The 115,343-nt window shown below is 40.9% G+C and carries 79 protein-coding genes, 1 tRNA gene and 4 pseudogenes (1 of these 84 running past the window's edge); 41 read left to right on the forward strand and 43 right to left on the reverse strand.

Annotated elements, in window-relative coordinates; translation table 11 throughout:
* Positions 1-197: 197 nt before the first annotated feature.
* From QR40_RS31900 to QR40_RS19425, 7 genes are all read right to left on the reverse strand, one after another.
* Positions 198-425 (reverse strand): hypothetical protein, encoded by a 228-nt coding sequence (locus QR40_RS31900; protein WP_160295849.1) that lies wholly within the window; start codon positions 423-425, stop codon positions 198-200.
* A gap of 155 nt (positions 426-580) precedes the next feature.
* A complete protein-coding gene (locus QR40_RS31905) occupies positions 581-778 on the reverse strand; it encodes a hypothetical protein (RefSeq protein WP_160295850.1) in 198 nt (65 codons plus the stop codon).
* Positions 779-923: 145 nt separating this feature from the next.
* Positions 924-4,073, reverse strand: a complete 3,150-nt coding sequence (locus tag QR40_RS19405; RefSeq protein WP_044296455.1) for an alpha-mannosidase — start codon at positions 4,071-4,073, stop codon at positions 924-926.
* A gap of 121 nt (positions 4,074-4,194) precedes the next feature.
* Positions 4,195-6,237, reverse strand: coding sequence for an alpha-amylase family protein (locus tag QR40_RS19410; RefSeq protein WP_044296456.1), 2,043 nt, complete (start codon positions 6,235-6,237; stop codon positions 4,195-4,197).
* Between the two features lie 34 nt (positions 6,238-6,271).
* The gene (locus QR40_RS19415) at positions 6,272-7,111 is read right to left on the reverse strand and encodes a carbohydrate ABC transporter permease (protein ID WP_027292591.1); all 840 of its coding nucleotides are present in this window, start codon (positions 7,109-7,111) and stop codon (positions 6,272-6,274) included.
* Positions 7,101-8,003 (reverse strand): carbohydrate ABC transporter permease, encoded by a 903-nt coding sequence (locus tag QR40_RS19420; protein WP_242849038.1) that lies wholly within the window; start codon positions 8,001-8,003, stop codon positions 7,101-7,103. Before QR40_RS19420 ends, QR40_RS19415 begins: the two co-directional genes overlap by 11 nt.
* A 14-nt stretch (positions 8,004-8,017) precedes the next feature.
* Entirely contained in the window at positions 8,018-9,415 is a 1,398-nt protein-coding gene (locus QR40_RS19425) for an ABC transporter substrate-binding protein (RefSeq protein WP_044296457.1), read from the reverse strand.
* 384 nt (positions 9,416-9,799) lie between these two features.
* Between QR40_RS19425 and QR40_RS19430 the strand changes: the two genes are divergently transcribed.
* Positions 9,800-10,195 carry a hypothetical protein gene (locus QR40_RS19430; RefSeq protein WP_044296458.1) on the forward strand — a complete coding sequence of 132 codons (396 nt, stop codon included), beginning with the start codon at positions 9,800-9,802 and terminating at the stop codon, positions 10,193-10,195.
* Positions 10,196-10,336: 141 nt separating this feature from the next.
* Here QR40_RS19430 and QR40_RS30065 read toward each other — a convergent pair whose 3' ends face one another.
* Together QR40_RS30065 and QR40_RS30070 are read right to left on the reverse strand one after the other, a co-directional pair.
* Positions 10,337-12,070 (reverse strand): cache domain-containing sensor histidine kinase, encoded by a 1,734-nt coding sequence (locus tag QR40_RS30065; protein WP_052377662.1) that lies wholly within the window; start codon positions 12,068-12,070, stop codon positions 10,337-10,339.
* Positions 12,067-13,698 carry a response regulator gene (locus QR40_RS30070; RefSeq protein WP_052430950.1) on the reverse strand — a complete coding sequence of 544 codons (1,632 nt, stop codon included), beginning with the start codon at positions 13,696-13,698 and terminating at the stop codon, positions 12,067-12,069. Before QR40_RS30070 ends, QR40_RS30065 begins: the two co-directional genes overlap by 4 nt.
* A gap of 272 nt (positions 13,699-13,970) precedes the next feature.
* On the opposite strand from QR40_RS30070, the gene QR40_RS19445 reads away from it, so the two are divergent.
* Positions 13,971-14,738, forward strand: a complete 768-nt coding sequence (locus QR40_RS19445; RefSeq protein ID WP_027292586.1) for an EFR1 family ferrodoxin — start codon at positions 13,971-13,973, stop codon at positions 14,736-14,738.
* A 107-nt stretch (positions 14,739-14,845) separates the two neighbouring features.
* On the opposite strand, the gene QR40_RS19450 is transcribed toward QR40_RS19445, so the two are convergent.
* On the reverse strand, positions 14,846-15,325 hold the full coding sequence (locus QR40_RS19450; protein ID WP_044296459.1) for a DUF1648 domain-containing protein: 480 nt from the start codon (positions 15,323-15,325) through the stop codon (positions 14,846-14,848).
* A gap of 345 nt (positions 15,326-15,670) precedes the next feature.
* On the opposite strand from QR40_RS19450, the pseudogene QR40_RS19455 reads away from it, so the two are divergent.
* Positions 15,671-16,399 (forward strand): annotated as a pseudogene (locus QR40_RS19455) (DUF2268 domain-containing putative Zn-dependent protease).
* Positions 16,400-16,765: 366 nt separating this feature from the next.
* Here QR40_RS19455 and QR40_RS19460 read toward each other — a convergent pair.
* Positions 16,766-17,029: pseudogene (locus tag QR40_RS19460) on the reverse strand (nitroreductase family protein); the annotation flags it as partial.
* A 1-nt stretch (position 17,030) separates the two neighbouring features.
* On the opposite strand from QR40_RS19460, the pseudogene QR40_RS31030 reads away from it, so the two are divergent.
* A pseudogene (locus QR40_RS31030) lies at positions 17,031-17,189 on the forward strand (winged helix-turn-helix transcriptional regulator); the annotation flags it as partial.
* A 19-nt stretch (positions 17,190-17,208) separates the two neighbouring features.
* Here QR40_RS31030 and QR40_RS19465 read toward each other — a convergent pair.
* On the reverse strand, positions 17,209-17,442 hold the full coding sequence (locus tag QR40_RS19465) for a hypothetical protein (protein ID WP_027292582.1): 234 nt from the start codon (positions 17,440-17,442) through the stop codon (positions 17,209-17,211).
* 234 nt (positions 17,443-17,676) lie between these two features.
* On the opposite strand from QR40_RS19465, the gene QR40_RS19470 reads away from it, so the two are divergent.
* The 3 genes from QR40_RS19470 (at position 17,677) to QR40_RS19480 (ending at position 21,257) form a co-directional block, all read left to right on the forward strand.
* Positions 17,677-17,988, forward strand: coding sequence for a DUF6442 family protein (locus tag QR40_RS19470; protein WP_027292581.1), 312 nt, complete (start codon positions 17,677-17,679; stop codon positions 17,986-17,988).
* 4 nt (positions 17,989-17,992) lie between these two features.
* Positions 17,993-18,199 carry a helix-turn-helix transcriptional regulator gene (locus QR40_RS19475; protein WP_027292580.1) on the forward strand — a complete coding sequence of 69 codons (207 nt, stop codon included), beginning with the start codon at positions 17,993-17,995 and terminating at the stop codon, positions 18,197-18,199.
* Between the two features lie 304 nt (positions 18,200-18,503).
* Positions 18,504-21,257, forward strand: coding sequence for a PAS domain-containing hybrid sensor histidine kinase/response regulator (locus QR40_RS19480; protein ID WP_200889761.1), 2,754 nt, complete (start codon positions 18,504-18,506; stop codon positions 21,255-21,257).
* A 122-nt stretch (positions 21,258-21,379) separates the two neighbouring features.
* Here QR40_RS19480 and QR40_RS19485 read toward each other — a convergent pair whose 3' ends face one another.
* From QR40_RS19485 to QR40_RS19580, 20 genes are all read right to left on the reverse strand, one after another.
* A complete protein-coding gene (locus QR40_RS19485) occupies positions 21,380-27,409 on the reverse strand; it encodes an Ig-like domain-containing protein (RefSeq protein WP_052430951.1) in 6,030 nt (2,009 codons plus the stop codon).
* Between the two features lie 276 nt (positions 27,410-27,685).
* A complete protein-coding gene (locus QR40_RS19490) occupies positions 27,686-28,519 on the reverse strand; it encodes a class II fructose-bisphosphate aldolase (RefSeq protein WP_044296460.1) in 834 nt (277 codons plus the stop codon).
* 1 nt (position 28,520) lies between these two features.
* Positions 28,521-29,459, reverse strand: a complete 939-nt coding sequence (locus QR40_RS19495) for a 1-phosphofructokinase family hexose kinase (protein WP_027292577.1) — start codon at positions 29,457-29,459, stop codon at positions 28,521-28,523.
* An 18-nt stretch (positions 29,460-29,477) separates the two neighbouring features.
* A complete protein-coding gene (locus QR40_RS30075) occupies positions 29,478-30,722 on the reverse strand; it encodes a uroporphyrinogen decarboxylase family protein (protein WP_081820110.1) in 1,245 nt (414 codons plus the stop codon).
* Positions 30,719-31,372, reverse strand: a complete 654-nt coding sequence (dhaL, locus tag QR40_RS19505; RefSeq protein WP_044296461.1) for a dihydroxyacetone kinase subunit DhaL — start codon at positions 31,370-31,372, stop codon at positions 30,719-30,721. Before dhaL ends, QR40_RS30075 begins: the two co-directional genes overlap by 4 nt.
* 17 nt (positions 31,373-31,389) lie before the next feature.
* On the reverse strand, positions 31,390-32,391 hold the full coding sequence (locus QR40_RS19510; protein WP_044296462.1) for a dihydroxyacetone kinase subunit DhaK: 1,002 nt from the start codon (positions 32,389-32,391) through the stop codon (positions 31,390-31,392).
* 39 nt (positions 32,392-32,430) lie between these two features.
* Complete coding sequence (locus tag QR40_RS19515) at positions 32,431-33,396, reverse strand: ABC transporter permease (protein WP_027292574.1); 966 nt, start codon at positions 33,394-33,396, stop codon at positions 32,431-32,433.
* 42 nt (positions 33,397-33,438) lie between these two features.
* Positions 33,439-34,935 (reverse strand): sugar ABC transporter ATP-binding protein, encoded by a 1,497-nt coding sequence (locus QR40_RS19520; protein WP_197041621.1) that lies wholly within the window; start codon positions 34,933-34,935, stop codon positions 33,439-33,441.
* Between the two features lie 95 nt (positions 34,936-35,030).
* Complete coding sequence (locus QR40_RS19525; protein ID WP_052430952.1) at positions 35,031-36,140, reverse strand: substrate-binding domain-containing protein; 1,110 nt, start codon at positions 36,138-36,140, stop codon at positions 35,031-35,033.
* Positions 36,141-36,250: 110 nt separating this feature from the next.
* Positions 36,251-37,030 carry a DeoR/GlpR family DNA-binding transcription regulator gene (locus tag QR40_RS19530; RefSeq protein WP_027292571.1) on the reverse strand — a complete coding sequence of 260 codons (780 nt, stop codon included), beginning with the start codon at positions 37,028-37,030 and terminating at the stop codon, positions 36,251-36,253.
* Positions 37,031-37,549: 519 nt separating this feature from the next.
* Entirely contained in the window at positions 37,550-38,128 is a 579-nt protein-coding gene (locus QR40_RS19535; RefSeq protein WP_044296463.1) for an Rpn family recombination-promoting nuclease/putative transposase, read from the reverse strand.
* 56 nt (positions 38,129-38,184) lie between these two features.
* Positions 38,185-38,514 (reverse strand): hypothetical protein, encoded by a 330-nt coding sequence (locus tag QR40_RS19540; protein WP_044296464.1) that lies wholly within the window; start codon positions 38,512-38,514, stop codon positions 38,185-38,187.
* A 475-nt stretch (positions 38,515-38,989) separates the two neighbouring features.
* On the reverse strand, positions 38,990-43,384 hold the full coding sequence (locus tag QR40_RS30080; protein ID WP_052430953.1) for an InlB B-repeat-containing protein: 4,395 nt from the start codon (positions 43,382-43,384) through the stop codon (positions 38,990-38,992).
* A 78-nt stretch (positions 43,385-43,462) separates the two neighbouring features.
* Entirely contained in the window at positions 43,463-48,022 is a 4,560-nt protein-coding gene (locus QR40_RS19550) for an Ig-like domain-containing protein (protein WP_044296465.1), read from the reverse strand.
* A gap of 422 nt (positions 48,023-48,444) precedes the next feature.
* Entirely contained in the window at positions 48,445-49,281 is an 837-nt protein-coding gene (locus tag QR40_RS19555; RefSeq protein WP_044296466.1) for an alpha/beta hydrolase, read from the reverse strand.
* Positions 49,282-49,344: 63 nt separating this feature from the next.
* Positions 49,345-51,354, reverse strand: a complete 2,010-nt coding sequence (locus tag QR40_RS19560) for a glycosyl hydrolase 115 family protein (RefSeq protein ID WP_044296467.1) — start codon at positions 51,352-51,354, stop codon at positions 49,345-49,347.
* A gap of 102 nt (positions 51,355-51,456) precedes the next feature.
* The gene (locus QR40_RS19565) at positions 51,457-52,305 is read right to left on the reverse strand and encodes a hypothetical protein (RefSeq protein WP_152614252.1); all 849 of its coding nucleotides are present in this window, start codon (positions 52,303-52,305) and stop codon (positions 51,457-51,459) included.
* A gap of 385 nt (positions 52,306-52,690) precedes the next feature.
* Positions 52,691-53,452, reverse strand: coding sequence for an alpha/beta fold hydrolase (locus QR40_RS19570; protein ID WP_044296469.1), 762 nt, complete (start codon positions 53,450-53,452; stop codon positions 52,691-52,693).
* Positions 53,453-53,570: 118 nt separating this feature from the next.
* Positions 53,571-53,840: a CD3324 family protein gene (locus QR40_RS19575; RefSeq protein ID WP_044296470.1), complete on the reverse strand. Its 270-nt coding sequence runs from the start codon at positions 53,838-53,840 to the stop codon at positions 53,571-53,573.
* 355 nt (positions 53,841-54,195) lie between these two features.
* Positions 54,196-54,408 carry a hypothetical protein gene (locus tag QR40_RS19580; protein WP_044296471.1) on the reverse strand — a complete coding sequence of 71 codons (213 nt, stop codon included), beginning with the start codon at positions 54,406-54,408 and terminating at the stop codon, positions 54,196-54,198.
* Positions 54,409-54,734: 326 nt separating this feature from the next.
* Here QR40_RS19580 and QR40_RS30085 point away from each other — a divergent pair, with 326 nt between their 5' ends.
* From QR40_RS30085 to QR40_RS19600, 4 genes are all read left to right on the forward strand, one after another.
* On the forward strand, positions 54,735-56,063 hold the full coding sequence (locus tag QR40_RS30085; RefSeq protein ID WP_152614253.1) for a sensor histidine kinase: 1,329 nt from the start codon (positions 54,735-54,737) through the stop codon (positions 56,061-56,063).
* 4 nt (positions 56,064-56,067) lie between these two features.
* The gene (locus tag QR40_RS19590; RefSeq protein WP_027292556.1) at positions 56,068-56,823 is read left to right on the forward strand and encodes a LytR/AlgR family response regulator transcription factor; all 756 of its coding nucleotides are present in this window, start codon (positions 56,068-56,070) and stop codon (positions 56,821-56,823) included.
* A 155-nt stretch (positions 56,824-56,978) separates the two neighbouring features.
* Positions 56,979-57,830, forward strand: a complete 852-nt coding sequence (locus QR40_RS19595; RefSeq protein ID WP_044296472.1) for an ABC transporter ATP-binding protein — start codon at positions 56,979-56,981, stop codon at positions 57,828-57,830.
* Positions 57,827-58,570, forward strand: a complete 744-nt coding sequence (locus QR40_RS19600; protein ID WP_052377658.1) for an ABC transporter permease — start codon at positions 57,827-57,829, stop codon at positions 58,568-58,570. The genes QR40_RS19595 and QR40_RS19600 overlap by 4 nt, the downstream gene beginning before the upstream one ends.
* A 279-nt stretch (positions 58,571-58,849) precedes the next feature.
* On the opposite strand, the pseudogene QR40_RS31035 reads toward QR40_RS19600, so the two are convergent.
* Positions 58,850-59,613 (reverse strand): annotated as a pseudogene (locus tag QR40_RS31035) (IS5 family transposase).
* Between the two features lie 228 nt (positions 59,614-59,841).
* Between QR40_RS31035 and ispG the strand changes: the two are divergent.
* Together ispG and QR40_RS19620 are read left to right on the forward strand one after the other, a co-directional pair.
* Positions 59,842-60,897 carry a flavodoxin-dependent (E)-4-hydroxy-3-methylbut-2-enyl-diphosphate synthase gene (gene ispG / locus QR40_RS19615; protein WP_027296587.1) on the forward strand — a complete coding sequence of 352 codons (1,056 nt, stop codon included), beginning with the start codon at positions 59,842-59,844 and terminating at the stop codon, positions 60,895-60,897.
* A 1-nt stretch (position 60,898) separates the two neighbouring features.
* The gene (locus QR40_RS19620; RefSeq protein ID WP_044296473.1) at positions 60,899-65,500 is read left to right on the forward strand and encodes a PolC-type DNA polymerase III; all 4,602 of its coding nucleotides are present in this window, start codon (positions 60,899-60,901) and stop codon (positions 65,498-65,500) included.
* Between the two features lie 213 nt (positions 65,501-65,713).
* Here the strand turns inward: QR40_RS19620 and QR40_RS19625 are convergent, their stop codons facing one another.
* The 6 genes from QR40_RS19625 to QR40_RS19650 form a co-directional block, all read right to left on the reverse strand.
* Positions 65,714-66,571 carry a carbohydrate ABC transporter permease gene (locus tag QR40_RS19625; protein WP_052430955.1) on the reverse strand — a complete coding sequence of 286 codons (858 nt, stop codon included), beginning with the start codon at positions 66,569-66,571 and terminating at the stop codon, positions 65,714-65,716.
* Positions 66,561-67,472 (reverse strand): carbohydrate ABC transporter permease, encoded by a 912-nt coding sequence (locus tag QR40_RS19630; RefSeq protein ID WP_044289741.1) that lies wholly within the window; start codon positions 67,470-67,472, stop codon positions 66,561-66,563. The genes QR40_RS19625 and QR40_RS19630 overlap by 11 nt, the downstream gene beginning before the upstream one ends.
* 109 nt (positions 67,473-67,581) lie before the next feature.
* On the reverse strand, positions 67,582-68,916 hold the full coding sequence (locus tag QR40_RS19635) for an ABC transporter substrate-binding protein (protein WP_044296474.1): 1,335 nt from the start codon (positions 68,914-68,916) through the stop codon (positions 67,582-67,584).
* 122 nt (positions 68,917-69,038) lie between these two features.
* The gene (locus QR40_RS19640; RefSeq protein ID WP_160295851.1) at positions 69,039-70,562 is read right to left on the reverse strand and encodes a response regulator transcription factor; all 1,524 of its coding nucleotides are present in this window, start codon (positions 70,560-70,562) and stop codon (positions 69,039-69,041) included.
* Between the two features lie 96 nt (positions 70,563-70,658).
* Positions 70,659-72,452: a cache domain-containing sensor histidine kinase gene (locus QR40_RS19645; RefSeq protein WP_044296476.1), complete on the reverse strand. Its 1,794-nt coding sequence runs from the start codon at positions 72,450-72,452 to the stop codon at positions 70,659-70,661.
* 94 nt (positions 72,453-72,546) lie between these two features.
* Entirely contained in the window at positions 72,547-73,392 is an 846-nt protein-coding gene (locus QR40_RS19650) for an AraC family transcriptional regulator (protein ID WP_044296477.1), read from the reverse strand.
* Positions 73,393-73,640: 248 nt separating this feature from the next.
* Between QR40_RS19650 and dapF the strand changes: the two genes are divergently transcribed.
* The 10 genes from dapF (at position 73,641) to QR40_RS19700 (ending at position 82,966) form a co-directional block, all read left to right on the forward strand.
* Complete coding sequence (dapF, locus tag QR40_RS19655) at positions 73,641-74,513, forward strand: diaminopimelate epimerase (RefSeq protein WP_044296478.1); 873 nt, start codon at positions 73,641-73,643, stop codon at positions 74,511-74,513.
* Positions 74,514-74,573: 60 nt separating this feature from the next.
* Positions 74,574-75,791, forward strand: coding sequence for an aminotransferase class I/II-fold pyridoxal phosphate-dependent enzyme (locus tag QR40_RS19660; protein WP_027296596.1), 1,218 nt, complete (start codon positions 74,574-74,576; stop codon positions 75,789-75,791).
* A gap of 93 nt (positions 75,792-75,884) precedes the next feature.
* A complete protein-coding gene (locus QR40_RS19665; protein ID WP_027296597.1) occupies positions 75,885-76,736 on the forward strand; it encodes a patatin-like phospholipase family protein in 852 nt (283 codons plus the stop codon).
* A gap of 15 nt (positions 76,737-76,751) precedes the next feature.
* Positions 76,752-77,252 carry a YqeG family HAD IIIA-type phosphatase gene (locus QR40_RS19670; RefSeq protein WP_044296479.1) on the forward strand — a complete coding sequence of 167 codons (501 nt, stop codon included), beginning with the start codon at positions 76,752-76,754 and terminating at the stop codon, positions 77,250-77,252.
* Positions 77,253-77,286: 34 nt separating this feature from the next.
* A complete protein-coding gene (locus QR40_RS19675; protein WP_044296480.1) occupies positions 77,287-78,357 on the forward strand; it encodes a M24 family metallopeptidase in 1,071 nt (356 codons plus the stop codon).
* Positions 78,358-78,454: 97 nt separating this feature from the next.
* On the forward strand, positions 78,455-79,012 hold the full coding sequence (gene efp / locus QR40_RS19680; RefSeq protein ID WP_027296600.1) for an elongation factor P: 558 nt from the start codon (positions 78,455-78,457) through the stop codon (positions 79,010-79,012).
* A gap of 81 nt (positions 79,013-79,093) precedes the next feature.
* The gene (locus tag QR40_RS19685; RefSeq protein WP_044296481.1) at positions 79,094-80,320 is read left to right on the forward strand and encodes a fibronectin type III domain-containing protein; all 1,227 of its coding nucleotides are present in this window, start codon (positions 79,094-79,096) and stop codon (positions 80,318-80,320) included.
* 197 nt (positions 80,321-80,517) lie between these two features.
* Complete coding sequence (locus QR40_RS19690) at positions 80,518-81,432, forward strand: DUF5688 family protein (protein ID WP_044296482.1); 915 nt, start codon at positions 80,518-80,520, stop codon at positions 81,430-81,432.
* 454 nt (positions 81,433-81,886) lie between these two features.
* Positions 81,887-81,959 (forward strand) — tRNA-Arg (locus QR40_RS19695).
* 65 nt (positions 81,960-82,024) lie between these two features.
* Complete coding sequence (locus QR40_RS19700) at positions 82,025-82,966, forward strand: SH3 domain-containing protein (protein ID WP_044296483.1); 942 nt, start codon at positions 82,025-82,027, stop codon at positions 82,964-82,966.
* 48 nt (positions 82,967-83,014) lie between these two features.
* Here QR40_RS19700 and QR40_RS19705 read toward each other — a convergent pair whose 3' ends face one another.
* The gene (locus QR40_RS19705) at positions 83,015-83,932 is read right to left on the reverse strand and encodes an AraC family transcriptional regulator (protein WP_027296604.1); all 918 of its coding nucleotides are present in this window, start codon (positions 83,930-83,932) and stop codon (positions 83,015-83,017) included.
* Between the two features lie 138 nt (positions 83,933-84,070).
* On the opposite strand from QR40_RS19705, the gene QR40_RS19710 reads away from it, so the two are divergent.
* The 8 genes from QR40_RS19710 to QR40_RS19745 all read left to right on the forward strand — a co-directional run bounded on the left by QR40_RS19710 (position 84,071) and on the right by QR40_RS19745 (position 100,306).
* Positions 84,071-85,126, forward strand: coding sequence for a peptidyl-prolyl cis-trans isomerase (locus QR40_RS19710; protein WP_044296484.1), 1,056 nt, complete (start codon positions 84,071-84,073; stop codon positions 85,124-85,126).
* A 95-nt stretch (positions 85,127-85,221) separates the two neighbouring features.
* Positions 85,222-87,660 carry a discoidin domain-containing protein gene (locus QR40_RS30090; RefSeq protein WP_052430956.1) on the forward strand — a complete coding sequence of 813 codons (2,439 nt, stop codon included), beginning with the start codon at positions 85,222-85,224 and terminating at the stop codon, positions 87,658-87,660.
* 15 nt (positions 87,661-87,675) lie between these two features.
* Entirely contained in the window at positions 87,676-92,979 is a 5,304-nt protein-coding gene (locus QR40_RS30595; RefSeq protein ID WP_063837587.1) for a fibronectin type III domain-containing protein, read from the forward strand.
* A gap of 194 nt (positions 92,980-93,173) precedes the next feature.
* Positions 93,174-93,608: a hypothetical protein gene (locus QR40_RS19725; protein WP_027296606.1), complete on the forward strand. Its 435-nt coding sequence runs from the start codon at positions 93,174-93,176 to the stop codon at positions 93,606-93,608.
* A 157-nt stretch (positions 93,609-93,765) separates the two neighbouring features.
* Positions 93,766-95,100, forward strand: a complete 1,335-nt coding sequence (gene gdhA / locus QR40_RS19730; protein WP_044296485.1) for an NADP-specific glutamate dehydrogenase — start codon at positions 93,766-93,768, stop codon at positions 95,098-95,100.
* A 302-nt stretch (positions 95,101-95,402) separates the two neighbouring features.
* The gene (locus QR40_RS19735) at positions 95,403-97,196 is read left to right on the forward strand and encodes an LPXTG cell wall anchor domain-containing protein (RefSeq protein WP_152614254.1); all 1,794 of its coding nucleotides are present in this window, start codon (positions 95,403-95,405) and stop codon (positions 97,194-97,196) included.
* 387 nt (positions 97,197-97,583) lie between these two features.
* A complete protein-coding gene (asnB, locus tag QR40_RS19740; protein ID WP_044296487.1) occupies positions 97,584-99,437 on the forward strand; it encodes an asparagine synthase (glutamine-hydrolyzing) in 1,854 nt (617 codons plus the stop codon).
* Entirely contained in the window at positions 99,434-100,306 is an 873-nt protein-coding gene (locus tag QR40_RS19745; protein WP_044296488.1) for a homocysteine S-methyltransferase family protein, read from the forward strand. Before asnB ends, QR40_RS19745 begins: the two co-directional genes overlap by 4 nt.
* Positions 100,307-100,385: 79 nt before the next feature.
* Here QR40_RS19745 and QR40_RS19750 read toward each other — a convergent pair whose 3' ends face one another.
* From QR40_RS19750 to QR40_RS19760, 3 genes are all read right to left on the reverse strand, one after another.
* Positions 100,386-100,628: a helix-turn-helix domain-containing protein gene (locus QR40_RS19750; protein ID WP_330373816.1), complete on the reverse strand. Its 243-nt coding sequence runs from the start codon at positions 100,626-100,628 to the stop codon at positions 100,386-100,388.
* A 133-nt stretch (positions 100,629-100,761) separates the two neighbouring features.
* On the reverse strand, positions 100,762-101,109 hold the full coding sequence (locus QR40_RS30100) for a helix-turn-helix domain-containing protein (protein WP_052378037.1): 348 nt from the start codon (positions 101,107-101,109) through the stop codon (positions 100,762-100,764).
* A gap of 381 nt (positions 101,110-101,490) precedes the next feature.
* Positions 101,491-101,940 (reverse strand): CYTH domain-containing protein, encoded by a 450-nt coding sequence (locus tag QR40_RS19760; RefSeq protein WP_044296489.1) that lies wholly within the window; start codon positions 101,938-101,940, stop codon positions 101,491-101,493.
* 127 nt (positions 101,941-102,067) lie between these two features.
* Here QR40_RS19760 and QR40_RS19765 point away from each other — a divergent pair, with 127 nt between their 5' ends.
* From QR40_RS19765 to QR40_RS19810, 10 genes are all read left to right on the forward strand, one after another.
* Complete coding sequence (locus QR40_RS19765; protein WP_044296490.1) at positions 102,068-102,616, forward strand: DJ-1 family glyoxalase III; 549 nt, start codon at positions 102,068-102,070, stop codon at positions 102,614-102,616.
* Between the two features lie 25 nt (positions 102,617-102,641).
* A complete protein-coding gene (locus QR40_RS31040; protein ID WP_052430957.1) occupies positions 102,642-103,517 on the forward strand; it encodes a DUF975 family protein in 876 nt (291 codons plus the stop codon).
* 130 nt (positions 103,518-103,647) lie between these two features.
* Entirely contained in the window at positions 103,648-104,934 is a 1,287-nt protein-coding gene (tig, locus tag QR40_RS19775) for a trigger factor (RefSeq protein ID WP_044296491.1), read from the forward strand.
* A gap of 52 nt (positions 104,935-104,986) precedes the next feature.
* The gene (clpP, locus tag QR40_RS19780; RefSeq protein ID WP_027296638.1) at positions 104,987-105,568 is read left to right on the forward strand and encodes an ATP-dependent Clp endopeptidase proteolytic subunit ClpP; all 582 of its coding nucleotides are present in this window, start codon (positions 104,987-104,989) and stop codon (positions 105,566-105,568) included.
* A gap of 110 nt (positions 105,569-105,678) precedes the next feature.
* Complete coding sequence (clpX, locus tag QR40_RS19785; RefSeq protein WP_027296639.1) at positions 105,679-106,977, forward strand: ATP-dependent Clp protease ATP-binding subunit ClpX; 1,299 nt, start codon at positions 105,679-105,681, stop codon at positions 106,975-106,977.
* 87 nt (positions 106,978-107,064) lie between these two features.
* Positions 107,065-109,386: an endopeptidase La gene (gene lon / locus QR40_RS19790; protein WP_027296640.1), complete on the forward strand. Its 2,322-nt coding sequence runs from the start codon at positions 107,065-107,067 to the stop codon at positions 109,384-109,386.
* 47 nt (positions 109,387-109,433) lie between these two features.
* A complete protein-coding gene (gene yihA, locus QR40_RS19795; protein ID WP_027296641.1) occupies positions 109,434-110,012 on the forward strand; it encodes a ribosome biogenesis GTP-binding protein YihA/YsxC in 579 nt (192 codons plus the stop codon).
* A 167-nt stretch (positions 110,013-110,179) separates the two neighbouring features.
* A complete protein-coding gene (locus tag QR40_RS19800; protein WP_044296492.1) occupies positions 110,180-114,376 on the forward strand; it encodes an efflux RND transporter permease subunit in 4,197 nt (1,398 codons plus the stop codon).
* Positions 114,377-115,006, forward strand: coding sequence for a TetR/AcrR family transcriptional regulator (locus QR40_RS19805; protein ID WP_027296643.1), 630 nt, complete (start codon positions 114,377-114,379; stop codon positions 115,004-115,006). It begins immediately after the preceding gene.
* A 97-nt stretch (positions 115,007-115,103) separates the two neighbouring features.
* Positions 115,104-115,343, forward strand: partial view of a 6-phosphofructokinase gene (locus tag QR40_RS19810; RefSeq protein ID WP_138003522.1) — the beginning only. It continues 996 nt past the right edge of the window; only the first 240 of its 1,236 coding nucleotides appear in the window; the start codon lies at positions 115,104-115,106; the stop codon falls past the right edge of the window.

The following is a 115,343-nucleotide window of genomic DNA, read 5'->3' on the forward strand; positions in this document are numbered from 1 at the left end:
CTAAGCCAAAAGAGGCCTCAGCAATCATCCAAGCCAGTTGTCCCAGAAACAGGGTATACCAGCAAGGCATGTCCACAATTGGGGTTCTGAAAGGTGAGGGGGTGTCCATTTATATGGAACTAATGGGAAGGGATGTCTAAAAAAATGGGAGCCCCGCTAAATGATGTGTCCACACTTATGGGTACATTATAAAATACTCAGCTCTGCTCTACGCTTCCTACGCCCATACCAGTTTCCCACACCCATCTTTCCGAGATAGCATTTGTTGATACAAAGCTGGTTTTCTCAGCAGGTTGGAACCCCTGGGCTGTGACGGGCTGTTCTTTATTGGATGCTGCGCAGTATGTTTCGGCTGTTTGCGTAAAAGAAGATGGAAGTTTGCTCCTTTTTCTGGTTACAGAATGAAAAACAAATTCCGTTTTCAAGATCAGTTGCTTTATGCCAGTCGCGTCCGGCATGCCACACCCCGGGGGTCCCACCACGCTGAGAAAACCAGCTTTGTATCAACGAATGCTATCTCGGAAAGAGAAGGGGGCGGATCAGGACATTGGTTTGGAATGCGTATAGCAGAGCTGAGCATTTACTTACCTTCCCGGAGTGCTTTTTGGCGGATACAATTCGACCAGTACTGCATTGCAAAATGCAGTACTTCTCCCATCGGATTGTAAGCGGGCAGTGAGCTGCGAAATGCATCAGGATTTCGGAGCGAATGCCCGCGTGCCGCCAAAAAGGGCTCTGGGAAGGTTAGAAAATACCAGTTCTGCGGTAAGCCTTCCAAATCAATGTCCTGGCTCGCTCCTTCTCTTTCCGTACACTACCTATCATATACAAAGCGTCCTTCCTCAGCTAAACCCAAATTTAAGATGAAATTGTTCGCTGTAGTACTAGAACGTTCAGCTACTAAGAAATATATTCAAACATTTCTACCTCTTAACTTTAAACGTCAAAATCTCATAAGGCGCAATCTCTATCTGAAAGCTCTTTTCATTTACAGCTTCCAGTCTTTCTTCTTCCTCAAGCAGATTGCATCTGTAAATCTCACGTATTTCCTGTGGTAATTCCACTGTCACTTTTGTTCTCCGATTGTAGCATTCATACATGCGGACTACCACATCATCACTGTCTTGTGCAGGTTTTACGACTTCTACTATGACATTTTCTGCTGATACGGACACAGTGCTGTACTCCTTCGCCAGGTTTCCGCCTTCCAGCTTCTTTACATTTGCGGTCATGGGCTGGTTCAGCTGATATGCCTGTCTGGGTACATTTCCCTGACGCCAGCCATCTTGATGAGGATATAGGGAATATGTAAATAAGTGCTCTTCCTGATCGGCCTGTGGATTGGGATATATACCGGATTTAATCAGAGTAAATCCTACCGTTCCATCCTGTACATGGACTCCGTATTTACAATCATTCAAGAAGCCGATACCGTATCCGTCTTCCGAAATATCCATCCATTTCTGATAGCAGACTTCAAATCTTGCCTGATCCCAGGAAGTATTTTTTACCAGATCCCGTTTGATATTTCCATACTGGATTTCAAAGGTTCCTTCTTTGCTGTGTATTTCTACAGGGAACAGTGCTTTCAGCAAGGTCTGGCTCTCCTTCCAGTCCACTCTGGTCTTCATATCAATTCTCTTTGTATGGGAATACAGGTAAATCGTCTGTTCAATAACAGAATCCTGATACTTCCATTCCAGTTCTATCGCATATCGCAGGGGACCTTTTTCACTGACTTCCATACGGATCAAATGATCCACTTCCCAGCTTCTCTCCTGATAGTAGTCATAGATATTCCAACCGTCAAAATCATGGGGTTTGTCCTCATATGCCATAAGTACATTTGCCCGGTGTCCTATCTGCAATAATTCCCGCCCTTCTTCTTTGTCATAAATAGAGGTAAACTGCCCTTTATCATTGAAGCAAAGGTGATACCACTTTGTTTCCACTTCACCATTTACCAGGGCGAACTCTGTAAATAGATTTGCCTGTGCCGCATTTTGCTCCGTAATATCTTGTTTCAATACCTGCGAAGACTTTTTATCTTCTGCCATCTCTTCATCAACCGGTTCAAACACACAGTACCCCTTCGCAGGTACATCCGCTGCCAGGAATATCCTGGAACCGTCACTGTTTTCCTGGATGACAGACACGGTGCCGCCAGTCTTAAAACTGCTTACTTTCCGGCTTACCGGTTCCGGTATCTCCAGAATGTCTGTATTTTGAAAACTATTCGGATTAAACACAGCGACGATTCCCCTGTCTCCTGCAATCTGATCTGTCATTGTCTGAAGCAGTTTTTCTTCCAGGGCCAGGAGTTTATCACTGAGGATTTCATATTCCCGCCTGGAATCCTCATATACTTCCGCAACGGAAGAACCGGGGAGAATATCGTGAAATTGATTCCTCATTAGAATTTCCCAGCATTCAAGGAGCGTTTCCCTGTCATTTGGAATGGAAAGCAGTGTATTTGCCATTACAGACCATAACTCACTTCTGCACAGCAGAAATTCTGATTTCCGGTTAGACCTTTTATTTCTTCCCATGGAAGTATAGACTCCTCTGTGGTATTCCAGGTACAGTTCGCCATACCACTGGGGCATCCTCTTTTTCCCTTTTACTTCCTGCTCCAGCTCCCGGAAGAACTCTATTGCGGAGGACTGTCTGGTTCTGGGGCATCCGGGAATTCCAAGAGCAAGCCTTCTCTGGGTTTCCAGCATTTCCTGCGTAGGCCCGCCGCCTCCATCCCCGTATCCATAAGACAGCAGTATCTGGCTGTTCAGCTCCTTTTGCTGATACCTCTGCCATGCTCCCTTTATCTGGGCAGGTGTAACATAGCCGTTATAATTTGTTGTAAAGGCAGAGTAATGTTCATTATTTGTTCTCACACTGCGGGTAGGCGAAGAATAGTCCCTGGCACAGATAAAATGTGTCAGCACCTTCGTTCCGTCAATCCCTTCCCAGTAAAACGTATCGTAAGGAATCTGGTTCGTCTCATTCCAGCTTATTTTCGTAGTCATAAAATAATCCAGTCCGCACTTTCTCATGATCTGCGGTAAGGAGGCGGAGTATCCGAATACATCCGGCAGCCACAGTATATGATTTTTCTTTCCGAACTCTTTTTCAAAAAAGCGAATGCCGTACAGACACTGCCGTACAAGGGATTCTCCGTTAGGTATATTACAGTCTGGTTCTACAAACATTCCGCCTTCTACTTCCCATCTGCCCTCTGCCACTCTTTGGCAGATTTTTTCATATACATCGGGAGCATCTTCCTTTACATACTGATAAAGCTGAGGCTGGCTGGACATAAATATATATTCAGGATACCGGTCCATCAGTTCCAGTACCGTAGAGAAACTTCTGACTGCCTTATCCCGGGTCACATCCAGCGTCCAGAGCCAGGCAATATCGATATGGGTATGTCCGACACAATGAACCACCGGGCTTACCCCACCGTTACAGCTGTGATACAGTTCCTCCATAATGCAGGCTTTAGCTGCTTTAATACCTTTGTGAAAATCCGAAGAATGGGGTTTTCTGAGATCCAGATGCCCACATGCTGATTCCAGGGCAGCGATAAGCTTCCGATAGTTTTCCTCGTCTTTTTCCAGAAGGCACGCCACCTGATATGCAACCCGCAGGTCGTAGTACAGTTCTTCAACTTCTTTATCCACCTCACGGATTTCTCCACGAAGTAATATTGGCCTGTTCTGGTATTTCGTATAGCTTCTTAATTCCAGATCAAACACTTCCTCTTTCCGTCCATTTTCCGTTAAAACTGCCGTTCTGTGGTTCACATCCATCCCCTGAATCCGTTTCTGATTAACAAATAACTGAAACTGGGGATTTACGGCATCCCATTCTCCTTCTCTTCCGGTAGAGAGACAAAACTCCACATATTTTCCCTCAAAACAAGCCGGCAGAATAATTTTATGCCGAAGAACAGAATGAACACCATCTTCCCATTTCTTATCCACATCAAAATTCTCCAGCAGCACCGTATTGCAATACCGCATGACATTCAAATCTTCCAGTAATTTCCCCAATCGTTCTTCTCTGAAATCCATATATTTCCTCCTCATATTTATAAGTTTTTGCCAATGCCACATAAAGTAAAGAAACCCATCACCTGATCTGCAATGGCTTCCTTTACTCTTTTAATTTAGTAATAACATTTTCTCATTGTCATTACTCTTCAATTTCTATCACCGAAAACAATTTCAACTCCGGCAGATAAATGGTCGTTCTGCCATCCTCTCTGGTGATTTTAAGTTCGGTATTCTTTTCTGCAATTGTTGCTTTGCTGATCTCTCCCGGTATCTTAATTTCAATATGAAACATCGGTGCTACCGGGGAAGTTTCCTGCTCATTAATCGCTGCATAATAGCGCTTATTATCTTTCTTCCACCCCAGTATTTCTACAAAGGATGGTGCGTTAGACTCAAATTCCAGGTCTTTGCACAGACTCTTTAAGATCCTGCCAACTGCGCGGCGGCTCATGTATGGTCTGGAATTCTCGATTGGAGCGGCAAACCAGAGAATTTGTCCCTCTCCAACTTTTTTCCTCACTGCCACAGGCCTGTCGGTATAGATTCCCGGAGGGTTGGAGTGAATGGATGAAAATTCACATTTACCGGTCATGGTATAAGGCAGAGTCAGCGTAGCCAGTGTCTCATAATCTCCTTTGAAATCCAGAATTTCCATTATACTCTGTACATTCATTGGAGATTTCTTTGCAAATTCTCCAAAATATTCTTTTCCTGCTTCCGTAGAACTCATATATGTAACGTTGTGTTCCGTCAGTCCCTGATATTCTGCTTCCAGAAGCTCCAGTAAACGCTCATGTCCCACATGCCCGCTGAGATAAATGTTTCCGCCTCCGCGCACATACTCTTCGATACCCTTCATTTCCTCATCATGGATGACTGCCGCATCACAGATTACAAGGGCATCGCTTTCCAGCCCCTTTAACTTTTTGCTGGGGATAACGTCAAACGGAAGATTTTCTTCCCGCAGGATCCTGCCCATGTTGATATGGGTATCCATAAAACTTTTATTGCATTTTTCTCCTGTTACCGGATTACCGTTATCACTCCAGCTGCATTTTGACCTGCTTGGGAACCATACACTGATATTGGTAAGCATATCACCGCTCACATATTTTTCATAGTGGCGGCTTTCATCAAATACATTCTTAACCGGACCGGTATAGACTTCCTCACACAGTGTTCCGTCGGGGTTCGCACCATCACAGATGGAAAATGCCCCATTATGTGCAAGTGCTATGATGGTATGCAGCATAAACTCTTCTTCCGTCTTTGTGGTAGTATGATAGCTCAGTCCCGGATCACATCTGGAAGAAATAAATACAAACGGAAGAGCTTTGCTCAGATTGCGGTAATATTTACACATATACGTCTGCTGCATAAATCCTCCGTATAAGTCACCACCTACATAATCACTTGCCTCTGCCACCAGATCGGTGTGGGCATATTCCCATGGATCAGCCATCATGGACAGATTGTGTTCGATAGTAACCTGCGGTTTGATAGATTTAATAACATTCGTTGAAAATGCTGCAAAATCACCCATCCACTCTTCACGGATACTCTGCCACTCCCGGAATGCCGGATCACCCCAGTCAATTACTCTGGGCATTTCTCTTCCCGTCTGCTCAAAATATTTCCTGCGGCAGCTTGGGCAGTAACATACTTCCGGGAAAAACGGCATATCCAGAAAAATTGTCTCAAAATCATACATTTCCGTCATTTCAGTCAGACAAGCTTTCACATAAGCTCTGTATTCCTCATTATTGGGGCATACAATACCATATCTGCCTTTTCTGCTCATGAAATCACTTGCCGGATCTGCTTCTTCTCTGGATGTTTTACCGTATCCATTTATCATACGCCATTCCGGGTGATTTTCATATGCCCAATTATCAAAAATTTGAGAAAAATATGCTTTTACGGCAATGTTGCTGCTATGGCATAATTCAATCATCTCTCCTACATAATCTCTGCCTCTTAGCCCTTTGTGCATCCTCCCGATTTTGGTGGGGTAATGTGCCAGCCCCGTATGCGGCCTGCATTTTACTACAATCTGCTGTGCGCCTGCATTTTTCAGCAGTTCTACTAACCCTTTCGGGTCCACATTGGACATAAATTCATCATTCCAGTCATCAATATGCATATCTAAAAAAATCCTTCTGTAATTACCTTCAAACCACATAAAAACCTCCTGTTATTTCATAATTTTTTTAAACTCAACCTTTCACTGCTCCTACCGTCATACCTTTCATAATCTGCTTAGAAAAAATCAGATATATAATCAATATCGGCAGAATGGAAACCAGCAGCGCTGCCATATAAAGCGGGTAATTAATATTATGTTCTGAGTTAAACATACGAATTCCAATTGATATTGTTCTTAATTTTTCATTATTCAATAAAACCAGCGCAAAGGGAAATTCATTCCATGCATTCATAAAAGAAGTAATAATCAGTATGGCAACTGTCGGAGAGCACATGGGGAAAACAATACGGCTCAGCAGGTGAAACGTGCTGCATCCCTCCATATAAGCTGCTTCATCCAGTTCTACGGGAATCGACTTGATATAATTTTCTGTCAGCATAACTGCGAATGGCATGGAAAATGCCAGGTAAGGCAGTGTCAGCGTCCAGGGCTTATCCAGCATACCCAGCGTTTTAAACTGTAAAAACACCGGGATCAGCAGCGACAGCATAGGAATGACCATTCCAGAAACAAACAACAGGTAAATTGCCTTTTTAAAGCGGAAATTATATCTGGATATGAAATACCCGGTTACCAGCGCACATACCACTGTTAAAACTACATTTATCACTCCTAATATGGCGGAATTCATAAAGCAATTCAGAAACCCGCTGGATTGTATGGCATCGATAAAGTTCTGTACATACAGACTGCGGGTCAGGCTGATGCTGTCCTGCATAAATTCATTGCTGGTCTTTAATGCTGAATTAATCATCCACAAAATCGGAAAAATGCAGGAAACTGAAAACAGCATGAATATGATATTGACGATCAGTTTCAATATTTTTACGGGAATATTTTTAATGTTCATATGATTTTCCCTCCATTAGCCGCTGTATTCCTATCGTTAATCCCATGGAAACCACCAGAATGACCACTGCCATCGCACTTGCATATCCCATTTTCATCTGCACAAAAGAGGTATTGTAATTATACAGCGACAATACACTGGTGGCTCTTCCAGGTCCTCCTCCTGTCATTACCATAATATGGTCAAATGCCTTGAAAGATCCGGCAAAACAAATCATCAGACAGATTTTCAGTGTATCCCATATCAATGGGATAGTAATATAGATACTTTTTTTGAATCCGGTTGCCCCGTCTATCTCAGCCACTTCCATAATATCCTTTGGAATAGTAGCAACTGCTCCCATAAGCAGTACCAGATAATATCCGATAAACTGCCAGATTACCGGTACTGCTACAGAGAACATGGCGATCTTAGGATCATCCAGCCAGGGTTTAATCCACTGTTCCAACCCAATAGACCTTAATATATGATTCAGAATACCAAAATCGTTGTTGTAAATCAGCTGCCACATAAGACCAATGACAACCGCCGCAATAATACTTGGAAAATACATAACTCTGCGGTGTAATTCTACAAATTTAACCCACTTCATGGTAAAGAACAGGGTAAAGAGAAACGCAATTCCTACCTGTCCAATCACCATAAGAAATGTAAATAAAATCGTATTTCGGAAAGACAGCCAGAATGTATCATCTTTAAATAGCGCAATATAATTTTCAAAACCAATAAATTTCTTTGCCGGACCTCCTGACCATTCAAAAAAGCTATAACCAAATGCGAACAGAGTAGGAATAATGATGATAAAAATATAGACGCCGACCGGAATGCTTAAGTAAGCCGCTAACTTTATGCCTGAGGGCATCAACGGATTCCTATATTTTCTTTTTTTCACATTGCCACCTCCAACTATTTTTTCGCACTTTCATGAGCTTCCTGTAATTTTGCAGCCAGTTCTTCTGCATTGATTGCTCCAATGGACATTTCCTGGTACCCTACATAACTGGCATCCATATATGCCGTTGATAACTGAACTTCCGGGCATCCCACAATTTTGTCGTGTGAATTATACATTTCCAGAAATTCTGCAAAAAACGGATTCAATTTACTTTCATCATAATCAATATTCTTAGCTGTTGCTAAAGAACCGCCTTCAATCAGAAGCGTCTGGATTTCCGGCGCGGACATTTCTTTCAAGAAATTAATTGCTGCTGCCTTCTGTGCATCCGTAACATTGGCACTGATGCTGATTCCCCAGCCCTGACCTCCGACGATCTGGTTTTTCAGGTCTTCTTTCCCTTTTACCGTCGGGAAGATTGTCATATCGGTAGTATCCAGTATTTCCTGAGGCGCTTCACTGATTAAATTGGATACGGACCAGGATCCTTCTATGTACATGGCTGCTTTCTTGTCATAATACAGCTGTCTTGCCTGATTTGGGTCCAGACTGTTTACATTTTCATTAAACAGACCCATCTGCATCAGCTCTTCCATATATTTAATCGCTGCTACTGAATCGGGATCCTCAAAAGAAGCACCATCATAATTTTTTACTTTGTCATACCAGTCACTTTCATTGAATTTCATCAGAATACCAGGCATTACCTGGGAAGCAATTGCATATTTTCCTTTATTTCCAGTAGCCAGCGGAATATATCCTTTCTCCTTTAACTTCTGAACAGCATCTTTAAATTCCACTTCATCTGCCGGGAAACTATCCATCCCGCACTCTTTAAAAATTTCTGTATTATAATAAATAACATGATTTGCGATACTGCACCTTGGAACTCCCAAAATCTGTTCTCCAAAAGTATAATCTCCAAACATACCGTCTGCAAAAGTATCTGCCCATTCCGACTCTTCTTTTAAAATCGGTGCCAAATCCAAGATCTGTCCATTTTCATAGAAAGAACTCATCATGGAAGGCAGCAGCATAGCTAAATCGGGAATTTCATTGGCGGCTGCCAGCGTTTTGATTTTCGTCTCATATCCCGCTTCCTGCCCTACTATTTCCTCTTTCAAGTCCACATCCGGATATTTTGCCTTAAAATTTTCTACAACCTGATGCATCATAATTGATTCAATATCCCCGTTTTTGATGCCTTCTTCCGTCCCCATATGCATGATGGTCAGTGATACATTTTCTCCCGAAGAAGAACCCCCTGTTTCACCTTTGCTTTCCTGAGTTCCCTGGGTACTTCCGGTATCCTTAGATGTATCGCCTCCCTGGCCTCCGCATCCCGCTAAAGTTCCACCAAGCAACGTCGCTGCCAATACAACCGCTAAGATTCTTTTTCTTCTCTCCATAATACCTCTCCTTATCCTTTTCTGTTTGTTTTTTACATCCTTAGTATAACGAATGAAACCCACTCCAAAAAACCATATAATCTATGAAAACATCCAATATTCTATTCTTTTATACGATTAAAGCACATAAAATACCTATTTTTCTATTCCTTTGTCTATATTATACAATCACTTTTTCAATTAAGCAAAAAGATATGATCAGGTTTACAAATTTTTTAACCGTGGGTAGCTCAATTGTCAGAAAAGTATCATGGCATACTCATTAAGATTGACAAGTAAATTTTAAAGTGATAATATTTACTATAAATAGGAAAAAGAAAGAGGTGAATCCATTGGATTCTGAAAATAAAGATTATTATGAGTAAGCGACGGGAGGTTGAGTCTATGAAGAAAAAATATGTATTCCTCAATATCATAACTGTTTTATTTCCAATAATATTTTCTGGGCTTATTCCTATTTTTATATTGGATAAACTGGATCGATTAGCCCAAATGACCTATAATCCCTATCCAAGATATTTGGCGAATAGCATTAGCGGGATTATATTAGGATTATTGTTAGCTTTATTGTTCTTTCAGTATATTTCAAAAGCAAGTCATTTAGTTGTGGGATTCCTGATTGCTTTTATAGTGTCCTTGTTACAGGAAATTAATTTATACACCCTTATCGTTACATTCAATGGAAGTACAGGCTCGCCAACATTGATTCATATGTTTTTAGGTATGTACTTATTTTTACTTATATATTCAGTATATAAAAAGAAACAGGAAACCAGATAGGGGTTCCTATACCCCATCAGAATTGTGCCCATGCCGGGTACATATTAAAATACCGTCAGCCAATCGGCTGACGGTATACAAAAATTAAATTATTAAAGATTTAGCTTACAGAAAGTTCGCAACATTCCCAGAATTCTCCCTCTACTCCTCATACTCCACTAACGGCTGTATCACCCTGGCTATTGTCCCTCCACACGGCGCCTCCTGAAAGAATAGCCCATAATTCTCCCCAAACTGCAGTTTAATCCTCTGGGCAATACTGCGGATAGCCATGCCCTTCTTTTCTTCACTCTTGATATCCGCCAGCATCTTCTTCATTTCTTCCATATCTGCCGTTTCACCGTCATCCTCTACTTCAAAGTAAAGCCTGTCATCCCGCTGGTAAATCCGGATATAGATATTGCCCTCTCTTCCGGTGGGCAGAACTCCATGCTGGATGGCATTTTCCACCAGCGGCTGTATTACAAACCTCATAGTCGCCCATTTTTTCACTCCCTCCTGGATCTCAATATGGAATTGGATCTGGTCTGACACGCGCAGTTCCTGAATGACAATGTAATTTTCCATATAGCGCACTTCTGTTTCCACAGAAATAAGCCGGTGTCCCGAATTCAGGGTCAGTCGGTATAAATCTGCAATAGCCAGTACCACTTTTCCTGTCTTCTCCGCTTTTTCCAGCCTGCTCATCCAATATGCCGTATCCAGATTATTATATAGAAAATGAGGATCTACCTGTGCCTGCAGTGCATTTAACTCAGCCTCGGTCTGCAGCACTTTTCCTGTCAGCACTTCATTGACCAGTTCATTCATGCGTTTTGTCATTGCATTGAACTGCCTGCTCAAAATCCCAATCTCGTCATTGCTCTCAAATTCCAGCTGAACGTTGTAATTATCTTCCTTTACTTCCACAATCTTATTCGTCAGCAGCCTCAGCGGCCTTAAAATACTTCTTGCAAAAATAAACGTAATCCAGAAACATAACATCGTACTGACTGCTATTCCCAACAGTAAAAGACTGCGTATCTTACGGTTTTCTGCCAATAATTTAGTAATATCAATACCACTCATAAGGGTCCATCCGGTATCCGATATATCAATTCCATAAACTAAAGTATTCTTTCCACTGTTAATAAAGGGCATCTTTTTAGCACTGCGCACATCCTTTATGTCAGACTCCACCATCTCTGTTTCCCCTGCATTTAGTAATATTTCCCCCTGGGAATCAACCAATGCAATATAACCGGGATACGTGTCTATATACTCCTGAAACTGTTTCTCCGTTTTTGAGACAGGAATATTAATCCACTGTGTTCCCAGTGTTTCTTTCAAATTCTCTGTATTTTGGATGCTCCTCAACAAAGTCAGGTATTCTGCATTCCCATTTTGATCCCTTTCCCCGGTTCCCGTCCATAGAATTTTCCCTTTCATCGCTTCAAGCTGCTTCTCTTGTTCTTCTCCCAGATCATAGGAAGTAAGCCCTCCGGCACTTAAGATCAGACCATTCTTCCCCTGTATAAAAATAGATTTCACAAAATGATTCTGTCCGGTATAAAACATCAGGCTTTTTGCCACCTGGTTCTGGTGGCGTACCCGCTCCTGTTCTGTCATGGATTCAGCCAGCAAGGTGGCACGTACGTCTTGATTTTGAATGATAAAAAGAGACAGGCTGTGGGCATAATCCGTCACATATGTTATATTTTCAGAGATATTATTTAGTATATAGAGAGAGGCCGCCTCCTGCTTCTCCCTCACAATTTCCAATGCCTTTTGATATAAAAGTGTTCCTATGATCGCCATTGGAATCATTGACATGGCAATTGCCAGTAAAAACACCTTAATATTCAAGCTTACAAACCTGGATTTTATCTTCTTCAAGTTATTTTTCCATCCTCTCGCAAGTCAATGTGATTTCTATATTCTTTTGGTGAGTATCCGGTATACTTCTTAAATACCAGGTTGAAATATTTGTAATTCTGGTAGCCTGACTTTTCCGAAACCTGATATATTTTTAAATCCAGATTTTTTAGCAGCTCTTTTGCCATATCGATCCGGAACTGGTTCAGATAATCGCTGAAATTCATTCCGGTCTGGGATTTAAATACCTGGCTGAAGTGATTTGGTGTGATATAAAGTTCCGCTACGATCTGGCTGATGCGGATTTCGTCCATATAATGTTTAGCTATGTACTGCATAGATTTCTGTATAATCAAATTATATTTCGCACCTTCTGTAGAATTTAACACCTGTACAGTTTCCCGGCATAGATTCAATATATACCGCTTTAAAGCCGAAAAGCTTCCGATGCCTTCCATCTCCCTTAAGCAGTCCCTGCTCTCCCCCGTCACTTCCAAAGGATTGATGGACATCTCTTCTAAATTAGAAGCCACAATCATCCAGATACGCACACATGCTGTTTTCACCTTTTCAAATTCTGTTTGTTTCTGATAGGCTTCTTCAAAAATGTTCTGAACAATCTCAAGCATTCTGTCCCCATCATACTGAAGCATCGCCTGTACCAGTTCATTTTCTTTCTTCTGGATATTCAGATAAGTTTTCCTCTCTTTTCCCATACTCTCATGATAGTGAATCATATACTCTCCCGGCATATAAGGTCTGCACCGCAGCGCCTGCAGTGCCTCCCGGTAAGATTGCCTTATCTCTTCTATCTTATCTTTACGATCTCCCAGAGATACCGTAATATAGAATCCCAACTCACCCTTTATTTGCTGATAAAGCCTGCTCAAAGCTTCTCTGTCCGCCTTTTCTTCCTGTCCCTGCTCCATCAGGATCACCACAAAATGCGTGCCATTGTCCCGGAACACCGTCTCCTGAGACGACAGTCCCAATATATTTCTTATGGACTCCTCTATGGATTCTTCCAGGCAGCGCCTTTCCTCCACAGAATGCTGTGTCAAAAGGAAAAAATCATCCACCGAAATCAGTAAAACCCGATAACAGGGACCTGCAAACTCAAGGCCCAGCTTTGAAAGCTGCCCTGTCACCTCTTCCCTTCTCGCCTGATCCGTCAATTTCTCACTGATCAAAGCATTCAGCAGCCTGCTGCGCACATAATCGTAATTTTCTTCCACAAAAGTCTGCTGAAAAATTTCCCGTTCCTGACGCGCCTTTTCTTTTTCTATTTCTTTTTTTAATTTTACAACTGTCTCCAGCAATTCATCGGCGTTAATTGGTTTCAGTAGATATTCAAAAACTCCAATCTGCAATGCCTGTTTCGCATAAGAGAAATCATCATAACCACTTAGAATTACAATTTTCATCCACGGGTAAGCACTGCGGATTCTCTTGGATAAGGACAGCCCATCTTCTCTCGGCATCCGAATATCCGTCAAAATAATTTCCGGCTGTAATTCTTTTACTAACTCAAACCCGCTGACTCCATTAGCTGCCTCACCGCAGATCTGAAATCCTTCCTTTTCCCAATCCAGGGAAAGAATAATGCCTTTTCGTACAATAAAATCATCTTCCACAACCAGTATCTTCATAATTTTTAATCCTTTCGGTCCGCTCAGAAACAGACTCCCCGGTTAGTCCACAGTCTCCATTGTAACGTTCCGGATGCTTGCCATCTCTGCATGTTCATATAAATTTACTATAAAACAATCATTTCATATTTGCAATATAAACATCCTTTTCCATGCCACTCTTATCTTTTGTGCTGCACTTCTTACCACGGCTATTGACGAACGGTTTATTCTTCATTATACTTTAAGAAATAAAAACACCACAAAGCGTGTTAAAGGCGGTGAATCTTATCATGATCGGAATCTATTTTAGCGGCACAGGCAATACCAGACATTGCGTAGAAAAATTTACAAAAGCATATGACCCTGAAGCAATCGTTTATTCGATTGAAGACATTCGGCTGCCAGAACTAATCCGCAGTGAAACAGAGATTGTATTTGGATATCCCACACAATACAGCAGCATGCCAAAAATACTGCGCGATTTTATGATCCAAAATCAGGAGCTATGGCAGGGAAAAAAAGTTTTCATTCTGACAACCATGAGAATGTTCAGTGGAGACGGAGCAGGTGTATTGGCAAGACTGCTGGAAACTTTTGGTGCAGCGGTAACCGGCGGTTTACACTTAAAAATGCCAGACAGTATCAGTGATGAAAAAGTTCTGAAAACTACATTAGAAAAGAACAGACAGCTTGTCACAGAATCAGAAGAAAAAATAAAGAAGGCAGTACAAAAATTACAGATGGGCAAACCTCCGCAAGAGGGATTAGGTGCTTTCAGCCATCTTGCCGGGTTGTTTGGTCAAAGGCTGTATTTTTACAATAAAACAAAACGATATACAGACAAGCTAACCATACATTCCAAAAAATGTATCGGATGCGGTAAATGTGTTAAGTTATGCCCTATGAAAAACATCGTTATGGAAAATGGCATTGCCAAATCGGGAGATCAGTGTACTATGTGCTATCGCTGCATTAATCATTGTCCAAAACAGGCAATTACATTATTAGGTCATCGTGTATATGAACAAGGCTGGATAGAAAAATATCTGCAAAAATAAAATACGGAGGAAAGTCTATATGCATACCTTACTCATTTTAAATCTGATCATGCTATTCATAATAAATTTGATTGATTCATGGTACGTGCGAATTTAAGTTACAGTTGTCAATTTTTCAATTTCTGATTTACCTTTACTAACTTGAGAATCCAAAAAAGCATATCTCCAAATAATATTAGTATGAAAGCCGGCAGAAACAGTGATGGTAATTCAATCACTAATGCTGTTTGCATTGTAAGATATGTAAAAACACAAACAACTATTAGTTTTAGTGTTGTAATCATATTTTTTAATATTCGGTATACATATTCCTTATTTTTATCAGTAACTTTAATACCGGTATTCCATAGTTGAGGAAAATGTTCAACCACAGACATAAACGAAAACATAATTACTGTTAATATTGGTAAAATGATCATTTCCGATTTATTTCCAAATCTATCAACCTCTCCAGAAAAGTTATGATGCATAGGTACATTTTCTGGTATATTCGTCCAATTCACTATCAGATATATGGCTGTCCCTATTATCATAATAAGACACAACATATTTATAGCAATATCAAATTTACTATTCTTTATCTTCAACCCATCGCCTCCACAACTTCAAAATTATAGGTATATTCTACCATTTATCAATACCATTAGCAACGATATTATGTACTTACAAAAATACACAAAAAACTATTGACCTTCTCGTCGCGTCAACTTGTATGATAACTATAGATCAGATAGAAAAGGAGCAATAATATGGAAATCAAGAATATACGATCAGATGTAATTTACAAGAAAATGATATCTGTCCCTATGGAAAAAAAGAACGACATATATCGTTATGAAATGATGAAACCCTTTGAGAAAAAATGGGCTTGTTACTGCGTACCGCTCAAGGCGAAGCAGGAAAATGGTTATGACGTAATTATGGCAAGTAATATGTTAGGATATCTGAATCCTTCAGAAATAGATAAGAGCCAGGAAGAAAGCGTTCAGCTGCTGTCTGATGACGCATTTTGGAAAAGCTGCCAGCACTCCATAGAAGACGCACTTGGCCGGTTTGAACATGCCGGTATTGAATTACCGGTTCAGAAATATTTATATACTATTCTGCTTGCAGATCCCCTGAGTCCATATACCATACTTAGCGATGGCTATTCCGGCGACGGCGGCATACCTGGATACATTTTTGGTGCAATTACACCAAACGAATACACCATTGGGCGTATACCGGCTGCCCTCGCTCATGAGTGCAACCATAATGTGCGGTTTCAATTTGAGAAATGGCATGATGATATATCCCTGGCAGGTATGATGGTCACGGAGGGTTTGGCTGAAAACTATGCCACCTTCATCTACGGAGAAGAAAAACTGGGGCCCTGGGTCAGTAAAATAGATATGGACACTCTGGACAACTATATAAAACCACTCATCCGAGATGCCCTGGACGTGAAAGGAATGGATAACTTAACATCATATCTCTATGGGGATGAAATTGCAAAAATGTAGGGTTTTTTTCCTGTGGGTCTGCCCTTTTGTGCCGGCTATGCATGTGGGTATTATATGATTAAGCATTATTTAGAAAAGACGTGTAAAACCATTATTGAAGCAACACTTATCCCTACCGATGAAATACTCAGAGAAATAGAGGATTTTTGGGAAGATTAAGGAATGCCAATTGTTATCAGGGCACAGGATTCCATTGTCCTGTACCAGCTTTGTATCAATAAACTGGATCCCATTGGATACTAAGCGGGCACTGAGCTGCGAAATGCATCAGGATTTCACAGCGAATGCCCGCATGCCCCAAAAAGCGCTCACCCCTTCTCTTTCCGAGCAATACATCTATCTACAAAGCGTACCTTTCTTAGCGAAACCCCAATTTAAGATAAAATTGTTCGCTGTAGTACAAGATCCTGTTTGAAAAAGTTACTATAATCTCTATTGATACAATTATAAACTGCGTACTATCATTGTCAGTACCAACAGAAGGATATTTCCACATCCTTTATTCTGATTCTTTCAACAGTTATTCTAAAGTTTCTCGTATGAAACCAGTTCATCCACTGGGATACGTGTTTGGCTGTGCCGATTGGGATCCCCTTCTTCTTGGGCAGAATATCCAATCACCAGTATATTAATCGGCTCCAGTTTGGATGGAATATGAAATTCTTCACGCAGGATATCCGGTTTAAAATAGCAAACCCAGACACTTCCCAGTCCAAGTTCAGTCGCCTGAAGCATCATATGGTCTGTCAGAATTGAAGCATCAATATCCCCTGTCTGCTTTTTATCAAATCGTACCGTCTATCCGGTTATCCCCCCTAAAGTAGAATATCAGCTTACAGACTTTGGAAAAAGTATTATTCCTGTTCTGGAATCTATGTGTGACTGGGGGAGCAACTATCTTAGCGGGCTTGATCTGACAGTTACTTCCGCGTCATCCGAAACAAAATAAAGCAAAATTCAAAAACCTGTTATTCTATAATCTGAGATTTTCTTTTCTTCTTTTTCTCTGCCTTTTCCTGCCTTTCTTCATACATTTCCCGTATCCAAATTTTAACCGGAGCTTTCCACTGCTCCTTCTTATTTGGGATGTTTTTTATCAGACTTTTCGGATTTAATCCCATTTCTTTTGCCATTCGTATCTCTTCTTCTGATATCCTGCATTTTTTCTTTGCCTCATCCCACAGCTCTTGTTTGTATGCCATTCCAATCCCCTTTCTGACCGTACATTTCTATTTCTTCTTAACTTTTTTTTGATTTTAAGGATAACAATTGTTGGTGCAGTTATTATACCATTCATTTCCAGATAAAACAATTGAGAAGAAGACCGTCTTTTTATTTTGCAAAGAAAACTTTGCAAAACTTATTGACAAGTACGCTTGGCAGATGTATGATAGTAATGTAAAGAAAACTTGGCAACCGAATCAGGAGGTATTGTTATGAATAAAGAACAGATTTTAGCAAGAAGCAGAGCAGAAAAAACAGATGAAGGCATGCAGCAGGCAGAAAACAGAGGACGCAGAATAGGTATCAGCGCCTTTTGCCTTGTATTTATTTTTATAGCTATATTTAACGTATTTAATGGACAGCATAGTTACGCACCCTACGCAATGTTCTGGGCATTTGTTGCAGCCGAGGCATATCCGAAATACCGTTTCACTAAAAATAAGGCATACTTAATATCTACCGTTGCCGGTGCCATTGCTTCCATAGCTTCACTGGCAAGCTTTGTTATAAGTGTGTTGAGGTAAAAATATGGATGAAAAATTAGTACTAAAAAATAATCTGAAAGAAATACGGTCAGAACAAAAGCTCTCACAAAGCCAACTGGCGGAAATGGTGGGCGTATCCAGAAATACCATTAGTTCTATTGAAACAGGGCAGTTTAATCCAACTGCAAAATTAGCTTTGATTTTATGTATTGCATTGGATAAAAAATTCGAAGATCTCTTTTATTTTTAGCAGAGTGGACCGTCCCGCACAGAGATTAAGGTGCCGGATGGTCCATTTACATCCTCCCTTAATCCTGGAACGAATAGCCGGTAATGATATGCTTTGAGTATCTTCTGCAACTTCCAATGGGACGGGAATACTTTACCCATCCGCCATGGAAGCTTCTTACAATCTCCTTATATTTTTTACAGTTTGTAAAATCAACTTTCAAATAACATTGTTATATTGCTTTATCCGGTATTATCAGATATAATAAATGCAAGATAGCTTTATCATATTATATCTAAATTACTTTCTGAAAAGGAGTCCGAATATGGAGATGCCATTTATTGAAAAAGAATATGATATGTTTATAGAAACAATTGAAAACAGCGCAAACAAATGTATTTTTGATACCGATATCACTTTTCTTTACGGTAATATAAATTTTTATCAGAGTACTGGCTATACAAAGGAAGAATATTCATCCCTTTTCCCGAATCTCCGTCAGTATTATAGAAATCATACAGATGAATTTTATAAAATCAGAGATTCTTTAACTCATGCTCTTTCCCGGGGCAAAAAAGGTTTTTCTCTGGATTGCCGTTTGCCTGTTAAGAACGGCGGCTTCATTTGGATACGTATCACTGGAACTATCACAAAGGAAACCGTGGATGGACATCCGGTTTTTTATATGATCAACTCAGATATCAGCGATTTGGTTCGGTTGAAAGATGAAAAAACAGAGTATTTTGAGTGGCTGATGGATGAGTATATCGGGAATATCTATATAAGTGATATGGATACTTATGAATTATTATTTATAAACCGCACCGGCACTGAAACTATGAATACAACTTGTGAGGAAGTTATTGGGCGACCTTGTTATGAAGTAATTCAGGGAAGAACCTCACCATGCCCTTTCTGCACCAATGACAGATTACGGACAGATGAATTTTACGAATGGGAATTTTTCAATCCGGTACTCAACAGAACTTTTATGATTAAAAACCGTCAAATTAACTGGTACGGCCACAAGTCACGTATAGAACTGTCCTATGATATGTACAGTTCCGAGTTTAAGCTGGCTAAAAAAGAGCGTGAACGTGAAATTCTACTCCGGACTCTTCCGGGTGGATTTGCCCGTCTGGATGCCAGAGATTACAGAACCATTCTTTGGTATGATGCCGACTTCTTAAGGATGATCGGTTATACAAAAGAACAATTCGAAAAAGAATTGCATTCGACATGTGAATATTTGCATCCCGATGACTTAAAACGTATTGAGCACATGCTAAAAGAAATAGAGGGAACCGAACAGAGTATTATTATGGAAGCCCGGATTATCACACGCAGTGGAGAAACCAAAATCCTGACCGTTACTTTATGCTATGCAAATGGGGAAGACAGCTGGGATGGTATCCCTTCTTTCTACACTGTTGGCATTGATGTGACAAAAGACCGTCGGGAACAGGCACGCCAGCAAACAGCACTGGAAGAAGCCTACATGGCGGCACGGATTGCGAATTCAGCGAAAACTAAATTTCTGTCATCTATGTCCCATGACACTCGTACCCCACTGAATGCTATCATTGGCATGACTGCTATTGCAAGGGCAAATCTTATTGCACCTGAGAAAGTGAATGATTGTCTGAACAAAATTAACACCTCCAGTCAATATCTTTTAAGTCTGATTAATGAAATATTGGATATGTCTCAAATTGAATCCGGAAAAATTGACCTTCATCCCGAAGAAATCAGCCTTCCGAACCTAATACAAAATGTTTCAGATATGTGCAGATCGTTGCTGGAAGAAAAGCATCTGGAATTTGAGGTTTATGTTGGAAAAGTACTCCATGAAAAAATTATAACTGACGGTGACCGCCTGCATCAGGTTTTTATGAATCTGCTCTCCAACGGGATCAAATATACCCCTCCCGGCGGAACCATCAGTCTCAGTATTAATGAATATCAGCCTTTTAGCCAGAATCAGGCCCAATATGAATTTATAGTTACAGACAATGGCATTGGAATGACAAGTGAATATATTCCCCATATTTTTGAACCCTTTTCACGTGCTGAAGATTCTCGTATCAGCAAAGTTCCCGGTACCGGGCTGGGAATGTCTATCACCGAAAATATCGTAAAAATGATGGGCGGCTCCATTGAAGTAAAAAGTGAATTAGGTAAAGGAAGTAAGTTCACGGTTTCCATTCCTTTTCATCTGGCAGACAAAGAAGAATCAGTAAACCACGAGCTGGCAGGGCTGCCTGTTCTGATCATAGAAGACGAGCAAAAAACTTGTGAGAATATTACAGTATTTTTAGAAAAGCTTGGGATGCAGGGATACTGGGCATCATCCTGTGCAGAAGCACTGGGCATCATTTCAGCCGCACATGCCCGTTCAGATGAATTTTCCGCAGTGCTTCTGAACTGGGAGATGCATGAAAGAAATGGCTTGGATACAGTACAAAATATACGCAGATGCCTGGGAGAAAGTATACCTATTATCATTATCACATCCTATAATAACCCAAATATAGAAGATGAGTTCTTGAAAGCAGGAGCAAACGCATTTATTACCAGACCACTCTTTATTTCAAAGATTATAGATGTTTTCCAGTTGTTCTGTTCTGATCATAAAACAGAAGATGATATTGTTGAAGAAGACACAAATATTACTTTGGAGGGAAAACAGATTTTGCTGGTAGAAGACAATGAACTGAATCGTGAAATTGCATTCGAGCTGCTTAGTATGCAGGGAATGCTTATTGAAACAGCCGAAAATGGCCTGGATGCCGTTCAAGCCTTCCGCTCTTCTAACCCAGGATATTATAACGCAATCCTGATGGATATTCAGATGCCCGTGATGGATGGCTATGAAGCAGCCGCAGCAATTCGTCTTCTGGACAGGGATGATGCAAAGACGGTACCCATCCTGGCAATGACCGCTAATGCCTTCATAACCGACATCAGCAAAGCTTACAGTGTCGGTATGAATGATTACATAACAAAGCCTATTGATGTGAATGGGTTAAATAGAACCCTGGAAAAATGGATCCATCAGACTGATAATCACTTCTTATGAAAATACCATTACAATGGGCCGGAAGTCTTATTTGACTTCCGGCTCTTATCATTCCTCTTTTCTTACCGCAATCTTTTGCAATACCCTCTTTTTCTATTGTGAACACATAAAATAAGCGTATTTTATTTAATAGTTACTTTTCTGGACGATGAATAAGATCCGTAAACCTTTGTTTTAGAAGTTGGCTGCATATATCCCCGGATTTTAAATGTATAAGTCTTGCCTTTCTTTAAACCTGATTTTGTATAGGAAGATTTATTTCCATTTTTAGTGGAGATCCTTGTGTATTTTCCATTTCCCGTTTTCATATAAACCTGTACCCTGTTAGAACTAATTTTCTTCCATGTAAGTTTCGCCTTATTTGATCCGCTTCTCGTTACCTTCAGCTTTGGTTTTACAGGTCTGGTGGCCGTAATAAACGTGGAAGAATGTGATCCTTTTCCTGCGCTGTTGTATGCTGCTACACGGTACTTATATTTTGTTCCGGATTTCTTTTTAGAATCGGTATAAGAAGCCGCTTTTGTTGTCTTCAGGCTACTCCATCTCTTCTTCTTATCATCATAACGGTATACCTTGTAGGATGTGGCACCAGATACCTTTTTCCATGATAACTTAATACTGTCTGTTGTCAGCTTAGCAGCCGTTATGCCGGTGACTTTTCCTGGTTTTTCGATTACTTTTTCCCATTTTGCAGTTAATGTGACATTTGATGTACAGATATCGTTGGATTTAACCATCTGATTACCCATGTACCATCCCACAAATTTATATCCGCTGCGCGTAGGAGTTGGAAGCACTCCATAAGGCTTTCCATTCTGCACTGTAATTGTGGACGGGTTTACCTGACCTCCTGCTGCGTTCAATGTTACTGTATGTTTTACCGGCTGAGGAATATCTTTTGGCGTGACCGTAACAAGGCAGCTTGCAGTCTTGTTGTTATCTTGTGTCGTAACTGTAATTTTTGCTGAACCTTGTGACATTGCCGTTACTTTCCCATTCACATCAACAATTGCCACCGATTTGTTGCTGCTATCCCATTTTACTGCCTGATTGGTTGCATTTTGAGGTGTTATGGCTGCCTTTAAGACTGTATTATTTCCTTCAATGAGAGTGAAATTTGTGGGATCAACTGTTATACCGGTCACATCTACATGGTTCTTAATCTTAATTTCTGCTGATGCTTTAACCTCAGTATCGGCTATTGTTCCCTGAATATGGAAGATTCCCGCTTCTTTCAGAACTTCTTCCGGGATTGTATCCCACTGTACTTCTTTTTCGGTCATTGTTCCATTATTCAATACTGCCGTGATGACAGACGGAAGCTTTGGCTGCACTCCTATATTAGTAGCTGCATAGACTGGTTTGCTGGAAACGATAAATGTCTTGCTTAAATCGGTTGCAAGAGCAACCTCAATTTCAGCCAGTCCCCGTTCCGGTTTCTCCCCATTTCCGCCATGATAATACTTCAGCTCCGGATCTATTGTGAATTTTAATTTCTGTGCACTGAGATGTTTCTCTAACTTCACTGAGTTATCAGGCTGTCCCTCCCATTGAATGTCAGAAACAATCTGTTCGTGAACAAGGTTTCCAGTGCTGTCAAAAAATTCCAGCTTACCTTCACCGATTTCATTGACTTTATGACCACGGTCAATCAGATTCAGACTTGCGATCATCTGATCCTCCCCAAAATCCAGTTCTATCCATGGTGACTTATCTCCTCCACGAGCTGCCCATGCAGTCGATTTGTCTCCATCAACAGTCTTAACACCAATATATCGCTCATCCTGATTGGAACCATTTGGATCTCCGTTCTTGTCACGTACAGAAGAAACCGAAACCACAGCATTATCTGCTACATTGGTACCTAACTGGGTAAGGATCATTTTATTACTTTCCACCGTAACTCCATCCACTGTCACCTTTACCTGAATTGTCGATTCAGAGGATCGCGGAATACTATCCTTCATGGTGATTACAGATGACCCTTCCACAACTGACAAATTATCACTGTCCAGTATAAATGTAATCTCTGCGTCAGAAAGATCGGCCGGTTTTCCGTTATTATCCAATGCTTCAATCTCTGATACCACCGGTGATCCAACAGCTATCTTATTTTTATCCACAGAAAGATTCACCTGGGACAAATAATTAACTAATTGCAGATTTCCGTCAGCATCTACATCGATATATATCTGTTTTGATACCGTAATCCCATTTAGCGTTACATCTATGAAAATCTGGGCCCGTCCTTCCGATACGGACAGAGCCTGATTTGCCTCATTGATCTCTACTATTTCAGGATTAGTGCTCTGTATCTGAATCTTCGCCTTGCTCAGATCCATCTCTTCTCCGATTCCGGAAATACCCGTTAGATGGAAAGCTGCAGTCTTATCATCTAAAAGTTCTGTCTCTACCGCTACATCTCCCAGCCTTTTTCCCTGATCTATTCCCCGTACCCTTACTTCAAGCACATCCATCAAATCGTCTCTGGCACCGCCCGGGAAACTGATGCGCAGATATCTGCCTTTCTGATTGAGTGGGTATGTATACTTGTCTGAATTATAACGGTATTTTGTATCATTGTCCGGAACGGCTCCCTGTTCCACGGGTATCTCCCAGTTTTCTCCATCCTCACTCGTTTCTATCCGGATAGCACTTGGCGTGTTCCTATAATACCGGTCTTTGTTGTTAAAATAAACACTCACATTTGACAGATCGCACACTGAATTTAAATCCATTGTCATGGCTGGATTCTCATCCTCTTTCGCCGGTGTCCATCTGGAGGTATTTCCACCGTCAGAACTGGTTAAAATGTTATCTGTAAGATCGGCTGGATTGCTGCCGCTTGTCACTTCTGGTACGATATTATTACTTAAAACAGTATTCGGTAATATTCTCAGATAATTTCTATTGGTCGTATAGGTTACTCCATCAACTGTAATATCAGCCCAGATTGCAACATTTTCCTCTTCTGAAACGCATCTGTTAAAAACTACTTCGTCATCTTTAACTGCCAGAAGGTCCAGATCTTCAACCTCATGTGCCTGCCAGTAGATATCCGGATCCGAGGTCTGTCCTCCTGCCTGGCCGCTGCAGACTCCATAATGCCATGTGATATTGTCATAAGAAAGGAGGTTCACTCCGCCCCCTTTTTGGGTGCGCCCTTCAAAAGTCACCGGAATATTGATGTCTGATGAAAATTTACCAAATGCCTCTTTTCCATCAGTCCGCAATACTACACCTATTAGTTCTTCATTTGAAGTGATACTTCCATCTTCTTTTACCTGAACATGATAAGTGTCGACTGCTGCCTCTCCCTCATACTCTGCTGTTACACGTATGGTTGTATTTCCAGGATGCCCGGCTGTTACCAGTCCATTCTGATCAACTGATGCAACCGATGCATCATCACTGCTATAGGTAAGATTCGCATCTGCGAATACATTGGTAAAGTTCTTCAGATAGGCTTCCGCACGCAACTGCAGTTCGGATTTGTTTTCCTGGCTGCTGAATAATTTCACACCAGTAAGCTTGAAACTGCGGGTGTCATTATCCGTGGTGATTTTGATAATGGTATCCACAGGATCTTCTTTGACCGAAGAAGTATCGATGGTGATGTAATTCTTTCCATCCTTTGACTCTACACTATAGGGCAGTGCTATTCCTTCATTAAGCCACTCCACATTGGTTACATTATAATCAAATGGCCCTGCATAGACACTCTCCTGACCGGTAAATCCTTTTTTTGCCCTGCCATTTCCAATTGTATTCTCCACCATATGCATATACACGAATTGGTCTCGGGCAACGGAATATCCCCATTCAGGCCCCTCCCCGTATTTTGCAGTCAGGAATGGCTCTTTATCGGTATTCTCATGGTAGCCTTCCTTTTTTTCATAAGTGTCAAAATAGTACGGCATTGTTCCAAACAGGGATTCGTGCAAGTCAGGCTTTCCATCATTGGCCATCCACAAGTTTACATTGTCACGTATTTCCAGGAAACGCTGTGCATTCAGTGGTCCCTGATAATATGCGTCTTTAATCCCACTACTATAATTCTTGCCAGCCCAGTCAACACCCCGGATAGCGATGATCATCTGATCGTAATTTGGCACCATACCATGTCCGATATTATTGATGATGAATTCTGCCCACAAACGCCAATCATCTCTTGTATGTCCTCCCGCATATCCTGACCAGGCATCCATCTCATCAATAATAGGGTGCGACCATGCCTCATCAACCGTATATTTATTCTGATTCCACATATTCGTTTCCCAATGACCCCCATGGGTATATGGCATTGCTCCGGTATACTCCGTCTCCAGAATTGTCAAATCATTATCGCTGACTTCATTTCGGTCGTTTGCCTGTATAAGGGTATAGTCATTGTAAGCACGCACAGCGCTCCACATAGCATCAGTATTTCCTTTTCCTTCCGGATTCCCGTCAAAGAACAGATACTTAGGATCATAACGAACCACAAGATCCTCCACATTCCGGAAAAATCCGCTGGAGTTGTTGACACGGGGATCTTTGGTCTGATTAGACCCCTCGGAAGCATAGTACAGACCAAACCTCATTCCATGACGTTCTACTGCTTCTTTTGCCTCCTGCAGCATGTCTTTTGGCTGAGCTACCCCTTCCTCATTTAGTTCCAGTGTGTTGGGATGCTGATTAACAGCTGCACCATTTGGGTCACCTGGATAGGCACCTGGCGCCGGCCAGTAATATACACCCTGTACCGCTTCCGTAGACAGCATCGTCATGCCTGCTTTTTTTGCACGTTCTGCCCAGGTATCAAATGAAAAATTTGGATCCCAAAACTGGGTATATGCTCCTGTATCATGGGACAATGCGGACATTTTCCCTTCTTCAAACCACTTGCTTGGACGCTCTTTTACGATTATTTTCGTCTCTTTTACTGCTGTCCGTTTATCCGCATCCGTCACCTGAACGGTAAATGAATACTCACCTTGTGTTTCACAGAAACCATCGATAACCCCTTCTTTATCCATCGTCAGGCCATCCGGTAAATTACCCTCTGTGATCTCCCACTCATACCCCGGGCTGCCGCCTGCCGCCTGGAACCGAAACCTTGAAGCCTGCGGTCCCTCTTTTGCATTCGTCCTGTGAATAGCTTTATTCCATACGTATGGGGATTCCACATATCCGTAAGGCATCTCATTCTCAGGATACAGATTTGCAGCAAGATCTGCATTACGATTTTCAAATGCTTCCCTGTCGATGTCCAATCCCTGAGTAACAATCTGAAGCGCTGAAACAGTATCGCCTTCCACCGAATACTCCAGATCGGGAATCTCATTTCCGGAAGCATCACTGATTCTGGCATAGAATCCCAGATAATATACCCTGTCATGTTTGATTTCAAACAAAACTTTATTCCAGCCTCTATTCAGCGTGATATCGGCTTTGTATTTGTCTTTCTCCGTTGACTCCACTGCATTTGTATTCTGATCCACCAGAGCATCGTTCACATAGACTTTATGCAGACCACTGGTCACAAACTGCAGTTGAGCATTCTGCTCTTTGGGACTGTATATGTAAGTATGTGCATAGGTATACTTGCCTTGAACATCCAGTCCTTGCTTTACGGTAAAATATCCATACAGATCCTGATAATCATCGGTATTACGGTTGAAAATACGGTCATCCAAGTACTGCCACTGCGTACCACTGCTGCTAAACTCTTCTCCCAGGGTTGGCCTGATGCCTTCCTTCTGCAAATTTTCTCTGTGTTCTTCCGTAGTCTCAAGCATCTCCACTGCCTGGACATCGGGAGTTTCATTTTGATCTTCTTCTCGTTCAACTCCGTTCTCTTCAATAGTATCACTGTTCCCGGCTGTTTCTTCCATGACCTCATCCGTTTCACTCTGGTTCTCTGTTTCTACCATGACTGCAGCGTCCTCTTTGCCGATAGTCCGTTCCGAATTAATTCCCGCTAATAAGGACGTATCACTCGGCCCAGCCACCAACCATGTATTAATAAATGGCGCGGTTCCAACTACAGTCATAGCGTGGGCCTTCAGCCCGATTGTTCCTGCATCGATAGAGGTGACTGTAACCATTGCCGCCAAGCCAATAGCAACAGCACGTCTCACCAATCTGGAACTTTTCTTTTTCACTTTCATTTTTTATCTCTCCTTTTTCCTTAAAATGTGGATACCGCATATCCATCCTGTATGTCATCCCCCATCCACTTGTACCGGATTCTAACACTCCACTTTTTCTTTTTCCACATCAATTTTTAATTTCCACATAGTTTTTTAAGGATTCTAGCACTCTATTTTTTAACAATGACTCTATTTTTTAATACTTGTACCAAAATTGATTGGTGTAAAGACAATAAAAGGCCGCAGACATAAATTGTCTACGGCCAATATGATAACTTATCTATTATCTAATTCTTAATAACACAACCGGATCCTTTTCTTAACTATCTCTGAAACTGCCTCCCTTCCTGCTCCCAGATATTTCTTAGGATCTATGTTATCCGGATTTTTCTCCATATTTAACTTCACTGCCTTTGTAAATACATTTCTTAAATCTGTTGCATAATTTACTTTGCAGATCCCATTTTTAATACATTCTTTTACGATCTCATCCGGCACGCCAGATGTTCCATGTAATACCAGGGGAATGTCAACCGCTGCTTTTATTTCTTTCAGGCGCTTTATATCCAGTTTAGGTTCCCCCTTATAAAATCCGTGCGCCGTACCGATTGCAACAGCCAGACTGTCCACCTTTGTTCTTTCAGCAAATTCAACCGCTTCTGCTGCATTGGTAAGCAATACGGATTCAGATGTTAAACCGTCTTCTTTTCCTCCGACACTGCCCAGTTCTGCTTCTACAGATACCCCAAGAATTTTACCCAGCTCGGAAACCCTGGAGGTTAAAGCAACATTATCCTCAAAATTTAATCGCGAGCCGTCAATCATCACGGAGGAATATCCTTCTTTCATTGCCCTGGCAGCTAATTCATAGGACGAACCGTGATCTAAATGCAGTGCAACGGGAACTCTTGTATTTCTGATTGCATTCCTGACACATGCTGTGAAAAAGTCCAGTCCTGCATAATTTACACTGGAGGGGGTTGTCTGTAAAATTACGGGACAGTTTAATTCTTCTGCTGCCTGTATGACTCCCTGTACCGTCTCCATATTTTCCACATTAAACGCAGGAACAGCATATCCATTTTCCTGTGCCTTACAGAGAAGTTCTTTTACCGATGCAAATTCCATTTCATGATACCTCCATCTTTTGAATTTTTATCTGCTCTCTATATTTACAGAAACCTTCCTGGCTGCACATCTGGGTTCCCTTCAAAACTAAAGAGGCTGCAGAAGCTGCCATTCCGTAACGGAGCATTTCCTGTATAGGCAGCTTTTCTTCTAAGGCCGCACAGATTCCGGCAACCATAGAGTCTCCTGCACCCTGGATGCCCTGGATTTCCAACAGAAGTCCCTGGGAATAAAATGCCTCTTGTTTATCACATATAACGGCTCCTTTTTCACCCAGTGATACACACACTACCTCCACTCCCTTTTCCAGTATCTCTCTTGCCAAAAGCACTACTTCTTCTATTGTTTTACACTTTTTACCAAACGCAGTCTCTAACTCAAATAAATTTGGTTTTATCAGGTATGGTTTCGCTTTGATTCCTTCTAATAGAAAATCTTTTTCTGCATCTAAAATAATTTTGACAGGATATACAGACAACTCTTCTAAAATCTCCCTGTATATCGTAGTGTCCACTCCAACAGGAGCACTTCCGCCTATGACTACAAGACTGCTTCTTGCCGCATGTTCTTTTATTACAGACTTTAGTTTATAAATGTCTTCTTTTGTAACTTCACTTCCATATTCATTTAATTCTGTCAGTATATTCGTTTCCCGGTCTAATATCTTTGTGTTTGTCCGAAGCCGGCCTTCTACCCATACAAATTCAGATGTTATCCCATAATCATCTAACGTATTTTCTAAAACCTTGCCGTTTCCTTTATAATTGAATCCCAGACATTCCACGTCTTTGCCAATTCTTTTCACTGCAATGCCAACATTAATCGCTTTGCCCGACGCTTCCTCACAGGAATCCACGACACGGTTCAGCTGGCCATATTGGAATCCTGATACAAGAATGCTTTTATCAATGCAAGGATTTAGATTTACAGCAGTAATCATATTCGTTTTCCCCCTTTCCTATGCTTCATAAATTCCATACTCTAAGACAGTATCTACAAATGCCTGAATGTTTTCTGCCGGTACATCAAATTGTGTATTATGTATGGGCGTAAATACGCATCCCCCTCCCGGCATTAAGATATCCAGCCTCTCTTTGACCTGATTTCTCACATCTGACGGTGATCCGCCGGGATATACCGTCTGGCTGTCCACACCGGCTCCCCAGAATACCAGATCATTTCCAAATTCTGCTTTCAGCTCTGCAGGATCCATACGATAGGAATTTGCCTGTATCGGGTTTAAAATATCACAACCGGCTTCTATAAAATAAGGTATTATATTTCGAATGGAACCACAGCTATGGAACATAGTCTTTACATCGGAATTCTCATGTACACAGTCACACATCTTTTTATAATTTGGCATATAAAGTTCCTGAAATACTGCGGGACTGAACAATTCTCCTGTCTGTGTTCCAAAATCAGTAGTTGAAATTAAAATGGTATCAATATAACTGCCAACTGCCTGAAGATACATTTCTATATTTTTCACTGCCATGTCACCTGCTGCTCCCAGTATTTCCTCTGCGTATTCCGGTTCGGATACCAAGATACACAGCCATTCCGTAAAAGGATGGCCTGCAAATATACCAGTGGTTCCCAGTTTCCCTTTTAAAGCTCCCCCATGTATGGAATAGTCTGTAGTCTCATACATCAGTTTTGCTCTCTTTTCTAAAATGCGCAGTTCTTCATCCGTATAAAGGGTAACTGATTTCTTAAACTGTTCTGTGTCCATCATGGTTATTTCCTTTGACAAATCCAACGGCGGATTAGCCAGCCGTTCAAAATAGCTGCCTGTTGATGCCATATTTGCCACATGCCTGCCATTTATATCAAACAATGCAATATCACCATTATTTTCGATTTCATATTGAAAATCCCCCGGCATTAAAATAGTATTTCCAGCCGTATTTTTCCAGGGCTTCCAGTCAGAATTGCGATATCCCCAGGTCTCATACAGATTTTCTAATTGAAGTACATCACTATGGAGCCATCTTCTGACGGGCTCTTCTACCCGCGCCAACATTTGAAACTGTTCATAACATCTTGGGAGCTCAGTATCAATCCCCAGGTACTTACCGATTTTAATATATTCATCCACATGTATTCCTGTTGTTTTAGTCCCTCCGATATCAATTGGTACACGGTCCGGCTCCTTATGCGCAATTGCCGCTCTTACACGTTCTCTGGATGTCATCATCATTTATTCTCCCCTCTCATTTGAATATACCTGCTCATAGCCTCAAAAATAATACTTACGGAAACTGCTCCCGGGTCAGGCAAGCCAATGGATAATTTACCATAAGATTCTGCCCTTCCTTTCTTCGCACAATATTTCTTACTGGCTTCTACGCCATTTTTTGCTGCAGTCCAGGCCTGCTTCACACCTTCTGACAGACTTAACTTATTTCTGCTGCATTCCTCCAGTGCCTGAACAGCCGGCTCATAACTATCGAGCATGGTCTTATCACCCACTTTTGCCTTGCCTCTGAGCTTGATATTATCCAATGACTTTTGCATCATTTTACTTAAGGTATCCAAATCCAGTACATTCGTCTGCGGAGCGGCACCATAGCCGCTAATGAACATAGTTCCAAATATCACTCCGGAAGCACCGCCCATGGCATCTAATAATGTCATACCGATTTCCTTGAAAAGTTCATTTACCGTATCGAATTCCATCTTGTCCAGTGCCTCATCAACAGCCCGAAATCCTATTGCCATTCCGATCCCATGATCACCGTCTCCGATGATTTTATCAATATCAGTCAACTGTTGTTCACTGGATATAATCTGCCGGGAAATAAACCGGAACATCTCTTTAACCTCTTTTATTTCCAGATAATCCTTCATTTTATCTCCTCCCCCTTCTATACCTTTGCCCGATAAGTATACATAGGCGTATAAGAATCCAGGTTATAATACTTTTTTAAATGAGGATCCAGTTTCATGAGCGTCACACTGATTCCTCCCATTCCGGGTGCTGTAAAGAAATTTCCCACTTCTGTTTTAAAAACCGTTATTTCTTTATGGCTTAAATACTGATGAAGGCTGTTACTGATTATGGAGAGTTCCATATTAGAAGTTGCTCCTTTGCCATTTACCAACAGAAGTACTTCATCTCCCCCGGTAAGATTCATATCTGCAATCAGGTAATCCAGAATCTTTTCTGCAAGCTGGTCTGCTGTGGGCATCTGCATTTTCAGAATACCCGGTTCCCCATTAAATCCCATACCAATTTCAACGGTTCCAGCTGGCATTTCATACATGGGCATTCCGGTTTCAGGGCGGTATCCCGGCCAGAAAGTAACAGAGACACTTCCAATCTGATCCCTGGCTCTGATGGCTGTCTGCTCCACTTCCTCTAAAGTCAGGCCGCAGGCTGCTGCTCCTGCCGCAGCTTTAATCACACACATAATACCGGCAATTCCCCTTCTGTTCTCCTGGTTTTCTTTGGGAGCATGTAAGATATCATCTTTTACAAATACTGCCCTGGCCTTAATCCCCTCATAACCGCATAATTCTACAGCGAGTTCATAATTGAGAACATCACCTATATAGTTTCCCGTAATCATAAGTACCCCATCCTCATGATACATCTGACGTATGGTCTTCAGCAATGCAGTTGCAGAAGGTGCTGCATAAATATTCCCGCTGACAATGGCATCTGCCATCCTTTCCCCTGCATATCCTATATACATTGGCTCGCAGCCTGCACCTCCACCTGCAATGACCATGACCCTGGGGGCTGTATTTTTAATACGAATTGCTTTTACACCCTCCACTTTTTCCAGCAGGTCACAATTGGAACGGATGTACCCCTCTATCATCTCCTCTACCATATCTTCCGGCCGATTCTTAATTGTATTCATATGACATCTCCTCTTCATACAGGCTGTAACTTTCCTTCTTTATTCTGCCTTTATTTTTAATCGGTCCATAATTACTGCGAATGCAATAATGACTCCCATTGCCACCTTCTGCCAGTAGGAATTCACCTGCATTAAGCTTAATCCATTATTGATAATCCCTATGGCAATAATTCCGATAATCGTGTTCGGGATTCCTCCAGTACCTCCAACCAGACTGGTTCCTCCCATAACAGCTGCTGCAATGGCAAATTGTTCATATCCTTCAGCTGCTGCCGGCTGTCCAGTTCCTATTTTAGCCGAGAGGCAGATTCCTGCAAAAGCGGATAAACCTGCACAGATCATATAAACGGATGTTTTGATTTTATTAACACCGATTCCGCTTAATTTTGCTACCTCTTCATTGCTTCCAACTGCATAAATATGCCTGCCATATGCGGTCTTGCTGAGTATAATGTGGGATACCACCAGGACTATTACCGTCAGGATTACAATGAATGGAACGGGACCGACATATCCCTGCCCAATCCATAAAAAACTTTCCGGCAGCTCATATACGGGCTTGCTGTTGGTTAAGAGGTAACATACGCCTCTTGCTGCATTCATCATTGCTAACGTGGCAATAAAAGGTGCCACATTGAACTTGCAGATAATGACTGCGGATATTCCTCCAATTACAATGGCTACCGCAGCGGAAAGCAGGATACCAACGAGTAAAGTCATCCCTATATTCATTGCAGGCAGCTGTTTGCAAAGAAGAGCACCCAGAATACCATTTAAGGCACATACCGGTCCAACCGATAAATCAATCCCTCCCGTTAACAGAACAAACGTCATCCCGGTTGCTATAAATGCATTAATTGAAATCTGAATCAGCACATTAATTAAGTTTTCTTTAGAAGCAAATCGTGGCTCCACTATGAAAATGATGAGACACAAAATCAGTAGAAATCCAATCAGCGCATATTGTTTTGCTATTTTTCCCATGTTTATTTTATTCTTTCCCATTGTTCTACCTCATTAATTTAAGTATTATTGATATCATCATTGTCAGGATACTGCTGTACTGGCTAAATGCATGATAACTTCTTCTGTTAATTCATGGTTGTCCAGGCATCCGGTAATCCTGCCTTCACACATTACATAGATGCGGTCACAGATTCCCAGCAGCTCCGGCAATTCGGAAGAAACCACTAAGATGCTTCCACCGTCTTTTGTAAACTGATTCATCAACGTATAAATCTCAAATTTTGCCCCGACATCAATTCCCCTGGTAGGCTCATCCAGTAATAAAATCTTAGATCCAGCCAAAAGCCACTTGGCAATGACGATCTTCTGCTGGTTGCCGCCGCTTAAATTCTTAGAAACGGTATTACTGCCGGGCGTTTTTATCTTCAGCTTCTGAATATATTCCTCGCTGCTTTTATTTTCCCAATTGACATCTACAAATCCCATCTTCGTTTTCTTTTTTACACTGGGCAAGGTGATATTGTCCTTTACGGATTTCTTTAACATCACCCCTTGCATGCGCCTGTCTTCCGGAACTAAACCAATTCCCCTTTCGATTGCCTGCATCGGCTGTTCGATCCGCACCTCTTTCTGGTACAGCTTCATTATACCGTCTTCAAAAGGCTCTGCCCCGAAAATCCCTCTTAGTACTTCCGTTCTGCCGGCTCCAATTAATCCTGCAATCCCTACGATTTCCCCTTGTCCCACCTCAATACTTACGTTTTGAAATGCCTTATTCCTGGATACTTTGATTAATTCCAATACAGGTTTCTCAATCGTTTTACCGCTTCTGTCTATGTACGTTTTGATCTCTCTGCCAACCATCAGCGAGACTAACCCCTTTTCGTCTATATCCTGCATAGGGACGGTCTTGATATAACACCCATCCCGCAAAATGGATACTTTATCAGCAATTGTAAACAATTCCTTCAATCTGTGGGAAATGTAAATTATTGCCACCTTCTCTTCTTTTAACTTTTTAATAATGCGAAAAAGGGCTTCTACCTCCTGCTCTGAAATAGAAGAAGTAGGTTCATCCATAATGACCACCCTGGCATTTTGGGATATAGCTCTTGCTATTTCAACCATTTGTTTCTCAGCAGCACTTAATTTTTTTACCAGATCATTCGGTTTGATCTTCAGCCCCAGCATCGATAAAATATCCTGCGACTCTTTTTTCATCCGGGTTTTATCCAGAAATCCATTTTTCTGCTTCGGCTCTCTGCCCAGGTAAATATTCTCGGCAACCGTCAGATCCGGTATCACACTTAATTCCTGGTGTATTACGCTGATTCCACTGTCTAATGCCTGCTTCGCATTATCAAAATTACACGTTTTCCCCTCATAGATCATTTCGCCACTGTCTTTTTTATATACACCGCTGATAATTTTAATCAGCGTAGATTTCCCGGCTCCGTTTTCACCCAACAAAGCGTGTACCTCTCCTGCATAGAACTCCAGATTTACATCTGTCAGGGCCTTTACACCCGGAAATTCCTTTACAATATGTTTCATTTGAATCATCGGCTGTTTTTCCATCCCGTGTACCTCTTTGTATTTTCCATAACCTTATTTTATAAAGACCCGATCTGCAAATCGGGTCTTTCACTGCCTGTCTTTCACTGTTAATTCTTCTATTTTTGAAACTCACTGACATTTTCGCTATCGATAATATATGGCTCAATATATTTCTCTTTGGGAATTTCTTCTCCATGAATTACTTTGACTGCACTATCAATCATAGCCTGTCCTATCCCTTCCGGGTCCTGAGCCACATCAGCAATCCAAATACCGCCTTTTGCAATTTCATTGACTGCTTCCGGATTACCGTCGTAACCGATTACCTTAATCTCTTTTCCCGCACCATTAATAATAGTATAAGCGCTCATAGCTGCGGGATCCCCTACTGCAAATATCAAATCCAGGTCGGGATACTTTAACAGGAAATCCTGCGTAATGGCAGACGCTTTTTCCGCATCTCCCTGATAATTCTGCTCATCAACAACCTCTATATTTTCGCAGTTTGCTTCCAGATATTTCTTACATCCTTCTGCACGCAAAACACAATTTTCAACGTCATCATAAGTAATGATTGCAGCTTTTCCGCCCTCCGGCAAAGCCTTTTCGATGTATTTGCCTGCCAGTTCACCTCCCACATTCTCATCCGTACCAAAATGGCAGATAGAATCTCCATCCGATTTTGTAAATGCCGTTAACAATGGAATGCCCGCTTTGTTTGCCAGTTCCAGACAGCTATTGCTTCCCGCAGTAGATACCGGACAGATAATAATGGCATCCACCTTCTGTGTAATAAAATCCTGCACCTGTGACAATTGCTTTTCACTATCCGTATCTGCATCCATGAAAATGGCCTTTACTCCAAGTTCCTCGCACTTCTTCTCCATGGCTTCTTCTACCCTGTTATAAAACACATGGGTTCTGGTAAATATAGAGATACCTAACGTGATATCCTTGTTCTCCTTATCCTTCCCAGTCTGTGCCGCTGCCTCAGTTATGATTTCTTCCGCCTTTGTTTCTCCCACGGCATCTGCTGCTTCTGTTTTAGCGGCTTCTGTCTTATCCGTTTCCGCCTTATCCGTTCCTGCTGCTTTTGCCGCCTCTGTCTTTGCATCCTCAGTACCTGGTTTGGTATCCTGTGTCTGCGTTCCGCCTGAACATCCGGACAATACCCCCGTCATCATAACTAATGCCAACCCAATTACACCTATTTTTCTTAAACTCATATCCTTCTCCTCCATCTTTCTGTACTTTTACATCATAGTTTCATCTGATGCCCCATTGTATTTCATTATTTCTTCTGCTTTGTATTTCATTATTGTTCCTATCTAACTATTTAACTTTCAATCTTAACAGCTTCCACATTCCCTCCTTTTTCTGTGATTTTAGCCATATAGGATTTGCCTATCCCATCATCCGTGATGATAAGATTCAAATCTTTAAACTTGCAGATGCAGTATAAAGAATTTGTTCTGAATTTACTGCTGTCCGCCAGCACATATTTTTTTCTCGCTGACTTAAGCATACATTGTTTTACCCGGCACTCTTGCATATTGGGTGTAGTTAACCCATGCTCGGCGCTGATATTATTCGAACCCAGGAACACCCGGTCCACAACCACATTTCCTAACATATCTTCTGTAAACATGCCTACACAGGAAAGAATCTGGGATCTGACAAATCCTCCTGCAAAAATCAATTCCACCTTTTCACACTCCATAAGTTCACTGGCTATGTTAAACGCATTGGTGATTACAGTAAGATGATTCTTCTCTCCGGTCCTGATTAGCTTTGCCAGTTCCTGAACTGTGGTGCCGGCATCCAGTATAATTGTCTCGTGCTCCTTGATTTCGTCATAAGCTCTTTTCGCTATTTCTCTTTTTTCAACTATTCTTTCTTTTTCTTTCGTTGCCTGGCTTTGTTCAAATGCTGTTTCTTTTACTTTTACAGCACCCCCGTGGGTACGGATAATTAATCCTGCATTCCCTAATTCATTTAAATCCTTTCGGATAGTAACCTCCGAAACCCCGAATAAATCACACAATTCATTCACTGTTACCGATAAATTCGCTTCTACCGCTTTAATTATTTTTTCCTTTCGTTCTTCAATAAACATAAACTCATCTCCCATTCCAGTACTTTCAAATCCTTACATTTAATTTCGTTGTATTACGTTTGTTTTTGTTTGACCTTATAATATACCTTTCGGTTTTATTTGTCAAGTAATATTTACTATATTTTATCTCTATTTTTATATTTTATTATGCATTTTTACTAAAACGAAACCTTTTTATCTTTCGTTTTATTTTTATATTCAGATGTTTCTCTTAAAAACCTACTATTATCGTTCATTAGGCTTTCGTTTAAATTCTTGTGATGTTTCGATATTTTTTTTAAAACCGGAACGAAACTTTATCGGCTAACATAGCATTTAGCAGGTACCTTTTCCTTTCTTTCAAAAAAAGCAGATGGATCAGCACGAAAAAGTACGCCATCTGCTTATGTCCGTTATATTGCATAACAAATAAAAGACCGTAGACAAAACATCATCTACGGCCAATATGTTATCTTTATAACCCTTATGAAAAAGTATCAAAGTATCTTAGAAAACCAATTTACTCCAGTAAACGTCCACCTATACAAGACAATATTCTTTATATAAACTTTCTCTGGAGCCTTTATCCGTTACCGCTCTTTTTAAATCGATAGTACGAGCATCATTCATTAAATATAATGTTAACTTAGCTAATAATTCTTCTCCTTCTATCCTTCCTTCTAATCTACCTTCACTTCTCATATCTTCAAATGCTTTACACATGTCATATTCCTCCTTATCTTCTACCTGTGCCTGTTCTATAATCTCTGTTAACTTTTCATTTTCGCCTAATAAGATGAAAATGATTTCTATCGTTTCTCTACTTAACCTGCTATATCTGACCTTATTTTTCTTTACATGAGTTTTCATCCGGTTTTTATCATCTGCATACTTAATAATACCAAATACTTCTCTTAAATCAGTTTGAAAATATTCCAGATGTTCTATTTTTTTTACATCCAGAACGTGTATCCTATAATTTGGCAGGTATTGGCGTAAATTCTCCATTTCCTTAGGTATATCCAACATACTATGTAAATCCATGCAGCCATCCCAAGGTTTTTCACCAAAGTATACAATCAATGTAAAAACCGGCAGCAGTTTATCCTGTTTCTTCATGCCTGATAAAAATTCATCTGTACTGCCATAATCTCCTGTTTCTCTATATTTCTTTTTTAATGCTGCACCTGATCTACATAATTCAAAGCATCATACAACATATTTCGAATTACCATTGCATAATGAATATGTTCCTGGTTCTCGCAGGCCAGGATCATAAAATTTGCGCCCGAAGCTGCCATTTTAATTATATCCCGGTTTCTTCGAACTACCCTTTTCCCAACTTCCTGATTACCCGGTATGCATTCCTGTGCGGAGTCCAATGGGGATAAATCTTCGAGATGTATGATTTGATTTCCCTCAAAACAAGCCCCATTATATAAGTCCGCAAAATGTTCCGGCTTTCCAAAAAATATCTTAGCAGCAATATCTCTTTCATGTGTCATAGATTCCTCCTTTTCATTCTGAATACAAAGACACAAAAATGAATGTAACGATTCTAAAGGGAAACGGTACGGAATATGTACCAAACGAAAAATAGAATTTTAAGAACTTTAGAAATAAGAGTTGATTCAATGAAATGTATCTATGTATTGCTTTTCTTTATTATACAATAAACCATTTTAAAATTCAAGCAGTATTTTTATATTTTGTGAAACGTGATTTCTATTTTAATTTCATTATATATTATATGTGATTTTTGTTCTTGCCAGTTCATAGGTTTATTGTCATAACAACTCTAAAGCCGTTATCATAAAACCGATTTGCATTCTTCCGGTTTCTGTGAAATTGTGGTCATAACTTACTTCCTTTTGTTATAATAAATTCTATGAGTTATAGCGCATATAACCTGCGCTATAACTCACATTTTATCGTATCGTATATTATTTTTTTATCTAAAGTGAAAGGATTGGCGAAGTATTATATTACTGTTATATCAATCTCTGCTTTCTTACCATTAAAAGTTTTTGCCGTAATTGTTGTTTTTCCTTTCTTTTTTGCTGTTATTTTCCCAGTAGAGGACACAGATGCCACATTCTTCTTGCTTGAACTGTAACGCATTTTATAGCTGGCTGTCTTTGATGGGAAATTCACTTTTAATTGATATGTTCTGCCCTTTTTCAAAGTCTTTTTTGATACTTTCAGGGTGATTTTTTTAGGCGCTTTTCGTACTGTTACTTTGCAGATTGCTTTCTTTCCATTCTTTGTCACAGCAGTTATCGTAGATTTTCCTGTTTTTTTGGCCGTGATTTTACCGGAAGCCGATACGGATACTACAGATTTTTTATCTGACTTCCATGTCACTTTCTGTGATGCCGTTAACGGAGAAACCACTGCCTTAAATGAAAATTTTTCCCCAACACCCAGCGTAATCAATGACTTATTCAATTTTACTTTAACAGGTGTTTTCGGATCTGGCTTTACAGGATTCTTTGTAAATTCTGCTGTCACTGTGAGATTATTCTTCAGCACATCACTTCTCTTCGCCGTTGTCACTCCATCGCTCCATCTGCGGAAACTATAGCCTGCTTTTGCCACGGCTGTTACTTCTTTCGTTGCGCTTCCTTCTTTCACTTTCTGCACTGATATACCACTGATGGATCCTCCTATGCCTGCCAGATAAGACGCTGTATATTCTTTTGCTTCCGGCTCTTCGTTCATTACAAATTCTGCAGTAACTGTCAGATCCTTTTTCATTACATCACTTCTCTTTGCCGTTGTCACTCCATCGCTCCATCTGCGGAAACTATAGCCTGCTTTTGCCACGGCTGTTACTTCTTTCGTTGCGCTTCCTTCTTTCACTTTCTGCACTGACATACCACTAATGGTTCCACCTTCACCTGCCAGATAAGACACTGTATATTCTTTTATTTCCGGCTCTGCGTTCTTTACAAATTCCGCAGTAACTGTCAGATCTTTTTTCAGCACATCACTTCTCTTCGCCGTTGGCACTCCATCGCTCCATCTGTGGAATATATAGCCTTCTTTTGCCTCGGCTGTTACTTCTTTTGTTGCGGTTCCTTCTTTCACTTTCTGTACTGACAGTCCAGTAATGGTTCCGCCTTCGCCCGGAAGATAGACAGCTGTATATTCTTTTATTTCCGGCTCTGCGTCCTTTACAAATTCAGCAATAACTGTCAGGTCTTTTTTCAGCACATCACTTCTCTTCGCCGTTGGCACTCCATCGCTCCATCTATAGAAACTGTAACCTTCCTTTGCCACGGCTGTTACTTCCTTCGTTGCAGTTCCTTCTTTCACTTTCTGCACTGACATCCCACTGATAGCTCCGCCTTCGCCTGCCAGGTAAGATGCCGTATATTCTGTTACTTCCGGCTCTTCTGCCTGTTCATTTTTTATCTCCTCTGCGCTTAATGCTCTATTGTAGATTTTCACATTGTCATAGGAACCTTTAAAATATGGATCCGGATAAAATGATTTACCCAGGTATGCATTCAGGTTCTCGCCCAGTTCACTGATATTACGGACACCCACTCCACTTGTTTCTCCTGCCTTTTCTCCATCTACATAGAGATACATTTTGTGATTTTCCATTACTACAGATACACGCATCCACTTATTCAGAAATTCATTCCCTTTTAGCTTAATTTCTTTTTCCAAAAAATTTCCTCTGGCCGTAATGGCATTTCGAATTTCATTGGGTCTTACTTTCAGGAACATATATTTATTAATATCCTTCCCAATAGCGAAGTCAAAATGGTACTCCTGGGTAGACTCGGCCTTAATATCCATTGATATTGTCAAATTATCCAGGCCATCAAAAAGCCCCGTTGGAAGCTGTGCATAAGTTCCTTCTGAACCATCCAGATACAACACATTGCTGCCCTTTTCTGCATCATACCTATATGCAGCCTTGCCAAAAAGCTGTCCGTCATTATTTTGCGCTTTGTCTTTTACTATACCTTCTTCGACCTTTTCTTCAAAATCATAGTTTAAAATAGCCTCGGTTTTTTCTTCAGCATATTTTTCATTATTGACTCCCCATTTTGCCACAAGGTTATCATATTCTTCCTGTGTAATAGGTATCACAGAACCATGTTTTGCACCATCCGTTAAGGTATAAGTGTTATCCGCTGCAACTTTCACACTATTTGGTTCATCCAGGTTATTTGTAAAGAACGGAACATATCCTCTTGCTGTCGGAAATCCATATTCGTCTACCAGGATACACCACTCATTACGGTCAGAGAACTTAAACATAGTAGGACCTTCGTAGGTACCCCGGAAAGTCTCCAGACATCCCGGCGCAGTATTTTCAATGCGCTGGAACTCCATGCCTCTTGCTGTAAAATCTCTGCCTCCGATATTATAAACAGGCGGCTCTGTATAATCCAGTAACTTTGGTGAGGATTGCAAATATACATACCCTTTGGCAGATTCCTTCAATAGCCGGTAGTAACTGTCTCCTTCTTTATATATATCTGCATCAATTGTATTAATGCCAGGATCTGAATAGAGTTCCGCTTCTGTAAAGGTTACAAAATCTCTGGTCTTGGATACAAAAATATACCCGTGTCCGCTGTCTCCAGTCAGGCCAGTCAGCGGGCTGGACCAAAATACCAGATATTCACCGGTTGTTTCATCATAAATTGCAGCCGGTGCCCATGCACATCCGGCCCCTATGCCAGAAGCCACATCTGCCGTCCTGCTCTCTGTCCAGTTGACTAAGTCAGTTGACTCCCATATTACCAATGCATTGCTGCCTATACTAGCCATCAAACCCCAATTACCGCCATATTTAGGATGGTGGATATCAAGATCTGTTCCAATCAGATAAAATTTATCTCCTTCCGGTGAACGGACGATGTAAGGATCTCTTACGCCCAAATCTCCCACGGCAGACTCAAGAATCGGAGCGTTATCATTTAACGCCGTCCATTGCAGCCCATCCTTACTTACACCAAAATAAATTTGCTGTAGGCTGGTTCCTACCACAAGCTCATTAAAATGGACATAAAGATATGCTGCATATTCTTTTTGAGCCGCTTTTTTCTTTACGGTCAGGTCAAACTCTTTCGTATCACTGATGTCTCCCAAAGTAATCGTAGCTGTAAGCTTTACCTGTTTGTCCTTCTCACCTCTGGTGACCACGCCTGCCGGAGTTTCAGCATATTCTTCATTTTCAACAGCTTTATCCGTTATTACATTTGTATCCGAACTTTCCCAGGTAATGGATGCCCCATTTAACTCTGTTGCAAGCGTAATATTTTCTACAACCGGATCTGCATTGTCTATGGTTAATTGTTCGATTGCTTCTGCGACTATAGAGGCATTTGAGATCACCATGAAATGAAAATCTCTCGTTTTTTCTATGCTTCCATAAATTACGGATGCTGTTAATGTTACCTCAGTATCTTCCGCTGGTTTTGTTACAATTCCTGTTTCCGATATGATCTGGGGATGTGAACTTGTCCAACTAATAGCCGCTCCATTCTTGCCGGTTGCCGGAAGATCCAGATCCCCTTTTGCTTCTCCTTCTTCCAGTGATAATTCAGAGATATCCATTTCCGCTTTTTCTTCGTCAGAAAGTCCCTGCTGCTCCGCATAGTTTCTCCATACCTGATCAGCATCCAGAGCATTATCATATACGCGGAAATAGGCGATGCTGCCTACAAATCCGGGATCCGGATCAAACAGGGATTTTCCCATATATCCAATGCAATTTTCTTTTTTTGCATTGTTTATAATAGTCTGTACAGAATATCCATGACTGATACTGCCTGACAGTGTTCCATTTATATAGAGATCCGCTGTGCTATTGTCATGAAATACCATTGTCGCCCAAGTATCTGCACCGGGTGTAACCACATTATTTTTCATAACAAACTTTTCCCCTGCCGGTTTCTGTTTGAGGGCAAACACGGTATTTCCTTCACTGCGCATAGGATTCAAAAATACATAATCCGCAGTATCTCTGGCACCCAGATTATATACCCAGGCATATGCCTTCTGACTGGTATTAAATTTCAAATCGATTGTAAAACTTTCGTCGTCACCAAATGTACCTTCCGGGAATTCTATATACTGACTCTTATTTCCGGTAAAAATAAGATTTCCCTCATTGATATCCCCTTGTCCCATGGATACCATATTTGCATTATGCCCGCCTGCCTTATCCTCTAATTTTCCATCTTCGGTCAGCGTCATCTCATAATTTGTAATTAACTGGACAGCCTCATTGGCAGATGCCTGACTTTCCTGCTCCTCTGCCTCCACTTGCATACTTCCCGGTATCGAAGTCAAAATCATAGTTGCTGTTAATATCGCCGGTATTACCCTCTTCACCCACTTTTTCATTGGTTTATCTCCTTCATAAATCAATTTAAATACCTTTTTGGGACAAGCACTTCTATATCATGCCTGTCCCTAATCAGACTACCTCACTTTAACAACGCACTTTGCTTTCTTACCATTGCTGCTCTTTACTGTGATTGTAATTTCTCCTTTCTTTAACCCTTTTACCACACCTTTGGAGCTGACAGAAGCAATCTTCCTGTCAGAACATGTCCACTTTAGCTTTTGTATGGTAGTGATTGGATTTCTCGTTACTTTCAAAGTCAGTCTCTTTCCTCGTTTCAGGCTCACTTTCTTACTTATTTTTAAACTCTTGGTTGCAACCTCTTTCTTTTGAACATGCACCTTTACTTTCGCTGTTCCACCCTTTGTACTGGTAACCGTAATTGTTGCCGTACCTTTTTTCTTTCCGGTAATCTGCAGGATGCCTTTTTTCAATTTTACACTGGCTATTTTTTTATCGCTGCTCTTTGCTGATTTTAACTTATCTCCTTTGATTGAAGAAGATTTTATTTTAACAGCACTTGTTGTTTGTTTGATACGCAAAGGGATTGAAGCTGCATTTAATTTTATCTTCGATTTCGTGACCGGTTTTACATCCGGCTTTGGAACTGGTTTTGGGTCCGGTTTGGGCGTTGGCTTCGGGTCTGGTTTTGGTGTTGGAGGTATCACTGTTTTTGCCTTTACTGTTATTGCACATGAGGCTGATTTTTCGCCGGATTTAACCGTAATCATTGCTTCTCCTGCCTTTAAGGCTTTTACTGTTCCATTTTCTACCGCAGCAATATCCGGTTTGCTGCTGATCCATTCCACACTCGGATCTGTTGCATCCTCCGGTGAAACCTGCGCATTTAAGGTAATACTCTCACCGATTTCCATAACTGCACTCTGTCTGTCTAAGGTAATATCACTTACTTTAATTTCTTTTTGGTATGGTACCTTGATTACAGAAAAAGACATAGCCGGAACCAGATATTTTATCTGTGAATTTACAATACTCTGTGTAGTTTCAACCGGTTTAATCCACTCATCACCAATTCTGTTTTCTCCACCAGCTTCTCCGCTCAGACAGATTATCTCCGCCTGATCAGATGCTAATTGGCATGGATAAGTAAGGGTGATATCCTTATCAACGTTGTCATGATTTACCAATTTCAGATATATGTACTCATCATCTTTGGAACAAACCTGGTAAATGTCATTTTGATATGGTTTTAAATTCCCAGAAAAATCATTGGATTTATCCACTGTATCTGATACATACCCGGCTTCTATTTTACCGTTTACACCATAATTAAAGGTAACTTTCATTTCATCATTTACAAGAACCGGAGTAAAATCTCCATAAAAACTATTGCCAATGACTACCTTTCCACGTCCGCTTCTTGCACGCTCAACAGCCGTCATTTTATTATCCCAGCCGCCAATATTGTACCAGAAATAATTCTCGGTATCTTTTGCTCCTGCCCCTACCAGGAATCCTTCTCTTCCGGCAGTTTTCACTACGGTTGCTTCCACTACATAATCGTACCACTCCGGATTATTAATCGCCTGTGGAATCCATACTGCATTCATACCGCTTCCCTGTGAAAATGACATCTTCCCATTTGCGATATTAAAGCTGCCGGTAGATCCCGGTACTGCCTTCCAGGTCATCCCTGCTGCCCCGTTTGCAGTAAAGTTATCGTCCAGCAATACCTTACCATCTTCCCTGGTTACTTTTACATGAGATACATAGCCTTCCGATAACCAGGTTCCAATAATTGGGCTTCCTGTATTCTGAGAATAATTTTCGCCCTGCTTTTCAAGTGTGGTATTGACCACTTGGGTACCATAATTTTGTGCAAACATCTGCTGTGTATAATAGTTCGGTGTTGCAAAACTGTCATATTCATCAAAATGTATCATATTCTGTGACCAGTTAGTGCTTCCGATTTTTTCAAACAATGGTGCATAAGATGCATGGCGGACAATATCTCCATTTCTTTCAATACCGGTCATATACGCTGCATCACAAATAGCAGATTCTAAATTATTATTGCGGTTGTCCTGAAGATGAGTTGCATACTCTCCAAGGAATACGTCACTTCCTCCATTTTCTTTTCTGGCATAGTAGTCGTAACGGTCGTCAGAATTCAGCATGAATTCCTTCGACTGATAATAGTGCTCATCTACCAGGGTTTCTCCAGGATTTTTTTCATTAAGCCAATCCCACGCAAAACGATAACTCTCATCTTCTGCAGCCGGACCGGAAGAAGAAATTATGGTAATCTTTCTGTCCGGATAGTTGGCACTAACATAACTTTCCACATAGTTTTTAATATACTCAAAATTATTGAGGTATTTTTCTTTCCAATTTTCATTTCCGATCCCGATGTAGTTTAAATTAAATGTATCTTCATGTCCATTTTCTGCTCTTTTTTCTGCCCACTCGCGCTGCGTAGGATCACTGCTCGATACGCTTCCCCAGCAGTAGTCAATTAAATTTGTCGCATGCTGTGCAAATTTATCCAGTTCTTCTCCTTGTGCCGCCGGTGCATTATCCCCATTTGCGAACTGACAGAAGACACCTGCACTTAAAATTGGAAATGGTTCTGCCCCTAAATCTTCACATAATTTCAAAATTTCGTGGTAACCAAATCCATAGGACTGCATATACCCATATGTATTGGTGTAAGAGCCATTGTCACTTGCCCACTGGTTTCCAATTGCTTTCCTTTCCTCTAAAGGCCCAATGGAATTCTCCCAGTTATAGTAACTCTCTCTGCCCGCATTTCCCTCAATGATGCAGCCTCCCGGGAATCGGATGAAACTTGGATTCAACCCCTGGAGCTTTTCAACCAGATCTTTTCTGATTCCTTTTCCATATGCATAGTTGGTATCACCATATCCATAGGTATTCTGCGGACTTAAAGAAACCATATCCATATTCAGCACAGCTCTGTCTTCTGCACCGCTGATAGAGAGAACCAGCTTGCCTTTCTGGGTCTTCTTTGATTCCAGAGTTGCCGTTGCTTTATGCCATGTTCCATCGTTTACCAGATCAATAACTGCTTCCTCTGTCAGATCTTTGCCTGTTTCACTGATTACTTTTACCTTCAACGTTCCGGCATAATCACTATCAGCCTTAGTCCAGACAGAAAAGTCGAAGGATTCCCCCTTCACCATTGGCATTGCAGCAGAATTCGGATTATTCATTGGAGCAAATCCGCCATTTTGCAGAATCATGTTTCCGGTAATCTGTGCATAATTTGTATTCTTATCGTTTAATCCGCCATTCTGGGATACTACGAAACGGTTATCCGCATCGCTGACCCAGTGTAATTTCCAAGAGTACTGATTTCCTCTTCCAGGTTCGGATATACTGATTGTATTGAAATAATTTTCAAAAGAATAATTCTTTACCATTTCCGGATACAGTCCACCGTCTGCTGCACTATTGATATCCTCAAAGAATAATCCAATCATCTGCTGGCTGATATCCGCTCCCTGATCGTATGGATCCACAACCATAGAATAAACGGTATCTCCATTTGGAATGACCGTGATATCAAAGTTTTTTGCATCACTTTCGGATCCGCTGGTCAATCTTGCTGTCAGATGTACCGTAGTTGTTTCTTCCGGGTTTATTACCGTACCATCTGCCGCAATAATGTCCGTGCGATCACTTTCCCATTCAACTTTTACACTGCCATCTAAAAGGGTATCCGTGAGCGTTATCTTTTCAACAAAGGAACAATTCACCTTACCATTCCTGATCTCAGGTATTGTCAGTTCTTTCTTTGCTCTATTCAATAAATCTCCTGATGAAGTACCTCCGTAGTAGAGATCCGCAATTTCCTGCTCCGAAAGTGCCGTATTATATATTCGCAGGTCTTTAACTCCACCTTTATAAAACATATCTTTATATGGCGACTTACCAATGTAAGATACCAGATTTGATCCAAAATCGGAAACAGTCAGATTCAACGGATATGTTTTATATTTTACTCCGTTTAAGTATCCTGTGATATTATCCGGTGTAATAACAATGGAATAAAGCTCCCAGTCACTGCTGGTAGCCGGTCCATCAGATGGATTGCCGGAAGCTCCCAGACCGATTTCCGTACTAAAAGGCGCAGATGCATTATAAGAATTTGTCATAACTGCCTTCATGACTCCCTTCGGATTCATGGGATCCAAAATAAAATACTGGGTCGGCATGTCCTTATTAACACTATTTGCCTCTGTTCCAAAATAAAACCCCCCATAATTTCCTGCACCTGTTTTATTCTGCAGCCATAATGAAACTGTCAGGGTATCCTGACCATCAAACAATCCTCTCGGCAGTTCAACATAACCTGCCCCACTTCCATAATTTCCTCCCGGAAATGCCAGAATACTGTCTTTTGCTGTCAGCTTGTTACCTCTGGCTACAGCATCATGATTACTGCCTGATACATCTTTAATTGTAGTACCATTTGGCACATTGTCAGACAGCTCTTTAAAATCATAATGAGCTATCAGACCGGACACCGCTTTTTCCTCTGTCTGCGCAAATGCTGTAGCCGGCACACCAGTCGCCATGACACAGAAAGCCAATGCAAAACTCAAAACTCTTTTTGCCTTTTTTTTGAATCCTTTTGTCCTTTTTTCCTCCATAAGACTATCCCTCTCTTTATAATAGTTTTCCAGATAGATACAACACAGAGTTTATATTTATCTTATTTAAATAATATCACTCTCTTATTATATATGATACGGAGTATTTTATGATTTTTGTTTGATTTTTTATCAGAATATGTTATTTTTTATGCTTTCAAATGATTTCCTGACTATTTCTAAGACGAAAGAAAATATATTAGAAGTGGGAAAATGAAACTCAATTATTATCATTATAACCTACTTGAAAAGATTATGTATTTATAAAAATCACTCATCTTTGTACACTTTTATGATTTGTTTTGAATCTCTTCGATGCTGAATTGAAGGAAAATTACCAGGCACAAAAGTAGTCGGGCAGTGATAACACCTCACCGTGCTAAATCTACCCGACTTCATGATAATTATCATTTTACAGTTATCTATTGTATTCCGACATTTCCACTGTTTACTCCACCGTTCTCCTTATCAAGAGGCAGCCAGTCCAGGACTTTTTTAATATACCGATTCCAAAAATCCCACTCATGGCCTCCCGGTCCCTCTTCATAACAGCAGGTAATTCCCTTTATTTTCAGAAACTCTGCAAATTCCTGATTCTTTGCCCGCAGAAAATCTTCCGTTCCACAGCACAGATACACTTCCGGTATATCAATTCCTGATGCTGCAGCCCGCTCTGCAAGTGCAAAGTAATCACCGTCACTGCCTTCTCGCTGCTCTTGCTCTCCAAATACTGTCCGGTAAAAATTCTTACCGAAAACCGTCTGTGCCAAATCCTGCTTATCATTACATATATCATCAAAAATAAGTGCACTTGACAATCCGGCTATCCTTCCAAATGTACTGTGGTATTTCAAACCATTGATAATTGCCCCATAGCCTCCCATCGACAGTCCGCCAATAAAAGTGTCCTCTCTTCTGGATGAGAGCGGAAATAATTCTCTCATTTTTTCCGGAAGTTCTCTTCCGACAAACTCTCCGAAACGTTCTCCATTTGCCTTGCAATCCACATAAAAATGATTCTCACCAGATGGCATAATCACTGCCAGATTCTTTTCTTCCGCCCAACGCTGTATACAGGTTCCGCTGATCCAGTCTGTATAACTCCCAAAAATACCATGGAGCAGATATAAAGTCTGAAAAGGCTTTTTCTCCCCTGGCGCCTCTCCGGGCATATAGATCTTATCAAAGGGTATAACTGCATTAATCGTTACCGTCCGCATCAGACATTGTGACATAAAATTTACTTGTATAAGTGCCATACTTCATCCTCCTATTAAACAATACAACTTTTCCGGGACTTACCTGAAATACAAAGTATTACATTATCCCCATTTTTCCTGCATCAACCCGTATATTTCCTCATTCTGCATATGATTTTCCATATTTGTAACAAGGCATACACGCCTGTCCGATTCCGGATATAAAAATTCTCTTTGCCATTGATAAAAATGCGGCCCATCACCAAGATTTCTCAAATGGCTCATGAGCATATCCAGCACCCAGGCAGTTTGTTTCATATCAGTCAGACAGTCATTCGCATAAAATCCATTCCATTTTCCACTTTCCGTAATTCGCATACTGTCATTCGCCATACGGTAACTGTCCCTTGCCTTCCCCGTCAGATAAAAAGCCTTTGCATAGTTTCCTTTCTCCGACTCGGAAAATGCCTGGCAGACATTTACTCCCCCCTCATAACAATAAAAATAAATCTCAGCCTGTAAAAGAATAGAATGTTCAAAGAATGTTCTGGCATGTCCCGACAGCTTCATACGCGTGACCTGGCATTTTTCCAGATATTCCCCATAAGAAATCCTTGCTTTTTTACACAGTCTTTCATACCAGTTCATCTGTTGTTGCAGGGAATCTGCTTTTACTGCCCATCTAAGTTCATCCACGGGATTACCGGTGTTTTTCATCCATTGGCTTACAAGCATACGGGTTGTGTAATTGGCGAATTGCTCTCCCGCATGTTCATCCTCCTGATCTCCGTATGGCAGGGCATATTCTGCATACTCCCGGATACGTTCTTCGATTTCCAAATTTTCTGCTGACTGACAGTAATATTTTTTCACATATTCATGCCGGTGATCAGCAGCCTCTGTTTTTCCGTCCTTCCACATAGCAGCCAGAAAATCCAGCACATATGTATGAGGTTTCACATTCGAGCAATTAATAATCCAGTAATCATCCACACCACGGTCCAAAGCCTGCTGAAGTTCTTTTTTTACAAATTCCATGGAATTCACAAACATTGTCATATGATTTGCTGCCTGCAGATCGTAAAAAGATGCATGATAATAGATTCCATGGCATCCTGTCAGCTTTCCCGGATTATCCGGTAAAGCCATTATACGCGGGTTATGATTATTCTGACGTCTGGATACCATTTTTCCATAGCCGTTATCAGCCCAGATTTTAATCACGTCTGTTGGCATACTCATAAAACCTTTCTGATAAAGTTCCATGGTTTCTCCATAGAGATTTGTACAACACAATGCTTTTGGATCTTCCGCCCTGACCAGATCGTACTGCAAACGAATTAAAGAACTGATTAAAGCCCCCCGTTCTGCTTCTGTTACATACCTGGAATCATGCTCCCAGAACGGGCAGTCCCCCTGACCTCGAAAGCCAAGATTCCACACGACTTTCTGCCCTCTCTGATTTTCTATTGCTTCCTTCCAAAGCCCCTGAAACAATTCCGGATACTCATCATAGGATGGATTCAGATTTGGATAACGTCTTGCAAACATTTCTGCACCCAGCGGCTCTGCATGATGATGTGTAATATAAAGCCCCATTTGAGATGCCAGATGACAATAAATTCCAGAGTTTTTATCTGTTCCTGGTATTACCATATTTCCGCCAAGGCGAAGCAGTGCTTCGAATACCATTTCCCATGGCTTTGCTTTATCCCGGTCAATCTGCCATCCCTGCAGCAAAACCTCATCATTGATGAACCACCCTCTCAGCTTCACCCGGAAAGGTTCTGAAGCATAAGCAAAACCTTCTGCTATATTTATGAAAGGCTTCGGTTCCAAGCGCTGTTCATTCCAGAACCAGAAGTTTTCCACACCAAGGAAACGACGGCTGATCTCATAAATTCCATAAACAAATCCAAGCGTATCTCCAGCCTGCAGTACCAGATTTCCTTCCTTTTCCTTTAAATAGAATTGTTCCTCTTCCATATGCCTTTCTGTCAGTATAACCTCGCCTGACTGTTCATCAGAAGGGAGAAATACATCCTGTATATCTCTTTTGAGGTTATCAATGGCATGGTAAATAGCCGTATCCACCTTAGAACAGTTAATCTTTGTGTTTCTGTTGAAGAACATTATCTCACTCTCCTTTATGATTCTTCCATAACTCAATTTATTTACGCTGTGATAGGTAATAAGAATATCTGTTTGTACCTGACCGGTTTTGCCAATTTATACTCAAGCATGATTGGTTCTGATCACAGGCGCCCTTAATATTCCCATAGGCTTAAGCTGATACTCCTCTGCCCAGGAATTGCCTTCAGTTCTCCAGGAATCCGCACCAACCCATGCTAAATCATCGCCAATCAGATGTACCTGTCCAAATCCATTAAACCGGTTTCCCAGACAAGTAATCTCCAGGGTATTTTTTCCAACAGGTACATCGGTAATCAAGATTTCATCAGGCAGAAATGCAATGTACCCCTTTTTTACTCCATTTAAAGATACTCTGAGTGCCGCGCCAGCATAATATGGCACTCCCACAAGCATATCTTGTCCGCCGTTATCTACTTCCATTTTATAAGTAAGATTTCCTGTATAGAACGGAAATCCCTGTTCTCCATAATTTCCAAAGTATAATGTTTTCAGTTTCTTACACAATTTCTTTTCCGGTCCCATAACCTGTACGCCAAATTCTCCAAGTAGATACATCCACTCCAGATTTGTACGTTTTCCAAATTGCATGTGCAGTACCAGTTCATTTTCTCCGGCTTTTACATCCGTTAGGGGAATTGTCTGAATACATTCATCTACATAGTAACCATCTGGATTCATGTCTATTTTATTTCCATTCAGCTCTCCTTGGGTATATGCAGCTTCTTCCAGTGCCAGACGGCACCCACTTACAGCTTCTTCTGAGAAAAACCGGAATTTCAGATGCAGTACATGATCTCTGATATCCGCTTCCTGATCCACATATGGCTGAGCTGCAAACTCGCTGCGCTTTTCATATCCCAGCTGTTCCCTTAAACGATTATCAATACTTAGCATGTTGGACTCTTCATGATATGTTCCATTATCTAACACATAATTACATCTGTCCAGCAAAAAGACATTCGGTTCCTCATTTTCATAACGTACGGGTTGCGCCGCTACGACACAATTGCAAACCTTTGTTTAAAGCGAATTGCCATTCCTCAATCAAAAAATATTTTTTCTCATCTGACATTTAAGTACCGTTCCGTTGCCATGTCTCAAGAATGCTCTATCAACATAAATGATTATTTATATTATAAATGCTTGCTTATGTATTTTCTATGTGCATATTTTTACAACAGTTGCTCCAGATTACCTCTTTATTACTTAATTTACAGATCACTTTATTCTGCCGTGATTTACCTGCACAAACGCCAAAAGCCTGAGAAAGTTAAAAGACTCCTCCTCAGGCTCATTTCTTAATATTGATATACTTTTATTTATTCTTCAAAAACACTTTTGCCACACTTGCAAATTCTTTTGCATTTGTCAACATAGACGGGTGCGCACCTTCCGGAAATAAATGCAGTTTTCCATCTGGTATTTTTCTTAACATGCTCTGGTATACCTCTTCAATATCCATAATAGCTGCGTATTCATCATCTTTAAGACTGACAGACATCATAACCGGCACTTTAAGCTGGGTTAAATCTTTATGAAAAAAATTTTTAATAAACCTGTCATGTCTGATTATAACTTCTGTATCATTATCTACAACATTTTCCCAATCCTCGCCATGACAATATTCCCAAAGCATACATACAAACTCTCGCGTTTTCGATTTATTTCGTTCCTCAGATATAGTACTTGTCCATGCGTTAAGGGGGGTTTCTCCTTCCAGGCTGTCTGCTATCACTTTGTTAACTAACTCTTCATGCTCTAAAGCGACATTTAACGCAGTTAATGCACCGCCACTTGTACCAATTAAATTAACTTTACCATAGTCGTTGAGAGTTATGAGCTGTACAACCTGCATGGCTTGGTCATACCAAAAGTCGATCGGAAACTGTTCCAGCCTGTCAGAATTTCCATGCCCCAAAAAGTCGATTAGAATCACTTTGAAATCCGCTTTGTATAAATCAATAATTTGAGTAAACATTTTTGATGATAGGGTATTACCATGCAGCAATATTAATGGGAAGCCTGAACCAACTTCTTCATAGAAAATATTCCTATCTCCATACTTAAAATAGGCCATTTATTTGTTCCTCCTATTCGATTTTTTATTTTCATTATATCAGTAAAAGTATGGATACAAAACCTCACGTTCTTTCTTAAAACAAAAATGTGCCACTGTTATCATGGCACATTTCTAATTATATATTATTCTGTTTAATGATCCTTTGTATGCTTTTAGTTGTCAAAAAGTATTTCTCTGATAATCGCTGGACACTCATTCCATTTTGAAAATCTAAGTACATTTGATGGTTGCGGGAAGCCAGCAATTCTTTAGTATCTGTATTTTCTCCCCAATGTTTTTTGTTAGCTTTCTTTTTGGGAATATAAATTACTTTGCCCTCCACATATTTCTGCACTTGTTCTAAAAGCTCTTTCGGCAATAAATTAATTGAGTTTTGATAGCTCATTCTGCATCCTCCTGATTCCACTGATTTCAAATCTTTTTGGATTAACAAAGGCTATTATTACTCACGATATACAATATATTTAGCTGTTACGTGCAGTAGCCTTTGCTATGCACAAATTCTCATTCCCATAAGATACCCCTCTTTCTTTATGTTAAAAATATTTTAGCATATTTACTTACAACTGTCTTTATTTTTTATTTAAGAATTAACACCAAAATTAAACAATTCAGATAACCTTTCCACCCCTTACCTGAAGATTTATTTCCTTCTTTTTAATAGACTTTCCTATGGTATACAAATTTTGGACAAAAGTAAGCCATTGAATATGCGTATATGAATATTCAATGGCTTACTTTTATTTTATATTTATCATTGACATAATATCATCAATTGTCTTTCCTCTCTCCTGAATCATATCATAGAGCTGGCCCAGGGCATCTTCTCTTTTCTTCTGCTCTAATCCTTTTCTCTGCTCTAACAAAGCATCCATTTTTGATTGCACTTTTGCAATTTGTTCATCCAAAACTGCGATTTGATCGTCAATTGTTTTTCTTTGACCTCTTGACATAATAAATTCCTCCAATATAATATACATTTTTTTCTAATATTGTAAATCATTATTGACTTTTTGTCTATGTTTTATATAGGTATTTTATAAAAGTTCATATACTTATGGATGAACATTCTTTTCTCCTCAAATCTCTTTCACAAATGTAGTATAGATATATTTCTCCAGTTCTTTTAAAATATAGGAATCATTCATAAAAATGCCCCCCAATTCATCCATTGGCAATCGTTTTCTTATCTGCCAGCATAAAAGATATTCACAAAAATATTGTCAATCTTTCCAGAAAGTGCGATAATGAAAAAAATAATAAAAGGCGGCAGATCTCCATGATAACAGGTTTAACCATTTATATCGCAGCAAGTTATTGTACAGAAATAGTAATTCATTATTTAGGGTGTAAGATTCTGAATAAAAGAGTTCCCTGGATTCGTATTATCATTGCATCTCTTATCATCAATTTAACAATATCTCCTGTTTTATATCTGTTTATGACAGGATACCTCAAAACATTTCTTCCTAATAACCTGCTGTACTATTTACTGGATATGTCAGTAGTAATCATAAATCTTGTATCTATGTACATCATTTTTGAACGCAATGTTTTTAAGATCATCATTTCGGGTACGTTTGCCTATTTTATCTTTTACCAGACGTATCTGATTTCATTCTTATTTGTACCAATGCAGTTTGCATATAACAGCATTACAAATCAATTCATATCCTGTTCTGTTTTGATCCTATTTACGCTATTGATTGGAAAAGTGATTACCAGGCTTAACGTGATCTCCTTTGTAAACCGCTGTATGGCAAATAGGAAACATCGGATTTACGGAGCCATCACCGGATTTTTACTGGCCGGCTCTTCAAATTATTTTGTGGTACTATCCCGCATTATCAAAGATTACAATACCCTGGTGGCTGTCATCGGTTTAGGTCTGCTGTTTTTATTTGCCGTGTTTTATCAGTTTGCCACGAGAAATATAATTCATGAAGAAAATGAGAAATCCCAAAAAAATATTATTACCCAGCAGAATGCCTACATTCAAAGCCTGGAAGAGATACAAAAGGATGTGCGTATTTATCGTCATGATTTCAGAAATATTATGACAGGCATGTACCTGGACGTAAAAGAAGGAAAGACAGAGGCCATCGAAAATTATATGCAGGGGATGTTAAATGATTTCGACCAGCGTATCGGTGCCAAGATTCAGATTGCAAATCAAATGATGAATCTTGAAATTATTGAATTAAAAAGCCTTCTTATGACGAAACTCACCCTGATGCAGACACTCCATATTCCATATCATTTTGAAGTGATGTATCCGGTTAAAAAATGTGGTATAAATATTCAGGATCTTTTAAGATGTATTGGAATCCTGATTGACAATGCCATAGAAGAAGTTAAAAATACAGCCGGTAATATCGAAATCATAATTACAGCCCAGAGTGACTACGTGGATTTTTTCATTAGCAATTCTATTAAAGAACAGCCGGATTTATTGAAAATCTGGAAAAAGGGCTATTCCACAAAAGGGGTTAACAGGGGGCTGGGGCTGTACAGCTATCAGCAGATCGCAAATCAATATGCAAATGTCAGCTGTTCGACTGACTGCAGAGATGAACGTTTTTATCAGGAATTAAGAATAGGAGTTTAGATCAATGATACCAATACTGTTATGTGATGATGATGACAAAATAAGAAATGAAATTGCAAGGCAAGTTAACAACCAGATTCTGATTCAGCAGTATGATATGGAGATTGCTGTCAGTTGTGACAGCCCGGTTATCCTGTTGGAAGAATTAAAAAAGATAGTTACGAAAAGAAATATCTACTTTCTGGATGTTGACTTAAATCACCCGGAATATGACGGATTTCTCCTGGGAAAGAAAATCCGGGAACTGGATCCAAATGGAACCATCGTTTATATTACAAGTTTTAAAGACCTGGCATATAAGACGTTTCAGTATCATATAGAGGCCTTTGATTATATTGTAAAGGATAATCCACAGGCGCTTACAAATGCAGTCTCAGGATGTCTGTCTTCCCTGGAAAACCGATTGAAGAAGGAAAAAGCTGATCCCACAGAATATTACACTGTTAAAACCGGTGACTGCATACGAAATGTACCATTGGATGATATTCTTTTTTTTGAAACCTCTCCAAAATCTCATTTTATAATCCTCCATGGACTGAAACAAAGAATTGAATTTCTGGGAAATCTGAGCAATATAGAAAATAACCTGGGCGAGCGCTTTATTAAGATTCACCGTTCTTTTCTGGTAGCCGTCAATAAAATTGAAGAAATCGATTTAAAGCATAACACCGTTACCATCGGCGGGGAAATCTGCAGTATTTCCCGTAAAGAAAAATCTAAGCTGCTGGAACGTATCGGAAATTCATTGCGGCCAGCCTGACCCTTTTCACTGTTCTATTTCTCTTTTTTAACCGTTTAGGAATTCCCGGCTGCCATTCAGGAAGTAACGTACCATATTCTGACAGAAAATGATATATTCATGTACGAAGAGCCTGTTAAACCTGGCTGCAAACTTTTATATGAGGAGGACGGAACATGAATAAAGAATTTATCAGGTTAGAACATATTTCAAAGAAATTCAGTGATGGACTTGTGCTAAAAGATATCGATGCAAAGCTTAACAAGGGCGAAATCCTGGGCTTTCTGGGTCCAAGCGGAGCCGGCAAAACTACAACGATTAAAATCATTACCGGGCAGTTAAGGCAGACATCGGGTGAAGCCTATATTCTGGGCATTAATGCCCAAAATATTGACGAAACCATCTATGAACAGATTGGCATCGTAACCGACAGCAGCGGTATCTATGAATATCTGAGTGTCTATCAGAACCTGGAGTATTTTGCAAAAATCCTAAAAGTGGGAAAAGAGAGAATTACAGAAGTTTTAAAGCAGGTCGGACTATATGAACACCAGAAAAAAACAGCTGGAAAATTATCAAAAGGCCAGACACAGCGGCTGGTTCTTGCCAGAGCTGTTCTTCATAAGCCAAAAGTTCTGTTTCTGGATGAACCAACGTCTGGATTAGATCCATCCACAGCTATTGAAATCCATAAAATGCTGCTGCAAATGAAAAATGAAGGCATGGCAATCTTTCTGACTACTCACAACATGGAAGAAGCTACAAAAATGTGCGATCATGTGGCATTGCTCAATGAAGGAATCATTGTTGAATACGGTACCCCCAAAGAGATCTGTCTGAAGTATAACAAGGTCAGAAAATACAGCATTCAATTAGAGGATGGTTCTGAACATCTTCTGGAGCAGGATGAAAAAAGCATCAGACAGATCAACAGCTGGATGACAGAAAATAAAATCCAGACGATTCATTCATGTGAACCAACATTAGAAAGTGTATTCTTAGAAGTTACCGGGAGGGAATTATCATGAAAACAATCCATCTAAACAAGGTCCTGGCAATTGCACAGGTAAAAACGAAAGCATTTATGGGCAAGAACTGTATTATCATGCCGGTTTTTGCATTGGGATTCACGCTTCTCATGAAATTTCTCTACAGCAAAATGGGTTCATCTTCCTCTCCGGAATCACTCAACGCATATGTATTAAGTATGGGACTGGTTATGAATATCGGCATGACGGGTATTTATTGCCCCTGTCTGCTGCTGGCGGAAGAAAAAGAGAAAAAAACGCTGAGAGTTCTTATGACATCCTCTGTGAATGGATTAGAGTTCTTTTTAGGAAGTATTTTACCCGTATTTATTGTTACCGTTATTTTAAACTACATTTTGATGCCAATCAGCGGCTTTATCATTACAGGCAGCAACCTGGTGCTGTTTACCATTGTGTCTGTTATTTCCTCCCTGATCAGCTGTATTATTGGCATGATTCTGGGCATTTTTGCTAAGAATCAGGTCAGTGCCGGAACGCTTATGACTCCAGTACTGATGATATTTATTTTCATCCCCATATTCTCAGAAATTATTAAATCGCTGGCAGATATCTCGAAATTTATGTTTACCGGAATTCTTATGGAAATGACCATGAATATGGCATCCAATCCCGATAAGATTCTGAATGTCGGAAGTATTGCCATAATGCTGGCAGAGATTGTACTTTCTATTTTTGTTTTTCTCTTCTTTTATAAAAAAAATGGATTTGAGAAAGATTAGAAGACGCACAGAGCGATAAATGTATGGGGAGATAAAATATTGGGTTTAGTTGAGAAACCCAGCTTTGTATCAAAGAATGCTATCTCGGAAAGATGGGTGTGGGAAACTGGTATGGGCGTAGGAAGCGTAGAGCAGAGCTGACGGAGTCCATGCCAGTTTCCCACACCCATCTTTCTGCACACTACCTATCATTTACAAAGCGTCTTAATCAGCGAAACCCAAATTCAAGAAATTGTTCGCTGTAGCTCTAGAGCGTGTTTGAAAATTGCTACACATTGGTCATTTTAACCAAATTAATATTGAAGCGATACACAAAAATCCCAGATAGGTGAATGCAAGTTTGTCATAGCGGGTGGCAATTCTACGAAATGCCTTTAGCTTTAAAAAGAGTTTTTCTATCAGATGCCGCTCTTTATATAGCCACCAATCGCAATGACGTTCAAACTTTGCTCCCTTTCTTGATGGAATTGTTGGTTCACCACCTTGCTCATAGATATAGTCAATCAGTTTATCACTGTCATATCCACGATCAGCAAGTATGTTACTTCCTTTTAAATTTACATGTTTCAATAAGGGAATCGCGAAATTAATATCGTTGCGTTGTCCTTCACTGATCATGAAATACACTGGATTTCCATAAGCATCCACAATGGCGTGTATTTTTGTACTGGCTCCGCCCCGGCTGTGTCCTATTTCGCTAGAAGGCCCCCTTTTTTTGCACCTGCACTATGTTGGTGCGCCTGAACGATAGATGCATCTAACGAAAGTTCTTCCAATGCGGCTTCAAGGCTTAGAACGCGAAAAATATTATCCAGTACGCCAGCATCAATCCACTTACGAAAACGGCTGTATACACTTTCCCATGGCCCATAACGCTCAGGAAGATCACGCCATGGGGCTCCGCTTCGCGCCAGCCAAATCATTGCATTAAGCATGGTACGGTTTTCTTTTGAGGGACGACCTGGTTTTCCTGTGTTTTCAGGAGGAAGTAAAGTTACTATATGATTCCATTCATCATCTGTTAATTCATATCGTCTCAACATATAAAACACCCCTTTTTCTTTATTTTACCATAAAACGGGGATGCAAAACATTTGTTTTGTGCAACTTTTAATTTTCAAACACGCTCTAGGACACTTTTCTGTTACACTGATTTACCTCACCCTATCTTTTACATCTTGTCATGTCTTTTCATATCAGTTATAATTAACATCAATGACCTTAACAGTGTATATAACATAGCCGTTTAAAATGCGGCATAGGAGGATATGATGCACAGAGAACATACAAAAGTAATACAGATAGGGAACCGGGTTATTGGCGGCGGGAATCCTATTTTAATTCAGTCTATGACAAATACAAAAACGGAAGATGTGAAAGCTACCGTGGCACAGATTCAAAAATTAACCGCAGCAGGGTGTGATATTATCCGCTGTGCCGTACCAACAATGGAAGCCGCAGAAGCTCTTGCGGAGATAAAAAAAGAAATTACCATCCCTCTGGTGGCAGACATACATTTTGATTACAAGCTCGCCATTGCGGCAATGGAATATGGAGCAGATAAGATTCGGATTAATCCGGGGAATATCGGAGGCGGTGACCGCATCCGCGCCGTAGTAGAGAAGGCAAAGGAACTTGGAATTCCCATCCGTGTAGGGGTAAACAGCGGGTCTTTAGAAAAGGAACTGGTCGAAAAATACCATGGTGTTACGGCGGAAGGAATTGTAGAGAGTGCCCTGGACAAAGTCCGTATCATTGAGGAACTGGGTTACGACAACCTGGTAATCAGTATCAAATCGTCTGATGTAATGATGTGCGCAAAAGCCCATGAGCTTATTGCAAAAGAAACGAATTATCCTCTTCATGTGGGAATTACGGAATCCGGTACGGTGCTTTCCGGAAATATTAAATCCGCAGTAGGTCTTGGCATTATTTTGTCACAGGGAATCGGCGATACGATAAGAGTATCTCTGACCGGTGATCCATTGGAAGAAATTAAATCTGCGAAACTGATTTTAAGGACCCTGGGATTGAAAAAGGGAGGGATCGAAGTAGTTTCCTGTCCTACCTGTGGCAGAACCCAGATCGATCTGATCGGTCTTGCCAATAAAGTAGAGAATATGGTAGAAGATATTCCGCTGAATATAAAAGTTGCAGTAATGGGATGTGTGGTAAACGGACCGGGTGAGGCAAAAGAAGCGGATATCGGAATTGCAGGCGGAAAAGGCGAGGGACTGCTGATCAAAAAAGGTGAAATTATTCGGAAGATTCCGGAAGATCAGCTGCTTCATGCATTGAGAGAAGAATTGGTAAACTGGAGTGAATAGTGTGGAAAAGCTGTTTTTTGATGTATTTCCATCTTTAGAAATAAGTGAAAATATACAAAGCCTTTTTGCCCAGGTGACAGTACCTAAGGTATCTGTCACTTCGGCAAAGGATTTTATGCGGGTTTATCTAAAGAGTGAAAAATTAATTCATAAAAAATATATTAACGAAGTGGAGCAGGCAATAAAAAGCCAGCTCTTTTTAGCGATGCCCATCACCATCAAAATTATAGAACGGTTTAATCTGTCCCAGCAGTATACACCAGAGAAGCTGCTGCCTATATATAAGGACAGCATACTGCTGGAATTAAAAGACTACAGCATTTTTGAATACAATCTGTTCCGGCAGGCATCCTGTGAGTTTCCGGCGGAAGATACTATGAAGCTCACGATGGAAAACTCTGTAGTGGCGGAAGGAAAATCAGAGGAACTGGTAAGAGTCCTGGAAAAGATATTCTGTGAACGCTGCGGCATGTCTCTGAAGATTCAGACAGAGATGAAAGACCCTGTGGAAAGTAAAGCCAGGAAGAACAGTGAAATCCGTATCCGGCAGGAAGTAGAAGCCATTATGAAAAATGTGGCAGTAAAGCAGCCGGAGAATGGGGATGAAGAGGAAATCCAGGGAGGTGCAGGAGAAGCAGGGCCGGATCAGACGGAACAGGCAAATGCTGTATCCAAGGCTCCTCAAAAAGAGAACGGGCAAGTGAAAAATAACCAGGAGAAAACTTCGGCAAACCAGGGGAATGGCGGAGCAAAGAAACCGGGAGAGTTTAAAAAAGGCGGATTTAGCAAGGGCGGTGACAGTTACCGGGGTGGCTATAAGAAGTCGGATAATCCGGATGTTATTTACGGAAGGGACTTTGAGGAAGAGGCGATTACCATCGATCAGATTATCGAAGAGATGGGAGAGGTTGTTATCCGGGGGCAGATTCAGAATCTGGAAACAAGAGAAATCCGTAATGAAAAAACAATCCTGATTTTAGAAGTAACAGATTATACGGATACCATTGTAGTAAAAATGTTTGCACGCAATGACCAGGTGCCGGAAATTTTAGCAGGTGTAAAAAAGGGTGCATTTGTAAAAATGAAAGGTGTTACCACCATAGACCGTTTTGACAGCCAGTTAACGATCGGATCGATTGTGGGAATTAAGAAAATTTCGGATTTCCGTACCAGCCGGATGGATACCTATCCGGAAAAAAGGGTGGAACTCCACTGCCACACAAAAATGAGTGATATGGATGGTGTTTCAGAAGCAAAAGATATTGTAAAACGTGCTTATAAATGGGGACATAAAGCCATAGCCATTACAGACCATGGTGATGTACAGGCATTTCCGGATGCCAATCATGTCATTGAAGATATCGACCGTGAATTTAAGGCACAGTATCAGAAAGACCATCCGGATATTACCAAAGATGAATTAAAGCGGGTACCCTGCCCCTTTAAAGTAATCTATGGGGTAGAAGCGTATCTGGTGGATGATTTACAGGAACTGGTGGTAAACTCCAAAGGCCAGAGCCTGGACGGTACCTATGTGGTTTTTGACCTGGAGACAACCGGTTTCAGCCCTGTGAGCAACCGGATTATAGAAATAGGTGCAGTTAAAGTTGTAGATGGAGTCATCAGGGATCGGTTTTCTGCATTTGTCAATCCTCAGGTTCCCATTCCATTTAGGATTGAAGAACTGACTGGAATTAATGATAACATGGTGCTTCCTGCAAGGACGATCGAAGAAATACTGCCGGAGTTTCTGGAATTTGTCCAGGATGCGGTAATGGTTGCCCACAATGCTTCTTTTGATATGAGTTTCATAGAAGAGAACTGCAGAAGGCTTGGCATTGAGAAAGAATTTACCAGCGTGGACACGGTAGCCCTTGCGAGAATACTGCTTCCACAGTTAAACCGTTACAAACTGGATACGGTGGCGAAAGCACTTCATATATCGCTGGAAAACCATCACAGAGCGGTAGATGATGCAGGTTGTACGGCTGAGATTTTTGTGAAATTTGTGGAAATGTTAAGGGAGCGCGGGCTGAATGACTTAAACGGAGTTAATTCCATTGGCAAGACAACGCCGGCCCAGGTAAAAAAACTAAATACTTACCATGCGATTATACTGGCTACGAATAATACGGGCAGGGTAAATCTGTACAAGCTGATTTCTTATTCCCATCTGGATTATTACAGCCGCCGGCCCAGAATACCTAAGAGTGCTTTTATCGAGCACCGGGAAGGGCTGCTGATCGGATCGGCATGTGAAGCAGGAGAACTGTATCAGGCGGTTTTAAACAATAAGTCCCGGAAAGATATTGCAAGGCTGGTGGAATTTTACGATTATCTGGAGATTCAGCCACTTGGGAACAATCAGTTTATGATCCACAGTGATAAGATAGATATCAGTACCCAGGAAGAATTAATGGAAATTAACCGCCGAATTGTTAAACTAGGTGAACAGTTTCACAAACTGGTAGTAGCTACCTGTGACGTACACTTTCTGGATCCGGCAGACGAAGTTTACCGCAGAATCATTATGGCGGGAAAAGGATTCAAAGATGCGGATGACCAGGCACCGCTGTATCTGCGCACCACGGAAGAGATGCTGGAAGAATTCGCTTATCTGGGAAGTGAGAAGGCGGAAGAAGTAGTTATAACAAATACAAATAAAATCGCAGATATGTGTGAAAAGATTGCACCGGTAAGACCGGATAAATGTCCGCCGGTTATTGAGGATTCGGATTCAACCCTGCGTGAGATCTGCTATAACAGAGCACATGAAATCTATGGGGAAGACTTGCCGGAAGTCGTATCCGAGCGGTTAGAGAGAGAGCTGAAATCCATTATCAGTAATGGATTTGCCGTTATGTATATCATTGCCCAGAAACTGGTATGGAAATCCAATGAAGACGGATATCTGGTAGGTTCAAGGGGGTCGGTTGGATCATCCTTTGTTGCCACCATGGCGGGTATTACAGAAGTAAATCCGTTAAGGCCCCATTACTATTGCGAAGAATGCCATTACAGCGATTTTGACTCGGATGCAGTGAAGCCTTATGTGGGTGGTGCCGGATGTGATATGCCTGATATGGTATGCCCGAAATGCGGGGCAATGTTAAAGAAAGAAGGATTTGATATTCCTTTTGAGACATTCCTTGGATTCAAAGGTAATAAGGAACCGGATATTGACCTTAATTTCTCCGGTGACTATCAGGGAAATGCCCATCGTTACACGGAGGTTATATTTGGAAAAGGACAGACTTTTCGAGCCGGAACAATTGGTACCCTTGCGGAGAAAACAGCCTTCGGCTATGTGAAGAACTACTACGAGGAACGGGGGCAGAGGAAGAGAAACTGTGAAATCGGACGTATCGTGCAGGGATGCGTAGGCGTTCGGAGAACCACGGGACAGCATCCGGGAGGTATCATTGTACTGCCTCTTGGTGAAGAGATCTATTCCTTTACCCCGGTGCAGCATCCCGCAAATGACCAGACAACAGATATCATTACTACCCATTTTGACTATCATTCCATTGACCATAACCTATTGAAACTGGATATACTGGGACACGACGATCCCACCATGATACGAATGCTGGAAGATCTCACCGGGCTGGATGCCAAGGAGATTCCGCTGGATGACCAGGAGGTAATGTCCCTGTTCAGCAGCACCAGAGCCCTTGGCATTTCACCGGAAGATATCGGCGGGTGTCCACTTGGTGCCCTTGGAATTCCCGAGTTTGGAACGGATTTTGTTATCCAGATGCTCTGTGATACGAAGCCGAAGACCTTCTCTGACCTGGTACGTATTTCCGGTCTGTCTCATGGTACCGACGTGTGGCTGGGGAATGCCCAGGCATTGATCCAGGAAGGGAAAGCAACGATTTCAACAGCAATCTGTACCCGTGATGATATCATGACTTATCTGATCAATATGGGACTGGAAAGTGAGCTGTCTTTTACAATCATGGAGAGTGTGCGTAAAGGAAAAGGACTAAAGCCCGAAATGGAAGAGGAAATGATTAAGCATGATGTTCCGGACTGGTATATCTGGTCCTGTAAGAAGATCAAATACATGTTCCCGAAAGCCCATGCGGCGGCATATGTCATGATGGCATATCGAATTGCTTACTGTAAGGTGTTTTATCCGCTGGCATATTATGCGGCATATTTCAGTATCCGTGCATCAGCATTCAGTTATGAGCTGATGTGCCAGGGAAGGGAGAAACTGGAGCATTACATGTCCGAGTACAAAAAGAAATACGACACACTGTCCAAAAAGGAACAGGATACGTATAAAGATATGAAAAATGTGCAGGAAATGTATGCAAGAGGATTTCAATTTATGCCGGTTGATCTTTACCGGGCACAGGCGCACCGTTTTCAGATCATAGACGGCAAACTGATGCCCTCCCTGAGTACCATAGAAGGTCTGGGGGATAAAGCGGCGGATGCGGTAGTAGAAGCTGCCAAAAACGGTCCGTTCCTGTCCAAGGATGATTTCAGACAGCGTACAAAGGTCAGTAAGACGGTTATTGATCTAATGGATGATCTGGGACTGATGGGAGAACTGCCGGAGTCCAACCAGTTGTCATTGTTTGATTTTTAATATTCGATACATTTGAAAAAACTTCATGAACCATATGGCGGCTCCCCGCCGGCGGTTCATGAAGTTTTTTATTATTTGTTATTTATATTGTTATTTATCTTAGCATATTTCATCCATTGTGGGGAAATGAGTTCATGTCCTGCCGGTGATGGATGGACTCCGTCCAGATGCAGATGGCCGGCTCCCTGTTTTTGTGAGATAATGCCTCCTTACTTACCCTTTTACTGCGCCGCCTGTTATTCCCTGAACAAAATACTTCTGTACGAAAAGGAAGAATACGATCAGCGGTATAATTGTTATGCAGATCGCTGCACTCATAGGTCCCCAGGAGGTATTATACTGTCCCTGAAAACTAAGTGCACTCATGGTCAGGGTTTTCAGTGAGGAAGTAGTAGAAAGCGCAATCTGAGCCCAGAATAAGTCACCCCAGATTCCAACAAATGCAAAAATTGCGGATACCGATATAGCCGGCTTCATTAACGGAATACTGATTTGGAGCAGGGATTTCAATTCTGAGCAGCCGTCTATACGGGATGCTTCAATTAATTCCTGCGGCATACTTAAAAAGAAATTTCGCATGATGGTTATGGTCATGGGAATGTTCCAGCCGATGTAGGGGAGTATCAGCATCACATAACTGTTTAATTTCAGTTTCGACAGCATTAGATATAATGGCATGATAACCGCTTCAGAAGGCAGCATAAAGGTGATAATTAAAAGTAATAAAATGATTTTCCCAAATGGAACCTTAAGTCTCGCCAGTGCGTATCCGCCTAGTGTCCCTGCGACTAAAATAATCAGCAGTGAAATTACGGTTACTATGGCACTGGTCAGCAGACCGCCTCCAATATGTCCGGTTGTCCATGCTGTCCAATAATTTGAAAATTGTGGGTTAGCGGCAAAGCCCCAGATATTTTTATAAAATTCTTCATCTGATTTGAAGGATGTAATGACTACGAAGATAACGGGATATACCGATATCATGACCAGCAGGTAGGTAAATATTCTGCATATCCATTTAATCTTCCGGTCCGGATGTTTGAATTTATACTGTCCGGCATTAGTATTCATAACTTTCACCCCCCAGAAGTTTATTGGTAATAAAGATGAAGATCAGTACTACAACGGTAAGGATGCAGCCGGTGGCAGCAGAGTAGCCAAATTCATTGTATACAAAGGACCGTTTGATCATTTCTATGGGAACGGTAGTGGTCAGGTTTCCGGGTCCCCCCATTGTCATTGCCCAGACAAGATCATAAGTACGAAATGCCGTAGTCAGAGAAAAGATAGCTGCTAACTGGATTGTAGGCTTGATCAGAGGAAGTATGATATAGCGGATTTGTTTTAAATAACCTGCACCGTCCAGATAACTGGATTCGATTAATGAACTTGGGATATTCTGAATAGCCGTATATCCCAGCATCATGGTCACGCCAAAGAGCTTCCATCCGCTTACAATGGCAATGCAGACCATGGCAGTTCCCTTGTTCTCCAGCCATGCTGTTGCCATACTGCCGGCGCCAACTGCTCTTAACAGCTGATTCAGGATACCCATGTCGCTATTAAAAACAAAGGTAAACAGCAGCCCTACAATAGCCGTGGGCAGCATGATAGGGGTGAAGAACACCAGCCTTAAAAATGAGCCTTCAGACTTTCGCAGTTTATAAATCATAAATGCAACAATCAACCCCAACAGGATTGCGAAAACAGTTGATATAAAGCCCAGCAGAACAGAATGATATAATGCTTTTAAGGAGTCGCTGTCTTGAAAAAAATTTATGTAATTTTTAAAATATACCCATTTCAGTTTTTTAAAACCGTCCCATTCCTGCAGTGAAAGTATGATGTTCCATCCAATTGGAATGTATTGGTCAACCAATATAAAAAACAGGCAGGGAAGTACCATCAGCGCTCCAAGAAACTTTAACTTACTTTCTAATTTGCTTTTTTGTTTTATTTTGTGTGTGCCCATCCGAATCGCCCCTTTTTAATGAAAGGACTGCGGGTAACTTGCCATCCGGCAGTACCTTTCATTATTCTTATATTTTTAAATATCGCTGTGCGGTTTCAAATCTCCTGGGTTACTCTTCTTTCGACTGCAGCCTTAGTTTTTCCAGGTCTTCAAGAGCTTTGTCGCCGCTGCTTAAAATATAATTTGCATTTAGCTGGGCATTGCCATATTCCTGCACTTTTGCAGATATGTTCAAGTAATCTGATGTTACTAAATATTTTGTCTGTTTCATCAGTTCCGTAACAACAGGATCTGTAACTTCCACACCATTGATTGCCACCGGATAACTGCTTTGGGCTCGTATCTTCTGTATCTCCGGACTTAAGAAGGTTTTGATAAAAGAAATTGCTTCTTCCGGGTGAGCAGCGTTAGAAGGAATCATAAAGCCGTCTGTACCTCCAACGATCACCGTGTTTTTACCCATAGTCGGCCATAATACCGGAACAACCTCAAAATCAACGGAACCCATCAGGTCTGGATAGATCAGGTTTGTTTCAGCAATAATTGCCGCTTTTCCCTGTACAAAAGCCGTTTTTGATTCGTCCCGGGTTACATTTAATGCGCCTTCTCCCGGATACCAGAGTTTTTTGTCATACAATTCTTTTATATTTTTCATTGTTTCTGGCAGATAATTCTGGGTAAAGTCAAGATCTCCGTTTGTAAATTCAGCCAGTTTACCGTCATCCTGTGCCAGTCCTGCAGCGCCTAAACGGTTCAGCCAGGAGTTCACATCCCTGGCAACGGTAAAAGGTGCGATATCTTTTTTGTCTTTCAGTGTCTGGCATACGTCTATAAATTCCTTCCAGTTCCATTCTTTTGGAATTTCGATCCCGCATTCTTTAAAGATATCTGCATTTACATACATGGTCGGAAAGGTAGATTGATAAGGAACGGCATAATATTTTCCATTGAAATTACCCAGTTCTAAGAGTTCGGCAGGAAATGTATTCTTCCATTCATTATTATTTGCTTCCAGATAAGGAGTTAAATCCAAAGCCTGACCGGCGTCCACATAAGGCTTAATCAGCATAGGCCAGTAATGTGTCACATCCGGAGGAGTTCCTGCTGCGATTCCGGTCTTTAGGATTTTGTCAATATTAGCCCAGTCAATGTCAATAACCTGTACATCCAGTTCAGGATGCAGTTTTATGGTTTCGTTAATCATCTGTTCCCAGGATGGCTCGCCGGTACGATTCCCATAAAAAGATATTTTTGTTATTTTTTGGTCAGAAGCTTTGTTAGTTTCAGCAGATGCAGTGGATTTTGCAGTATCTTCAGAAGCGGATTTTGTGTCCTTGGTTTCCTTTGACGAACCGCCCGACGACTGCTTCTGACAGCCAGCAGCCATTGTCATAGCCAAAAGAATTCCCAGCATACAGATAAGTAAGTTTTTGGTTTTTCTCACAATAAATTCCTCCATTCATTTATCTTTGTGGTGATTATTTAGTTATGAATAAAGTGTAGCAAGAAAAATATAGTTAATATATCCAAAAATACAATGATTTTATCCTAAAATATAATGATTGTTTAGTTTTTGGCGGGGTGTGTCTTTCTGCGCCGGTATTCGGAAATCGAACATCCTTCCAGCTCATAGAAAACTTTGGCAAAATATTTATAATCCTGAAATCCTACTTTTGCACTGATTTCATACACTTTCAGACTGCTTTCACAAATCAATTTTTTTGCCATGTCAATCCGCAGGCTGGTTAGATATTTATGAAAAGGCTGTCCGGTTGTATTTTTAAAAAGAGCGGAAAAATAATTTGGTGTTTTATTTGCCAGTTTTGCCATCTGCTCAACCGTAACAGGCTGTTCATAATTACATTTTAAGTAATCGATCACCTGCAGTACTGCAGTGTGGTAGGAATTTTCCGGGGAGGCAGTGATATGATCGATCATGCATTTGCAGTATTTCAGCAGGTGCTCTTTGTAGAACTCCAGTTTTTGGGGAAGCTTTCTAAACAAAGCGCTGTTGAATTCTGCCGGATTATCCGGAATGGCAAGCTTTACTGTTTCGATGGCTTCTCTACAAAACTGTAGAACGGCCTGTACGCTATAGCATTTTTTTTCCTGCATTTCGCCAAATGCGTGATTAAGTATTCTTTCTATGCTAAAATAATTTTTTTCTTCAATGCTGTGATAGAATTCTTTTTTAGCTTGAAAGGAAAACTGCATTACATCAGGGATTATTTCCATATCATCATAATAAAGTACAGGAAGAGCTGCATAGTACAGTCTGCATGACTGTAAACTTTTACACTGCAGATAGAGATCAGACAGTTTTTCTGCACATCCGGCATGGCTTACGGTGATAAAAAGATTACCAGGTATCTTAGAAGCTATCCGGTTTTTCCAGATTTCTGTGTATTCCCGGAGACCCTTGGGAGACAGATCAATCCGGTATATGACCAGGGTATCATTCTCTGTACCCTGATATACGGCACATCTGCATTCCTTAAAAACAGAAGAAGCAATGGTATCCGGGCGGTACTCCGGGGCACCCTGAAAGTCTCCGTCTGTTTCAGCCAGTATGCAACAGACCGGGTCAGATAAAGAAAATCCGAAATATTCTTTAAACTTTAACGCATCCTCCTGACTTTCGCTGCCGGACAGTAACTTTTTAATCAGGTTGTTTTTGGAAAGTTTCTGATATTGCTGGTGCTGCAGATTTCTTATATTATTCAGCTCGAATGTCTGCACGGACTGACGTACAAAATCAATAACTTTATCTGCGTTCACCGGTTTTAGCTCATAGTTTACAACGCCTATCTGAATGGCAGACTGAGCATATTTAAAATCTGAATAACCACTTAATATCATTATCCGGGTTTCTGGCTGCAGATCCATAATCCGTCTGCTGAGTTCGATTCCGTCCATCCCAGGCATACGGATATCCAACAGTACAATTTCGTATCTTTCTTTTTGAAACAGATGCCAGGCATTGTAACCATCTGCGTCATCCACCTTTTGGATACCCAGTTTCGCCCAGTCGATCCCGTCTTTCATTCCTTCTCTGATTTGAATTTCATCATCTACTATTAATAATTTCATAAGAATCTCCATTTCACCGCTGACGCCTGCGGACATAAACGAATAGGGATGGGGGTGCGTCTGCCGCCCTTTCGCTAATAAGAAATGAGAGGTATTTTATTTATAAGGGAAGAGAACCTCAACCCGGGTTCCCTGGCTGACAGTACTATAGAACTCCAGGCCGTATCCTGCTCCATATTTGATTCTCAGCCTGTCATGTATATTCTTTAGTGCCAGACATTGTACAGTATCGGCCTGTGGGGAGTTTAATGCATTTCTGATTGCACTTTCATCGGTGCCCAGGCCGTTATCCACGATGGTATACCTCATATTGTCACCAATGCGTTCAACAGTAACTTTTATGACACCGCCTTCTTTTTTTGCTTCCAGTCCGTGAATAACGGCATTTTCAACCAGAGGCTGGAGTATTAACTTCAGCGTCTGACAGTATTCAAATTCAGGCCTGGTATGAATTTCCAGCGTAATACGTTCGCCCAGCCGGATTTTCTGTATCTGCATATAATTTTGCAGATGCAGCAGCTCCTCCTGAATGGTAGTGAGTTCATTGCCGCTGTTCAGTGTGTGACGGAACATATTTGCAAGTGCCTCAATCTGCATGCCAACCTGATAATCTTTGTTTTTGTAGGCAAGCCAGTAGATCGCATCCAGAGTATTGTAAAGAAAATGCGGGTTAATCTGCATTTGAAGGGCCATCAGTTCGGCTTCTCTTTCTTTTATTTCTGCCTGATAAACAGTTTCAAACAGATATTTTAGTTCTTTTGCCATATTTAGAAATTGTACGGTAAGCATTCCGGTTTCGTTTTCCGATAAAATGGGAAGTGATACCTCAAAATCACCGCCCTCTATTTTTTTCATTTCTTTCGATAAGCGGACAATGGGCTTTATGACATATTTGTTTTGGATAAAAGTAAAAAGGATACTGAATAAAATACATAATAAAATAGAAATGATAATGATCTGGTTTATCATAACCTTTGGCAGGTCCATGGTTTTGCGGGAAATCACCTGAATAAGCTTCCACGGGGTATTTTCGATGTTGGAATAGAAGATGGACTTACTGCCAGTAGTACTGCTGATTTTAAAATATCCGTTATCCGCCTCCATGCTATCTTCCATTTGGGTATAATCCGAAATTTTTGTATTCAGCAATTCTTTATCATCAGCTGAAATTATTTCGCCGGTATCATTTATGATAAAAAGTAAATCATCTTCATAATGGTTTTCATTTTTGACCGCATAAATGGAGCGGAGTGTCTGCTCTTTCATTGTGATTTTTTCTATCGCGAGAGTACGGAATGCATTTAAATCGTTTACGCATCGTATGTAGGAAACAACAGGAACATTAAACTTACTTTCATAGCCATAATCGATCTGATAAACCGGTGTCCAATAGCCTCTGCCCTTTTGGGCAATGGCATTTTCAAAATAACGGGTATCCTGGGGGTCAACAAAACCTCCGTATTGTATGATGATTTCATTATCGCTTGTTACTGATATAGAATGGATATAAGATTTTGAGACTGCAAGTTCGTTGGTAAAACGAATGATATGATCTTTTAATTGCTGCTGCCGTAAAGAAAATTCAGCAGAATTCTCTCTGGGGTTTTCTGCATTTAAATAGGTACCGCAATATTCCTGCAATGAATCATTGCTAAGAAGAGAAACAGAGATTCGGTCAATTTCGCTTAATACACCACTGATGTTTTTTTGAGATTGCTTTAGGATCTCCAAACGGTTTTCATGTGTTTGGCTGCTGATGATCTGTGACATCTCTTGGTTCATCAGCAATGCAATTAAAACAAGGGGGCATATGATAAAAGTAAGAAGGCATATCAGGAACATTTTTTTAATGGAAACATTTTTGATCCTGAACAAAGAAGCTTTGAGCATATGGTTTCCCCCCTATATCTGAACGTTTACTGTAAGAAAGGCTTTTCCATATTATACACGATTTGTTTTCAGACTGCCAGTAGAATTAGATATATTAATGCTTAGATTCTTTTAATGCAGAAGGAGAACACCCAAACAGTTTTCGAAAAGCTCTGGAAAAAGTGGAGTAGTCTTTAAAGCCGCAGTCATAGCATATCTGCGTAACCGGATAGCCGAGAGTCAGCATTTCTTTGGCACATAAAAGGCGTTTGTGGTTAATGTAACTGCCCACAGAATAACCGGTGTGTTCCTTAAATAAACGCATCATATGGTATTTGCTGATATAAAAACGGTTTGCCAGTGCATCTATGCTTAGAATTTCGGAGAGATGGGCGTTAATATAATCCAGAATATCAATAATTTTTTCATTGCAGGTATTTGTTATAAGGTAATCCAGATGATTTTCGCAGACGGCTCTGTTTAAATGAATCATAAATTCCAGAAATAGTACCTGCCGGTAAAGTTCATTTGCATATCCGCTGTCTGAAAAAGCATTTTCCAGATTCATGATGGCATGGAAGAGGATACTTTTTTCCAGGGAATGTATGCGCAAAACATTGGAGTGGCTTTTTCTGGAACGGTGAAAACATTCGCTTAAATCGTAAGCATCTGTTTTGTAAGAGTGTATAAAACCTGGAGACAGATAAACAATGATACGCTCATAAGGAACCTGATGGTCAATATTGGGTTTGTGAATTTCGCTATGGTTTACTAGTATAATATCATAAGGTTTCAGGTGGTAGGATTTACCCTCTATTATATAATCCACATTTCCGTTAATAAAAATAATAATTTTATTAAAGTCATGGTAATGGAATTGGAAGTCCTGCTCCTTCTTATCTGTCAAATGGAACAGGCGGAATTCGCTATCCAGATAACCTCTTTTTTCATAATCCGACATAGAATCTCCCGTCTGTCATCCTCTGATGACTGTATCGGTCTGTAATATCTTATGGTGTACATTATATAGCATTTTTTGCAATATAGGAAGCATTATCTCTATATTAATTTAAAATCCTGCTGGATATAATGAGAGTAAGATGAGGCACAATTTTCAAACACGCTCTGGTACTGTGGAAATCTGGGAGTGCATATGGATTTAGTAGATAAAATTTTCAGTTATTATAATTTTAAATGGAGGTATCAGAAATGAATGTTATATTAGAAAAATATCATGGGCTTGGTAATGATTATCTGGTTTTCGACCCCAACAAAAACGAATTATGTCTGAATGAAGAGAACATAAAACTGATTTGTCACCGCAACTTCGGCATAGGATCGGATGGAATATTGATGGGGCCTGTTTTTGACGGTAAAAGTATTCAGGTACGTATTTTTAATCCGGATGGAAGCGAAGCAGAAAAAAGCGGAAATGGTGTACGCATTTTTGCTAAATACTTAAAGGATGCAGGATATATCCAGAAGAACCATGTGATTTTTAAAACCCTTGGCGGGGAGATTGAGGCTTACTATTTAAATGAAGAAGGGAGCCGTCTTAAAATTTCTATGGGTACACTGTCGTTCTGGAGTGACGAAATACCAGTGGCAGGAGAGCGCCGGGAGGTTGTCAATGAGGAAATGACATTCCGGGATACGCCTTATCTGGTAACCTGCGTATCCATCGGGAATCCCCATTGTATTATTCTTATGGAAGAGATTTCAAAAGAATTGGTCTGCCATATCGGGCGTTTCAGCGAAGCGGCGCCATATTTCCCCAACAGGATAAATACCCTGATTATGAAAGTGATGGATCGGACCAATATTGCGATCGAGATTTATGAAAGAGGTGCCGGTTATACACTGGCGTCCGGAAGCAGCTGCTGTGCGGCAGCGGGAGCGGCATTTAAAATGGGTTTGACTGATCCTAAGTGTTATGTGCATATGCCCGGAGGGACCCTGGAAATAGAAATCTGTGAAGATGGCAGAGTTATGATGACAGGGGATGTATGCCACGTTGGCAAAGTTACTTTAGGGCACACATTTAGCGAGAAACTGAGAAACGGGAATCCGGAACCAAAATAAATTTTCAGTTGTAGGTTTTGGAACTTTGGTATATACTATGACAAAGAAAGGGGAGTTCATATGAGAACATTTGAGAAATCCAGTAAATTAGATAACGTATGCTATGATGTAAGAGGTCCGGTTGTTGATGAGGCAGGCCGCATGGAGGAACAGGGCATCGACATTCTGAAATTAAATATAGGCAATCCGGCACCCTTCGGATTTGAAGCACCGGATGATGTAATTCAGAATATGATGGCTAATCTGCGTAATACGGAAGGATATTCTGATTCAAAAGGAATTATCAGTGCAAGAAAAGCAATTATGGACTATTGTAAAAAGAAAAATATACCGGATGTAGGTATGAATGATATATATACCGGCAATGGCGTAAGCGAATTAATCGTTATGGTAATGCAGGGGCTTTTAAATGACGGAGATGAAATTCTGATGCCGTCACCGGATTATCCGCTGTGGACAGCAGCAGCGAACCTGGCAGGAGGGCATCCGGTTCATTATCTGTGCGACGAACAGTCGGACTGGTATCCGGACATGGAAGATATCCGGAAAAAGATAACAGACAAAACCAAGGGCATTGTTGTAATCAATCCCAATAATCCCACAGGAGCATTGTATCCGGTTGAAGTACTCCGGCAGATTGTAGACATTGCAAGAGAACACAGTCTGATTATTTTTGCAGATGAGATTTATGACAGACTGGTGATGGATGGACAGGAACATGTATCCATAGCTTCTCTGGCACCGGATCTGTTCTGTATAACCATGAACGGTTTGTCTAAATCCCATAAGGTAGCGGGGTATCGTGCAGGATGGATGTGCTTAAGCGGTGATAAAACAGGAGTGAAAGGGTATATCGAAGGGCTGAATATGCTGTCCTCCATGCGTCTTTGCTCTAATGTACCGGCTCAGGCAATCATTGAGACGGCTCTGACAAATGCACAGGGAATTGACCAGATGCTTCTTCCGGGTGGCAGAATCTATGAACAGAGAGAGTTTATATATAAAGCTTTAAATAACATACCAGGAGTATCGGCATTAAAGCCAAAAGCAGCTTTCTATATTTTCCCGAAACTGGATGTGAAAAAATTTAACATCAGTGATGATGAACAATTTGCCCTGGATTTTCTTAGAAAAGAAAAAGTACTCCTGGTACATGGCGGAGGATTTAACTGGCAGCAGCCGGATCATTTCCGCATAGTGTATCTGCCTAAAATGGAAATTTTAGAAGATGCAATGAATAAACTGGAGATGTTTCTCAGTACATACAGGCAGATATAGAGTGCTTCGGGATGATACCTGTGCCTGAACAGGCAGGGTGTCATCCTACATTTGACTGGAAACGGGAGTACGAATGAGTGAATGGAGGTAAGAATGAAAAATTCGGCAATTATATTAGAAGGGGGATCTGTCAGAGGGGTATTTAGTTCAGGGGCATTAGATTATCTTATGGAGAAGGAATGTTATATTCCCCACGTCATTGGTGTATCCGCAGGTTCCTGCAATGCGGTTGATTATGTATCAAAGCAGATTGGCCGAACCAAAGACTGTATTGTAAGAAGCAACGATAATGAAAAATTGATCAGTATCAAGGGGTTCTTAAAGAACAAAAGTCTCTTTAATATGGAGCTTTTGTTTGAAAAGGATCCTTCTGAGTATCATCCCTTTGATTTTGATACATTCTTTGCATCAGACATGTCTTGTGAAATCGTCGTTACAAATTGTCTCACAGGCAAGGCGGAATATTTAAGTGAAAAGAAAGATGGGGCAAGGCTGATGATGCTATGCAGAGCGTCAAGCAGCCTTCCTATCGTTTCACCCATGGTAGAGATCGACGGTGTGCCGTACCTGGATGGTGGTCTGGCTGATTCCATTCCCATTTTGCATTCACTGCAGATCGGAAATAAGAAAAATGTTGTAATTCTCACCAGAAATAAAGGTTACCGGAAAACAATGTCTAAGAAAAGCATGCATTTTTATGCGGCATATTTTAAGAAATATCCGGAGCTGGTACGGGCAATCTGCCTTCGTCCCTACCATTATAACAGGATTTTGGCACAAGTTGAAAAATGGGAGGAAGAAGGAAAAATATTTGTTGTGCGCCCTCAGGGGAAAACAGTCTCCAGAGTAGAGAGCGACAAGAAAGTACTCAATGATTTCTACCGTCATGGATATGAACAGATGGAAGCACAGTATGAAGATCTGCTTCGTTTCCTGGAAAAATAGAAAGCGAGGTCATGGATGTTTGAACAATTCTTCCCAGATGAATATCTGGATTCTACTTATAAAATAGATTTTGATAAATTGTACCGTGAGGGCTGCCGGGGGGTGTTGTTTGATATCGATAATACCCTGGTGCCCCATGGTGAGCCGGCAGATGACCGGGCGAAGAAATTTTTTGCCCATTTGCGTGATATGGGAATGAAGTACTGCCTGATCTCTAACAACCAGCTGCCCAGAGTGAAGCCTTTTGCAGAGGAAGTAGGGGCGCTTTTTATAGAAAATGCCCATAAACCGTCCAGGAAAAACTATGAAAAGGCAATGCAGCTGATGGGGACTACCACGAAAAATACCGTTTTTGTTGGAGACCAGTTGTTTACGGATGTATATGGAGCAAAAAGAACCGGGATTCCCAGTATTTTAGTAAAACCAATCCATCCAAAAGAAGAGATTCAAATTGTTTTGAAAAGATATTTGGAAAAAATCGTATTACATTTTTATAAAAAGAGCAAACTAAAATAATGTCCAGTTAAGAAATATTAATGGAGGTATATAAATGTTCCGTGAGGAGTTATATGCAATATTAAAAGAAAAAATGATAGAGGCAGTTTTAGTGTCTGATGGATACAATATGCGCTACCTCAGTGGTTTCCGTGGTGCAACAGGTTATCTCTATATTACGCGGGCACGCCGGGTACTTATAACGGATTCCCGATATACTACACAGGCCAGGGAAGAGGCGCCGGATTTTGAGGTGGTTGAAATTTCTAATCAGAAAGGGTACGGGGCAGTAATCGGAGAATTAACCGGGGCAGACGAAATCAATTGCATTGGTTTTGAAAATGATCATATGATTTATGCGGACGTAATGAAATTAAAGGAAGCATGCAGTGAAGAGCTGGTCTGGGAAGGGGTAGGAGATTCGCTGAACAGACTTCGTATTGTTAAAAATGAAACGGAATTAACTTGTATGGAAAAAGCACAATCCATTGCAGACGGAGCTTTTTCTCATATCATAGGAATTCTCAAGCCTGGAATGACAGAGCTGCAGGCTGCGGCTGAGCTGGAATTTTATCTGAAAAGCCATGGTGCATATGGAACCAGTTTTGATACAATTGCAGCTTCCGGTATCCACTCTGCAATGCCTCATGCCATGCCTTCCAATAAGGCAATCGAGCCGGGTGATTTCGTGACGATGGATTTCGGCTGCATTTATGAAGGCTATTGCTCTGATATGACAAGAACCGTAGTTATAGGAAAAGCCAGTCCGAAACAAAAGGAAATCTACCAAATCGTTTTGGAGGCACAGCTTGCTGCGCTGGATGTCATGAAAGCAGGAATGAAGTGCAGCGAGGTGGACAAGGCTGCCAGGGACGTGATCGAAAAAGCCGGATACGGAGAATACTTCGGTCACGGTCTTGGACACAGCGTGGGCCTGTATATTCATGAAGAACCAAGGCTTTCCCCAAAGTGTGACGAAGTACTGAGAGAGAACGTGATACAGACGGTAGAACCGGGAATTTACATTCCTGGATTTGGTGGTGTACGCATTGAGGATATCGTAATTGTGAAAGAAAATGGCTGCCAAAATATGACTCATTCAACAAAAGAATTGCTGGAACTGTAAAAAATAGTTGAAAAAGTATGGATTATATTATAAAATAGACTAAACTATGGGAATATGCAAGATTCCTGTGTTGTCAATATGAAGGAGGAATATCAATATGATATCAGCAGGAGATTTTAGAAACGGTGTAACTTTAGAGATAGATAATAACATCGTTCAGATTATCGAATTCCAGCACGTAAAACCAGGTAAAGGTGCAGCGTTTGTTCGAACAAAATTAAAAGACATTATCAATGGCGGTGTTGTGGAAAAAACATTCAGACCAACTGAAAAATTCCCACAGGCAAGGATTGACCGTGTAGATATGCAGTATTTATACTCAGATGGAGATTTGTTCCATTTCATGAACGTTGAAAATTACGAGCAGATCGCATTAGCACAGGAAGACATCGGTGATTCCTTAAAGTTCGTAAAAGAAAACGAAATGGTTAAAATATGTTCTGTTAACGGAAAAGTATTCGCAGTAGAGCCACCTTTATTTGTAGAATTAGAGATAACAGATACAGAACCCGGATTCAAAGGCGATACAGCACAGGGAGCTACGAAGCCGGCAACTGTGGAAACAGGAGCAATTGTCTATGTACCGTTGTTCGTTGAACAGGGGAATAAAATTAAGATTGATACCAGAACAGGGGATTACCTGTCCAGAGTATAATTATATTGTGTAATTCTTAGATGAGAAAGGTGGTTGCCTTTCTCATTTTTGGAATAAATAAAAACACAAGGAGGAAGATTCATGAGTGAGAAAAAGAGTTTTTTTGTAACAAAGAAATTGTTTGCTGTTGTTGTGTTGTCATTTTTATTGGCAATGATGTTGGGAATTAGTGTATTTGCTGCGCCGGCGGCGCCGTCAGGGCTGAGGCAGACATCGGCATATACGAATTCTGTTAAGATTGTATGGAATGCGGTAGTAGGGAAAAATATCAGATATCATGTTCAGTATTCAACGGATAACCTCAAGTTTAGTGATGCGTCTACATATGATGCCTCATATCCGGAAATTTATAAGAGTAATCTAAGTCCGGGAAGTACATATTATTTTAGAGTTATGGCATATGAATACAGCTATGGAAAACCTAACGACTATGGTGCATGGTCTCCATCTTTTGAGGCTGTAACGGTACCTGACAGAATTAAAACAGAAAGTTTGAATCAAAGTGCGGCAAAGACAAGCAGCATATCACTGACCTGGAGTCCTGCAACTGGAGCCACCAGGTATCAGGTTTACAAAGTGGATGGATCGGCACAGGTTTCTGCAGCCACAACAACCAGTCCTTCTGTTACTATAGGTAATTTAAAAACGGGAACAAGCAACTATTTAAGGGTATATGCAGAACGTGTATCATCATCTGGATATGTAGCCAGAAATGATTATTCTGCTTATATCTATGCAAATACTCTGCCAGGAACAGTTACTGGGATTAAAGTTACAAATAGTTATCCCTACTCTAATAAAGTAGCATTGGCATGGAACCGGGCAGAAAATGCTAAGGGTTATCAGATTGCTGTCTACACAATGAAGAATAAAAAGACCGGAAAGACATTAAACGTAAGCAGCAGCAGCTATAATACTATAAAAATGAACCAGAAATCGTTCTATAAAGTGAAGGTCAGAGCTTATACCCAGTTAAATAACGGGAAAAAAGTTTATGGTAATTGGGGAAGCACGTATGTAGCAAACCAGCAGGAAGTAAAAGTTCGTAATGTATCAGGCGGCTTAACTGCATCATGGCCAAAAGTTACCGGTGCTACAAATTACACTGTTTATGCTTCTGATAAACAAAAAAAAGGATATAAAAAAATTTCTACAACAAAGTCAACGAGTTATACCTTGAAGAAATTTAAAGGTAAAAATATGAAAAAAGGTAAAAAATATTATTTCTATGTTGTAGCAAATAAAAAAGTAAAGAGTAAAACGTATAAGAGTTTTCCACAGTATGGCTTTTTTCAGACTTATAGATAGAATCCAGCAGCAGGTGTCAGGAGTGATCTCAGGACACCTGCTTTAATAATAAAAAAACTAAAATATCACTTGCATCCCACCAAAAAATATGATACCATAAGTGATATAAAAATTCTAAATGTTTTATTCTCGATGCGTTCGCATCAATTTTTCCATTTGATTTTTATACGATACTAATTTAAGAAAGGGTGGTTCGATTGAATTACGAAGAATTTATTTGCTTTGTGCAGAAAAATGTACAGACACAATTGGGAAAGGAGGTGCGCGTTGAACTGCATCAGATTACAAAGAATAATGATGTTCAGCTGGATGGTCTGTCAATTGTGGAAACTACAAAGAGTATTTCCCCTACGATATATTTAAATGATTATTTTCAGGAATATCAGTGTGGGACTGCCATGGCTCAGATTATTGACAGTATACTAAATATCTATCAAAACAACAAGATCAAGGTGCCCGTAGATACGGATTTCTACACGGATTACATGCGTGTGAAAAATAATATTGCATGCAAAGTCATTAACTATAAGAAAAATACGGAATTGTTAAAAACGGTTCCCCATGTGCAATATCTGGATTTGGCAATTGTATTTTATTATTTCCTGAAAAGTGATACTTTGGGAACGGGAACGATCTTAATCCATGACAGTCATTTGAAAATGTGGAAGATCACAAAAGAAATCTTATATGAAACAGCCAGAAAAAATACGCCTGCGATGCTTCCGTTTGAATTTAAAAGCATGGAGGAAGTGATGGATGAGATCGAAGAAGGTGAACTGGAAGAAGAATTTTCAGATGTTATGGAGGATCAGGAATGTGATGATGACAGAATACCAATGTATGTTCTTTCCAATAAAGAAAAGACAATGGGAGCAGCATGTATCTTGTATGACTCGATCCTGACCTTGATCGGGGAGCGCCTGCAGGATGATTTCTATATTCTTCCAAGCAGCATACATGAATGTATTGTAGTTCCTAAGAATATACGGACTACCAAGAAAGAACTGCAGGAAATGGTAAGGGAGATAAATGAAACCCAGGTAATACCGGAAGAGGTTCTTTCCAATGAAGTCTATACGTATACCAGGGAGATACACCGCTTAGCGCTGTAAGTTCCGAATGCTGATAAGAGCCGGTAAAACATGCATTTTTTATCGGTTCTTATATATACAAAAGAAGACATAAAAAGACAAAATGTGTGCTGGAAAACATATTCAATAACAAATCCTTTACTTTTTCCATCTTTTATGATAATATGTAATAAGTGCTTTCGTAAGTGCTAAAAATATTGGTAAGCAACCAGTATATTTTACACCTTATGTCAGCAAAAGTAAACCTTATTTACACCTTATAAACGATACTTTGTATGATTTACACTTTGTTTACACCTTATATATTTGTTTTGCACAGAAGTAATGCTTATAATTTAGTAGACATGCATTGTGTAAAAATCAAAAGAATTTGTGGGTTTTAGGGTGAAAGGGATCTACGAACCTTGAAAATCCAATGTTTATAGGGAAAAGCATGTGTTATTTAAAAGCTGTTTGAAGGTTTGCAGATGAATCAGCACTCGTAGCTCAGGGGATAGAGCAGTGGTTTCCGGTACCACGTGTCGGGGGTTCGAATCCCTCCGGGTGCGTTTTTTTTGCTCTTGTGGCAGCCGAATAATTGTAACACGGATGTAGAAAAATGGAGGTAAGTATAGTGGGTAATTTTAGAGAATGGCTATCTGATAATCTAAGATATATCTTACTCGGCTTAGCAATTATTTTAATTCTGGTGATTGCAGTATTTGCGGTGAAACTTGTCAGTGGACTTGGAAATAGCGATGGGGCAAATGCTGTTAAGACAACGGAAAGTGAAACCAAAAAAGAAGTTATAGTAGAATCGAATGCTGAGACAGAGAATAAAAGTAACGATTTAGTACAGAATGACCCAAAAGTACTTGAGACAGTACAAGCTTATTATGCGGCTATGGGAAATAAAGATATGGCAACATTAAAGAAATTGGTTCCTGGCTTAACTTCTGAGGAAGAGCAGTCCATTCAGAACGACAGTCTGATTGAAAGTTACAATAACGTATCTTGTTATTCTAAAAAAGGGCCGGTAGATGGTTCCTATGTTGCTTATGTAATTTATGATTGTAAAGTTACTAATATCGAAACTATGGTACCAAGTCTGGTGCGCCTGTATTTAGAGACGAATACAGATGGAAGCCTCTATGTATCTGATTACAAAAAAGATGAGGCAACGAAGAAGTATGTAGAAGATATGGGAAATGATGCTGATATTAAGAAATTAATTGATGATGTAAATCAGAAGTACCAGCAGGCAATGGATTCCAATGAAGATTTGAAAAATTTGGTGGATGAAATCGGTTCTCCAATGACAGAATCCAACATTCCAAGCGGTAATGAAGCCGGTGTGGAAGTGAATAAAATAGTAGCAGCAAATACAGAATGTAACGTTAGGGCAGATTCTACGGAAGATGCAGACATACTGGGAGTTCTAAGCGAAGGAGAAACAGTCACCAGAGTTAAAAAACTGGATAATGGATGGTCAGAAGTTCGCTACGCTGGCGGTACCGGGTATGTAATGAGTGATTTCCTCACGGAACAGACAGGTAGTACAGAAGCAGCACAATAAAAATGATTTATTTAAGGAACGGCAGTTGCCGTTCCTTTTTTTGTGTTTTCATTCAATAAAATTATGTTTTAACATTTTTTTATACTTATAAGGAGTAATCCCAATAATACTATTAAACAATTTTGAAAAATGCTGGGAATCTTTCAGTCCGATTTGGCTGGCAATCATGGTAAGGGACATATCCGTAGTTGTCATCAAATCAATTGCCTGATTAATCCGGTAGATATTAATATAATTGGATATGGTCAGATTCATCTGTCTGAAAAAGATTTCACTGAGATAACGGGTTGATATACCCAATTTATCCGAGATGTCCCTGATTAATATTTTGGTATCATAATGTTTGTGTATATAGGAGAGCGTAAAGGAAACATAGCGGTTTTGCCTTGGGGCATAGTGTTTGGAAAAAGAGAAATCCTTCTCCAGTGTTTCTAAAACGGAGAGCAGTAATTCAGTTATGTATAAATTCGAATAAGAACGGGAGAAAAAATGGTCTTCCCGGGTGCTGACAATTATTTTTTCTATCAGATAAGCCATTCTTTCTGTAATCTTAGCTTTGTAGAAAACGTTACAGCAATAGAAAAGTGAAGATATCATATCAATCGCATCTTCCGGATTGCTGCCTCCTGCAGTATTCAGATACAATTCCGAGAAATAGGAAGGATCAAAATGGATGTGGTTAAAGGTACAGGGGGCTTTGCAGGTAAGATAAAAGGAATGGACAATATTTGGCATTATGATAACGATATCATCTTTTTCACAGTTTATGACCTGGTTCTTGATTTCCATGCTGCAGGTTCCAGAGGTCAGCTGATATACTTCTATGCTTTTGTGGATGTGCTTTGCAAAAGTATAATAATTTTCTCTGAGCTGTTTTACAGCGCTGATAATAGCCTGGTCGGATAAAACAAATCGTGTTTCTGATCCAGTGGCGGATTTTGTGTTCGAGTAAGTATTGTTGTACATAAAAATCTCCTTGTTCCGGATTATACAAAAAATGCCTGAAAATAAACAGGTTTTAACAAGCAACGGTATTATACAAATGATATAATATTTACAAAGATGTGTCAATGAAATTGTGGAATATAACTAGGAGGATATAGCGTGAAGAAGAAATTGTGGATAGGGATACCAATTATATTGCTGATTGTAGGATTTGCAATTGTTATAATTTATAATCGGACAGGATTTCAGCTAAAAATCAATGGGGAAAAAATTGACAAAGAAGAATATCAGGATACGGTCAATGAACAAATCAATCAGGTGAGTCAGTATTTTTATGAAAAAGCGGGAGTAACACTGAAAGGGGATGCCTGGGAAAAGGAAATTAATGGTGAAATACCCTATCGTGTACTTGCTGACCAGGTGATTGAACAGCTAAAGTATACAGCGGCGGTTTTTGATCTGGCAAAAGAAAAAGGATACATTGAGGAAACCGGATATCAGGCGTTGAAAAAGAGAATGGAAGATGAAAATGAAGCCAGAGCCAATAAAATAAAAAAGGGCGAACCGGTCTATGGACTTTCCAACTTCTCATTGAAATTGTACAAAGAATATTCCATAGACTCCATCCAGAAGCAATACTGCTCAGATCTGAATAATGAAGGAATGGATATTACGGATGAAGACAGAAAAGCCTATTATGATCAGCAGAAGGATAAGATATTCCGTCAGAACGATGACATTACACTGGATTATATTAAAATTGAATATCAGGCATCGGAAATGGAAGAGGAACAGTACCAGGACTTAAAAGAGAAGCTGAATGAACTACAGGGCAAAATAAGCGCGGATAAATCACTGTCAGACCTGGTACAAGCGGATGATCTGCTTAAGCCTTATTTTACCCATCAGGAATTATTATCCGGTGATATTGGTGCTTATGGAAGGATTATTGGGGATGTTTTAGATTATGCGGCAGATTTGAAAAAAGGAGAAGTAACCCGGGTAATTGATGAAAATGGAGCGTTGTATCTGATCCAGTGTGCAGACAGGAATGTGAATGATTTTTACCCGATAGACACCGTAAAAGATAATATCAATAAGAGCCTCAGAGAAGCCAATTATGAAAAAATAGTAAATAAGAAGGCTGCGGGATATGAAATCCAGGGCAATATGGGAAGCATATACGACTATACAAAGCAGCAAGTAACGAACTAAGGATCGGTAAACATTTTTTCCGTATGAAGTAGAAGTTATGATTACGGAAAAGATAGTTATCAATAAAAATTTTATGGAAAGAAAGGAGTAAGAGGATGAAAAAGAAGTTTTTATCATTCATGCTGGCAGTTGCGCTAGTCTGCAGCACCCAGGCATTTAGTACAATACCTTATGTAAATGCTGCAGAAACAGCCGGCGTGGGCACGGCCTACTATATCAGCAGTAGGAATGGAGACAATGGCAACAGCGGTACTTCAGAAGGGGAAGCATGGGAGACTTTAGACAAGTTGGAAAATGTTACCCTTGGGCCGGGAGATTCTGTTTTACTGGAATCCGGATCCATATTTAACGGTTTTATTCATTTGCAGAATGTAGGAGGTACACAGGAAAATCCGATTTCCATCAGCAGCTACGGCGAAGGAAATAAACCGGTGATCAATTGTAACGGTGAGGGAATCTGGTACCAGGATTACGGAAAAGCAATGGATAACAGCGGTCACAGAAGCAGTGGATATGTTTCTTCCGCAATTTTGCTTTACGATGTTGATTATGTAGAGATCAGCAATTTGGAAATAACTAATAAATCAAATGATTTTGACTATTTTTCAACAAATGTAAATAAAGCATCCGGCAGAATGGACCGTACCGGTGTGGCAGGAATTGCAAAAGATGGGGGAACCATGGAGCATATTTATCTGGATGATCTTTTTATCCACGATATATCCGGGAATCTTCAGGATAAACATATGAACAATGGAGGAATCCAGATGAATGTTCTGAAACCGGCAGATGAGAATGCAACTGGTATCGCCAGATATCAGGATGTTAAAATCAGTAATTGCTATGTGAAGGATGTTTCAAGAGCAGGTATTGTTGTGGGTTATACTTATCAGCACGATAAGTTTAACGGAGCAGCTCTGGCAGATGAAATTGTTAAAAAATATGGTCATACCAATCTTGTTCTGGAAGGAAATTATGTTCAGAATGCAGGAAATGATGCAATTGTTGCCATGTACGCATATCAGCCCGTGATACAGAATAATGTATCCGACACGGCAGGCGTTGACCTGGATGACGGATATCCGGGATACTGGCAGTCCTTTTGCGCGGCAATCTGGCCATGGAAGTGCAAAGATGCAGTTTTCCAATACAATGAAGCATTTGACACGGTCGGTGAAGGCAATGGTGACGGACAGGCATGGGACATTGACTGGTCAGACGGAACCGTATATCAATATAACTACAGCCATAACAATGGAGGCGGTGCAATGTTAATCTGCCTGAATGAAGCGTATAATGGAACATTCCGGTATAATTTAAGCCAGAATGATTTAAAATGCCTCATAACATTCCAGGGCAATCCACTTGCTAAAATCTATAACAATGTATTTTATGTGGGAGGAGATCTGGAAACTGCTGTACATCATCCGGCTGCAGGTAAGAGAAGCGGTGCGGGATATCTGGCTAATAATATCTTCTACAATGTCAGCACCAATAAAAATGTCAGTGATGATGGCTGGAACCCTGGCAATAACAAATCATTTAAAAATAACCTGTACTATGGTTACAGCGATGAAGGAATGCCGGGACTTCCGGAAGCGGATGCAATCACTGCAGATCCGAAATTTGAAAATCCGGGAAGTGCTCCTGTCACCGTTAATGAAGGCGGGAAGATTCATGACAGAAGTGCATTTGAAGGATATAAAATTGCTGATAATTCGCCAGCAGTAAATGCAGGCGTATACATTCCCAATAATGCAACTGAGGATTTCTTTGGAAATAAGTTAACGGGAATTGTACCGGATATTGGCATTCATGAGACAGGCGTAGAAGAATCTGTTTCCTTAAACGTATATTCAGACCGTTATCTGATACAGGAACAGGATATCCGGAATGTGCCACAAGGAACGACAGCAGAGGATTTCTTAAAAAATATCAAAGCATCTGCAAAAGCAGAATGCAAGGTTATGAAAGGCTCTGAACAGGTTGCGCCAGATACAGCAGTAACAGAAGAAATGGTTCTAAAGGTTGTCAATAAATCGAATGAGCAGGAGTACAGTACCTACAACATCCATGTGGTAAAGGTATATGCCGAATATGCAACAGAGGGTATGACCGCAACGGCAGGAAGCTTCCAGCCAAACAACACGACAGAAGGAAATCCGTCTTATGTATTGGATAATAACATGAACACAATCTGGCATACTGCATGGAGCGGTTGTGACAGAAGCGAAGCATGGATTAGTATCGATATGGGAAAAGAACAGTCAGTAGGCATGCTGAAATATGTTCCCAGAAAAGCAGGAGGTGTCAATGGTTTAATCACGGAGTATGAGGTATCCGTCAGTACAAACGGCACAGACTGGACAAAAGCTGCCACTGGAAGCTGGGAAAATAACTCCGAAATTAAATATGCAGAATTTCCATCTGTAAACGCCAGATATGTAAAGCTTTGGGCAAAAGATTCCAGATCACAGGAAGCAGGAAAAGTTTTCGCATCGGCAGCAGAAATCCGGCTCGGATATGAAGAATAGGGGGGTGTAAATACGATGAAGAAAAAGATTTTATCAATGATTACGGCACTGGCTGTCATTGTTTCCAGTATTGCACCGGGGATAACAGTAAGTGCGGCGGCTGATCAGGAGGCCACGACAGGAACTACCTATTATGTCAGCACATTAAATGGAAAGGACAGCAATGATGGAACATCGGAATCGAATGCTTTCTACAGTTTACAGAAAATAAATGAATTAACGTTACAGCCCGGAGACCGGGTACTGCTGGAATCCGGATCGGAATTTACAAATGGGTACCTGCATCTTTATGAACAATCTGGCTCCCCGGAGTCACCGATTGTCATAGACAAATACGGAGATGGAAACAATCCTGTAATTAATACAAACGGGCAGGGGATCTGGTACCAGAACTATGGAGGAATGCTGGACAATGTAAATCATGTCTTTAAAGGATATGTTTCGTCATCGGTACTCCTGTATGATTCGGAATATATAGAGATCAAGAACCTGGAAATAACTAACAGGGGTCCAAAAATTGAAACCGTATATAACAATCAAAAAGTTATGGAACGTACGGGAGTAGCTGCCATTGCCCAGAACAAGGGTACTGTAGACCACATTTACCTAAATCAGCTGAACATACATGATGTAATCGGAAATGTATACGATAAGCACATGGACAACGGCGGAATCCAGATGAATGTCTTGAAACCGAAAAATGAAGAAGCAACAGGGATCTCAAGATATAATGATGTTAAAATAGAAAACTGTTACCTGGACAATGTAAATCGTTGGGGGATTGCGATTGGTTATACTGCATACTTTGATAAGTTTGCAGGTACGGCAATTCCGGATGATGTCATTGCAAAATACGGTCACGGAAATGTTGAAATCCGGAATAATTACGTGAAAGAAGCCGGGGGAGATGCCATAACAACTATGTATTGTGACCGCCCGTTGATTGAGTATAACGTATCAGATGGTGCGGCAAGGCAGATAAATGATGCCGACTATATTGCAACGGGTCAAGGAAAAGTGGCAGCTGGGATTTGGCCGTGGAAATGTAAGGATGCGGTATTCCAGTACAATGAAGCGTTTGATACTTATTTTAATGGGGATGGTCAGGCCTGGGATGCTGATTCCGGAGATGGAACAATCTACCAGTATAACTACAGCCATAATAACGGCGGCGGGTGTGTAATGTTCTGCCTGCAGCAGTCGTACCGTAATATTTTCCGTTATAATATCAGCCAAAATGATCTGTCAGGCGTGATTAATGCACCAGCCCAGCCGGATTCCCATATTTACAACAACGTCTTCTATGTAAAAGAAGGTGTTCCGTTTATTCGTCCGGGCATGACCGGAGGTGTTATGAATGTGGAAAATAATATTATCTATTATGCCGGTGATCAGGCAAAAACAGAAAGCTGGACCTTAAACGGAACCAGAGCAAGCTATAGCAACAACCTCTATTATAACTATGCCAATATTCCTGGAGATGATGAGAATGCGGTAAACGTAACGGCAGGAACACAAGTGTTTGAAGATCCGGGAAAAGCCCCTTCAGCTACTAATGGTGTGATAAATTCCCATGAAGACCCGTCTCAGAAAACCGTATTTGACGGATATAAGCTGGCTGAAAATTCACCTGCCATCAATGCCGGAAAAGTTATACAGGATAACGGAGAACAGGATTTCTTCGGTAATGAAATAACAGGAATACCGGACATTGGGGCACATGAATCTGATATTGCCAGCATGGGCTTGTTTTCATCCGTATATACTATTGCAGACCGTCAGATTAGCGGGTTGGCAATGAACACAACTGTAGAGCAATTTTTAGGCAATTTAGTTTACGATAAGAAATTAGAAGTACATGTATTTGATAGGGAAGAGCAGGAGCTGACAGGGAAGGATATTGTGTCAGGCGGCAGCAAGCTGACTTTATCTGATGGAAACGCGACGGTTGAATATGTGGTAACGGCAAGTACGGACAATAGTATCAAGGATTCTATTTTTGAGATCAGGGATGATGCAGTCTATGTACCAATGACGGAAAAAGCAGCTGTCTCTGTAGAGGATATACTTACTGGAATTACCGTGCATGATACGGCTGTTAAAAAGCTTTATCAGAATGATGCCGAAGTTACCCAAGGAAATGTGAAAGATGGCATGACCTTAAAAGTAATTGCGGAAGACGGTTCCGAAGCAGACTATACAATCACTGCTAAAAATGAGTATCATTGGGCAAAGGATTTTGTAGAGGAACAGCAGGGGAATGTGTGGTTTGCCCAGCAGAAAGAAAATGACACATATAGCAATATGACTGTATTCGATCCTACGTATGCCACTTGGAACGGAAAAGAATACGCTATCATTGGTCTGCAGGGAAACAAAGGACAGCCAACGGCAGATAAGAATGGGTTATTCTGTGATTCTCTGGCAGTTGCCCAGCGTGCACAAGGCTATTCAGCAGCTTATCGTTCACCTGTGTCAGGAAATATCATCATGTCATTTAAAGACATGGGGGATAAGAAAAACGCATATCTCCGCCAGGCATCTGCTGCTTCAACGAATACGGGATCAAATGTATTCCTGACGATTACCAAAAACGGTGAGCAGGTTGGTGAAAAAGTTCAGATACCAAATGATGGAAGCGGTGTGGAAATTGCTCCTTCCGCTATGCAGGTTGCAAAGGGGGATTATATCAGGCTTGAGATCAACAATGAAGGCAGTCAGAATGCAAGTCGTCCTTCTGCATATGTTACACCTGTCATTACTTATGTAGATGTAGCTGAAACGGATACCCAGGCACCAACCACTCCTGATAATATAAAGGCAGAGGATATTACAAGTACATCAGCTAACATCAGCTGGGATGCATCTGCCGACAATGTAGGCGTTACAGGATACGAAGTAAAAAATGGAAATGAAATTATAAAAAATATCTCGGAAGGTACAAGTGCCAGCCTGGATGGATTGATTCCTTCAACGGAATATACCATAACAGTAACTGCATTTGATGCAGCAGGCAACAAATCAGAGCCGGGAAGTGTTACCTTCGAGACAAAACAACTGGAAGATACCCAGAAACCAACAGCACCTGCAAATATAAAGGTAACCGATATTACGGACACTTCAGCGACAATTACCTGGAATGCGTCTGCAGACAATGTTGGGGTACGGGGATATAAAGTATTAAATGGTAGTGAAGAATTAGCAGATGTAACAGATACCAGAGTTACCTTACAGGAATTAGCACCCGAAACAGATTATGCTTTGACGATTGTGGCATATGATGCAGCAGGCAACCATTCGGATCCTGCCGCCGCAACATTTACAACAGCAGAGAAACCGGATACGGAAAGCCCGACAGTACCTGCCGATGTAAGAGCGGAAGATATCACCGATACTACCGCTATGATCTTATGGACAGCTTCTGCCGATAACAAAGCAGTAGCAGGATACCGGGTTAAAAATGGTAATGTAATCCTGAAAGATCAGGTAACCGATACAAAGGTACAACTGGTTAATCTGGAACCTGGAACGGATTATGTCATAAATGTTGTGGCATATGATGCAGCCGGAAACGAATCAGCTCCGGGAAGCGTATCCTTTACCACTCTTGGAGAGACAGCGGAACCGGATACGGAAAAACCGTCAGTACCGGCGGATGTTAAGGCTGAAAATGTTACATCAGATACAGCAGAAATTTCCTGGACGGCTTCTGCAGATAATATTGGGGTAATCGGCTATAAAGTAATGAATCAGGAGACGCTGTTAGCTAACGTAACCGATGGCACAAGTTTCCAGTTAAAGGAATTGGCTGCAGCAACAGAATATACAATTGATATAATTGCATACGATGCTGCGGGAAATGAATCAGATCCGGGAAGCGTTACGTTTACAACTTCCGAACTGATAGATGAAGAGGCACCCTCAACGCCTGCCAATATAAAAGCAGAGCGCATAGCCCAGACATCGGCATGGATCAGCTGGAATCCTTCCAACGACAATATCGGAGTGACAGGATATGAAGTGAAAAATGGTGACAGCATACTTGCAGAAGTAACAGGGGAAACCAGAGTAGAATTAAAGGATCTCTTACGAGGTACGGAATACACAATCAGCATCACGGCACACGATGCAGCCGGAAACCGGTCAGAACCCGGAATAGTGAGCTTTACCACATTAAGGGCAGATGCTTCCGGATTAAATGCAAAAATTATAGAAGCACAGGCTATTAAAAATGACAATGGCATATATACAAAGAGCAGCTATGCAGATTTACAGAATGCAATTTTAGATGCTAAAGAAACTGCAGAGAATAAAAACAGCAGTGATGAAGACATCCGGACGGCAATAGCGGATTTACAGGATGCAATGAAGCTGGTGAAGGTAACTTTGACCCTGAATACTGGCAAGGCAGAAATGGAAGCAGGAGATATGCTGCAGCTTACCCCGTTAACTAATGAAACAGAAGCAGTAGTCACCTGGAGTTCGTCCAATGAGAAAGCGGTCTCTGTTGACACAAAGGGAATGGTGAAAGCAATTGCACCCGGAACAGCTGCAGTAAAAGCAAATCTGGGCTCAATCACTGCAGTGTGTACGATTACGGTAAAATCCAGACCGGCACCAACACCGGGACCGACGCTGACGCTGAACAAGAGCAGAGTGACCATTTATACCAAAGGAACCAAGACAGTTAAATTAACTGCAAAAGTGACAGGTCCAAGTAAAAAAGTAACCTGGAAATCCAGTGATTCGAAAATAGCAACCGTGAAAAACGGTAAAGTAACTGCGAAAAAAGCAGGTAAAGTAACAATTACGGCAAAGGCAAACGGCATTCAGAAGACATGTCTTATAACTGTTAAAAAACCTGCATTAAAGCTTAGCAGATCCAGACTTACACTGTATACAAAAGGAAAAACAACAGCAGAAATAAACGCAAAGATAACAGGCTCCAGCAAACGAATTGTGTGGAAAACCAGCAATAAAAAAATCGCAGCAGTTAAAAACGGCAAAGTTACAGCCAAAAAATCAGGCAGGGTAACGATCACCGCAAAAGCAAACGGCATCACAAGAAGATGTGAAGTAACGGTGAAAAAACCAAGCCTGAAAGTGAAAAGCGGTATGGAAATATTCCTGAAAAAAGGAAAAACTGCCAAAATATCCGCAAAAGCAAAGCCAGACGGAAAGATCATATTTAAATCCAGTAAGAGTAAGATCGTTACCGTAAGCAAAAAAGGTGTGGTAAAAGCACTTAAAAAAGGAAGAGCTGAAATCACCGTATCCTGTAACGGGGTAAAGAAAATAATAAAAGTTCATGTAGATTAAAGCTTAGAAACCCGGCAGAATTTTGTTAATGACGGATCGTAATGTCTGAATGCAGAAAACCTGCAGGCTGGTGAAACAGAGAGATGGATCCTCATCTCTCTGTTTTGAATAGGGCAAAAATAATGCATGAAAAGAAGAATCTGCATAATTTATGATTTTAATACGCATGCTATGAAAAAGCGAGGTGATAAATCATGATTACGAATGCAGAACAAGAGATTCTCTATGGAATCTGTAAAGAAAGTAAAACGGCACTTCTTGATATACACACCATTTTGAGCAAGGTGTACGATGATGAGCTGGCACTCGATTTGAATTTGCAGGCAGCCAGGTATTCAAGACTGGAAGAAAAAGCGGCTGACAGCCTGCGGGAAAAGGGAATATCAGATACGGCACTTAAGCTGGGTGACAGGACAAAACGCTGGGCATCCCTGCAGGCAGGTACGGTATTTAATGTAAGTACTTCCCATATAGCTGACATGATGATACAAAAGAAAGAAGAACGACTTACTGAGGTCAAGAAAACAGTAGACCATAATCCGGTTGTGCACAATATGGTATATGAACTCGCAGAAGAATTTCTGGGATTCGAAGAAGATACCATCCGGATTCTCAAGTCATATTTGTGAAAAGGTCCCAAAATATATTGTAAAGAAATGTCAAAAATTACTTGTCATCAGCTTCTGTACATTATATAATACAAAATGGAACTAAAATGTAAAGGGCAGATGGTATGAGGAGTGTCTGTTTTTTGCTGGAAAACATTTATGCTAAGGAGGATTTAAAATGTCATATGTTGATGAGGTAATTGAACTGGTAGTGAAAAAGAACCCTGCTGAATCTGAATTCCATCAGGCAGTGAAAGAAGTTCTGGAATCTTTACGCGTTGTAGTAGAAGCAAATGAAGAAAAGTTCAGAAAAGATGCATTGCTTGAAAGACTAGTAGAGCCGGAAAGACAATTCAAATTCCGCGTGCCTTGGGTAGACGACAAGGGACAGGTACAGGTAAACACAGGATATCGTGTGCAGTTTAACAGCGCAATCGGACCTTACAAAGGCGGTCTTCGTCTTCATCCATCCGTAAATATAGGTATTATCAAATTCCTGGGATTCGAGCAGATTTTCAAGAACTCACTGACAGGTCTTCCGATTGGCGGCGGTAAAGGTGGATGTGATTTTGATCCTAAGGGCAAATCAGACAGAGAAGTTATGGCATTCTGCCAGAGCTTTATGACAGAGCTTTGCAAATATATTGGCGCTGATACAGACGTGCCGGCAGGAGATATTGGAACAGGTGCAAGAGAAATCGGATACATGTTCGGACAGTATAAGAGAATCCGCGGCGTTTACGAAGGCGTATTAACAGGTAAAGGTTTATCCTACGGTGGATCTTTAGCAAGAACAGAAGCTACCGGATATGGTTTATTATATTTAACAGAAGAATTATTAAAGATCAACGGAAAAGAATTAGCAGGCAAAACCGTAGCAGTATCCGGTTCCGGAAATGTTGCAATCTACGCAACCCAGAAAGCACATCAGCTGGGCGCTAAAGTGGTAACAGTAAGTGATTCTACCGGTTGGGTTTATGATCCGGATGGAATTGACGTTGATGTATTAAAAGAGATTAAAGAAGTAAAACGTGCAAGATTGACAGAATACAAAAACTACAGACCAAATGCAGAATACCATGAAGGCAAAGGCGTATGGACAGCAAAAGTTGATATTGCCCTTCCATGTGCGACACAGAATGAACTGGATGTAGAAGATGCTAAGACATTAGTAGCCAACGGCTGCTTCGCAGTATGCGAAGGTGCAAACATGCCTACAACACTGGAAGCAACAAAATACCTTCAGGAAAACGGCGTAATCTTTGCTCCTGGTAAGGCAGCAAATGCAGGTGGTGTTGCTACTTCCGCACTTGAAATGTCACAGAACAGCGAAAGACTGAGCTGGTCATTCGAAGAAGTGGATTCCAAGTTGCAGGGAATCATGGTTAATATCTGCCATAATATGTCAGACGCTGCAAAACGTTACGGACAGGAAGGCAACTATGTATTAGGTGCTAACATCGCAGGATTTGAAAAAATTGTAGATGCAATGAACGCACAGGGAATTGTATAATAGTCGTAAAATGTCCCGCAAGTATGATGCTTGCGGGATTTTTTTTTGTCTGAATATTCTTGGCACAGAAGTAAAAAGGGGTTTTTGTATATAAATACCAATTTTGAGTCTCTTTCCTGTAGGTTCTTCTTGTTTTTTCTATCCTCATTTGGCACAGAGTCAGCCGTATAGAGTGGAAGAAATTCTTGTTTTTTGTCCTAAAGTATAATTGCAGACGGAGGCTTCTATATGGTATAATCAATATAAAATTATGCTTGACAGTTAAAACGGCAAAAATAGCTCACCTGAAAGGATATAAAAATATGAAAAGTAAAAAATGGCTGGTACAAGGGATGGCAATACTCATTATGGTGGTATTATTTTCAGTGACGGTTTTTGCGGCTGATCATCAAATTTCGGCTGCTAATACAGAGAAAGAAAATCCTCTGGAACATTCTCTTTATATAAGGGGGCAGGAGGAAGAAGCGCTGTTGACCAGTGTCAGCGAAGAAGAGTGGAAAGAATTGAAGAAAGAGGGAAAAAGGGACAAGCAGGAAACTGCTTTTGTAGTGTTTCAATCCCAGAAAGCACCGACAGAAGAAGTTACCCAAACAGATATATCCGAACTTGCAACGGAAACGGAAACGGTTGTAGAATCACAAGAAACTAATTTGCCAGTGTCAGATGAGGTATATGAAAAATCAACTGAAACCCAAAGATCTGAGCCAAGTGAGACATTTGAAGTAATGAGCGAGGCTCAAATGTCTGAGCCAGGTGAGGCATCCGAAGTAATAACCGAGGCCCAAATGTCTGAGCCGGATGAAACATATGATGAAACAGCAGCCAAAACGCAAATGTCTGAGGCAGATGAGACATACGAAGAAACGGCCAATACCAGAATGTTAAAAGAGAATGAATTGCCGGTAAAAATCCCGGAGACAGAAATGATGGAGACAAGCAATCCGGTAAAAACTGTAAATCTTACAAAAAAACAGAAAAAATATATTAAAAAAGTATCAGATATATTTACAGAAGTAGTAGTTATCTTTAATGGCTGCTCTCCAGAAGATGAATTGTTTTTGACCGAATACCCCAATGTAATCGTAAAGGTTTTAGAAAAGGAAGTTAAAGAAACGGATCTGGAAGACATAATGAAAGCTCTTAATATAGAAGAAACCAGAAATGATTACAATCATCATATCGATGAGATTAGAGTGAACCGGAGTGAAGGGGTGGAAAGCGAGTCTGAAAAACCCAAGATATTGAATAAGGAAACCAGAAAAGATAGTAGCCTTGAGAAAATTTCTGCTTCCGAAAATCCGATCACGTTGGTTGATGGTGGCGGTCTGCCGTCTGTCAGGGCAGCTAGCTCAAATAACAATGACACAGATACAGGCAATAATAAAAATAATGAGATAACCCTTACGTTTACCATTGACGACATGACCGCAGGAGAAGATATGCTTATAGCAACATGTGCGATTTCGTCGAAGAAAGAAATAACGAATGGAAAATTAACATTTACCTATGATAAAAACATAATGACTCTTGAAAGTGCCGATACAGAGGATTTAGAGGCTTATGATAACAATGATATGACATGCCAGATCAATGATGCGAATAATGGTGCTGCAACAGAGGGAACAATAGAGATGACTATTTCTTCGGCGCAGGGAGTTAAGCTGGAAGGAGATATGCTTTATTTATATTTTGATCTAAAGTCAATGGCTAAAATGGGAGATGTTTACGAAATAAAACTTGAAGTCAATGAGATGAAAAATGGCTCTGAAGATTTACCTACCAATGTCAGGCAAAGCTCGTATACCGTAAAGGAAGAAGACGAGCTTGAAAATGAAGAGGAAGAAGATGATGGAAGTGACGGCGGTGTGGATGATGGCGAAGATGATGATGAGAGCGAGCCAGAAACACAGAGAACACAGGCTGCGAACAAATCAAACACAACAACATCTGAATCTGGAACAAAAAAAACAACAACAACCGCAACCAAAACCGCACCAAAAACCGGTGATGAAACGAACACGGCACTTTGGTTAATCATGGGACTTGCATCTATGTTAACTGTACGGTATACATATAGAAAAAAAAGAAACGCATAATAGAGAGAATCTGTAAGAAGCCAATACACGTTAATTTTACAAATGTGTATTGGCTTTAATCGTTTTATTGCCGAACATAGAAGCTTTTTTGGATTCGCGTGACAGACAGCGGAAATGGATTAAGCAGTAAGGCAGACTTGATAGAAAGCCGAATCCGTAATACTGACGAAAGAATATGACGGGAGAAGAGAAAACATAACAATAAATGGAGGTAATCTTAAGTAATTTTTTATAAAATAACAGTAGAAATGAACTTATTGGATAGTGTATACTATAAATAGTGTTGCTATATTTGTGAATAATCATTCCAGAAATTGAATGAGTGATGATGATATAGTCTGGGTACACTATGGATAAATACATAATTTCAGAAGAGGATGGATAGCCATGTGTGGAATTTGCGGATTTGTAGGCAATGTAACGGATAAAGAAACAATTTTGGGAAATATGATGGATGTTATTAAACATAGAGGACCTGATTCAGAAGGAAAGTTCTGTACCGACGAAGCTGCTCTGGGTTTTCGCAGACTGAGCATCATTGATTTGGAGAGTGGATCACAGCCTATGTTCAATGAAACAGGTGATTTAGCCTTAGTATTTAACGGTGAGATTTACAACTGTCTGGAACTGAGAGAGCGTTTTCAGAAAAGGGGACATGTTTTTGCCAATCGTTCAGACTCAGAAGTACTTTTACATGGATATGAAGAATACGGTGAAAAATTAGTAAATGAACTTCGTGGTATGTTTGGATTTGCTATCTGGGATGCTCCAAATAAGAAGTTATTCATGGCAAGAGATTTCTTTGGAATTAAGCCGGTTTATTATGCAATGATAGAAGGTAGCCTGGTTTTCGGGTCAGAGATTAAAAGTATTTTAGAATTCCCCGGATTTAAGAGAGAAGTAAATGAAGAAGCCCTGGAACAATACCTTTCATTCCAGTATTCTGCTATGGCGGAGACTTTCTTTAAAGGAATATATAAATTATTACCTGGTCATTACCTGACGCTTCAGGACGGCAGGCTGGAGATCACCCAGTATTTTGATCCGACGCTGGCACCACAGAAAACAAATGAGACCGAAGAAGAATTAATTCAGAAAATAGATAATGTGATGAGTGAGTCCGTTGAAAAACATATGCTGGCAGACGTGGAAGTAGGTGCGTTCTTATCAAGCGGTGTAGACTCCAGTTTCATTGCAGCCAAATATTCCGGAAACAAAACCTTTACGGTTGGATTTTTTGATGAAAACAGTCCTTATAATGAGACACAGTTTGCGAAAAAACTTTCGAAGCATCTGCATCTGGAAAATCACAGTAAAATTATATCTGAACAGGAGTATTGGGATGCGATTCCAAAGATCATGTATCATATGGATGAACCGCTTGGAGATGCAGCAGCAATAGCACTTTACTTTGTAGCGCAGGAAGCAGCAAAACATGTAAAAGTTGTTACTTCAGGTGAAGGAGCTGACGAATTTTTTGGAGGATACACAATTTACCGGGAACCTCTGGCATTAAAATATGTACAATGGATTCCAAAGCCAGTCCGCAGGGCTTTTGCTTCTGTAGCGATGAAACTGCCGGAACACATGAAGGGGAGAAGTTACCTGATCCGTGGAAGCAAATCCGTACAGGAACGTTTTATCGGAAATGCCAATATCTTTACTGCAAAAGAAAGAAAGTCCATCCTGAAACATCCTACTAAGGTTATGACACCGCAGGAGTTCCTGGATAAAAATTATAAAAAAATGGCGAAGTATGATGATACTACTAAGATGCAGTACATCGATCTGACCAACTGGCTTCCAGGGGATATTCTGCTGAAAGCTGATAAGATGAGTATGGCACATTCCCTGGAACTGCGTGTACCATTCCTGGATAAAGAAGTATTTGATGTGGCCAGAAAAATTAATACAGAAGAAAAATTAAAAGACCATACAACTAAGTATGCATTCCGTAAGGTAGCTGAAAAATATTTACCGAAACAGACAAGTGAGAAGAAAAAACTGGGCTTCCCGGTTCCCATCCGTGTATGGCTGAAACAGGACAGCGGTTATGGAAGAACCAAGGCTATGTTTACCGGTGAAAGTGCTGGAAAGTTCTTTAATCAGAAACAGATCATGCAGCTGCTGGATGACCACAAGGCAGGCATTCGGGATAACAGCAGGAAGATCTGGGTAATCTATACATTCTTGATCTGGTACCAGGTATTTTTTGTAGAAAAGGAGCATAACTTCGCATGACAAAACAGGAATTTGCAGAGTGGGCAGGGCGGGAAACCATTATTCTGGATGGGGCAACGGGATCTAATCTGATTAAAGCAGGTCTGGGGCGCGGTGTCTGTACAGAACAGTGGATCCTGGAACATCCCCAGGTTCTTATTGATTTACAGCGGGCATATGCGGATGCCGGGAGTAATATTGTTTATGCTCCCACCTTTGCAGCGAACCGCATGAATTTGAAATATTATGGACTAGATGAGAACATCAGACAGATGAACCACGATCTTGTGCGGCTTTCAAAAGAAGCGGTACAGGGGAGAGCTTATGTCGCGGGCGATCTGACTACATCCGGTAAGATTATTGGAGCTTCTGACGAAGTGACTTATGAGTCGCTATTGGAAATGTATAAGGAACAGATCATTTATCTGGTAGAGGCAGGCGTAGATTTACTGGTTGCTGAGACAATGATTAGCATTGATGAGACGCTGGCAGTGTTAGATGCAGCTGCAGAAGTCTGCGATTTGCCGGTGATGTGTTCCATGACTCTGGAAGCCGACGGAAGCGTGTTTGCCGGAGGAACTGCATGGGATGCGGTAGAATCCCTTCAGGAAATGGGAGCTTCTGCAGTGGGGCTTAATTGTTCTGTGGGACCGGATCAGCTGGAATCGGTAGTTGCTTCCATGAAAAGAGTTGCATCGGTTCCAATAATGGCTAAGCCAAATGCCGGAATGCCCACTATCACGGAAACAGGAGAAGCCATATACAATATGAATGCTAAAGATTTTGCAAAGCATATGATGGTGCTTGTAAAAGCGGGTGCCGGAATTGTCGGGGGATGCTGCGGTACTACCCCGGAATATATTGAGTTACTGGCCGGGAATATACGTTAATATAAGGGATTATAATCACATACTAAAAAAGGGTTGCTTTACACATAGGTAAAGCAGCCCTTTCTTAGTATGTATCTTACTACTCTCTGAATTCAAATAAAGCTTTTACCGGAATACCCAGAACATCGGAGATATCAAATAACTTGTCCAATGATATTGATGTGGGCATATTCGGAGCTTCCAGATTGCTGATATGTGTCCGGCTCAAGTTGGTGTGTTCAGCCAGCTGCAACTGGGTAAGGCCGCGCATTTTGCGGTAATAAGCAACGGTAAGACCAAGCTGCTTATATTGACTTTGGCGTTTTTTGTTCATTTTATCCATATGAATTCCTCCTTGCATATAGTTTATTCTTTGTGAGGAAAAAACGAAACAAGGCATAAACCAACATATGCAATATTTAATTTTGCAAAGAGGGAATAAAGATTTCAGAATACAATGTAAAGAATTGCAAAGATTAGTGATGCCTGGGCTTTTGAAGACTAATTTTAAACTGTATAAATTCCTGCACTTCTTTTTGCAGTATAGGGCTTAAGTGATTGTAGCTGTATAATAATTCCTGCTCTTCTTTTGTCAAAATAGTGGAAATCAGGTCATATTGCTGTCCGCGGATCAGATAATCCATGCTGATACCAAATAAATCAGCCAACTGTACTAATGAATCCAGCGGCGGAGTCCGGTAACCATTTTCATAATTTGTATATGTCTGACGTTCTACGTTCAATATCGTACTGACATGCTCCTGTGTATATCCGCGGTCTTCACGTAAACGGCGAAGACGCTGTCCTAAAGTTGATCTCAACATAAGATACCTCCAAATATTTTAAATATTATAGCAAGTAATGGTAAATATTTCCTTTTAGGACACGAAATGAAACTGAGATGCCACATACTGAATTTATCGAAAAATACTAGTCTGAAAGGAAAAATTATGTCTATAAAATTTTTGGAATATGATAAAGAGTGTAAACAAAAAATATGTTCACATTTCTTATTTATGGCAGTATTACAGACAAGCTGCCCTATGCAATGGGTATAAAAATGAAACTACAGGAGTGTGTGGGAGTTTATAATAGAAAAAAGAAAGAGGTATGACATTAACAGAATCAGCAGAATGCATGGAGAGAACTGCATCTGTAGAATAAGAATATCCGGGAGAAGCCTGTGGGCAGACCCTCCCGGATATTCAGAATTGTATCTGACTCAGATAGCTGTTGTGATAACGGCCATCGAATGTTACATCTTCCTGAAACCAATCAGGCGGGATAAAATTATCCGCAGTTTTTTCGTCGGGGAATTCTACCTCAGCCAGTATTAAGGGGGCAAATGGAATATCAAAGATATCCAGTTCTATTTTTAAATCCTGTTTAAGGGGGATCACGTATCTCTTTTTGGAAATGATGTTCCCATCTGCTTTCGGTTTTAGGTGTTCGTAGGCATCCTTTGTAAGAGGAAGGTTATATTCTTCCCGCACCATCATGCCCTTTCCTTTGTAAGTTAGAATATAATCATCATCCTGTCTTCGGATGCGTACCACAGGCTCTGTACATAAATACCCCTGTTCAATAATATGATAGGGGTAGGAATTCAGATTTGCCGGCAGATCTTTAATTAAATATTTTCGTTCAATCTCCATATCGTTACCTCCTTTATGAGATTAATCATAATATATTTAGATAAGAAAGTAAATTGTTTTTCTAAACTACTGGTATATTGAAAATTTTTTTGGTAGAATAGAGAAAATAGTCAAAGGAGGCTTATAAATGAGCAGGATATATATTTTTTTAGCAGATGGGTTTGAAGAAATTGAAGGGCTGACTGTAGTGGATATGCTGCGTCGTGCAAATTTAGATATTACTATGGTATCCGTAACGGGTGGTCTGACTGTGACTGGTTCCCATGGAATCCAGGTGTTGGCAGACGCTGTTTTTGAGGAGGTTGATTTTTCAGATGCAGGGATGCTTATTCTGCCTGGAGGAATGCCCGGAACTTTAAATCTGGGCAATCATACAGGGCTGGTCAGTTTACTAAAGTCGGCTCATGCAGATAGTAAAAAGATTGCTGCGATTTGTGCCGCACCCAGTGTACTGGGTTTAAATGGTATTTTAGAAGGAAAAAGAGCGGTTTGTTATCCTGGCTTTGAAGAGAAACTGCTTGGTGCACAAGTATCGGATGATCCGGTGGCAGTGGATGGAAATATCATCACCAGCCGGGGGATGGGAACAGCAATTGATTTTTCCCTGGCGATAATTGAAAGATTTCTGGGAGAAGCGGAAGCACGAAGGATAGCAGAGTCAATTATATATAAATAGAAAAGGAAGATAGTGAGGAAAGTCTATGTTATGGACCAGATATGAATTAAAAGACAGAGCGAAGAATGTGCTGCGGGGCTGCATTTGGTCTGCAATACTGGTGTGCCTGATTACAGGTCTGCTAAGCGGGGAGTTTGGCGGAAATGGATCCGGCGGCAGGTCATCCGGTAACAACAGCACTATAGAATGGTTCTCGGGAGAAGATACCGGGGATAATGATATGGCAGATGAAGATGGAAGTGTTGACGGACAGTCCGGGATAACCGGGAAAATAACCGATGGCGCCACGGGATTATTAAAGGATGCCGGTACCAGAATCAGCGGACTGCTGACAAGAGGCTTATTCCCGATCTATGTCTATATGGGACTGATGATGCTGTTATTCAGCATTGTAATGCATCTCCTTATCGGAATGCCGATCCTTGTGGGCGCAAAAAGGTTTTTTATGTGCAGCAGGGAAAGACGGACCGGAGTGGGCGAACTGTTATACGCATTTAAAAGCAAATATGTGATCAATGTTGTGCTGACTATGTTTTTGCGGGAAGTGAAAATTTTCCTGTGGACTCTTTTACTTATCGTACCGGGAATTATTAAAAGCCTGCAGTATATGATGGTTCCTTATATTCTTGCAGAGAATCCGGATATTGAACGGAAAAGGGCTTTTGAACTCAGTGCGGAGATGATGAGCGGACAGCTTTGGGAAGTATTTATACTAAAATTATCATTTATCCCATGGATGATTCTGGGCGGCATATCCTGCGGCATTGCAAATGTGCTGTATGTGAATCCCTATATGGCTGCCACTGAGGCGGAACTGTATGGCGTATTAAGAACATATGTGATCGAAAACGGGTTCAGCAACACCTATGAACTGCCCGGATTTGCTGAAGAATGTTTATAAAAAGTTCACGAATATCAAATAAAAAAAGTATAGCAATTTAGAAAGGCTTGTGCTATACTATTAAAATGACTGTAAGTATGGGAAAATATAGCGTTCTCCATACGATTGATTAAGGAGGAAATTAGATAACATGAGTTTACAGGTAGAGAAGTTAGAAAAGAACATGGCGAAGCTGACTATTGAAGCTTCTGCAGAAGAGCTGGAAAAAGCAATTCAGGCTGCTTATCAGAAAAATAAAGGTAAAATTAACATGCCAGGTTTCCGTAAAGGAAAAGCTCCAAGGGTTATGATAGAAAAAATGTACGGCCCGGGCGTTTTCTATGAAGATGCAGCAAACGCATTAATTCCAGACGCATATGCAAAAGAAGTGGAAAGCTGCGATTTAGATATCGTTTCACAGCCTAAGATTGATGTTGTACAGATTGAAAAAGGAAAATCCTTTATCTTTACAGCAGAAGTTGCTTTAAAACCGGTTGTAACACTTGGCGAATATAAAGGTGTGGAAGTGGAAAAGCAGGCAATTGAAGTAACAGATGATGAAATTATGGCAGAGATTGATAAAGAGAGAGAAAACAACTCCCGTACAATCGATGTTGATGACAGAGCTGTTCAAAACGGCGATATGGTCAAATTAAATTTTGAAGGATTTGTTGACGGAGAAGCGTTCGAAGGCGGTAAGGGAGAAGACTATGACCTTACAATCGGTTCCGGAAGCTTTATCCCTGGATTTGAAGAGCAGTTAGTTGGTGCAAAGATCGGAGAAGAAATGGAAGTTAACGTTACTTTCCCGGAAGAGTACCAGGCAGCAGAATTAGCTGGTAAAGCAGCTGTTTTCAAATGTACAGTAAATGAAATCAAAGTAAAAGAACTTCCGGAAGCAGATGATGATTTTGCGAAAGATGTTTCTGAATTTGATACATTAGCAGAATACAAAGAAGACATCAAGAAGAATCTGGCTGAGAAAAAAGAAAAAGAAGCAAAAACAGCAAAAGAAAACGCAGTAGTTGCTAAAATTGTTGAAAATGCAACAATGGAAATCCCGGATCCAATGGTAGACGGACAGGTTCGTCAGATGGCTGATGATTTTGCAAGAAGAATCCAGTCCCAGGGATTATCCGTAGAGCAGTACTTCCAGTTTACAGGAATGTCAGCTGAAAAGTTATTCGAACAGATGAGACCGGAAGCTGAAAAACGCATCCAGAACAGCCTTGTATTAGAAGCAGTTGCGAAAGCAGAAGATATCCAGATCAGCGATGAGAAGGTAGAAGAAGAATTAGCAAAAATGGCTGAAATGTACAAAATGGAAGTAGAAAAACTGAAAGAAATCATGGGCGATTATGAAAAAGAACAGATCAAAAATGATTTAGCTATTCAGGAAGCTGTAACCATGGTTACCGAAGCTGCTAAAGAAATCTAATCAGACTTTTGGTGAACACATAAATTATAGAAGATAGACAGGAGGAGTCATCATGAGCTTAGTACCTTATGTCATTGAACAGACAAGCAGGGGTGAGAGATCCTATGATATCTATTCAAGATTATTAAAAGACAGAATTATCTTTCTCGGTGAGGAAGTGAATGATGTCAGTGCCAATTTAATTGTAGCACAGTTATTATTTTTAGAATCAGAAGATCCTGGAAAGGATATCCACCTTTACATTAACAGTCCGGGTGGTTCCGTATCATCAGGATGGGCAATTTACGATACCATGCACTATATCAAATGCGATGTTTCTACTATTTGTATGGGTATGGCAGCCAGCATGGGAGCATTTCTGCTGGCAGGCGGTGCAAAAGGAAAGAGATTTGCACTTCCCAATTCACAGATCATGATTCACCAGCCTTCCGGCGGTGCACAGGGACAAGCAACCGATATTAAGATTGTTGCAGATCAGATCTTAGGTACCAGAAGAAAATTAAACGAGCATCTTGCTGCAAATACGGGTCAGCCCCTTGAAGTTATCGAAGTGGATACAGAGAGAGATCACTATATGAGTGCAGAAGAAGCAAAAGCATATGGCATCATCGATGATGTGATTGCGAATCGTTAAACTATGCATGAAGATAAGGCTCCTGCTCTGTGAGTGGGAGTCTTATATAGATTTGGAAGTAATAAAAGGGCTGTTCTTTGCAGCCAAAGAAATCATTATGAGGTGGAAAGATGGCAGGGAAATATGCAGAACCAAAAGTTCGGTGTTCGTTTTGCAACAAATCAGAAGATCAGGTTCGAAAACTGATTGCAGGCCCCAGCGGGGTATATATCTGTGATGAGTGTATTGAAATCTGTTCTGAAATTATTGAAGAGGAATTAGAAGACGATTTCGGAATGGACAACGGGGACGAGATTAATCTCATGAAACCCGAAGAAATTAAATCATTTTTAGATGAATATGTAATAGGACAGGACGAAGCGAAAAAAGCGTTGTCCGTAGCAGTTTATAATCACTATAAGAGAATTATGGCAGGAAAAGATCTTGGTGTAGAGCTTCAGAAGAGTAATATCCTGATGCTTGGACCGACCGGTTCCGGTAAGACACTATTAGCGCAGACTTTGGCAAAATTATTAAACGTACCGTTTGCCATTGCAGATGCGACCGCATTAACAGAAGCAGGATACGTTGGAGAAGACGTAGAAAATATTCTGCTTAAAATAATTCAGGCAGCAGATTACGATATTAACCGTGCACAGTACGGAATCATTTATATTGATGAGATAGATAAAATTACAAGAAAATCAGAAAATGCATCCATTACCAGAGATGTATCAGGAGAAGGTGTACAGCAGGCATTGCTGAAGATTCTGGAAGGAACTGTTGCAAGTGTTCCGCCTCAGGGCGGCAGAAAGCACCCTCATCAGGAATTAATCCAGATCGATACAACCAACATTCTGTTTATCTGCGGTGGAGCTTTTGAAGGACTGGACAAAATCATTGAGACCCGTATGGATACAAAGTCAATGGGATTCAATGCTCAGATAGCAGATAAAAGGGAAAAAGACATCGGAGAAATCCTGCGTCATGTACTTCCCCAGGATTTCGTTAAATTTGGTATGATACCGGAAATTATCGGACGTGTGCCGGTAACAGTTTCTCTGGAAGCATTAGATAAAGAAACCTTAATCCGTATCTTAAGAGAACCGAAAAATTCCATTATCAAGCAGTACAAGAAGCTGTTTGAACTGGACGGGGTAGATCTGGACTTTGATGAAGGAGCAGTCGAGGCGATTGCCGAGAAATCTCTTGCCAGAAAAACCGGAGCCAGAGGCTTGCGTGCAATACTGGAAAAATCCATGATGGATCTGATGTACACTGTTCCTTCGGATGAAACCATTGAGAAATGTGTTGTAAACAAGGAAACCATTGAAGGTACGGGAGATCCCGAGATTATGCACCGGGATGAAAGAGCACTTCCATCAAAAGGTACCCGCAGAAAACTAAAGATAAGTTCAGAGACTGCGTAGAGCCTGACTGACAATGCCTTGTACTGACGAAAATATCAGGCACTCTATTCTCTGAAATTTACGAAATACTGTACTAGAGGGATAAAAATGAGTGAAATAATAAAGAATATACCAGCAGTTGCACTTCGCGGAATGACAATTTTACCTTCTATGATTGTACATTTCGATATCAGCAGGACAAAATCTATCAGAGCTATCGAAGAGGCAATGTTAAAAGAACAAAGGCTGTTTGTAGTGACGCAGAAAGACCCGGATCTATCTGATCCGGAGTTAAATGACCTGTATCATATTGGTACAATTGTTGAGATCAAGCAGGTGGTCAAACTGCCGCAGAATATTTTCCGCGTTCTGGCTGAAGGGCTGGAACGTGCTGAACTTCTGGATTTATCAGAGACAGAGGAATATCTGGTAGTTGAGGCAGGTACCTTTTCCCAGGAGCCTGCGCAGCCAATGGATGACTATATGAAACAGGCTATGGTTCGGAATTTAAAAGAAATTTTTGAAAACTATAGCAAAGAAAACGGAAAAATGAGTAAAGAACTGGTACATCAGCTTTTGGAAATAACAGAGATCGAAAAGCTGGTGGATCAGATTGGTATTAATATACCACTTTATTTTGAAGATAAGCAGCGCCTGTTGGAAGCCGTAGATATCTTTGAACGTTACGAACTGCTCAGCGTGATACTGAGTAACGAGATCAATGTTTTGAAGATTAAGCGTGATTTACAGGAAAAAGTAAAAGAACATGTGGATAAGAATCAGAAAGAATATCTTCTGCGTGAACAACTCAAAGTAATTCGTCAGGAATTAGGCGAAGATAACCTTTTAGGTGATGCCGATCATTTTAAAGAAGAACTGAATAAACTCAAGGCTTCAGGCAAGGTAAAGGAGAAGATCGCAAAAGAGATTGAACGTTTTAAAAGCGTTGGATCCAATTCTTCTGAAAGTGCAGTTATCCGGGGATATCTGGAAACATTACTGGAAATGCCCTGGGATAAGGCATCCAAAGACAACAAAGATCTGAAAAATGCCCAGAAGATCCTGGATCAGGATCATTATGGACTGGAAAAGGTAAAAGAGAGAGTCCTGGAGTTTCTGGCTGTCCGCATTTTGACAAAGAAAGGGGAAAGCCCTATTCTCTGTCTGGTAGGACCTCCCGGAACAGGTAAGACTTCCATTGCGAAGTCTGTTGCCAGAGCACTGGATAAAAAGTATGTCCGTATCTGCCTTGGCGGCGTACGGGATGAGGCTGAGATCAGAGGTCACCGCAGAACTTATGTTGGCGCCATGCCGGGAAGAATTGCCAGTGGCATGAAAACGGCAGGAGTTAAAAATCCACTGATGCTTTTAGATGAGGTGGATAAAGTCAGCAGTGATTATAAGGGGGATACATCTTCTGCACTTCTGGAGGTACTGGATTCTGAGCAGAATAATAAATTCAGGGATCATTATCTGGAAATCCCCATTGATTTGTCAGAAGTGCTTTTCATAGCCACGGCAAATGATATGCAGGCGATTCCAAGACCGCTGCTGGACCGAATGGAGATAATCGAAATCTCCAGCTATACGGAGAATGAAAAACTTCATATTGCCAAAGAACACCTGATCAGAAAGCAGATCGAACGTCATGGACTGAACGCAAAGCAATTATCCATCAGTGACACAGCACTGCGGACAATCATAGCTTCTTATACAAAAGAGGCAGGAGTTCGTAACCTGGAACGAAAAATTGGAGAGATCTGCCGAAAGGCAGCACGGGAAATCTTAGAAAACAAGAAGTCTCGCATTACAATTACAGAATCTAATTTGGCCAAATACCTTGGCAAGAAAAGATACAGCTTCCAGGGCTTGAATGAAACAAATGAAATCGGGATTGTCCGGGGACTGGCATGGACCAGTGTCGGCGGAGATACCCTTCAGATAGAAGTTAATATTCTTCCGGGAAAAGGTGAGTTTTTACTGACCGGACAACTGGGAGATGTAATGAAAGAATCTGCACAGGCAGGCATCAGCTATATACGCTCTTTGAGCAAAGCGTATAAGATTCAGGATGATTTTTTCAAAAAGCATGATATTCACATACATATTCCGGAAGGGGCAGTACCCAAAGACGGTCCCTCTGCCGGAGTAACAATGGCAACCGCAATGATTTCAGCAATTACAGAAACACCGGTCCGTGCAGATGTCGCGATGACCGGGGAGATCACTTTGAGAGGAAGAGTTCTTCCCATTGGAGGACTGAAGGAAAAACTGCTGGCTGCTAAAAATGCAGGAATGAAGACGGTATTCGTTCCCGCCAAAAATAAACCAGATGTAGAAGAAATATCAAGCGAAATTAAAAGGGGACTGGAAATCCGGTTCGCCGAGACGATGAAAGACATTCTGCCTGAGGCACTGGTTAAAGCTTAACCGGGAAGATGTTTGAAACCGCAGCAATAGCGGTATGAGAGGAAAATATGGTAATAAAAAATGTAGCATTAGAGACAGTATGCGGAATAACCAGCGTGCTTCCGGATAATGATAAAATGGAGATTGCATTTGCAGGGAAGTCCAATGTGGGAAAATCTTCCTTAATTAATGGGCTGATGAACCGGAAATCCCTTGCGAGAACCAGTTCTTCGCCTGGAAAAACCCAGACAATCAATTTCTATAATATTAATGATGAAATGTATCTGGTTGATCTTCCGGGATATGGTTATGCAAAGGTTGCCCAGGCGGTAAAAGAAAAATGGGGGAAACTGATCGAGCGTTATCTCCATGAGTCAAAACAGCTTAAAGCAGTGTTTCTGTTAATTGATATCCGCCATGAGCCGTCGGAAAATGACAAAACCATGTATGACTGGATTCTGCATAATGGATATGAGCCAATTATTATTGCAACGAAACTGGACAAGCTGAAAAGAAGCCAGGTTCCAAAGCATTTAAAACAGGTCAGGACAGGTCTGAATGTGGTAGAAGGAACTCAGATAATACCTTTTTCTGCAGAGACAAAACAGGGCAGGGATGAAATCTGGGCTTTGATTGACGAGCTGTAACTAAGCGGGAAGATAACGTTATAGATTTAAAAAATCGCGATAGCAATAAACATTTGCATCGCGGTTTTTCGATTTCACAAAACTGACTGACTGGTCGGACGGAAGAACACAGGAAATTATCTGCAAATAATATGATTGTGGGGTTATACGCAAAGGAAGGAGGAAATATGATATCTCGATATAGTGTGAAACGGCCGTATACGGTAGTAGTGGCTGTGGTTCTGGTAATTATACTGGGGGTTGTGTCATTTTTAAATATGAAGACAGATCTGCTTCCGGATATGACATTGCCTTATGCAATTGTTATGACTACGTACCCGGGAGCAAGCCCGGAGGAGGTAGAGTCGATGGTCACCAAGCCTGTGGAACAGGCAATGGCAACCATTAGTAATATTGAAAATGTTACCTCAGTATCCAGTGAAAATGTATCACAGGTTATACTTGAATTTTCCCAGAGTGCCAATATGGACGCAGTCACCATTGAAATGCGGGAAAGTCTGGACCAGATCAAAGGTTACTGGGATGATGCCGTGGGAAGTCCGATAATCATGAAGCTGAATCCGGACATGATGCCCATTATGGTAGCGGCAGTGGAAGCCGGTGATATGAGCAGCTCAGAACTTACGGAACTGGTGAAGAACAAACTGCTCCCGGATCTGGAAAGTATTGAGGGTGTAGCTTCCGCATCTACTTCGGGAGATGTGAAGGAAGATATAAAGGTTGTCATCCGCCAGGAAAAAGTAGATGCAGTGAATCAGAAAATTATCGCATCCCTGGATGCTAAATTTGCGGATGCAAAAACGGAAATGGATCAAGCCCAAAGCAAGATCGAAGACGGCAAAAAGCAGTTAGATTCAGGACAGAAAGAACTGGCTGACCAGACTGCAAATGCAGAAGCTCAGATTAGCAGCGGTAAGGACGAACTGTTGAAAAACGAAGTACAGATCGACTCAGCGCTTGCCGCTATAGCAGAAAAACAGCAGACATTGGAAACATCCAGATCTCTCATTGAAGTATTGGAAACTAAGTTTACCCAGGGACAGGCAGAACTGGCAGCCAAGGAAAGCGAGCTTGCCCAAAGCGAAGCAGAATTGGAAAAAAAGGCAGAAGAATTAAAAGATGCGGCCACTCAGATGAAGTCTCTGCCGGAGCAGCTAAAAGAACTGGAAAACCAGATACAGCAGATTACAGATGCCGAGGCAGCTTTAACCCAGGCGAAAGAGAAGCTCCCGGCACTGCGAAAGGCGCAGGAAGAACTTACAAAGGCACTGGAGCAGCTGCGGGCACTGGGTGAAATGGCACCAGCTGATAAAATAGAAGAACTGGAAAAGCAGCTGCAGCAGACAGAAGCAGGTATCCGTGCAATAGAAGACGGTTTAAAAAAGATGGGTATAGAGGAAAGCCAGATTGATGAAAAGCTGGCTGAACTGACAGATACCAAATCTAAGCTGACTCAGAGCAAAGCCCTGCTGGAAAAAGCGGTGGAGGCATCCGCAGGCAAAGATCAGACTGATGTGGGAGCTGCGCTCATCGAAGAAGGAAAAAAGCAGGCCGCCCAGGGAAAAGAACAGATTGAAGTACTGAAGTCCCAGCTTAATGAGCTTCAGGATCAGATCACAAATGGGAAAGCACAGCTGGATGAGGGCGCTCTTCAGCTGGAAACTGCGAAACAGCAGTTAGAGACAGCGAAGACGCAGATAAAAACAGGACAGTCCACCGTAGCAGAAGCACTGGAAGAGCTGAACAGGCAGAAGGTAACGGCTACGATTGAACTGGCAGCCACAAAGGCAGAATTAAGCAGTGGGGAAAAAGAGTTAAAATCTGCAAAAGACCAGCTGGATTCTCAGCGAGATGCGGCATACGATAAGGCCGATCTGGATCAGATTGTAACAGCAGATATGGTAAAAGGGATTCTGGCTGCCCAGAACTTTACCATGCCTGCCGGATACGTTACGGAAGATGGCGTGGATTATCTGGTAAGGGTAGGCGACAAGATTACAGAGGTGGAAGACTTATCTGACCTGGTTTTAATGGATATGCATATGGATGGAGTAGAGCCCGTTAAATTGTCGGATGTGGCAGATGTTGCAGTAACCGATAACAGCGATGAGGTATATGCAAAGATTAACGGCCATGCAGGTATCTTATTTACCATGCAGAAGCAGTCCGGATATTCCACCGGAGAGGTATCAGACCGGATCAAAGCCCGGTTTGATGAACTGACACAGTCCAACCCCCAGGCTCACTTTATTACCCTTATGGATCAGGGGGTATACATTGATCTGGTAGTAGATTCGGTTATTCAGAATATGATTATGGGCGGTATACTGGCAATCCTTGTGCTGTTTTTATTTTTAAAGAGTTTCCGCCCGACACTGGTTATTGCATTTTCCATACCGATCAGTATTATGACCGCTATTGTGCTGATGTATTTTACCGGGATTACCCTGAACGTCATTTCCTTATCCGGGCTGGCTTTGGGAGTGGGGATGCTGGTGGACAATTCCATTGTTGTTATAGAAAATATTTACCGTCTGAGGACGGAAGGACTTCCGGTGAAAAAGGCGGCAGTAGAGGGGGCTCATCAGGTTGCAGGTGCAATTGCGGCATCCACCCTGACTACCATCTGCGTATTTGCACCGATTGTGTTTACCAAAGGCATTACCAGGCAGCTGTTTGTGGATATGGGGCTTACTATTGCGTTTTCCCTCCTGGCAAGTCTTGCAGTTGCATTGACTCTGGTGCCGATGATGGGGGCAGGACTGTTAAAAAATACTGCCGAAAAGCAAAGTAAGGTACTGGACCGGCTGATTGCGGGATATGGAAAAATTATAAAGCTGGCGCTTAAGTTTAAGCCGGTTGTTCTCATTGGTGCAGTGGTTCTGCTGATATTAAGCGGTGTACTGGCGGTATCCAGAGGTACTGCATTTATGGCTGACATGGAGAGTACCCAGATGAATGTGAGCCTGACCATGCCGGATGAGGCTACCCTGAAAGAAACCGGAGAAATGTCTGATAAAGTAATGGAAGAAATACAGAATATCCAGGATGTTGCCGATGTGGGAGCAATGGCGGGAAATTCCGGTGCAGGTATGTTCGGAGGCGGAAAATCAAAAACCAATAAAGTAACCATGTATGTACTGTTAAGTGAAAATAAGAAAGCCTCCAACGACAAAATAGCAGAAGAGATTAAAAACAGGACAAAGGACTTCCCCTGCGAAATCGAAGTAGAGACTTCCAGCATGGATATGTCAGCGCTGGGAGGAAGCGGGGTATCCATAAAGGTTAAGGGTCGTGAGCTGGATACGATCAAGGAAATAGCAGCAGATGTTGCCGGGATCGTAAAAGAAGTAAAAGGTACGCAGGATGTGTCTGACGGTGTGGAAGAGAAAACACAGGAAATGCGTCTGGTCGTAGACAAAACGGCAGCTTCTGAATATCAGCTGACGGTTGCGCAGGTCTTCCAGTATCTGCAGGGGAAACTGGCAGATGCAAAATCAGCAACTACGATTTCAGCAGATGCCAAAGACTACTCAGTTATGGTGGTGGATGGTGCAGACAAATCCCTAACCAGAGAAGAAATTAAAAAACTGCGTATTACCGGAAAAGATGCAGAAGGAAAAGATAAAGATGTACCACTTATGGATATTGTAAAATTCGTGGATACAGAAGGCTTTACTTCCATTAACAGAGAATCGCAGACCCGTTATGTAACTGTAACGGCCGGTCTGGACAAAGATGCGAATATCGGTATTGTATCAGATGAAATTAATAAAAAGCTGGTCAATTACGATGTACCAAAGGGCTATACCGTAGAGATGGCAGGAGAGGATCAGACAATAAAAGAATCGATGACGGAAGTATTTAAAATGCTGGGTCTTGCAGTGGTATTTATGTATCTGATCATGGTTGCACAATTTCAGTCTCTGCTGTCACCATTTATCATTATGTTTACCATACCCCTTGCATTTACGGGTGGTTTACTGGGACTGTTTCTCACCAATAATCCAGTCAGCGTCATAGCCATGATCGGATTTGTAATGCTGTCCGGTATTATTGTAAACAATGGTATTGTTCTGGTTGATTATATTAACCAGCTTAGAAAAGGCGGTATGGAGAAAAAAGAAGCAATTGCAGAAGCCGGAATGACCAGACTGCGCCCGATTATTATGACGGCGCTGACAACGGTTTTAGGGCTTTCCACCATGGCCATGGGAATCGGAATGGGTTCCGATATGGTTCAGCCTATGGCAATTGTAACGATAGGCGGATTAATTTACGGAACATTGCTTACGCTGGTGGTTGTTCCCTGTATTTATGATATTTTTAACCGGAAAGAAGACATCACAGAGGAGGAAATATAAATGGACGCAGGAAAGTTACAGGATTTGCTGCAGCTGAATTCCCCAAAGGTCACGGCTATGTATGAGGCAGTGAATGAACTGGTGCTTGATGGAATGAGTTTACATTCCATCAAAGTATCGGATATTACCCAAAAGGCGGGCATAGGGAAAGGTACGGCATATGACTATTTTCAAAGTAAAGAAGAAATCATAACAAAGGCGATTCTTTACAATATCCATAAAAGCATCTGTGATATGGCACACTGTGTAATGAAAAAAGATTGTTTCGAGGATAAAATATACGAGATCCTGAACAATATGGAGAATAATTATAAGACCAGAAGAAGCTGGCTTCAGTATCTGTGTTTCCATGCACAGTCCATCACAATGGAGCAGGAGCATCTGGAAAGCATTCTGAAGCTGGAAGGGTATGACAGCGGACTGCGCTGCTTTGTCACCGGGCTGGTGAATCAGGCTTACAAAGAAAAGCTGATCCCTCAGCCAATATCCTATTACCGCGCAGCAGTTGGGCTGTTTCCGCAGATAAGCGCCTTCTGGTACTATCTGGATGGAAAAACCGGAACGGATGAGGTGACTTTGGCAGAAGCTAAGCAAATTGCATATGAAAATGTGCTAAAAGTTTGGAGATAAAGTAAAATTGCACGTTTCCAAACAAAAACCTTGTATGTTTTGTATTTATTTGATATAATAGCAACTATAAATTTGTGCAGAATGCGAGGACGGAGGTATTGACATGAAAAGAAATGTTATTGTAGGACAATCGGGGGGCCCGACAGCAGTTATTAATTCCAGTTTAGCCGGTGTTTATAAGACTGCAAGGGATAGAGGATTTCATAAAGTGTTTGGTATGCTTCATGGGATTCAGGGATTTTTAGATGAGAAATACATTGACCTGTCTAAATATATCAAGAATGACCTGGATATTGAATTACTGAAGAGAACTCCATCGGCTTATCTGGGATCCTGC

This window comes from Robinsoniella peoriensis, assembly GCF_000797495.1.
Taxonomy (GTDB): Bacteria; Bacillota; Clostridia; order Lachnospirales; family Lachnospiraceae; genus Robinsoniella; species Robinsoniella peoriensis.

Bases quoted from the DNA above. Each gene is read 5' to 3' on its own strand.
- clpP (WP_027296638.1), top strand. From the start codon at position 104,987: ATGAGCTTAGTACCTTATGTCATTGAACAGACAAGCAGGGGTGAGAGA.
- QR40_RS19595 (WP_044296472.1), top strand. From the start codon at position 56,979: ATGAATAAAGAATTTATCAGGTTAGAACATATTTCAAAGAAATTCAGT.
- asnB (WP_044296487.1), top strand. From the start codon at position 97,584: ATGTGTGGAATTTGCGGATTTGTAGGCAATGTAACGGATAAAGAAACA.
- QR40_RS19670 (WP_044296479.1), top strand. From the start codon at position 76,752: ATGTTTGAACAATTCTTCCCAGATGAATATCTGGATTCTACTTATAAA.
- lon (WP_027296640.1), top strand. From the start codon at position 107,065: ATGAGTGAAATAATAAAGAATATACCAGCAGTTGCACTTCGCGGAATG.
- QR40_RS19490 (WP_044296460.1), bottom strand. From the start codon at position 28,519: ATGGAATTTGCATCGGTAAAAGAACTTCTCTGTAAGGCACAGGAAAAT.
- QR40_RS19640 (WP_160295851.1), bottom strand. From the start codon at position 70,562: ATGAAATTATTAATAGTAGATGATGAAATTCAAATCAGAGAAGGAATG.
- QR40_RS19510 (WP_044296462.1), bottom strand. From the start codon at position 32,391: ATGAATACAATTAAGAATCGGCCGGAAGATATGGTAGAGGAGATGATA.
- QR40_RS19465 (WP_027292582.1), bottom strand. From the start codon at position 17,442: ATGGCATACAAACAAGAGCTGTGGGATGAGGCAAAGAAAAAATGCAGG.
- QR40_RS19520 (WP_197041621.1), bottom strand. From the start codon at position 34,935: ATGGAAAAACAGCCGATGATTCAAATGAAACATATTGTAAAGGAATTT.
- QR40_RS30595 (WP_063837587.1), top strand. From the start codon at position 87,676: ATGAAGAAAAAGATTTTATCAATGATTACGGCACTGGCTGTCATTGTT.
- QR40_RS19805 (WP_027296643.1), top strand. From the start codon at position 114,377: ATGGACGCAGGAAAGTTACAGGATTTGCTGCAGCTGAATTCCCCAAAG.
- QR40_RS30090 (WP_052430956.1), top strand. From the start codon at position 85,222: ATGAAAAAGAAGTTTTTATCATTCATGCTGGCAGTTGCGCTAGTCTGC.
- QR40_RS19705 (WP_027296604.1), bottom strand. From the start codon at position 83,932: ATGTACAACAATACTTACTCGAACACAAAATCCGCCACTGGATCAGAA.
- QR40_RS19660 (WP_027296596.1), top strand. From the start codon at position 74,574: ATGAGAACATTTGAGAAATCCAGTAAATTAGATAACGTATGCTATGAT.
- QR40_RS19570 (WP_044296469.1), bottom strand. From the start codon at position 53,452: ATGGCCTATTTTAAGTATGGAGATAGGAATATTTTCTATGAAGAAGTT.
- QR40_RS19600 (WP_052377658.1), top strand. From the start codon at position 57,827: ATGAAAACAATCCATCTAAACAAGGTCCTGGCAATTGCACAGGTAAAA.
- QR40_RS19555 (WP_044296466.1), bottom strand. From the start codon at position 49,281: ATGGCACTTATACAAGTAAATTTTATGTCACAATGTCTGATGCGGACG.
- ispG (WP_027296587.1), top strand. From the start codon at position 59,842: ATGCACAGAGAACATACAAAAGTAATACAGATAGGGAACCGGGTTATT.
- QR40_RS19430 (WP_044296458.1), top strand. From the start codon at position 9,800: ATGAAGAAAAAATATGTATTCCTCAATATCATAACTGTTTTATTTCCA.
- QR40_RS19560 (WP_044296467.1), bottom strand. From the start codon at position 51,354: ATGTTCTTCAACAGAAACACAAAGATTAACTGTTCTAAGGTGGATACG.
- QR40_RS19675 (WP_044296480.1), top strand. From the start codon at position 77,287: ATGTTCCGTGAGGAGTTATATGCAATATTAAAAGAAAAAATGATAGAG.
- QR40_RS19630 (WP_044289741.1), bottom strand. From the start codon at position 67,472: ATGGGCACACACAAAATAAAACAAAAAAGCAAATTAGAAAGTAAGTTA.
- dapF (WP_044296478.1), top strand. From the start codon at position 73,641: ATGAATGTTATATTAGAAAAATATCATGGGCTTGGTAATGATTATCTG.
- QR40_RS19470 (WP_027292581.1), top strand. From the start codon at position 17,677: ATGAATAAAGAACAGATTTTAGCAAGAAGCAGAGCAGAAAAAACAGAT.
- efp (WP_027296600.1), top strand. From the start codon at position 78,455: ATGATATCAGCAGGAGATTTTAGAAACGGTGTAACTTTAGAGATAGAT.
- QR40_RS19530 (WP_027292571.1), bottom strand. From the start codon at position 37,030: ATGTTTATTGAAGAACGAAAGGAAAAAATAATTAAAGCGGTAGAAGCG.
- QR40_RS19590 (WP_027292556.1), top strand. From the start codon at position 56,068: ATGATACCAATACTGTTATGTGATGATGATGACAAAATAAGAAATGAA.
- QR40_RS19645 (WP_044296476.1), bottom strand. From the start codon at position 72,452: ATGCTCAAAGCTTCTTTGTTCAGGATCAAAAATGTTTCCATTAAAAAA.
- QR40_RS19625 (WP_052430955.1), bottom strand. From the start codon at position 66,571: ATGAATACTAATGCCGGACAGTATAAATTCAAACATCCGGACCGGAAG.
- QR40_RS19525 (WP_052430952.1), bottom strand. From the start codon at position 36,140: ATGAGTTTAAGAAAAATAGGTGTAATTGGGTTGGCATTAGTTATGATG.
- QR40_RS19535 (WP_044296463.1), bottom strand. From the start codon at position 38,128: ATGAAGAAACAGGATAAACTGCTGCCGGTTTTTACATTGATTGTATAC.
- QR40_RS19665 (WP_027296597.1), top strand. From the start codon at position 75,885: ATGAAAAATTCGGCAATTATATTAGAAGGGGGATCTGTCAGAGGGGTA.
- QR40_RS19405 (WP_044296455.1), bottom strand. From the start codon at position 4,073: ATGGATTTCAGAGAAGAACGATTGGGGAAATTACTGGAAGATTTGAAT.
- QR40_RS30070 (WP_052430950.1), bottom strand. From the start codon at position 13,698: ATGAAGATACTGGTTGTGGAAGATGATTTTATTGTACGAAAAGGCATT.
- QR40_RS19580 (WP_044296471.1), bottom strand. From the start codon at position 54,408: ATGTCAAGAGGTCAAAGAAAAACAATTGACGATCAAATCGCAGTTTTG.
- dhaL (WP_044296461.1), bottom strand. From the start codon at position 31,372: ATGAAGGATTATCTGGAAATAAAAGAGGTTAAAGAGATGTTCCGGTTT.
- tig (WP_044296491.1), top strand. From the start codon at position 103,648: ATGAGTTTACAGGTAGAGAAGTTAGAAAAGAACATGGCGAAGCTGACT.
- QR40_RS19750 (WP_330373816.1), bottom strand. From the start codon at position 100,628: ATGGATAAAATGAACAAAAAACGCCAAAGTCAATATAAGCAGCTTGGT.
- QR40_RS30080 (WP_052430953.1), bottom strand. From the start codon at position 43,384: ATGAAAAAGTGGGTGAAGAGGGTAATACCGGCGATATTAACAGCAACT.
- QR40_RS19725 (WP_027296606.1), top strand. From the start codon at position 93,174: ATGATTACGAATGCAGAACAAGAGATTCTCTATGGAATCTGTAAAGAA.
- QR40_RS19415 (WP_027292591.1), bottom strand. From the start codon at position 7,111: ATGAACATTAAAAATATTCCCGTAAAAATATTGAAACTGATCGTCAAT.
- QR40_RS30100 (WP_052378037.1), bottom strand. From the start codon at position 101,109: ATGTTGAGATCAACTTTAGGACAGCGTCTTCGCCGTTTACGTGAAGAC.
- QR40_RS19575 (WP_044296470.1), bottom strand. From the start codon at position 53,840: ATGAGCTATCAAAACTCAATTAATTTATTGCCGAAAGAGCTTTTAGAA.
- yihA (WP_027296641.1), top strand. From the start codon at position 109,434: ATGGTAATAAAAAATGTAGCATTAGAGACAGTATGCGGAATAACCAGC.
- QR40_RS19480 (WP_200889761.1), top strand. From the start codon at position 18,504: ATGGAGATGCCATTTATTGAAAAAGAATATGATATGTTTATAGAAACA.
- QR40_RS30085 (WP_152614253.1), top strand. From the start codon at position 54,735: ATGATAACAGGTTTAACCATTTATATCGCAGCAAGTTATTGTACAGAA.
- QR40_RS19650 (WP_044296477.1), bottom strand. From the start codon at position 73,392: ATGTCGGATTATGAAAAAAGAGGTTATCTGGATAGCGAATTCCGCCTG.
- QR40_RS19515 (WP_027292574.1), bottom strand. From the start codon at position 33,396: ATGGGAAAGAATAAAATAAACATGGGAAAAATAGCAAAACAATATGCG.
- QR40_RS19475 (WP_027292580.1), top strand. From the start codon at position 17,993: ATGGATGAAAAATTAGTACTAAAAAATAATCTGAAAGAAATACGGTCA.
- QR40_RS19685 (WP_044296481.1), top strand. From the start codon at position 79,094: ATGAGTGAGAAAAAGAGTTTTTTTGTAACAAAGAAATTGTTTGCTGTT.
- QR40_RS30075 (WP_081820110.1), bottom strand. From the start codon at position 30,722: ATGATGATGACATCCAGAGAACGTGTAAGAGCGGCAATTGCGCATAAG.
- QR40_RS19410 (WP_044296456.1), bottom strand. From the start codon at position 6,237: ATGTGGTTTGAAGGTAATTACAGAAGGATTTTTTTAGATATGCATATT.
- QR40_RS19800 (WP_044296492.1), top strand. From the start codon at position 110,180: ATGATATCTCGATATAGTGTGAAACGGCCGTATACGGTAGTAGTGGCT.
- QR40_RS19760 (WP_044296489.1), bottom strand. From the start codon at position 101,940: ATGGAGATTGAACGAAAATATTTAATTAAAGATCTGCCGGCAAATCTG.
- QR40_RS31040 (WP_052430957.1), top strand. From the start codon at position 102,642: ATGTTATGGACCAGATATGAATTAAAAGACAGAGCGAAGAATGTGCTG.
- QR40_RS19425 (WP_044296457.1), bottom strand. From the start codon at position 9,415: ATGGAGAGAAGAAAAAGAATCTTAGCGGTTGTATTGGCAGCGACGTTG.
- QR40_RS19735 (WP_152614254.1), top strand. From the start codon at position 95,403: ATGAAAAGTAAAAAATGGCTGGTACAAGGGATGGCAATACTCATTATG.
- QR40_RS19540 (WP_044296464.1), bottom strand. From the start codon at position 38,514: ATGACACATGAAAGAGATATTGCTGCTAAGATATTTTTTGGAAAGCCG.
- QR40_RS19485 (WP_052430951.1), bottom strand. From the start codon at position 27,409: ATGAAAGTGAAAAAGAAAAGTTCCAGATTGGTGAGACGTGCTGTTGCT.
- clpX (WP_027296639.1), top strand. From the start codon at position 105,679: ATGGCAGGGAAATATGCAGAACCAAAAGTTCGGTGTTCGTTTTGCAAC.
- gdhA (WP_044296485.1), top strand. From the start codon at position 93,766: ATGTCATATGTTGATGAGGTAATTGAACTGGTAGTGAAAAAGAACCCT.
- QR40_RS19445 (WP_027292586.1), top strand. From the start codon at position 13,971: ATGATCGGAATCTATTTTAGCGGCACAGGCAATACCAGACATTGCGTA.
- QR40_RS19765 (WP_044296490.1), top strand. From the start codon at position 102,068: ATGAGCAGGATATATATTTTTTTAGCAGATGGGTTTGAAGAAATTGAA.
- QR40_RS19550 (WP_044296465.1), bottom strand. From the start codon at position 48,022: ATGGAGGAAAAAAGGACAAAAGGATTCAAAAAAAAGGCAAAAAGAGTT.
- QR40_RS19495 (WP_027292577.1), bottom strand. From the start codon at position 29,459: ATGATTACTGCTGTAAATCTAAATCCTTGCATTGATAAAAGCATTCTT.
- QR40_RS19745 (WP_044296488.1), top strand. From the start codon at position 99,434: ATGACAAAACAGGAATTTGCAGAGTGGGCAGGGCGGGAAACCATTATT.